This is a genomic window from Bacteroidales bacterium, assembly GCA_014860575.1.
Lineage (GTDB): Bacteria > Bacteroidota > Bacteroidia > Bacteroidales > JAAYJT01 > JAAYJT01.
In genome coordinates, this window is the sequence record JACZJK010000016.1 from 1 (window position 1) to 115343 (window position 115343).

At 43.7% G+C, this 115343-nt stretch carries 73 protein-coding genes (1 of these 73 running past the window's edge); 40 read left to right on the forward strand and 33 right to left on the reverse strand.

What is annotated here, in order from left to right; genetic code table 11:
* From IH597_03050 to IH597_03075, 6 genes are all read left to right on the forward strand, one after another.
* Positions 1–141 (forward strand): T9SS type A sorting domain-containing protein (locus IH597_03050; protein ID MBE0661421.1); only part of this gene is annotated, 141 nt, incomplete at its 5' end.
* Between the two features lie 124 nt (positions 142–265).
* Positions 266–4333, forward strand: coding sequence for a T9SS type A sorting domain-containing protein (locus IH597_03055; GenBank protein MBE0661422.1), 4068 nt, complete (start codon positions 266–268; stop codon positions 4331–4333).
* Between the two features lie 138 nt (positions 4334–4471).
* On the forward strand, positions 4472–8866 hold the full coding sequence (locus IH597_03060) for a T9SS type A sorting domain-containing protein (GenBank protein ID MBE0661423.1): 4395 nt from the start codon (positions 4472–4474) through the stop codon (positions 8864–8866).
* Between the two features lie 45 nt (positions 8867–8911).
* Positions 8912–10372, forward strand: coding sequence for an MBOAT family protein (locus tag IH597_03065; protein ID MBE0661424.1), 1461 nt, complete (start codon positions 8912–8914; stop codon positions 10370–10372).
* A 2-nt stretch (positions 10373–10374) separates the two neighbouring features.
* Positions 10375–11844 (forward strand): hypothetical protein, encoded by a 1470-nt coding sequence (locus IH597_03070; GenBank protein MBE0661425.1) that lies wholly within the window; start codon positions 10375–10377, stop codon positions 11842–11844.
* 59 nt (positions 11845–11903) lie between these two features.
* Complete coding sequence (locus IH597_03075) at positions 11904–13934, forward strand: agmatine deiminase family protein (protein MBE0661426.1); 2031 nt, start codon at positions 11904–11906, stop codon at positions 13932–13934.
* Between the two features lie 240 nt (positions 13935–14174).
* On the opposite strand, the gene IH597_03080 is transcribed toward IH597_03075, so the two are convergent.
* Positions 14175–14927, reverse strand: coding sequence for a DUF481 domain-containing protein (locus IH597_03080; protein MBE0661427.1), 753 nt, complete (start codon positions 14925–14927; stop codon positions 14175–14177).
* A gap of 87 nt (positions 14928–15014) precedes the next feature.
* The gene (locus IH597_03085; GenBank protein MBE0661428.1) at positions 15015–17189 is read right to left on the reverse strand and encodes a S46 family peptidase; all 2175 of its coding nucleotides are present in this window, start codon (positions 17187–17189) and stop codon (positions 15015–15017) included.
* Between the two features lie 432 nt (positions 17190–17621).
* Here IH597_03085 and IH597_03090 point away from each other — a divergent pair, with 432 nt between their 5' ends.
* Together IH597_03090 and IH597_03095 are read left to right on the forward strand one after the other, a co-directional pair.
* A complete protein-coding gene (locus tag IH597_03090; GenBank protein ID MBE0661429.1) occupies positions 17622–18659 on the forward strand; it encodes a DUF2183 domain-containing protein in 1038 nt (345 codons plus the stop codon).
* Positions 18660–18664: 5 nt separating this feature from the next.
* Complete coding sequence (locus IH597_03095) at positions 18665–19552, forward strand: NAD(+)/NADH kinase (GenBank protein MBE0661430.1); 888 nt, start codon at positions 18665–18667, stop codon at positions 19550–19552.
* Between the two features lie 53 nt (positions 19553–19605).
* On the opposite strand, the gene IH597_03100 is transcribed toward IH597_03095, so the two are convergent.
* Positions 19606–21231 (reverse strand): Zn-dependent hydrolase, encoded by a 1626-nt coding sequence (locus IH597_03100; GenBank protein MBE0661431.1) that lies wholly within the window; start codon positions 21229–21231, stop codon positions 19606–19608.
* Between the two features lie 236 nt (positions 21232–21467).
* Between IH597_03100 and IH597_03105 the strand changes: the two genes are divergently transcribed.
* Together IH597_03105 and IH597_03110 are read left to right on the forward strand one after the other, a co-directional pair.
* Positions 21468–22001, forward strand: coding sequence for a YceI family protein (locus tag IH597_03105; protein ID MBE0661432.1), 534 nt, complete (start codon positions 21468–21470; stop codon positions 21999–22001).
* 269 nt (positions 22002–22270) lie between these two features.
* Positions 22271–24694 carry a TonB-dependent receptor gene (locus IH597_03110; protein ID MBE0661433.1) on the forward strand — a complete coding sequence of 808 codons (2424 nt, stop codon included), beginning with the start codon at positions 22271–22273 and terminating at the stop codon, positions 24692–24694.
* Between the two features lie 7 nt (positions 24695–24701).
* Here IH597_03110 and IH597_03115 read toward each other — a convergent pair whose 3' ends face one another.
* A complete protein-coding gene (locus IH597_03115; protein MBE0661434.1) occupies positions 24702–25589 on the reverse strand; it encodes a CHAD domain-containing protein in 888 nt (295 codons plus the stop codon).
* Positions 25590–25887: 298 nt separating this feature from the next.
* On the opposite strand from IH597_03115, the gene IH597_03120 reads away from it, so the two are divergent.
* The 12 genes from IH597_03120 (at position 25888) to IH597_03175 (ending at position 46887) form a co-directional block, all read left to right on the forward strand.
* The gene (locus tag IH597_03120; protein MBE0661435.1) at positions 25888–30309 is read left to right on the forward strand and encodes a response regulator; all 4422 of its coding nucleotides are present in this window, start codon (positions 25888–25890) and stop codon (positions 30307–30309) included.
* A 226-nt stretch (positions 30310–30535) separates the two neighbouring features.
* Positions 30536–31321 carry a hypothetical protein gene (locus tag IH597_03125; protein ID MBE0661436.1) on the forward strand — a complete coding sequence of 262 codons (786 nt, stop codon included), beginning with the start codon at positions 30536–30538 and terminating at the stop codon, positions 31319–31321.
* An 11-nt stretch (positions 31322–31332) separates the two neighbouring features.
* On the forward strand, positions 31333–32235 hold the full coding sequence (locus IH597_03130) for an ester cyclase (GenBank protein ID MBE0661437.1): 903 nt from the start codon (positions 31333–31335) through the stop codon (positions 32233–32235).
* Positions 32236–32364: 129 nt separating this feature from the next.
* Positions 32365–32865 carry a nuclear transport factor 2 family protein gene (locus IH597_03135; GenBank protein MBE0661438.1) on the forward strand — a complete coding sequence of 167 codons (501 nt, stop codon included), beginning with the start codon at positions 32365–32367 and terminating at the stop codon, positions 32863–32865.
* A gap of 3 nt (positions 32866–32868) precedes the next feature.
* Positions 32869–33306, forward strand: a complete 438-nt coding sequence (locus tag IH597_03140) for a hypothetical protein (protein ID MBE0661439.1) — start codon at positions 32869–32871, stop codon at positions 33304–33306.
* Positions 33307–33618: 312 nt separating this feature from the next.
* Positions 33619–34356 (forward strand): redoxin domain-containing protein, encoded by a 738-nt coding sequence (locus IH597_03145; protein MBE0661440.1) that lies wholly within the window; start codon positions 33619–33621, stop codon positions 34354–34356.
* 21 nt (positions 34357–34377) lie between these two features.
* A complete protein-coding gene (locus IH597_03150) occupies positions 34378–36816 on the forward strand; it encodes a TonB-dependent receptor (protein MBE0661441.1) in 2439 nt (812 codons plus the stop codon).
* 223 nt (positions 36817–37039) lie between these two features.
* Positions 37040–37660, forward strand: coding sequence for a hypothetical protein (locus tag IH597_03155; protein MBE0661442.1), 621 nt, complete (start codon positions 37040–37042; stop codon positions 37658–37660).
* 3 nt (positions 37661–37663) lie between these two features.
* Positions 37664–38431, forward strand: a complete 768-nt coding sequence (locus IH597_03160; GenBank protein ID MBE0661443.1) for a T9SS type A sorting domain-containing protein — start codon at positions 37664–37666, stop codon at positions 38429–38431.
* Positions 38432–38946: 515 nt separating this feature from the next.
* Positions 38947–43851 carry a S8 family serine peptidase gene (locus IH597_03165; protein MBE0661444.1) on the forward strand — a complete coding sequence of 1635 codons (4905 nt, stop codon included), beginning with the start codon at positions 38947–38949 and terminating at the stop codon, positions 43849–43851.
* Between the two features lie 179 nt (positions 43852–44030).
* Entirely contained in the window at positions 44031–46004 is a 1974-nt protein-coding gene (locus IH597_03170) for a tetratricopeptide repeat protein (GenBank protein ID MBE0661445.1), read from the forward strand.
* A 67-nt stretch (positions 46005–46071) separates the two neighbouring features.
* Positions 46072–46887 carry a universal stress protein gene (locus IH597_03175; GenBank protein ID MBE0661446.1) on the forward strand — a complete coding sequence of 272 codons (816 nt, stop codon included), beginning with the start codon at positions 46072–46074 and terminating at the stop codon, positions 46885–46887.
* On the opposite strand, the gene IH597_03180 is transcribed toward IH597_03175, so the two are convergent.
* The 7 genes from IH597_03180 to IH597_03210 all read right to left on the reverse strand — a co-directional run bounded on the left by IH597_03180 (position 46884) and on the right by IH597_03210 (position 56446).
* Complete coding sequence (locus IH597_03180; GenBank protein MBE0661447.1) at positions 46884–49481, reverse strand: S9 family peptidase; 2598 nt, start codon at positions 49479–49481, stop codon at positions 46884–46886. The two genes, IH597_03175 and IH597_03180, sit on opposite strands and share 4 nt — an antisense overlap.
* 18 nt (positions 49482–49499) lie before the next feature.
* A complete protein-coding gene (locus IH597_03185) occupies positions 49500–51803 on the reverse strand; it encodes a transglycosylase domain-containing protein (GenBank protein ID MBE0661448.1) in 2304 nt (767 codons plus the stop codon).
* Positions 51793–52905, reverse strand: coding sequence for a class I SAM-dependent methyltransferase (locus IH597_03190; protein MBE0661449.1), 1113 nt, complete (start codon positions 52903–52905; stop codon positions 51793–51795). The genes IH597_03185 and IH597_03190 overlap by 11 nt, the downstream gene beginning before the upstream one ends.
* 130 nt (positions 52906–53035) lie before the next feature.
* Positions 53036–53845, reverse strand: a complete 810-nt coding sequence (locus IH597_03195) for a hypothetical protein (GenBank protein MBE0661450.1) — start codon at positions 53843–53845, stop codon at positions 53036–53038.
* An 8-nt stretch (positions 53846–53853) separates the two neighbouring features.
* The gene (locus IH597_03200) at positions 53854–54636 is read right to left on the reverse strand and encodes a L,D-transpeptidase (GenBank protein ID MBE0661451.1); all 783 of its coding nucleotides are present in this window, start codon (positions 54634–54636) and stop codon (positions 53854–53856) included.
* A complete protein-coding gene (locus tag IH597_03205; protein ID MBE0661452.1) occupies positions 54636–55754 on the reverse strand; it encodes a L,D-transpeptidase in 1119 nt (372 codons plus the stop codon). The genes IH597_03200 and IH597_03205 overlap by 1 nt, the downstream gene beginning before the upstream one ends.
* 98 nt (positions 55755–55852) lie before the next feature.
* Positions 55853–56446 (reverse strand): hypothetical protein, encoded by a 594-nt coding sequence (locus IH597_03210; protein MBE0661453.1) that lies wholly within the window; start codon positions 56444–56446, stop codon positions 55853–55855.
* 170 nt (positions 56447–56616) lie between these two features.
* Here IH597_03210 and IH597_03215 point away from each other — a divergent pair, with 170 nt between their 5' ends.
* Together IH597_03215 and IH597_03220 are read left to right on the forward strand one after the other, a co-directional pair.
* Positions 56617–57186, forward strand: a complete 570-nt coding sequence (locus IH597_03215) for an RNA polymerase sigma factor (GenBank protein MBE0661454.1) — start codon at positions 56617–56619, stop codon at positions 57184–57186.
* Positions 57187–57241: 55 nt separating this feature from the next.
* The gene (locus IH597_03220; protein MBE0661455.1) at positions 57242–57637 is read left to right on the forward strand and encodes a hypothetical protein; all 396 of its coding nucleotides are present in this window, start codon (positions 57242–57244) and stop codon (positions 57635–57637) included.
* Positions 57638–57642: 5 nt separating this feature from the next.
* On the opposite strand, the gene IH597_03225 is transcribed toward IH597_03220, so the two are convergent.
* The 7 genes from IH597_03225 to mnmA form a co-directional block, all read right to left on the reverse strand.
* Entirely contained in the window at positions 57643–58110 is a 468-nt protein-coding gene (locus IH597_03225) for a hypothetical protein (GenBank protein MBE0661456.1), read from the reverse strand.
* Between the two features lie 27 nt (positions 58111–58137).
* Positions 58138–58689 carry an energy transducer TonB gene (locus IH597_03230; GenBank protein MBE0661457.1) on the reverse strand — a complete coding sequence of 184 codons (552 nt, stop codon included), beginning with the start codon at positions 58687–58689 and terminating at the stop codon, positions 58138–58140.
* Between the two features lie 48 nt (positions 58690–58737).
* On the reverse strand, positions 58738–59337 hold the full coding sequence (locus IH597_03235; protein ID MBE0661458.1) for an energy transducer TonB: 600 nt from the start codon (positions 59335–59337) through the stop codon (positions 58738–58740).
* 766 nt (positions 59338–60103) lie between these two features.
* Positions 60104–60490, reverse strand: a complete 387-nt coding sequence (locus IH597_03240) for a BlaI/MecI/CopY family transcriptional regulator (protein MBE0661459.1) — start codon at positions 60488–60490, stop codon at positions 60104–60106.
* Between the two features lie 265 nt (positions 60491–60755).
* Positions 60756–61712 (reverse strand): hypothetical protein, encoded by a 957-nt coding sequence (locus IH597_03245; protein MBE0661460.1) that lies wholly within the window; start codon positions 61710–61712, stop codon positions 60756–60758.
* A 423-nt stretch (positions 61713–62135) separates the two neighbouring features.
* Entirely contained in the window at positions 62136–63044 is a 909-nt protein-coding gene (locus IH597_03250) for a hypothetical protein (GenBank protein ID MBE0661461.1), read from the reverse strand.
* Between the two features lie 78 nt (positions 63045–63122).
* Positions 63123–64187, reverse strand: a complete 1065-nt coding sequence (mnmA, locus tag IH597_03255; protein ID MBE0661462.1) for a tRNA 2-thiouridine(34) synthase MnmA — start codon at positions 64185–64187, stop codon at positions 63123–63125.
* 395 nt (positions 64188–64582) lie between these two features.
* On the opposite strand from mnmA, the gene IH597_03260 reads away from it, so the two are divergent.
* The 6 genes from IH597_03260 (at position 64583) to IH597_03285 (ending at position 70365) form a co-directional block, all read left to right on the forward strand.
* Entirely contained in the window at positions 64583–65782 is a 1200-nt protein-coding gene (locus tag IH597_03260) for a glycine C-acetyltransferase (protein MBE0661463.1), read from the forward strand.
* A 47-nt stretch (positions 65783–65829) separates the two neighbouring features.
* Complete coding sequence (locus IH597_03265; protein MBE0661464.1) at positions 65830–66204, forward strand: holo-ACP synthase; 375 nt, start codon at positions 65830–65832, stop codon at positions 66202–66204.
* A 246-nt stretch (positions 66205–66450) separates the two neighbouring features.
* Positions 66451–68154: an acetate--CoA ligase gene (gene acsA, locus IH597_03270; GenBank protein ID MBE0661465.1), complete on the forward strand. Its 1704-nt coding sequence runs from the start codon at positions 66451–66453 to the stop codon at positions 68152–68154.
* 62 nt (positions 68155–68216) lie between these two features.
* Positions 68217–68570, forward strand: a complete 354-nt coding sequence (locus IH597_03275) for a four helix bundle protein (GenBank protein MBE0661466.1) — start codon at positions 68217–68219, stop codon at positions 68568–68570.
* Positions 68571–68671: 101 nt separating this feature from the next.
* Positions 68672–68920, forward strand: a complete 249-nt coding sequence (locus IH597_03280) for a hypothetical protein (GenBank protein ID MBE0661467.1) — start codon at positions 68672–68674, stop codon at positions 68918–68920.
* A gap of 197 nt (positions 68921–69117) precedes the next feature.
* Positions 69118–70365, forward strand: a complete 1248-nt coding sequence (locus tag IH597_03285; protein MBE0661468.1) for a glycine C-acetyltransferase — start codon at positions 69118–69120, stop codon at positions 70363–70365.
* Between the two features lie 276 nt (positions 70366–70641).
* Here the strand turns inward: IH597_03285 and IH597_03290 are convergent, their stop codons facing one another.
* From IH597_03290 to IH597_03305, 4 genes are all read right to left on the reverse strand, one after another.
* On the reverse strand, positions 70642–71553 hold the full coding sequence (locus tag IH597_03290) for a nitroreductase family protein (GenBank protein MBE0661469.1): 912 nt from the start codon (positions 71551–71553) through the stop codon (positions 70642–70644).
* A 117-nt stretch (positions 71554–71670) separates the two neighbouring features.
* Positions 71671–72255: a porin family protein gene (locus tag IH597_03295; protein MBE0661470.1), complete on the reverse strand. Its 585-nt coding sequence runs from the start codon at positions 72253–72255 to the stop codon at positions 71671–71673.
* 299 nt (positions 72256–72554) lie between these two features.
* Positions 72555–74378, reverse strand: coding sequence for a DUF3857 domain-containing protein (locus IH597_03300; protein ID MBE0661471.1), 1824 nt, complete (start codon positions 74376–74378; stop codon positions 72555–72557).
* A gap of 41 nt (positions 74379–74419) precedes the next feature.
* Positions 74420–76366 carry a DUF3857 domain-containing protein gene (locus tag IH597_03305; protein ID MBE0661472.1) on the reverse strand — a complete coding sequence of 649 codons (1947 nt, stop codon included), beginning with the start codon at positions 76364–76366 and terminating at the stop codon, positions 74420–74422.
* A 196-nt stretch (positions 76367–76562) separates the two neighbouring features.
* Here IH597_03305 and IH597_03310 point away from each other — a divergent pair, with 196 nt between their 5' ends.
* Together IH597_03310 and IH597_03315 are read left to right on the forward strand one after the other, a co-directional pair.
* Positions 76563–76847: a DUF485 domain-containing protein gene (locus IH597_03310; GenBank protein ID MBE0661473.1), complete on the forward strand. Its 285-nt coding sequence runs from the start codon at positions 76563–76565 to the stop codon at positions 76845–76847.
* Positions 76844–78757 carry a cation acetate symporter gene (locus IH597_03315; protein ID MBE0661474.1) on the forward strand — a complete coding sequence of 638 codons (1914 nt, stop codon included), beginning with the start codon at positions 76844–76846 and terminating at the stop codon, positions 78755–78757. Before IH597_03310 ends, IH597_03315 begins: the two co-directional genes overlap by 4 nt.
* A gap of 43 nt (positions 78758–78800) precedes the next feature.
* Here IH597_03315 and IH597_03320 read toward each other — a convergent pair whose 3' ends face one another.
* The 6 genes from IH597_03320 to IH597_03345 form a co-directional block, all read right to left on the reverse strand.
* Positions 78801–79985 carry a porin gene (locus IH597_03320; protein ID MBE0661475.1) on the reverse strand — a complete coding sequence of 395 codons (1185 nt, stop codon included), beginning with the start codon at positions 79983–79985 and terminating at the stop codon, positions 78801–78803.
* Positions 79986–80063: 78 nt separating this feature from the next.
* Entirely contained in the window at positions 80064–82949 is a 2886-nt protein-coding gene (locus IH597_03325; GenBank protein MBE0661476.1) for a T9SS type A sorting domain-containing protein, read from the reverse strand.
* Positions 82950–83039: 90 nt separating this feature from the next.
* Positions 83040–88439, reverse strand: coding sequence for a T9SS type A sorting domain-containing protein (locus IH597_03330; protein MBE0661477.1), 5400 nt, complete (start codon positions 88437–88439; stop codon positions 83040–83042).
* Positions 88440–88498: 59 nt separating this feature from the next.
* On the reverse strand, positions 88499–89365 hold the full coding sequence (locus IH597_03335) for an HIT domain-containing protein (protein ID MBE0661478.1): 867 nt from the start codon (positions 89363–89365) through the stop codon (positions 88499–88501).
* Entirely contained in the window at positions 89353–90465 is a 1113-nt protein-coding gene (locus tag IH597_03340; protein MBE0661479.1) for a hypothetical protein, read from the reverse strand. The genes IH597_03335 and IH597_03340 overlap by 13 nt, the downstream gene beginning before the upstream one ends.
* A 96-nt stretch (positions 90466–90561) precedes the next feature.
* Positions 90562–93177 (reverse strand): T9SS type A sorting domain-containing protein, encoded by a 2616-nt coding sequence (locus tag IH597_03345; GenBank protein MBE0661480.1) that lies wholly within the window; start codon positions 93175–93177, stop codon positions 90562–90564.
* Positions 93178–93596: 419 nt separating this feature from the next.
* On the opposite strand from IH597_03345, the gene IH597_03350 reads away from it, so the two are divergent.
* The 6 genes from IH597_03350 to IH597_03375 all read left to right on the forward strand — a co-directional run bounded on the left by IH597_03350 (position 93597) and on the right by IH597_03375 (position 108741).
* A complete protein-coding gene (locus IH597_03350; GenBank protein MBE0661481.1) occupies positions 93597–95639 on the forward strand; it encodes a T9SS type A sorting domain-containing protein in 2043 nt (680 codons plus the stop codon).
* Positions 95640–96255: 616 nt separating this feature from the next.
* Positions 96256–98913 carry a T9SS type A sorting domain-containing protein gene (locus IH597_03355; protein MBE0661482.1) on the forward strand — a complete coding sequence of 886 codons (2658 nt, stop codon included), beginning with the start codon at positions 96256–96258 and terminating at the stop codon, positions 98911–98913.
* Positions 98914–99110: 197 nt separating this feature from the next.
* Positions 99111–102893: a T9SS type A sorting domain-containing protein gene (locus IH597_03360; protein ID MBE0661483.1), complete on the forward strand. Its 3783-nt coding sequence runs from the start codon at positions 99111–99113 to the stop codon at positions 102891–102893.
* A 26-nt stretch (positions 102894–102919) separates the two neighbouring features.
* Complete coding sequence (locus IH597_03365; GenBank protein ID MBE0661484.1) at positions 102920–103147, forward strand: hypothetical protein; 228 nt, start codon at positions 102920–102922, stop codon at positions 103145–103147.
* A gap of 186 nt (positions 103148–103333) precedes the next feature.
* Positions 103334–105259: a T9SS type A sorting domain-containing protein gene (locus tag IH597_03370; protein ID MBE0661485.1), complete on the forward strand. Its 1926-nt coding sequence runs from the start codon at positions 103334–103336 to the stop codon at positions 105257–105259.
* 416 nt (positions 105260–105675) lie between these two features.
* Positions 105676–108741 (forward strand): S8 family serine peptidase, encoded by a 3066-nt coding sequence (locus tag IH597_03375; protein ID MBE0661486.1) that lies wholly within the window; start codon positions 105676–105678, stop codon positions 108739–108741.
* Positions 108742–109206: 465 nt separating this feature from the next.
* Here IH597_03375 and IH597_03380 read toward each other — a convergent pair whose 3' ends face one another.
* The 5 genes from IH597_03380 to IH597_03400 form a co-directional block, all read right to left on the reverse strand.
* The gene (locus IH597_03380) at positions 109207–110406 is read right to left on the reverse strand and encodes a hypothetical protein (GenBank protein MBE0661487.1); all 1200 of its coding nucleotides are present in this window, start codon (positions 110404–110406) and stop codon (positions 109207–109209) included.
* Between the two features lie 378 nt (positions 110407–110784).
* A complete protein-coding gene (locus IH597_03385) occupies positions 110785–111429 on the reverse strand; it encodes a DUF4956 domain-containing protein (GenBank protein ID MBE0661488.1) in 645 nt (214 codons plus the stop codon).
* 46 nt (positions 111430–111475) lie between these two features.
* Entirely contained in the window at positions 111476–112219 is a 744-nt protein-coding gene (locus IH597_03390) for a polyphosphate polymerase domain-containing protein (GenBank protein ID MBE0661489.1), read from the reverse strand.
* Between the two features lie 3 nt (positions 112220–112222).
* Positions 112223–112669 carry a hypothetical protein gene (locus IH597_03395; protein ID MBE0661490.1) on the reverse strand — a complete coding sequence of 149 codons (447 nt, stop codon included), beginning with the start codon at positions 112667–112669 and terminating at the stop codon, positions 112223–112225.
* 8 nt (positions 112670–112677) lie between these two features.
* Positions 112678–113349: a hypothetical protein gene (locus IH597_03400; protein MBE0661491.1), complete on the reverse strand. Its 672-nt coding sequence runs from the start codon at positions 113347–113349 to the stop codon at positions 112678–112680.
* Between the two features lie 554 nt (positions 113350–113903).
* On the opposite strand from IH597_03400, the gene IH597_03405 reads away from it, so the two are divergent.
* Entirely contained in the window at positions 113904–114551 is a 648-nt protein-coding gene (locus IH597_03405; protein ID MBE0661492.1) for a DUF47 family protein, read from the forward strand.
* Positions 114552–114567: 16 nt separating this feature from the next.
* Positions 114568–115343, forward strand: partial view of an inorganic phosphate transporter gene (locus tag IH597_03410; protein MBE0661493.1) — the 5' portion only. It continues 970 nt past the right edge of the window; 776 of the gene's 1746 nt are visible here — the first part of the coding sequence; its start codon is at positions 114568–114570; the stop codon falls past the right edge of the window.

Sequence of the window (115343 nt, forward strand, 5' to 3'; positions counted from 1 at the left end):
GTTTACAGCGAAGTTGTAAGCATGAGCGGCAGCCATTACAGCCAGACACTTGACTTAAACCACCTGGACAATGGCATGTACATCCTCTCCATTGAAAGCCCCGATATCAATGTGTTCAGAAAATTGATTATCAGGAAATAACGTTTATAGAAACCTAAATGTTGAATCCAGCTTCAAATTTTGGAGCTGGATTTTTTTACTCCCGCCGACAGCAAATAAAGTGCTTAAGCAAATAATGACTAAGTTTGAAGAAAATATTGCCTTAATGATACGGAACTTGTTCATAACTGCTTTCTTTCTCGGAGTATCTTACTACTGCGCACAGGGTCAGACTATAGCAGATTCGATTCTGCTTAATCAACCGAATCAGCATTTTAATGAAGAAAACATCCTTTCAGAAGTTGAACTGAACTGGATGAGAAACCTTCCCAGGTTAGAGTATCAGGGAACAGGTGAAAAAGAGACTAAACTGCCCTCGTGGTTAAATAATGCGGAGCAACCATATTTCCGGCCGATATTTAATCAGGGATCGGCAGCATCCTGTGGGCAGGCCAGCGGCGTTTCCTATAATTTTACTTATGAAATCAACCGGGCCCGCAATTTACCTTCCGACGTTCCTGAAAATCAATATCCGACTCACTTTCACTGGAATTTCTCAAGTGGTGGCGATGGATGGTTCGGATCTAGTTACTTTCATAGTTTTGAGATTCTCCGAACTAACGGTTCACCCAATATTGCGGATTATGGAGGCATAGATTATGGCGGCGACAAGCGATGGATGAGCGGATACAATGAATGGTACCGCGGAATGTTTAACAGGATCGAAGGTGTTTATACTATTGATGTAAGCACACCGGAAGGACTGCAAACACTTAAGCATTGGCTTCACAATCATTTGGATGGATCAGAGATAGGAGGTGTAGCAAGTTTTTATGCAAATTCACCTTTCAACCTTAAACCTCTGCCGGCTGGAACTCCGGAAGCATCCCGCCTCGTTATTGCCAATTGGGCCGGACTGCCGGCCCATGCAATGGTTGTTGTTGGATACAACGATTCAATCCGCTGGGATTATAACGGCGATGGACAATATACTAACCATTTAGATATAAATGGCGATGGAGTTGTTGATATGCGGGACTGGGAAATAGGAGGGTTGCTATTCGGAAATAGTTATGGTGATACATGGGCCAACAAAGGATTTGCTTACATGATGTATAAAACCCTGGCAGACGATGTTTTCGATGGCGGCATTTGGGAACATTCCATGCATGTACTGAAAGTAAAAAGTGACTATTCTCCACTGCTTACTGCAAAAATTACGCTGAAGCATACTTCAAGGCGAAGCGTCAAGGTACAGCTAGGAATTGCCGCTGATACTTCTCTACAGTTGCCCGAGCATACGATTGAGTTTCCTATGTTTAACTTCCAGGGAGGCATCAATTATATGCAGGGAGGTAATTCTGAGGAGGACAAAACCATAGAATTTGGCCTGGATATGACACCCTTGCTCGATTTTATTGAACCAGGACAGAAAGCCCGGTATTTCTTGCAGGTTTTTGAAAATGACCCGGCCAACCAATATGATGGGGAGTTGGTTTCGTTCTCCATAATAGATTACTCCGGAGAAGAACCTGAGGAGTACCCTTATCCAAATCAAAATATTTTGCTCATAAATAATGGGAAAACTACTGTTGGAATAAGCGCTGAAATAGATTACGAACGAGTTTCGATCCAAACCACTGATTTACCGGCCTTGACACCGAATGAGTCAATGGTTGTTCAGATGGAAGCAAATGGTGGTCTTGAGCCTTATAAATGGTCAATAAAACAGGAATATTCGGAACATTATATGCCCTTCATAACCAGCCCTGAGTTTGAAAAGCGTGGAAGCACATTTTCAGGCTGGGGCCAATGGCAAACTATTGATCTTGATTTCAGCTTCCCGTTTTTTGACACGGCTTATGAACAAATTACAGCTTTCGCTAATGGATTTATAATGTTCAAAGAAGGAGCTTATCCGTATCCTTATTGGCTGGATCCAATGGTATTGTTCAACACTTTTGAATGTGTGGCGCCTTTTATGGCCCGCGAGCTGAAGCTTAAAGCTGAAAACAATGACACGATTTGGTTCGAACCAGCCGCCGACCACATCCGGGTGAATTGGATGTTAACCTATGAGGTTGGTAATTTGCAAACCCCTGTGGTATTCAGCGCAATTTTATTTGAAGATGGAAGAATAGAATACCATTATGAGGCCTTTTCGTTTGCCGAACATTGCAAGTGGGTGGCCGGTGTTTCAAAAGGCGATAAGATAAACTACCACCTTCTGGAAATATCAGGCAAACAGGAATTAGCCGGCAATACTGGTATTGGGCTGAGCCCGGTTTCTCTTCCCAATACGCTTAGTATTGGCACTGATGGCATACTCACCTGTACGCATGACGGTTCAGAGATTATTTATGACATTCTTGTGCAGGTGAGCGACAACTGGAGTATATCGGACGAAAAATCATTTCAGCTTACTGATGCCGTTCAGTTTTTGTTTGAGCCCGGCCAGGAAAACCTCATTGCGGGTTCATCGGCCAGCATTGATGTAACGGTTAAAAACATTTCTCCTGAGGAAATCAGTGATTTATTAGTTTGTTTTAATTCTCCGGAAGATGGATTCATTCTCTGGAATAATCCATGTTATCAGGCAGGTAGTCTCTTACCTGGCGAAATCAAACAGTTTACCCTCAGTGATGGATTTACAATTGCCCCAACCACACCAGAGAACTATCTTTTAAAGGTAACCGGTGTATTGGCATGGAATAACCAGTCAAGAATCAGGACCGCACATTTTAAGGTAAAAAAAGCCTCGCTTGGTATTACAAATTTTGTTGTACACGGAGCGACATCTGGAATTCTTGAACCGGGGAATATGTATAATATTTCCATTGGCATCGCTAATTCTGGTAATGCTATTGCTGAAAATGTTATAGTAAACCTTGTTTGTAACGATCCTTTCGTAATTCTTTATCCACCTCTTTCTTTTGATGTAGGGGATCTGCTACCCTTAAACGGAAATGAAATTACAGCCTCAATAGGCGTACATAGCAATGCCCCCAAAGGGTATATGTTTGAGCTGGAAATCGAACTCTTGCATAACAACCTACCCGGGATGGTTGTAGCACAGATGTTGTCTGTCGGAAATCCGGGCATTCTTATCGTTGATCTTGATCCCAACAACTCCTCGTCAGCATTAATGCTGGATGCTATCAGGAAAAATAACTTTACCAGAACTGCTGCAACAACGCTAATTACTGATCTATCGGGTTACAACCTCCTGATGGTGTGCCTCGGTGTTTTTCCTTACCGGCATGTTCTTACAGTGGAGGAAAGCACCATTATGGAGGCATTTCTTATGAATGGCGGTAATATATACATGGAAGGTGCGTCAACATGGAAAGGCGATCCCCGCAGGCCAGTTCATGACATGTTCAAAATACAGGGGTTTATCAACGGATGGCCTCATGGTATTGACTCATTGGTAGGAAATACCGGAACATTCGCCGATAACCTGACTTTTAAGTACCAGAAACAAATCGTAAAAACAGACGACATGCAGCCAATGGATGACGACGCCTTCGTTTTATTTACCGATATGCCACGCGGCTTGCATTATGCCATTGCAAATGAAAACGAAACGTACAAAACCATTGGTGCTACCTTTAAATTTAATGGAATTTATAAATCACTTTCAGACACTCTTCCAGTTCTTCTGATGAAGAACTACCTTGATTTCTTTGGGTTCAACACCAATAGGCTTACAGCCAATTTCACAGCCGATGCTTATGAGATTTGCGACACCGAAAGCGTTGGGTTCTCATTGAAAACAGCGGGCAATGTTCAAGCAGTTAGCTGGGAATTTGAGGGGGGAAGCCCGGCCATATCCAATGAATTTTCTCCGGTTATCCGATACGACGAACACGGAAAGTTTTCTGTCAGACTAATAGTTAGCGATGGTATCATGTCCGACACATTATTCCTTGAAGAGATAATTACAGTAAATTCCTGCACCGGAATTCCCCCAACCCGCAAACCAGCTTTCACAATCTATCCCAATCCGGCCAGTGATCATATCAGGATTATACCTGTTCACCAGGGTGATTCAGTGGCAACGATCAGGATATTTAACGTGAACGGGCAAATGCTTGAAGAAATACCTAACATCAGGCTTAATGCAAACAGTCCATTCAGCCTTGATGTTTCAGATTACAGGAGCGGCATTTACTTTATGAAGATCGCAGGTTCGCAAGAGGTTTTTACAGCAAGATTTATTATTTCGCGTTAAGCAATATGTTGTCATTAAAAGTGGTGTTTTGTATGCACTGTGCAAGCCCTCTTGTTTCCCTGAATGATCATACAGAAAATCGAAGACTAAGAATTTATATGTACTTTTAGGCCGTAAAACTCACAGAAGCAAAATAATATGAAATCATTTTCTACACTCATTATGCTTTTTTTAGCGTTCATATTTGTAAACGCCCAGCAAAATCAAATTAACCCCAAAATCAGTGGTTCTGCTCAAACTGAAACCCTGCCGCTCATAGATGAAGAAACCCTGGAACCTTTGCGTACGCTGGCTCCAATTTCTGTTCCCGCAATTTATTCTGGTCCCAACGCTCCATTGCTACCGATAGTCCTTGATAACTCAGCGCTTCCCTTTTTCCGGCCGGCGTATAACCAGGATGGTCTTTCATGCGGACAAGCTTCATTTGTGGGCTATATGTTTACTTATGAAATGAACCGGGTCAGAAATCTGCCTGGCAATATTCCTGCGAACCAATACCCGACCCATTTTGCATGGAACTGGGTAAACGGAGGTAATGGATGGTATGGAGCAAGCTATTTTCATTCCGCCGATATGCTCAGGCATGTGGGCACACCGAATGTACCGGTTTACGGCGGCATGTCGGCAGGCGGAGGCACACGCTGGATGAGTGGCTACAATGATTATTATCATGCCATGCACAATCGCATTCATGATGCGTATTCTATTAATGTTAGCACTCCTGAGGGTTTACAAATACTGAAGCACTATCTGAAAGATCACCTCGAAGGTTCAGAACATGGTGGTGTAGCAACATTTTATGCCAATCCCCCGCCACTTTATTCATTGCCCCCTGGCACTCCTGAAGCCGGCAAAAAGGTTGCTGTTAGCTGGAGCAGCGCAAATCATGCTATGACGATTGTGGGCTATCATGACTCAATCCGATGGGATTATAACAATGATGGACAATACACCAACCACCTTGATATTAACGGAGATGGTGTTGTTGATCTGCGTGACTGGGAGATAGGCGGACTAAAAATGGTAAACAGCTACGGTGGAGTTCCTAACTGGGGCGATGGCGGCTTTTGTTACATGATGTACAAAACGCTTGCTGATCCATACGGCGGCGGCGGAATCTGGAATAATGCGGTACACGTTATCAAAGCCAAATCCAATACTGAACCGCAGCTTACAATGAAAGTTACGCTGAAACATAATTTGCGTGAACAGATCAAGGTTACTGCCGGCTTGTCACTCGATCCGAATGCAACCTCGCCAACAATTGAAATGGATTTCCCCATTTTCCACTATCAGGGCGATCTAAGGCCTATGCAGGGCGAATTCACAGAGGAAGCCAAAACAATAGAATTTGGGCTGGACATCACACCTTTACTGAGCCATGTACCCAGCGGCCAGACTGCAAGATATTTTCTAAGGGTTTATGAAAAGGATCCAAACGGCACGGGTACAGGTGATATTCTGGCCTTCTCGCTTATGGATTACACCAATGGCGTTAATGAGATTGTTTGCCCCAATGCCCCAGTGCCACTTGTAAACGATGGTAAAACAACCCTCTGGGTGAATGCAGGCCTGACGTATAATACAGTTCAGATAAGTAACACATCAATTCCAGGCGCTCAAATTTATGAACCATATTCTACACAGCTTCAGGCAACGGGCGGAACATCGCCGTATCACTGGTCCTTAAAGATGGATTATGAGGAATCGCTTTCAACACAAACATTTCCAACTATAACTTCACAACAACTTACCCCAACCAGCAATACAAACGGGTATGCTACAAAAAAACTAGATTTTTCTTTCCCTTTCTACGGAGAATTATTTGACACCTTATTCATTCATGTGAACGGAGTTGTTTTGTTTGACCGGCAATTATATCCCTGGCCTTACCTTAACGAACCAATGGTTCTTTTCAAAGGATACAAGGGAATTGCACCTTACAATTTTGATCTTAGGCTATATTCAGGGCAAGGGATCTGGTATGAGGGTGATGAGAACTCAGCCACATTCAGATGGAAGGCATCACTTAACGGAAATCAGTCAACAGAGTTGAATTTTGCTGTGAAACTATTTCCAAATGGGGATATAGAATATTACTACGGCAATATGCAGTTTCCAGCAGGAACGCAATGGATCGGAGGGTTATCCAGTGGTGATTACAGGAATTATCAGTTGCTTTCATTTACTGCCGATCCTTCGGTTCAGCCAAATAAAAAAGTTGAATTTGAAGCCCCCGACTTTGCCTTTGAAATGAGCCTTTCAGCCGATGGAATCCTGCAAGGTATTCCAACCCAAGTGTATGATAATTGCCTGCTTACTTTCATGGCCACAGACAATAACAATCTTTTTGCAACAAAAACCCTGGCGCTGAACACTACAGGTCTAATCATAGATTATGCATTACAGTCGGGTACAAACAATATTCTCGAATTTGGTGAAACCGCCACAATGGATATCATCATCAAAAGCATGGAACCCGCAATGGTCACAAATGCAATCATGACCCTTGCCACAGAGGATCCCTTAATAACAATGATTGACAGCATTTACCAGATCAGTTCGCTCGCGCCCGGTGATTCAGTGGTTTTTGCGGGTGCATTTTCATTTAGCGTTTCAAACCAGGTTCCCAATAATCATTTGCTCGGCTTTGATCTTGATATCACCTCGGCGTCCGATAACTGGTCGCGGCAACTAAGCATGCATGCATTTGCCCCGCTGATCAATTTAACCCACGCTCTGGTTCAGGATGGCAGCAATGGCATTCTGGATCCAGGCGAAACAACTGATATTGCAATCTTTTTCAAGAACAATGGTGGTGCAGCATTGAATAATATCCTAATCAATATTTCAAGCCCCAACCCCGAAATTACACTGAATTCAACGCAGGCAACAATAAGCACACTTCCGGCAGAATTTGGGCAGTATGCTGTTTTTAACATTACTGCCTCCAACGATTTGACTTCCGGGCAGGTAATTACTATTAATGCAATCATTGACGGTCACAATGATTTCCAAACTACAGGCGAAATAAATATTATTACCGGAATTATTGTAGAGAGTTTCGAGAGTGGCAATTTCAATGCTTTCCCGTGGCAGTTTTCCGGAAACCAACCCTGGGTTATTGACACAGCAAGCCCTTACGAAGGAACATATAGCGCAAAATCTGGTACAATTGCCGATAACCAGACTTCAGTAATGGAAGTGACAATTATAGTTGCTGTGGACGATTCAATTTCATTTTACCGCAAGGTTTCCTCTGAACCCAGTTATGATTACCTGAAGTTTTATATCAATGGCGTACTAAAGGGTGAATGGGCTGGAAATGTTTCCTGGGGAAAAGTTTCTTACCCGGTGAGCGCCGGTGCAAATGTGCTAAAGTGGATGTATGAAAAGGATTACAGCGTTTCAACGGGTTCGGACTGCGCCTGGGTTGATTATATAACATTCCCTGCATTCTTATCAGTAAGCGCCGGGATTGACGGTCAGATATGCGAAGGAGAAACCTTTTCGCCTATTGGCAGCGCAACAAACTATTCCAGCATTGAGTGGTCAACCAATGGCTCAGGCAGTTTTGATAATCAGCATATCCTGAGTCCGGTTTACACTCCAGGTGAATCTGATATAATAATAGGCGAAGTTATGCTGACGCTTACCGCAGAGTATGCATCCAGTTCGTTGTCCGATAGTGTTATGCTTTCAATTTTGCAGATGGCCGAAGCTTTTGCCGGACCCGATTCTGATGTTTGCATCGGGGAAGTTTTTGTGTTGGATTCAGCTTATGCCGATAATTTTACCGAACTGCTCTGGGCAACAACTGGCGATGGCGCTTTCAATCATACCGCGATTCTGAACCCTGCATACACCCCCGGTCCGAACGACCTTGCCAACGGCTCAGTAACGCTGACGTTGAATGCTTTTTCCAATCCCCCTTGCGAGGTAGTCAGTGATGAAATTTTACTTTCGTTTGTAATGCTTCCAGGAATTGGTGTTACACCTTCGGGACCAGATAGCGTAGATTTATTTGTTCACTCCTCAAGCATCTATACAACTGTTGCATTGCCCCAGGCAATGAATTATTCCTGGGTGCTGGAGCCAGCATCGGCTGGGAGTATTTCAGGCGAAGGAACAACAGCAAGCGTTCAATGGAATTCAGCTTATACCGGATATGCAACGATCAAGGTTTGTGGATCAAATGCCTGTGGTGACGGCGGTTTTTCTGAAACCAAATCCACCTGGGTTTATGATTCTACTGTTGGAATTGAACTTCCTGAAACTGCAGACATGATCCGAATTGCACCCAATCCTTCAAATGGATTGTTCCGCCTGAATATTAACAGCCATAACGGTTTGCCATATTCAATAGCTGTAATTAACCCTATCGGCAACGTTGTTTATTATGATGAAGGATCGGTGTCCCATGCTGATGGGTCCTACGAAATAAACCTGGAAAACAGCCCGCAAGGCATGTATGTTTTGGTTTTCAGATCAAACAATATCACATTGCACAAGAAATTGGTAATTGGGAAATAGGTTCGCAGTATTTTATACTTTTGCCGTGCCACAAACATTTCCCCGATGAACTTCAGCAGCAGTCTGTTTCTCTTATATTTTCTGCCGGCTTTTTTGCTGGTCTATTTTCTTCTGGGAAGCAGATTTCGTAATGTTTTTACACTTGGCGCAAGTGCAATATTTTTTTTCTGGGGTGCACCTTCGTTTACCTTTTTACTGATAGTTTCAATCCTGATAGATTATTATCTGTCTGGCGCAATGCATGCAGCCTCAGGCAAGCCGCGCAAAACTTTGCTGGTGTTTCTTTTGCTTCTGAACCTTTCCATGCTGTTGTATTTTAAGTACACCGGCTTTTTCATCGTTCAGTTTAATATGATGATGGGTTGGCTTGGACTTCCCCGGATGCCGTTATTGAATGTAATACTGCCGCTCGGTATCTCATTTATTACATTCCAGAAAATGAGCTACCTGATTGACGTTTATCGCGGTACGACCCAACCCGCCGAAAAGCTCAGGGATTATGCGCTCTTTATATTTTTCTTTCCTAAACTCCTGGCTGGGCCGATAGTACGTTACAAGGAGTTTGCTCCCCGGATTGCCGAACGCAAAGAATTTTCGGGTTTTGAAGAACGACTTACCGGCTTTTTCAGGTTCTCACTCGGCCTGGCAAAAAAAGTGATGATTGCCAATGTACTGGGAGGATATGCCGACGAGATTTTTGCAACTGAAACCTTTCTGCTCAACACCAAAACCGCCTGGCTTGGAGCAATTGCCTATAGCTTCCAGATTTATTTCGACTTTTCTGCTTACAGCGATATGGCTATCGGGCTGGCACGAATGATCGGGTTTAACATCAAGGAAAATTTCAACAATCCTTACATTTCGGTTGGGATCACAGAATTCTGGAAACGTTGGCATATTACCTTGGGAACCTGGCTGCGCGATTATCTCTTTCTTCCGGTTGCCTACGCTTTGTCGCGGCGCATGCCCGAAAACAAATATCTTGGTCTGAAAACCGACAAATGGCTTTATATTTTTGCTAGCCTTATCACTATGCTGCTTTGCGGCTTTTGGCACGGCGCAGGCTGGACCTTTATTCTCTGGGGTCTCTATCATGGTGTTTTTATGTCAGTTGAGCGTTTGTTTCTGACAAAACTTATGAAAAAAGCAGGAAGGGTAATTGCCGTATTTTTTACGTTTTTCGTTGTTACCCTAGGATGGGTTATTTTCAGGGCTGATTCATTAACACATGCAGTTGAAATATATTCGCTGATGTTTTCACTTAATTTTCAGGTTGTAGATTTTTTGATCACACCACAATTGATAGTATTGCTGATAGTTTCAACTGTTTTTTCTTTCTGGGCATTAGCGCCAGGAATTGAAAAATGGCAAATGAAGATTTACACCGGAATACGGACTACCAATGGTTTAATTGCCATAACAGTGTCTGCTTTTATTTTGTTTATCATGGGTTTAAGCCAGGTAACAGCAAGCGGTTTTAACCCGTTCATTTATTTTAGGTTTTAGTCATGGATCGTTCAAGAATACTCACCCTGTTGTTTGTTACAGTCCTGGCAGTGATGCTCTTGCCTGAGTTGCAGAGACGGTTCAGGATATTTGAAATACCTCCGCTTGAAGGAGCTTTTGAAGTAATTGAAAGACCTGTTTTTTCAGTTGGAAAATTCTTTAATGGAAGCTTTCAACAGGAAATGGAGCGCTTCATTGAGGAAAAAGTTGGCTTCAGGCCTTTGTTGGTTCGCATCCGGAACCAGGCTGATTTGATGCTTTACAGAAAAGCACATGCCGAAGGCGTGATCATTGCCCGCAAAGGTGTGGTAATTGAAGAAGACTATATCCTTGAATACCTGGGACGTCTTTTTATAGGCAAGAACACAATTGATAAAAAACTTAACCGGATTAAGTTTTTGCATGATACGCTATCACAAAAGGGCATCAAGCTGGCCGTTGTGTTCGCACCCGGTAAGGCAAGCTTTCATGCCGATTTGATCCCAAATCGCTATCGGCCCTGGGATAAATCACTATCCAATTATGACTATTTTACCCAGCAGTGCAGGGAATTAGGAATCAACCACCTCGATCTGAATCAGTATTTCAAAGATCTGAAATCAATTGCATCCTATCCACTCTATCCCAAATATGGCACACACTGGAGCACATATGGGATGAGCCTCGCTGCCGATACGCTGTTAAAGTACGTTGAAAGTCTTTCAGGACAGCCATTAAACCAAATAAAACACGGGCCTGTAGACCTTACATCTCATTTAAGAGATACTGATTTTGACGGGGGCAAATCAATGAACCTTCTATGGAAACCACGAACCGGAAAAATGGCTTATCCCCGCCTCGCATTTGAAAATGATGCAGGTAAGCATCGCCCGATGGTATTGGTTGTTGCCGATAGTTATTACTGGAATATTTATAATGCAGGAATTCCCAAAAACATCTTCGCAAATGAGGCATTCTGGTATTATCACCGCCAGGTTTACCCTGACTTTTACCTGGATCAGAAAACGGTTGACCAACTGGACATAAGAACCGAAATTGAAAAACAGGAAGTAATTTTAGTAATGATAACGGAGCGGTTCCTGCACACAGCTTTCTGGCATTTCACTGATGATCTTTATAGAATCTATAAACCAGGTTTTCAGGAAGATCATCTATACAACTATGGAAACAGCATCCGCCGCGACCGCCAGTGGTTTGGAGATGTAATCGGAAAGGCAAAGAAACGTGGTCTGACTATCGAAGAAATGATACGGGTTGATGCGGAATACATGTTTATGCTGGATTTTAACGAAAAAATTGAAAAAACACGCGACAACTATATTATCTACTACGAGTTGATGATCAAAGATGACCCGGAATGGTATGAACAAGTGCTCCGAAAAGCCCACGAGAATGCTTTAAGTACTGAGGAAATGCTTCGCCGTGATGCGGTGTGGATGTATGAACATGATATTTTGGGCATGCATCGGTAGTCACAGTCAAAGCTTTATGTTTACTTTTGCACAGATATGATTTAATGCCACAATCTTATATGAAAAAGACTATTACCCTGCTGCTGACACTATTGGCAGTGTTTACCGGTTTGAATGAATTAAAGGCACAGTATCCCGAGTGGAACGATCCCAATAGTTTGCCGAAATGGATGACAGCAGAGGAAGAACTTCGCCGCCACGAAATCGGAATTGGCACTGAGCAAACGCTATCGCCTCCGGGCCCTATCCGCAATATTTCGGAGTTTGAACGTATGCAGGGAGCCATGGTTCGATACAATAATGGGCTTGGTGTTCCAACCAGCCTGATAGTAGCAATATCTCAGCACACCAAAGTCTATACTATTGCTGCGAACCAATCGCAACGAACAGCAGCATATAACTCCTACCAGGCCGCAGGTGCAAACATGAATAACTGTGATTTCATTATTGCAGGCACCAACTCTATTTGGACCCGGGATTATGGCCCGTTGTGGATCGTTAACGGAGACAACCAGATCAGCGTGCTCGATTTCCCCTACAACCGGCCCAGGCCGCTCGATAACGCGATACCCGGACATCTGGCCAATCACCTCGGGGTTCCGCTTTATGCTATGGGTGTGGTTCATACCGGTGGCAATTATATGTCAACAGGAGGGGGAAGCGCCGCTTCGACCGACCTTGTTTATGAAGAGAATGGCAATAATTCAACCTGGGTAAATCAACAAATGGAGGATTATGCCGGAATAGAAAACTATCATGTAACCATTGACCCGCAGGGTGAATATATTAAGCACATTGATTGCTGGGCAAAATTTCTTGACGTAGACAAGATTCTCATTGCAGAAGTTCCCCCATCAAATCCGCAATATTCGGCCTATGAACAGGTTACCATGTACTTTGCCAACCAGTTAAGCCCCTATGGAACACCCTACCAGATTTTCCGTGTTTATTCACCAAACGGACAACCTTACACCAATTCCCTGATACTTAACCACAGGGTTTATGTACCCACGGTGAATTCCACCCATGATGCGGCCGCACTGGCTGCTTACCAGCAGGCATTGCCGGGTTATGAAGTTATGGGTTTTTACTCATCCAGTTGGCAATCCACAGATGCATTGCATTGCCGCGTGAAGGAAATTGCTGATATCGGGATGCTCTCGGTCAGACATGTACCCCTGCAAGGCTTGTTTGATTACCAATCTGAATTTGAGATTGAAGCCGAGATTATAGCACATAGCGGACAAACTATCTATGCTGACTCACTTTTTATCATTTTCAAAACAAATGCCGGCGACTTTGATACAGTTCCGCTTTATCATGCACAGGATCATACATTTACCGGTATGTTGCCCGTTACACCTGGTGATACATTGATTACTTATTACCTTTCCGCCGCCGATGCTTCAGGCCGCAAAGAAACCTGGCCATTGATTGGCGCAGCGGGTGCCCGTTCATTCCAGGTTACCATGCCACCCGACATCGTTGTAATGCCAGATTCTCTCTTGTTTGAAAACATTGAACAAGCTTTCTGGTATGGAGTTGAACTCACCATTAACAATCCGTCTTCGGTTGAGTTATCGGTTCAGGACATGATAATCTATAACAACTCCTGTTATTTCGAACCCCAACCTGTACTTCCCTATACTATTCAGCCCGGTGAATCTATGATTACAACCGTGTTCCTTACTCCAGGTGTTGCTATAAGACCAGATCTTTTTCTTTACGATTCAATTTATGTAGTAAGCGATTTAGCAACACATATGGTTCCTGTATGGGTAAATCCTGATTTACTTGGAAGTGTTCATGATATAGACCCTATAATCAGCGCTTTTAACACGTTTCCCAATCCTTTTACATCGCAAATTAGCTTTGGGTTTACCCTGAAAGAAAGCAGCCATGTAAACCTGGAAATATTCGATCTGCAAGGCAGAAAGATCATTTCGTTGCTAGATGAACCCAAATCAGCCGGTCAGCACCAAATCATCTGGGATGACAGAACCAGTGCAAATTTGCCCGAAGGCGTTTTCATGGCCCGGATCATTGCCAGAAACCACGTGTTCACCAGAAAGATTGTTTTGACGAAGTAAAATCGTTCCGGATTCAAAGTTCAAAATTCAAGGTTCCAGGTCTCTAGTTACTGGTTACTGGTTGCTTGTTTCTGGTAGCTGGTAACTTGATTTGGGTCAAACAATTGTCATACTGTTGTAATACAATTGTTGCTGATTGATTATCTCCTCATGTCTCCTTCTTTCCATCTTTCAATCTCTCCGTCTCTTTGTCTCTCCGTCCCTCGCCCCACGCTCCACGCCCCACGCTCTTGTCTCTTCTCAAAACCTCACCTCCAACCCATTCCTAACCGAATAAACTGTGTGCTTAATTCCGGGCGGCGGATCGCTGTCATTGAGGAGGTTGAAATTTACCGAAAGCCCCACAATTTTAGTAATCCTGAATTTTAAACTGGTTTGAAGCATAATGCGGTGGTCACTGAAATCATTGATCAGTGGCTGGAAGTACATGATATTGTTCATGGAAACATGATCGTTTACTTTCCAGTTATAAGCCACATAACTGCTGATACGGTGGTTAATCTGGCTTTCTTTTGCCTCTACGATCAGTTCGTTTTCAAACATGTACAACGATGCCGCAAAGAGCTTGCTGTTTTCACTATTTAGCAACAGGAACCTGGGCCCGGTTCCCACAAGTTCACGGTGGTCAATCATTAATACCCGGTTATACTGACCTTGAGCGAAGGCTTCCCAGGTAAGCCATTTATTCAGGTCACGGTTATAGCGGAAGTGAATATGTCCGCTATTGTCGAAATCATTGTCGCCAGCACGGATCATACTCGCTCCGCCCAGCAGTATATAGGTGTTTTTGTTTCTTTTATGTTGCAGATGCAGGGCTGAGTTCAGGTCAAAAATCTGTTCCTGGTTCGAAGTGATGTTAAATGTTAAATCTGCTTTTCCTACCCAGCCCGAGGAATCCTGTACAATGCGTTGGCTCTCCACGTTCAGGATTTGTGAATAGAGGATACCTGAAGCAGCAAATAACTGAAAAAGAAGAAGAATCAGTCTGGTCATAATTTTAAAATTCAACCCCGGCAAGGTTTGGACTTGCCGGGGTTAATTGAACGTTTTAAACTCCCGTAAATTATGATAATCTGTGAATTACCTGATAATCGTCATTTCGTCAATGAGGCGTTGAGCGCCGGCAAACTTATCAATGATAAAGAGTACGTAGCGTGTGTCTACATTAATGGTCCGTTGCAATTCGGGTTCGAACGCAATATCGCCGCTCATGGCTTCCCAGTTACCATCAAAAGCAATACCGATCAGATGGCCATCAGCATTTATAACCGGGCTACCTGAGTTTCCACCGGTGATATCATGATTGGTAAGGAAGTTCACATACAGCACGCCGTCTTTGCCATAGGGTCCAAAATCCTTGTTTTCATACAATTCTTTAAGTTTGGGATGAACGATGAACTCATCGTTGCTGGGGTCTTCCTTGTCCATGACGCCTGCAAGAGTTGTCAGGTAATCGTAATGAACCGCATCGGCAGGGTAATAGTCGAGCACCTGTCCGTAACTCAAGCGTATGGTAGAGTTTGCATCGGCAAAGTAAATTTTCTCAGGATTCATCTCACGCAGCGCGGCAATCCATAGTTTCTCAGCTTTTGAAACCATGCCCTGGCCTTTGCCAAAGTTCCCGGAGGCTTTCATTGATAATTCCCGTATTTGTTTCTGAGCCGTAAAAAGCGGATCATTATCAATATCACGCAGGCGTGGCTTTGCCAGGAATTTCTCAAGTGCCTCTGGTGAAGTTAAGATAGATTTCGCATAAATTTCTTTGGCGTAGCTTAGGAAATTGCCCTGATGGTTCTTAATCACATCATCAAAAAATGCAGGACGCCATGGCTCAGCAAGGTTAAAAAATACCATTTCCATCATAGCGGCAAAAAGACTGACATCGGTGTTATAGTCCATATTTTCAAAATGGCTGGAAGCCCTGGCGCGAAGTTTTGTAGCAGCTTCTTCAATGGCCTCCTTGTTTTTGCGGTCTTTTTCGAGCACTGTTCTCATTTCACTTAGTGAACTGGCAAAACCAACACTGGATGGCCCCATAGCAGCAAGGTTCAGATACATGGTGGGTAAAACATCAGCGGCCATAAGTCCGTATCCTTCCTGCATCTTCGAAAGCACTTCGCCATATTTTTCATTGGCTTCTGGGTTGTTTTCCAGCCACTGATTGAACGCTTCTTCAATTTCCTGTTTCTGACTATAAACATCAAGGCGTTTCAGCCCTCGGGTCTGACCCAGGTAATATTTCCAGCCATTGGCAAGGCTCGAGTAAGTAGATGCATATTGAATGCGAATAGCAGGATCGAGGTCCATATGTGTTTTCATGGTTTCGAGCCGGCGTTCAAGAATTTTTACCAGCAAGGGCTGGAAATGCTCAACATTATACTCAACGCCGTATGATGTAAGATAGCGGCTTGTGCGTCCCGGAAATCCCCATATCATGCTGAAGTCTTCGCGTTCAACACCTTTGATTGAAACCGGCAGGTGGTGTTTGGGTTTCATAGGAATATTTTCTTTTGCGTACTTAGCCGGCGAACCATCGGGGGCTGTGAAGATACGAAGCACTGTAAAATCACCTGTATGACGTGGCCACATCCAGTTGTCAGTGTCTCCACCAAATTTGCCAATGGAAGAAGGGGGCGCACCAACCAACCTTACATCACGATAGGTCTGATAAACCAGCATGTAGTACTCATTGCCGGCATAAAATGGCTTTACGGTTACATCGTACTTGCCCTCTTCAGCATTTTCTTCTTTTAATTCCTGGATTACCTTTCGTATGGCTGCCTGGCGGTCGGAATCGCTCATATCAGCAGTAACATCAGCGAGTACCCTGGTGGTTACATCTTCCATTCTTACAAGGATTGAAGCAGTCATGCCCTCGTTGGGAAGTTCTTCTTCATAGCTCATGGCCCAGAATCCATCGGTGAGGTAATCAAATTCTACCGAACTGTGCTGCTGAATTTGCCCGTAAGCGCAATGGTGGTTCGTAAACAAAAGCCCGTTTGGTGAAACAATTTCGGCGCTACAGAAAAAGCCTTCGGGGGCGCCTCCGCTTGAAAGGCCGACGATGGCATCCTTTAGACTTGCGTTGTTGAGGCTGTATAGCTCTTCGGCCGTGAGCCTGAGACCCATATTCTGCATATCAGAATAAATATAATCCTTAAAAAACATGGGAACCCACATTCCCTCATCAGCACGAAGCTGGAAATTGAACGCTAGCATGAGTGCAAGCGTCAGCAATAGAAATTGTTTTTTCATGTGTGAAGTATGAATATTAAAAGATAAATAAATGGTTCTGAGAACGAAAAGTAGGATCAGTACTACAATTTCGTGCCAAAGTTACAAGTTCTTATCGGATATGGGTTTGGCCGATGCTGATAAATTTTGCCGGCAATCATAAACGTTCAGAATCGTTCATGGCAGTGTGCGGTAATGAACATGAACAGATTCAGACAAAATGGGTTTAGTAAGTAGAGTTATTTAACATAGAGCATCTTTAATCTAGCCAATTAAGATTGAGTCCACTCCGAAAAGTAAATCTACCCCTAAATCCCCTAAAGGGGACTTCCACAAATTGCTGATATTTAGCGTTTCCCCTTTAGGGGTCAGGGGTTAGAAACGATAAAAATCAGCAATTTGTGACTTTTCGGAGTGGACTCAAGATTTAAATATGAATAAATAGGATTTTTAATGTTTATCAGGATTATTACTTTCCCCTTCCGATATCTTTTTGCCAGGCTTAAAAAGAGTATTGGAAAACTTGACACACTTAAGATTGAGCCATTGTATGCCTTTGGAAACGAGAAAGAAATGTTTTTTAAGGCCAGGGTTGTAGAGTCGTACAGGCAAAGTAGACCATCGGCAAATAAAAATTACTTTCAGAATTTACTTGCTGCTATAAGGCGTTATGCAGGAAGCAGTGTGCCCAATGCCAAAGTTGAAGTAAGCTATCATCTTCAGAACATAATTCTGGAAAGCGATGCCGAAGGCATCATTAGTTGCACTTTCAAACACGCAGTTGAAACCATCCCGGAAAATGATTTTATCATTTGCCACCTCCTCCCTGAAGAAGGGGTCAGGCCGGAAAGAGATCATGTAAAAAGCCAGGTACTCAGGTACCATTCCCGGCACCCGATTGGAATAATTTCTGATATTGATGATACGGTATTGATCTCGCACGCCACCATGATTGGTAAAAAGTTCTGGCTTTCCATTTCAAAAAATGCTTATACTCGCAGGCCTTTCCCAGGGGTGAGCGAATTTTATAAAGCATTGTCAGATAATAATACAAATCCATTTTTTTACGTGTCCAGCAGTGATTGGAATCTTTATGACCTGATCAGGGATTTTTTAAATTATCGCGACATACCTGCCGGCCCTTTGTTGCTTAAGGATTTACACGTAGACCTGCGTAACATCTGGAAATCGGGAGGTGGCAGCCACCAACATAAACTGGAAAAGATCAACATGATCCTTGAATTGTATCCGGGCATGAAATTCATTTTAATTGGCGACAGTGGTCAACATGATCCAGAGCTATATGCCGAGATCATAGAAAAACATCCGGGTCAGATTAAAGCAGTTTATATCAGGGAAATAAGAATAATCAAAGACCAGCGAAGAAAACTTCTGGAAGCGAAACTGAGAGATCCTGCCGGGCCCGGGATCGTTTTTGTAAAAAACACGGAGCAGGCAATTCAGCATGCCCGAAATCATGGAATAATTTAAACGAAATGTCAACAAAAAATATTCTTTATATAATAAATCCCAATTCAGGCGAATGGATTAACTACGAGGATGTCCTGGAAAAGATCAAAGTCAGCTTGAATGATAGTTCTTTGGAAGTAATAAAAACAACCGGAAACCATGACTCGGTAGAAATAAAAGTCAAGCTATCCGAAAAAAAGTGGGACGCTGTGCTGGTTGGCGGTGGCGATGGCACAATAAAGCTGGTGGCTGAGGCAGTGGCAGGTGTGAACATCCCTATTGGGATCATACCGTTGGGATCCGCAAATGGGTTGGCCCGATGCCTGGCCATCCTTAATGTTGAAGATGCGATAATTGCGGTTAAAACCGGGAAAATCAAAATGCTGGATACAGTTGAAATTAATGAACACACCTGCCTGCACCTGAGCGATTTTGGGCTTAATGCCGGAATGATCAGGAAATTTGAAGAAGATGATGAAAGAGGAATGCTTAGCTATTTTAAGAATTCCCTGCTACAAATTTTCGACATGAAACCATACTCCTTCGTGATCAGTATAAATGGGAAGCAAACAGCAATCGAAGCCAGGATGTTGGTTATTGCCAATGGTGATAAATACGGAACAGGTGCAATTATCAACCCCCTGGCTAAGATGGATGATGGTAAAATGGAAATCATTGCTCTAAACCCGGTTGGGGTGGCCGACATGGTTACACTCTCATTCGATTTTTTCCGGGGAACCATTCATGAGTCTGCGTTGGTAAAGATCTGGCAGGGCACAGAAGCCGAAATCCAAAATCCTGACGGAGCCGAATTTCAAATTGACGGAGAAATCATTGAAACGCCGAAAAAGATTAAAATTACCTGCAAACCACGAAAGATCAGCTTTTTCGTTCCGGAAGTGAAAGCGCCATAAAAAAGCCTGACAGGTTTTGTAATCTGCCAGGCCTTTAAATGTGAAGAATTCAATTACAATCCCAATACGTCTTTCCCCTGTTTGAACACAATGTCAACAGGAAGTCCGGTTGCATTTACCCTGTCAAGGTCTTTACGCAGTTGGTCTGTCATTACTCCGTCAGTTTCCACGAGGTTTTTGGCGGCATCATAATCACCATCGCCCTGGATAGTAAGGATATTTTCCACCTGCGAAATAACCGCGGCTTTCATTTCTTCAAAGTTCACTTTATAAGTTCCATCTTCCTGGAGAATGAAAGCCCCGTTGCGTTCGAAATATTTCAGGTTAAGCATGTTTGCTTTGCCATGAGCGCTTGCTGCACCAAAGCGGCTGGATCGGAAAATACCAGCAAAAAAAGTAACGTAGTTATTCATTACTTCCCCGCTTGTAATTTCGCCCATTTCATAAAGCCTAGTAACCAGATAGAGCCCCATGATATCAGCTTTGGCTTCCTCAATGGATGAATAATATTCCCGTAGCGCTTCGCGTGCAGGGCCTTTGCCGGTGATGGTGTTTTTAACACCCATGCCATGCGAAACTTCATGAAAGGTGGTGTTCTCAAAAAACGCATCAAAAGTGACATATTTCCGCTGGCTCTCATCAATAAGCATGTTTGAAATCGGAACCAGGATTTCGTCAAACTTTGCCTTCATCGAATTCTTGAGCTGCAGTTTACGGCTTCCAACGGCCAGGTGAATTTCAGGATCATTGGGTAAATTAATGGCGATTGTTTTACTTCCGGCATTGCAGTCGCCGGCATAATACAACGCATAATACACGTTCATGTCGGCATCGCTGCCTGGGGTCTCAGCCTTGTAGGCCGGGTCAACCGGTAGGCCTGCCTGAAGATCGGGCAGCATGGCATTGAATTTCTCAAGCTGTGCGCTCCATTCCAGGTCTTTCACAAGTACAAATGATTCGTGTGCTGCCTTGTAGCCAAATAGCCGGTCTTCATAATTTTCAATGGGTCCGATCACAAAATCAATGTTCGAGGTTTTCATTTCCATCCAAGCAAAATCGCTGGGCTGGTAATCATTGTTAAGTAAAGCATCGGCGCGGCTGAGAAGATAATTTTTTAACCCTTCGTTTTCGGCAAGCTCGGCTGCCCTGCGCATGAATCCGGCAGCTTTTTCATGCTGTTCCTTGTAAGCAACTGAGTAAGGGACTGTGATAAGCTTGCCGTTTTCATCGCGGCGCAAAAGCGTGTAAAGGCTTGTTTTTGTAGTATCCTGCAGTTGCTCAAATTCTTCGGCCGTCATATCAGTGGGATAGAAATTTGCGCTTAATGGTTTCGGCCCATAACCGGCAATAAATGGATTGTTTCCATCCAACCGATCCCAGGGGCCATAATTGATCATAGCAAACTGTCTGGCATATTCATCTTCAATTTTTGCCAGCAAGGCATCTTTATCGCCATAAGCCTGGCTCCAGAAAATATCATCCATGATGTTGGCGGCATCAATGAGCAAACTAATGATTTCGCGTTCGTTCGGGCTGAGCCACGAAAGGTCGGCCTTAAGCTCAACCAGGTGATACTTTGCAACTAAATCCTTCATGGGGTCTTTGGTTTCGGTGGTGCAGGCTGCCCATGCCAGAAAGAGCGCAAACAGCAATGCTAGGGTGAGATTTTTACGTAACATGTTCTTTTTCTTTATGGTTAATGATAAGATTCGTTATTGCAAATGTAAATAATATTCAGGCTGGTTAAAATATTTTCCTTCTCAAATTACCCGGAAGAAATATAGCTATTCAACATTTTAACAGTTTTATTGTTATGGTTAGTAATGATTTAAGAAGGTTCCAAGTAAATTTTCAACCTGGAACCAAATTTAATGATTTCAATAAAAAAGCATAATAAATTAAACAGAAACTATTTATGAGTACTACTAAATGGGTGTTGGATCCAACCCACAGCGAAATTCAATTCAAGGTGAAACACCTGAAGATAACTACTGTAACAGGCTACTTTCGTGAGTTCAGTGCTTCAGCCGAAAGCGATGATGCCAACTTCAGCAACACTAAGGTTTCTTTTGAAGCCAAAACCGCCTCTGTTGATACCAATAATGCCGACCGCGACAATCACCTGAGAAAAGCCGATTTCTTTGAATCAGACAAATATCCTGTACTAAAATTCCAGTCAAAAGAGATGAAGAGTGCAGGTGACGAAACTTTTAAACTTTCCGGGAATTTGACAATCAAAGATGTTACCAATCCCGTCACGTTGGATGTTGAATTTGGAGGTACAAATAAAGACCCCTGGGGTAACGAAAAAGCCGGCTTCAGTCTGAGCGGGAAAATCAATCGCAAGGACTGGGGTCTGAACTGGAACACTGCCCTTGAAACCGGCGGTGTGCTTGTGAGTGACGAAGTCAGGATTTTCTGTGAGATTCAGTTAGTGAAACAAGCCTGATTTGCAGCAAACCTTTCAAAGGAAAAAACTTTAATCTTGGATCGATGCCGTGGCCCTAAGGATTATTTAATCCCCGGGGCCATTTCTTTTTGGCGCACATTTTGATCTCATTGCGGTTTATTGTGAACTTTGCACAAAATAACTTCTTCAAAATTTATTGATCATTGAAATTTTAACTGCCTTAGAGCAATAACAAACAGTTTTATTTATAGACCTACTTGCGGAGCAATGAGGACTGAAACTGTTTGATTAAAGCCGAAATCACTTTGATGAAAAAACTAACATTATTCTTGACTTTGATCTGCGCAGTGCTGGCTGCTAATGCTCAACTCATTACACTCAAAGATGCCAAAACTGGCCAGCCCATTGAAATGGCCACACTTGCAAGTGAGAACCCCAGGGCTTTTACAATTACAAATACAAAAGGGCAGGCCGATATCTCAGCATTCAAGGGCGCTGAAAAAATTGAGATCAGGGCATTGGGGTTTAAACCCGCAATAAAAAGCTACGCGCTTATTGAATCCAAGTCTTTTATCATTTCATTGCTTACTTCGGAAGTCAGCCTTAGCGAAGTAGTTATTTCAGCAACCCGCCTGAGCCAGGAATCTAAAGATGTTCCTTCAAGGATTACAAGCATTCCTGCACGGGAAATAGCATTGCAAAATCCTCAGACTGCCGCAGATTTGCTGGCCACATCTGGAGAGGTTTTCATACAGAAAAGCCAGCAGGGTGGCGGAAGCCCGATGATAAGAGGATTTGCAGCCAACCGCCTGCTTTATACAATTGATGGCGTAAGAATGAACACAGCTATTTTCAGGGGTGGGAACCTTCAGAATGTCATCTCACTTGATCCGTTTGCCATTGAGAACACAGAAGTGTTCTTCGGCCCAGGCTCAGTGATCTATGGCAGCGATGCCATTGGAGGAGTAATGTCTTTCCAGACATTGACGCCAATTCCAGGAGACGACAGCGATGAACCCTTGATAAGCGGCAACGCGGTGATGCGATATTCTTCGGCCAACAATGAAAAAACCGGGCATTTTGATGTCAGTATAGGTTGGAATAAATGGGCGGCAGTCACTAGTTTTACAAGCTCTGACTATGGCGATCTGAAGATGGGATCACATGGACCTGATGAATACCTGCGCAGATTTTATGTGAGGCGCATGGATAGTGTTGACCGGGTAATCGCGAACAATGACCCACTGGTTCAGAAACCAACCGGCTATTCGCAGATCAACCTGATGCAAAAACTAAGGTTCAAACCAAATGAAACCTGGGATTTTCAATATGGTTTTCATTTTTCGGAAACCTCATCCTACTCACGTTACGACAGATTGATCGAAAACCAGGCAAACGGTTTGCCCCAATCTGCAGTGTGGAATTATGGTCCGCAAAAATGGATGATGAACCTGCTTTCGGTTTCGCATCGTAAGGAAAACTTTTTTTTTAACGAATTTTCGATTCGGGTAGCCCAACAATATTTTGAAGAAAGTCGCATTGACAGGAATTTCAGCGGAGGAAACAGGTTCAGGTTGCGAACGCAACAGGAGGAAGTTCAAGCCTTTTCAGTAAATGCAGACTTTGAAAAGCAAGTGAATGAAGACAAGTTTTACTATGGGATCGAAGCAATACGAAATGACGTAAATTCTTTGGGATCGGCAATTGATATAAGAAACAACAACGCAATTGCTACGCCCGACCGCTACCCGCAATCAACCTGGAGCTCCTATGCCGGATATATAAATTATCAGCGCAAGGTGTCAGATTTTTTGATTGCCCAGGCGGGGATCCGGTATAGCTGGTATTCCATCCATTCTGATTTTACCAGGCACCTTGAGTTTTTTCCGTTTGATTTCAAAACTTCCCGGCTCAGCAACAATGCAATTTCCGGAAGCCTGGGAGCCGTTTATATCCCTTCGGAATCATGGAAGCTCAGCATAAATGCCTCAACCGGTTTCAGGGCGCCGAATGTAGATGATATCGGGAAAATTTTTGATTTTGCTGCCGGCGACGTGATTGTGCCGAATACCAACCTGAAAGCTGAATATGCTTACAATGCAGAAATTAACATTGCCCGGGTTTTTGGCGAATGGGTGAAACTTGATTTAAGCGCTTATTATACCCAATTGCAAAATGCGCTGGTGCGGAGGGAGTTCAAGGTAAACGGACAGGACAGCATCATGTACAATGGTATCATGAGCAAGGTTTTTGCAATTCAAAATGCGGCCAATGCCAATGTGTATGGTTTCCATGCTGGGGTTGAGATTAAATTACCTGATGGTTTTGGCATTTCTTCACGCTACAACTATCAGAAAGGAATTGAGGAAATGGATGATGGCACCGAAAGCAGATCGCGCCATGCAGCGCCGGCCTATGGGGTCACACGGTTAACTTATTCGTACCAGCAACTGAGAATGCAGGTGTATGCCATGTACAGCGCAGAAATCAGTTATGAAAGCCTGAACGAGGAAGAAAAGCAAAAGCCTGTGCTTTACGCTAAAGATGCTGAAGGCAATCCGTATTCACCTTCATGGTACACAATCAATTTCAAAGCCATGTATCAGATTACCGATAATCTTTCGGTGAGCGCCGGATTGGAAAATATAACTGATCAGCGCTATCGCCCTTACAGCTCTGGCATTGTGGCACCGGGAAGGAATTTCATACTGTCGCTAAAGGCAAATTTCTGAACTGAGGTTACTTCCAGTATGCCTTCAGTCTATTACCAACAGAGGAAGGTTTTTCGGTATAAATCTTTGATCCAAGGATTAAGCTTGCTTTTTCAAGCCGCTTCTTTCTGAGCCTTATACTTGATTTCAGGTTGCTTACGATCTGTTTGTACTTGGGATCCGGATTCAAGGATTGAATGGAACTTTCGAGCAACACCAGGTCATGATGTTTTCCAAGGAGCTGACTCAGGTTCTGAACTTCTTTGGCCCATACCACCATTATTTCAGACCAGACGGGTGTAAGCACGACAAGATGGTACCAGAAATATTTAACCTGTTTGCGCCACTCATGCATGTTGTGATCGTCAGGATTTGTCTGAGTTAGATGGAAAAGGCGCATTCCTCTTTCATAAATGCGTTTTGCGCCGGAGCTGAATACTTCATCAGCATCGGCTGTGAATTCCCATTTAGTAATTTCTTCGCTTCGAACCTGCAGGGCTTTGATCACATCTGCCTTGATATTGCTTTCAATTATATTATCAAGCTGCTGCCTTCGCTGTAGTACTAAACTGTTTTTAAAATGGTTGAGGAAGGATTTTGCAGATTTTGTCCGGCGTGTTTTAATAAATCCTTTCAAGGTTTCAGCAATGGCTGTTAAATCGCGCAATTGAGATAAGGCTCGTGATTGGTCACGGTAAAAGACATTATACTCCTGATATAATTGTTTGCCAATACCGCTGCGACCCAAGCGTAAATAACTTCTCATCCGCTTAAAGCAAAGCCTGGCCTGGTGAATATTCTCATGAACATTGTGATCCCGCTGCAGGTATTGGATTGCCAGCTGGTTATAAAAAAACATGAGCCTGACCATGTTTTGGCCAAAGGATTCCCTGATATGTATATTTGGGTGTTTCAAAGCCGATTTTAAGATTTATGTTCAAAAGTACACAAAATCCAGAATTGTTTTAGGATGGGTTCTCCTGTGGAGCACAGCGGATAGTTTTGCAAGTGTTTATGATAATCAGGGTTTTCTTTATTATTATTTGAACACTTTTAACAGCATCCTCCAATCAAAACCCTTAATGAGTTGTTGAAAACACACAACGGTCGGGTTTCCATCTTCTAAAAGAACAAATTCATCAATTTATGCAAGGTTGAGCTAACATAGCTCCGGCATAATGCTCTTTTGGGCATGTGAAGTTAGCAAAGTGAAAATGAAGAATTATCAAGCGGTATACTTCTTACTATGGGCAGGTATCTTACTCTTTACCCTTGCTGCCTGCAATACAAATCCCAAGCCTGTAGGACAGAATGTTTTCTCAGTTTTTGATACTATAAATCCCCCTGTGCTAGTAGAAGCAGGTGATCCGGTTGTTTATCTTTTGAGTGACTATCCGCCTCCCCATATCATTGATCTTTCAACAAAACCAGCGCCTGTTAAACTACCGGCTGACTTTTTTATAAGCATGCAAAAGTTCAACACCGAACATGGTTTGGCTTTGAGCAGCATTCTCTGCGGGTTCAAAGATAAGGCCGGGAATCTCTGGTTTGGTACATCAGGGAATGGGGTGAGCAAATATGATGGTAAAAAGTTTACCAGTTATAATTCCTCACATGGATTGATCCATAACCTTATACGTAGTATTTCCGAAGACAGTGAAGGCAACATCTGGTTTGGAACCTATGGCGGGGTGAGCATTTATAATGGTATTTACTTTGAAAACCTGACGGTTGAACATGGCCTTGTTGATAATAATGTCAATAAAATACTAGAAGATAAAAGTGGCAATATCTGGATATCCACTTATAACGGATTAAGCAGGTACAACCCAAATGGAAAAGATGATGGAACTCCATTGATTAAGAATTATACCACAGATCATGGACTTACTGGAAACTTTGTTGACGACATACTTGAAGACAGCAAAGGAAATATATGGTTTGCTACTGAAAATGGTCTGTGCAGCTATGATGCCGAAGCAGAGACTAAAGGAAAAAAACCATTTGATGATTATTCCAGGTCCATAGGATTGGAAGGTCAAAGGGTGTTATGTTTAGCCGAAGACGAAGAAGGGATAATCTGGTTTGGTATCAATGAAGGATTAGTCAGATATGATCCTGACATTAAAGCAAGTGGTGAACTTGCTATATCAATCTATACAACCGAAAATGGACTTATAAGTAACAGAATCAGATGTATATTTTCAGATAGAAAGGGGAGTTTATGGTTAGGCACAAAGGAAGGCTTATCAGAATTCAGGATAGGAGATTCTTCTTTTGTGAACTATACGACTTTGCAGGGTCTGGCAAATAATGAAATCACCTGCATTACTGGGGACAACTCAGGCAGCCTTTGGATTGGCACCTGGGGCGGCGGACTGAGCAAGTATGATGGAAATGGAATTGTTGAGTTTGCTGCAAAACAAGGCTTGCCGGTTAAAACTGTGTATGCTGTATCTGAGGATAAGGATGGTAATTTGTGGATGGGCGGCAATGAAGGGGGAATAGCAAAGTTTGAGTTTGACTGGCATGAAAAAATTGAAAATATCTTGCCTGTCGGAAACGCTGGTTTTTTGAATTTTACTACGTCACAAGGATTCACTGATCAGGATGTTCTGGCCATGATCATTGATAAAAACGGCAGTCTGTGGTTTGGTTCGGATGATGGTTTGAGCAAATATGACGGGCGTTCCGTTATCACTTATAGCCCAAAACATGGATTGGTTGATAACAAAGTTGTAAGTCTTAAAGAAGACAGCAAAGGGAATATCTGGATCGGAACATTTGAAGGCGGCTTGAGCAGGTTTGATGGCAAATCGTTTAAAAATTACACCATTGAGCAGGGACTTGTGCACAATACTGTTTGGAACATTCATGAAGATAATTCGGGTGTGATATGGTTCGCAACAAGAGGTGGATTAAGCAGGTTCGATGGCGAAAACTTTATGAATTTTACAACAGCCCAGGGACTTCCCGACAATAAATTATCCATCGTAACACAAGATAAAACCGGCAACCTGCTTATTGGAAGTTGGGGTGGAGGTGTTTCAATAATCCGAAAAGAATGGTTGGAAATGTTGAGCCAGAGCGATTTTTCGCAAATCGGGAAAAACATTTTCAAAAATTACAACACAACGCACGGCCTTCCCAATGATGTGGTGTATGGTATTCTGGAAGATGATGATGGCAATATTATTATTGGCACGAGTAAAGGGATTACATTGCTTAAAGGCGGATTAAGTTCGGAAAGCGAAAAGATCGCAAAAGAAGGGGTGGAAAGCTTTAACCAACAAACAGGCTACCCGATAAAAGATGTCAGCAATAATTACAGTATGCTGGTTGACAGCCGTGGATATTTATGGGCCGGAACGGGAGATAAACTGCTGCGATTTGATTATAGAGAGGTTCGCAGAAATACCCAGGCTCCAAATGTGTTTATCCAGAACGTAAGCATAAATCATGATAAAATAAGTTGGCACAGCCTTCAAAGAGCCAGAGCCAGAGCCAAAGAAGGTCAACTAAGCGAATCCCCCCAAGCTACCAATGCTTATGTGCATAATGAATTAAATGTTTTCGGTAAGCGATTAAGTGAAAACGAACGCGATACCTTGATCGGTAAATTCAGTAAAATCCGCTTCGAACGCGTGAGCCCGTTCAATGCGATTCCCGAAAATCTGGTATTACCCTACACCCACAACAGTATTGGTTTTGATTTTGTGGCGATTGAAACCGCTAAACCGTTTTTGGTTCAGTACCAGTTTATGCTCGAAGGAAACGACAAGCTCTGGAGCGCGGTGAGCAACAATACCATGGCTGAGTATAACAATTTGAGGCAGGGAACTTATACCTTTAAACTCCGGGCCAAAAGTCCTGACGGTGTTTGGAGCGAACCGATCAGTTATAGTTTCAGAGTGCTGCCACCCTGGTGGTTTACCTGGTGGGCAATTATTTTATACATGTTATTGTTTTTCATGATCCTTTTTGGAATAAGACGCTATGAAATGAACAGAATCCTCCTTCGGAACCAACTGAAGCTGGAAAAAGTAACTACAGATTCGCTCCGGAATTTAGATCAATTGAAATCACACTTTTTTGCCAACATATCGCATGAATTCCGAACACCGCTCACACTGATTTTAGGACAAATTGAAAGTGTAATGACTTCAGGCATTGACACAAAGGAAAAAGGGAAACTCCAGGTTGCCAACCGCAACGCCAAACGATTGCTTACCCTCATCAATGAGTTGCTTGATTTATCGAAGCTTGAAGCCGGAAGCATGGAGCTTGCAGCAACACGCCAAAACATTGTCACGTTCCTTAAAAGTCTTTTCTATTCGTTTGAATCTCTCGCAGCCAGTAAACAAATTGAACTTGGCTTTGAATCGGAAGCCGATTACATTCCGGTGTCTTATGATCCCGATAAAATGGAAAAGGTATTTTATAACCTCATGTCAAATGCAATCAAATTTACACCTGAAAATGGAATGATCAACGTGACACTCGGCATAGAGCAAAATGATCGGGTTCTTATCCGTGTAAAAGACACAGGAATTGGAATTCCTGAAGACCGACTACCACACATATTCGATCGTTTTTACCAGGTGGATACTTCAAGCACCCGCGAATATGAAGGCACAGGAATCGGGTTAGCGCTGACCAAAGAACTGGTTGAGCTTCATAATGGGAAAATAAGGGTTAACAGCAGGGAGGGCAAAGGAACTGAATTTATCATTTCTCTTCCATACGATAGTAATGGTTCGGAAAAAAGAGAGGCTGCAAAACATTCAACAGAAGAGGTTTTCTCTATAAATATGGGCGATACACATAGAGCAACTGAACTCATCAATGATCCAGGTCACACGGAACTTAATGGGAACGATAGCCGCGAAATCATACTGCTTGTTGAAGACAATGCTGATATACGCAATTACATCCGCGAACAGCTTGAAGTCAATTATTTGGTAACAGAGGCCAGTGATGGCGAAGTGGGCATCAAAATGGCGCAGGACAATATACCCGACTTAATCATTTCGGATGTGATGATGCCCAAAATGGATGGCTACCAGTTTTGCAAAGCCATCAGGGCGGATGAAAAGACCAGCCATATACCAATAATAATGCTTACGGCCAGGGCGGGAATTGATGATAAAATTGAGGGTTTGGAAACAGGTGTGGATACCTATCTGACTAAACCTTTCAATGCCAGAGAGCTGAAAGCCAATGTTAAAAACCTGATTCTTCAGCGTATACAACTTCGCAAACGTTTCAGCAAATCCACCGTTATCAGGCCATCTGAGGTTTCCGCTGTTTCAGTTGACCAGGCCTTTCTGGAAAAGATTATGAATACCATTGAAACGCATTTTGAAGATGAACAGTTCTCGGTCGAAAGCCTTGCCGATCATGTCAATATGAGTGTTTCGCAACTTAACCGTAAACTCAATGCACTGATTGACCAGCCACCCGGTCAGTTGATCCGCTCTCTCCGTCTTCAAAGGGCGGCAGACCTGCTTGCACAAAAAGCCGGATCGGTTTCCGAAATTTGTTACAAAGTGGGCTTTAACGACAATGCCTATTTTTCACGCGCATTCAAAAAACAATTCGGTTGTAGCCCGTCGGAATACACTGTAGCGAATTAGCCTTAATCTATACTCCGATCCTATTTTTTATCCTTCGCTTCCTACTGCATCGGGGATGCATTATCTTTTATATCTGGCTTTTATGCGAGAAAAGTCCGGCACTTTGCACTAAAAATCCTACCCCGTTCGCCGTCTTCCAAAGTACATTTGCCACAGTTCATTCTGAACTAAGGAGCAAGCTGAAAATCCTCAAACAAAGAGTAGGCATTTTTTAATCAAACCAATTATGAAAACTATCAGAGTACAAATGGCAAATTTATTATTTGCGATTTTGTTTATTGCTGTCTCAACCCTATTCAGCAATGGAATTCAGGCACAGGAAAGTGAAAAAGGGTTCATCCTTTCTATGACTGAATTCACCGTAAAACGCGGCCATGACATCCAGTTCCGCGAAGGTGTAAAGGCCTGGAAAGCCTGCTATCTCGAAAACAAGGGTGAATGGACATGGAGCATGTGGCATAGAATGAATGGCGAGGGGAATGTTTACATTTTATCTTCGAGAATGGCCAACTGGGCTGAGATGGATGAAACCAATGATGACGGGAAAAATTGCCGCGACCTCGTCCGTAATTTGATCAATCCGCATATCGAATCATCCGAGAATAATTTTGCAAGGTTCGAACCGGAAAATAGCAAAACGGCTCCCAATTCCGACCCGGTGTTGTGGGTGACCTCCTGGCAAGTGAAAAGCAGCACGAAATTTAAAGAAATCATTAAACAGCTATCTGATGCTATCAAGCAGGCTGAAGGTTCGCCACGTGGATACTGGTACAGCCTTATGGGTGGAAATAAAGATGTACCTGATTTTTTTGTCTCCACTCCTTTCGCAAATTTTGCCGCTTTGGATCTTGACAGGGACAATGTATGGACGATTTATGAGAACGCTAATGGAAAGGAAAAAAGAGAACAACTCCAGGCCGAATACCGCGAAGCGGTTAAAGAAGTATGGTCATATCTGTACAAACGTGACGAAGAAATGAGCCATAACCCGCCCGCATTATCAAACAAATAACATAAATCATCATGAAAAGTATTCTATTATTAGCAACCCTCCTTGGGTGCACCATCTTTCTGCAAGCCCAATCGGCAACCAAAGTGACCCACTCTGATCCTAAAGTGGCCGCCAACATCGAAATGTACACCAAGGTTTGGCATAGCATCGTGAATGAAGGGCGGCTCGACCTTATCAATACCAGGCATTTCACCGAGGATGTACGTATGCACACTGAGCCGGAAAACATTGTCGGCATCGAAGCCATGGCTGCTTACTACAAAAACTTCCTGACCGGCTTCTCTGAGATTCAATTTACAATCAACAACGTCTTCGGGGAAGGCGACCAATTGGCGAAGCATTGGACGTTCAAGGGCAAGCATACAGGAGATTTTTTCGGCATCCCTGCAACGGGGAACCGTGTCAACCTGGAAGGTAGCACCATTGCCCGTATGAGTAGCGATGGAAGGATAGCCGAGGAGCGGGATTTCATGGACAACATGGCGTTGTTGGCGCAATTGGGCATCGTATCGTCGCCAGGGAATGTCACCGTCATTGACAAGCTTTACAAGTCTTTTGCCATAGGCGATATCCCAAATGCACTGGCAACGATGGATCCCAATATCATCTGGAACGAGGCCGAGGGTTTCCCTTACGCCGATCGTAATCCTTACATCGGTCCGCAGGCCGTGCTGGAAGGCGTCTTTGCCCGCCTCGGCGAAGAGTGGGAATACTGGAACCTGACCGACATCCAATTGCACGATATGTCGAACAATCAGGTGCTATCTACCCTGCGTTACAAGGCAAAGTACAAAAAGAACGGAGCAGAGATAAACGCACATGTGGCCCATTGGTTTACTTTGAAAGATGGCAAAATTATTCGATTTCAGCAATTTACTGACACCGGGCAGGTAGTTAGTGCAATGAACCAATAACGGATTTATAAATTCAAGCAGTCAACACCTGAAGATGTTTTTGCTGGCTGGCACCACATTGGACTCGCAATCTGCCACCAGAATAAGTATTTACAAATCATTCAATTAAAAACAAATAAAACAAATCTTATGAAAAGAGTATTTTTTTTACTTTTCGCAGTTGTGCTTATTACAGCCTGCAACACGAACCAGCCAGAACGCTATTTCTCAACATCTCCTGAAATTGAAATCACCAAATCAACACTTAAACATTATCTGGATGGAAATTGGGAGGCACTGAAGCTGCTTTATGCCGACACGGCAAAAGTGCTGAACAATGTTCCTGAGGGAAAAGGAATATCCATTGCTGCTGCCATCACTGAATACAAGCAGGATCATGAACTCTTCTCCTCCATAGATTATGTAGCTGAAGAAGATTTCTTCGAAATGGTGCTCACCGACGATGGCGAGACCTGGGTTAATTACTGGGGACTTTGGATTGGAACCCTGAAAGCAAGCGGTGAAGAATATGAAATACCGCTACACATTACCCAGCGATTTATAAATCAAAAAATAGTGTCTGAACACGGTTACTGGAACAACTCAGCCGTTGCCCTGGCACTTGTCAAACTGGAAGAGCCAACACCATAAACCTTGAAGCTGATTAAAATAACAGGGATATTCAATCCGGATGGGGAAATTGTTCTCCATCCGGGTATCTCTGTTTCATGGAAGTTTTTAAGCAACAAAAACATACCCGAACTGCCTCCGGGAATTCCGCTTGATATTGATATTTCATTAGATGAACAAACGCTGCTTTCAGGTGAATATGGCGTTGTATGGGCTACCTATGATATGGGGCAGGCTGAGGTTATATGCAATGCCCTGTTTGCCCAAAATATTACATCATTGATTGGAAAAATCGAAATGGATCAGGGTTGTCTGCTGCTGTTAAAAATTGACAATAAAAAAGACACGGCCGAAGCCATGGATTTTATCTGGAGAAAAGAAGGCGGACTTAAATTAAAGCCAGACTGGACCTATCCTGATGGAGAGCCTAACAGGAGTTTTGAAAAGTGGTTGAATGGTTAGTGAGCAACTGTAAATTTTTTTAAATCGAATAGACTAACTAAATGTAACCAGGTCAGATAATAGCCTTTCGGGGTTGGGAGGAGGAGCCTGTCTCGAAAAGTCAAATCTTGTCATCCTGAACGCCCGCCAGAATGACTTAGTCGGGCAGGAAGTGAAGGATCTATAGTATGTAAAACAGATTCCTCTCCGCTGTGGCGGATCAGAATGATAAAAAACGGCAAACCAACAAGATTTGACACAGCTTCAATTGCAAATCGAAAAAAACCACATCTAATAAGCTTGAATTACAAACACCTATAAACAAACAAAAGAATGCTTCACATAAAAAATCAATTGCTAATCATAGGGTTCATCACTCTTTTATTCAATTCCTCTCTTGCGCAAAGAGGCGGGGTTCAAAATATTCCCCTGATCGGATCGCAGGCGCCGGCATTTAAATCTACTTCTACAAACGGACCGGTTTCATTTCCGGATGATTTTGGCAAAGATTGGAAAATTCTCTTTGCCCACCCGCGTGATTTTACACCCGTATGCTCATCTGAAATCCTGGAACTTGCTTACCGGCAGGAAGAGTTCAAAGCGCTGGGCGCACATATTATCGTAATCTCTGTTGACCGGATGGCTTCGCACCAGAACTGGAAAGCCGACCTCGAAGAAATCAATTACAAAAGCAGGGGGCAGGTCAGCATTGACTTTCCGTTGGTTGTTGATAGCTCTGCTGAGATTTCACGCAGCTATGGTATGATTGACCCACGGAGCAGCAGCGGGCAAAGCATCAGGGGTGTTTTCTTTGTAAGTCCGGAAAACGAAATCCGTGCTTTCTACTTCTATCCCAACGAAGTCGGGCGCAATACCGATGAAATCTTACGAACCCTCAAAGCCCTCAAAACCCATTCTGAAAATGATAACACGGTGATTCCGGCCAACTGGCAACCCGGTGATGATGTGATGATACCCATCCTCACAAAAGAAGATAAGGAGGAATTAACGAGGCCGGACTCTAAAGTCCATTTCATTAACTGGTATATGATTTACCGGAAACAAGAATAACTAATTTAAGAACATTTAACTATGACTCTGTTAAAGTACACCACATTACTTTTCTTTCCCTTATTGTTACTGAGCAACTTAACACTGGCTCAGCAAGGTGATTCGCAAATACATGGCTCTGTATTCGGACCCGGCAACGAACCGGCAATGTATTCCACCATCATGCTGCTCAACAAAGACTCGGTGTTGGTTAAAGGCACTTTAAGCAGTGAAGAAGGCTCGTTTCTGCTCGAAAAGATAGTAGCAGGCGATTATTTTGTCCAGATCAGGAATCTGGAATACAAAACTTATGTATCAAGCAAGTTATCACTCAAACCCAATGAGAAGTTAACGCTGGAGCGAATTACACTTTTACCGGCTATTACCCAGTTGGATGCTGTGGAGGTTACTTCCACCAAAGCGCTCGTTGAAGTTCATGCCGACAAAATGGTTTTTAATGTATCCAGCAGCATCAATGCATCCGGGAACAACGGACTGGAACTCATTGGCAAATCACCGGGTGTGATCGTAGATATGGACAACAACATCATTTTGCAAGGCAAAAGCGGTGTGCTGGTTTTTGTAAATGGGCGGCCAAGCCGCCTCTCAGGCAGCGATCTTACAAACTTTTTGGAAAGTATGCGTTCTGAGAATATTGAATCCATTGAGATCATCACCAATCCGTCTTCAAAATATGACGCCGAAGGCACAGCCGGAATTATAAATATTGTGCTGAAAAAGAACGTCAATCTCGGTTTTAACGGCAACCTTACCGGAAGCTATGTTCAAGGAAAATATTCTCGGATTAACGCGGGAACTTCATTAAGCCATAGCGGAGAAAAAATCAACGTGTTCACAAATTTGAATTACACAGACAATAACTGGCAGGACAATTTTACAGAGATTGCCTTGCAAAACGGATTTCTTTTAGACAAGAAGTCGAGAGGCTTAAACAACCGTAAAGGATATAATTTTTCCGGCGGGATGGACTATACCATCAATGCAAGGCAAACATTCAGCCTCGATGGCAGGGTGTTTATCAACAACAGGGATAATGTACTGCGAAGCACTACGGGCATTTTTGACGGATCAAACGGTGTAAACGATGAAATTCTCCAGGCTGCAGCGCTTGATAAAAACCCAAGTGAAAATTATAACCTGAACCTGAATTACAGGTTTGCAGTCAGCAGCAGCTCCAATCTTTCGGCTGATATTAGCCTGGGTAAATATTCCAGCAATAAGAACACACAGCAGCCAAATGATTATTTTGATCCAACAACAGATTTAATTCTGCGGTCCTTTGATAAAGAATATGATCAGGACACTGAAATTGATTTGTGGTCGGCAATGCTGGACTATGAAAAGAAATTCAAAACAGTGACATTATCAGCGGGAGCGAAGTATTCATACATCAAAACCGGCAATGAGCTTGCTTTTTACAATCTCGAAAACGGACAGCCCATTTTTGATATCAGCCGTAGCAATGACTTCACGTATACAGAAAAAGTGGCTGCACTTTACCTTATGATGAATGCCAGGCCTTCGGACAAAGTCACCATCAATGCCGGGCTTAGAATGGAAAACACATCTTCGCTGGGGGTTCTGGATAGCGGCATCCCAACGCAAGACAGCGAAGTAGAAAGAAATTATCTTGATTTTTTTCCCAATGTGGGCATCTCCTTTGACAACAAGAATAACAGCGTGATCAGCGCCAGTTACGGAAAACGGATCACAAGGCCCAACTACCAGGATTTAAATCCTTTCGAATCGAGGATGAGTGAATTGTCGTCATGGAAAGGCAACCCTTTTCTGAACCCCAACTACATTACAAATTATCAGCTTACATACGCGTTCAAACGTAAGCTGATCATTTCGAACACCTACAGCATTACTAAAGATTTCTTTGCAACCATTTTTGAAATCAGGGATGAAAAAGGAAGTGTGCTTATCCCCCGCAACCTGCAAAAAGCCACCAACAATGGCCTTTCAGTAAGTTATCCGCTTACGGTTTCAAAATGGTGGGAGTTTTCATCCTTCCTGGTTTACAATATTGCTACTTACAAAGGCGAACTGGAAGGAACGCAGATTGACCTGAAATCAAATCAATACAGTTTTCGCTTGCAAAACAACCTGAAGTTGCCGGGGGGAGTAGCCATGGAACTCACTTCCAATATCTGGGGGCCCTGGATCTGGCGTGGATCAGTGGAAGTTGAAGGATCGTACAGTGTAAACATTGGGATCAGAAAAGATTTCTTTGAACGCAAACTGATGATCCAACTTACCGGAAACGATATTTTCAGAAGTTCCAGTGATTTTTACTACAAAAGTCGCTATGGCGGGATGGAAGTTGATGGGGTCAGAACTTTCGATAACCAACGGGTTGGCATCAACGCCACTTATAATTTCGGTAATCAGCAGGCCAAAGCCAGGAAAAGGAGCCGTTCGGCAATAGATGATGAATTAAACAGGATAAGCGACTAAGCCTCATGAAAAACTTCAAAATGCTGATACCGGGCAAATGCAAGGATGTGACTGTCTCGTCAGGCATAGTGACAGTACCAGCGGGATTTCATGCAGCAGGCAAAACCCCAAAAGTTGATTTTCATAAATACAAGGATATTATTCACTCTTTCAACTTTTTGATTGAAACATAGATTCAGGGTCTTTTTTCGATAAAATTCAATAACTAAAACATAATACATTCATGAAAAAATATTTATCCCTCTCCGTCCTACTGTTCGCTGTTAACGGGATTTTCGCCCAAATCACCGTCACCAATGCTACCTTTCCCGTAGCCGGGGATACGTTGAAAATGGCCATTGACAACTTCCCAACCGGGATTGTACCATTCACCCCGCCGGGTGGCCCCTACACCTGGGACTATACCAGCCTGCAAGCAGATGCGACCCAAAACTTCATCTATAAGCCAGCCAGCCAGGGCAACCAGGGGGCAAATGTGCCCGGCGCCGAGCTGTTCACGCCTCTCCCGTTTACTGCGGAGAATTATTACAACGTGACGCCCACGAAGTTTGAATTGCAAGCCTATTGGGGCATCTTACCCCACGACCTAGTCGCCAATAATTTGTTTGAATATCTCCCGCCGCTTCCCGATCGCCGTGCGCCCCTGAATTTTTTCGACATTTATGTAAGCTCTTCTGGTTTCCTCGAAAAGTTTTTGCCCTCGGCCTTTCCACCCCAATTGATGATCAACTTAGCCCTGGTGCTGGGTAATCCACCAATAGACTTAATGCGCTATCGGGTGTACATTGAAGTTTTTGAGGTGGTGAACGGCTTTGGCACTGTGAGCATACTTGGCGGCACCTAAGATGTGCTGCGGGAACAACGCATCATACACACAGTAACCCGCCTTGATGCCAAAATCCCCCCGCTCAACTGGATAGACATCACCGATAACGCCAGACTGGCCGGTTTCAACGGTCTGGGGCGTGACACCACCGTTACCTTCTATTTTCACAACGACGTGGAAAAGGAACACATCGCCATTATAACCTTAAACAATGCAGAGAATGCGGTCACACAGGCGATGTACAAATACATTTCCCCATGCCCTGCTGATAGCATCCACTTGAGCAACTTCGTTATTGGAGAAAATGACAGCGAATGTTTTGGCGCAACCAACCACATCACTATACAGGATGTTACAGTGGATTCTGGAGGCAGCCTGACGTTAATCGCCGGCAATTATATCGCTATTGCTTCGGAATTTAATGTTGCCCTCAATGGTTATTTTCATGCCTGTATTTCTGATGAATTCTGTACGCTTCCGCCCCAACTTCTTGCTAGTCATTCAATCATGCCTGTGCAGCCGGAGATGGAATCAACAGAACATTCCGCACAAGCGTTGAGGATTTTCCCCAATCCAACATCCGGGGAATTTACTATTGACCTTGGTAAGGAAACGGAAGGTTCTCCAACTACTATTATCATCTATAACATGATAGGTGAAATAATCCTGAAGGAGGAAGCTGATTCAAACCTGCTTAGGTATAGCCTTGCAGGTTATCCAACCGGAATCTATGTAATCTTGATAATGAATAGCGAAACATCAGTTAATACTTTAATTTATACTCAATAATTCCATCGAGATATAAATTTGTAGTTTAAGAATATCTACCACAATATTAAGATAAGGTAGTTGCTCATCACATTAATTAGCAATTACTTAGCTCAAATAACATAATCAATGAACCAGACCTAAACCAAGTTTAATCCACTTGGTGCGTCAGAACGCATTGATTATCCTGATGTCATAAGAGGAATTGGATTGCCTGGAAGCCTGCTGATAAACATCTTGTGAAGTCGGAGATTAAAACCATTTCTTCATTGCTTGTTAAACTTAAAGCAGGATGCCTTGTTACTATAGCCAGTCTTTCACGACAATTGGGCTTATGGGCCATTATATCCATTAGCTGCAACAATTGTCCTGTTGATTGCGAGATTTCTCCTATATCAATAGTCTTACTTAGGCCTAGTTTTGCCACTAGGTTCGCATGGGTATGAAATGACTAATTGCCAGAATTTATTAAACCAAAATCAAAAAACTGCCCTCACGGGAGGTTCGAAAAAAATCAAACCAATAAATTGCCAATCATGAAACTGATAAAATCTACAAATTACACCGCTTTAGCCAGGCGGTTGCCTTTTAAAAAAGTCGCGTTGCTTTTACTTCTGACTTTTTCTGTTAGTTACCTATCTGCAAGTCTTGTGCAGGATCCCTGTGACATATTCAGGAACCACGGCCAAGGTTACAGAACAAGCATTGCTTCGGTTACACTGAATCAAGACGACAGCCATACGATCACCCTGTTGGTTTCAAACGATGGCTGTGCTGCACCCGGTTGTAAGGGATTATCTCATTATTCGGTTCAGGCTTTGCCAGGTACTTATTCCAATATTTCTGTTGAAGTTGTTTCTGGTTCAATGACTTATACCAGTATTGATATGGGGCCAAATCTTGGGGCCGATCCTATTATGGGGTTTAAAATCAATGGTATTGATGGAATAGGTGGAGGCGTTGCCGGTGAATTCAAAGTGACATATACCCTTACCGGGGGGCTGCAAAACCAAAAAGCCCTGGTCAAAGCAGGACCGAACAGACTGATTGTTAGTTTTATTATTTCACATTTCCAGTCAATACTTGAGTGTGGCGATGTAAACATTTATCCATATTACGAACCACCAGTTGGGGGGAAGCTGGAAAGCTCATTGATCGGTCCAGAATTAACATCACTTCACGATGTTTATATAAATTCCGGCCCGGTGGTTTCAGATAATATTTTCAGGGTTGATGAGGAAAATGTCTTAATCCGCGTGTTCGCCTTGCCGGCACAATTGCCAGATTTGTTAAATATTCTGATTTCAGAACCTTATGGCCTTACTGAAGAAATTATTATTCCTGAGCTGAATGCCATCACCGGTTGGTTTCCTGTTGCCAACCTTCTGCTGATTGATACATTGGAAACGTACGTAAATTATGCACGTCCCGAGTATCCGCCTCAGAGCAACAGCGGGCTTGTAACTTCACAGGGCGATATTTCAATGCGCTCAGATTTTGCCCGCGATGTTTTCAACGTCAGGGGAGCAGGCGCTAAAGTGGGTGTTTTATCCGACAGCTATAATAAGAAATTTGGGAACCCTGCAAACGACGATGTTTTAAAAGGCGACTTGCCCGGCATAGCAACAGACCCTAATGGAAACCTGGTTCCCAATCCGCTAAATGACACAGAGGTGGATGTGCTGAAAGATTATCCATACATAGGTTCGGATGAAGGCCGGGCAATGTTGCAGATTATTCATGACATTGCGCCTGAAGCGAACCTTGCCTTCCGCACAGGCTTTATCAATCCGGTTGATTTTGCCGCCGGGATCATTGAATTGAAAGATGCCGGTTGCAATGTCATTGTTGATGACATCACTTATATTACCGAACCGTTCTTCAAAGATGGCATCGTTGCCGAAGCGGTAAATACTGTTGTAGCCGAAGGAGTCACTTATTTCTCGGCAGCAGGCAATTTTGGAAGCAAGTCATATGAAAACACATTTTTCCCCGGCAATCCTCCTTCAGGATTAACCGGTGTGGCACACAACTTTGCCGGCGATGACGGAGATGATATAATGCAAAGCATTTCTGTGGATGAAGGCAATTACCTTGTGGTGTTGCAATGGGATGATGGTTCAGATTTTGGATCAACCACCACTGATATGGACATTTATCTTGCCAATACAGGCGGAACAACATTGTTTGGATTTAACCGTGTAAATACCGGTGGCGACCCAATTGAGGTATTGCCATTTACTGTCGGGCCTGGAGGCGCAGAAGCCAATCTTGTTATTATGAAGTCCAGCGGTGCAGAAAACGTGAGATTTAAATACATTGTATTTCGTGGTCAATTGACCATGAATGAATATGCTGGTACCGGAAGTTCAACCATTGTTGGACAGGCAAATGCCGAAGGAGCAATCGCCGTGGGGGCGGTGCTTTACAGCAATACTCCGGAATATGGTGTTGATCCCCCAACCGTTGCTTCATTCTCATCGCGCGGAGGAACGCTTATCAATGGCGTTGACAGATTGAAACCTGAAATCTCAGGCCCAAACGGTGTGAACACGACCGTTGATTTGGGTGGATTTGATTTTGAAGGTGATCTCTTCCCTAATTTTTTCGGAACATCGGCGGCAGCGCCTCATGCTGCCGGATTAGCAGCCCTGTTGTTTGAAGCCAAATCGAAATTCTATAGTACTACCATCAGCCCCGAAGAGGTGCGGGAAATTCTTACTACGACTGCATTGGATATGGGAAGCCCGGGTTATGATCCTGCTTCCGGCTATGGGTTCATACAGGCTGACGCTGCTTTGCTAACCCTGGCTAATCCATCGCCGCTACTTTCTAGTCTTTCGTACGACACCACACTGATGCCTGGTGTTGATACCCTTCTTATCACGATTAAAGGCAAATACCTTGCCCAGGGTTCGCAGGTGTATTTTAATGGCGAACCAATGGATACGGAAACTATATTGTATGGCGACACGGCTGTAACAACCATTGTTCTGCCATTTTTTGATTTATATCCTACCATACAGGTAAATAACCCTCCAAGTGCGTTGACAAACGGAGAAGATGGAGGATTATCAAATTCAATTTATTTTACCACCAAAGAAACCCTGTTAATTACAATTGATGATAAAATAAAAAAATACGGCGAAATTCTTCCTGACTTTACTGCAAATTATTCCGTTGAAACTTTAAACGGAAGCTATACTCTTGCTGAGGCTGGCCTTAATTCTGACGAAATTGCCCGGGTTTTGAGCATTCCTTTTGAAGCCCAAAACGTAACACCTTTATCCAATTCCGGTTTTTGGGCAATTACTGCTTCAGCTTCCGATCCGCTGAATCCGGGAAGCGGTATTATTGCAACTGACTCTCTTGATCTGGCGCTGCTTGATCGCTATGATTTCGTATTTGTTAATGGATTCCTGAGTATCGAAAACATTGATCTCCTGGTAAAACCACAGGATCTCACACTTACTTATGGCGAACCTATTGAGGGATTAGAGTTTGATTATATTTTTAACAACGATCCCAATAATCCTTTGAATATTCCTGATGAAATTAATAATCAGATCCTTTCATTGTTACAGGTTGGCCATGCCACAGCCCTGGTAAATGGAAAAGCTACAGCCCTTGTAAATACTCCGGCAGAGGCATTGGTAAACAGGAGCTTCATGATCTCTGCCACGGCCCTGGTCAATACAACTGATCTGGTTGATGTGATCTTTGAGAATCCGGACCTGTTGTTTGATTCAGCAGCGCTTGTCAATGGCCTCGCCACAGCATTGGTAAACGGCCAGGCCACAGCTTTGGTGAATGCCCGGGCGCTGGTTGCCGGTCAGGCTACCGCGTTGGTAAACGGCCAGGCCACCGCATTGGTAAATGCAGCATCCCTTGGTCAGGCTACTGCGCTGGTCAACACAACCACGTTTAATGCTACAAACAATAAGGAATCTGTAATAATGCTTACTGAGGAAGATATCTACATCCTGGCTGGAATCACACAAGGTGAAATCACATTGATTTCAGTCAATTTGATTCCTGAAACCTCGGTTGGCACTTATTGGGTTATTGCCGGAACGCTTGTCACAAATAACTTCAATGTTACTTACGAACCCGGAACAATTACGTTCCTGGCTGCACCTGCCAGCATTAACATTCTTGAAGAGAGCCTCACACAAACGTATTCCGGAAATCCCATAACGCCTGTTATTGCGACCGATCCCGAAGGCTTGATCGTTGACCTGACCTACAATGGTTTATCCGATGTTCCGGTAAATGCCGGAACTTACCTGGTTGAGGCATTTGTTAATGACGCGAATTATTACGGCAGCGTGTCTGCTAACCTAAACATTGCACCTGTACTGCTCAGCATCACTGCCAACAATGTTGAAAAAAACTACGGAGAAACTGATCCGCCACTCACATACGAGATAACCGGTGGAAGCTTGATAGGAGATGATGAATTAACAGGCGAATTGGTTCGTGAGCCGGGCGAAGAAGCTGGTTCGTATGCTGTACTTCAGGGTAATTTAAGCTCAAGTGCGAATTATTCAATCGGCAATTTCACTTCTGGGGATTTCATTATCCATCCCGCATCATTGATAGTCTCCATTGAAACCACTTTCATATATGCCGGAGACCCTTTGCCCGTGTTCGAATATCTTTTTGAAGGATTTGAATTTGATGATGATGAAACCGTGCTTAGCAGCCTTGATTTCTATATGAATCCTGTTTTTAAAGGCGCTGCCGGCATTTACACTGTTTTTCCTGTTGCCTCAGCCGCCAATTATGTAATAATTCCGATAGAAGGAACATTGTACGTTAATCCGTTTGGACCTGGCACCCAGCAAATCATGCCCACTATCCTTTGCGTTGAAGAAATATCACCGGTGAACGGCTTTACACATATTGCTTATTTTGGCTATACAAACAGGAATAGCACCGCAGTATATATTCCAGGAGGAGCCGATAACTTCCTTTCATCTTCGGGCTTTTTTAATGGTACCGAACTCCCGGATTTGTTTCAGCCTGGTAAAGGATCTTTTGCGGTTCCCTTTGATGGCAATCTTTTGGTATGGGCTGTAGCAAGCTATGATCACAAGGGTCAGAAACGTACAGGTCTTTCACGAGCCCATTGGAGTACAATAAAATGTACTAAATCGGAAGAAGTAACAGAGGATGAGGTTCTGACAGAACCTGGACAGATGCTGGAGATTTATCCAAACCCTACCACAGCAGAGGTTTATATCAATCAAACAAATAGCCGGATTGATGCCCGGGATGTGGCGCTTTATGACATCATGGGAAATCAAATATCGGCCCCGGTAAAGAAAATCTCAGATGGCCTTATAAAGATTGATCTGTCCGGGTTGAGGGCGGGCGTTTATATTGGCCGTATCAACCATTCAAAGGATGTTGAAACCTTCCGGATAGTGAAGCGCTGATAATACTTGTATTCATTGACCCGGCTGCAGTTTTCATTCAGTTTTTTAATGAACAACAGGAGTTGGTTAGGCGTTATATGAACTACATCAATTGACTGAAAGGAAGGAGGTTTCAATATCCTTCCTTCAATGCTTTATCAAGATTTGTCTGGTTCTTAGAACATTAACCCCGGTATTACATGATACGAGTTGTATTTTTAACACTACTTTTTCTTTGCAACTTGTTTGTTTTTGCGCAATCAAATGAGATTGACAGCCTAAAATCTGTCATTGAGCTATTGCCCAACGACAGTTCAAAAGTTAATAAAACCATTCATTTAAGCAGCCTTTACTACCGGACCAATCCTTCAGAGGCTGTTCGCTACGCCACCATAGCCGAAGAAATGGCCGCGGAAATTAACTTCCCCGAGGGTATTGCCTATGCCCAGAAAAGCATAGGAATGGGTCATTATTTTCATGGAAATTATATTGATGCGCTGGTATCTTGGCAACAATCATTAAAAACATTTGAATCCATTGGCGACAAACTTGGGGTCGCCAATATGCTCAACAACCTTGGAGCGGTTCATTTCAACCAGGGTGACGACAGCAAAGCCATTGAATATTACCTGCAATCGCTTCAGGTTTCTGAAGAATTGGACGATAAGCTAAGGATAGCCACAGCCCTGGTAAATATAGGCGCAGTCTATTTTAATAAAAAAGTAACCCACGATATGTCGCTCAGATATTATCTCCAGTCATTGCCTTTAAGCGAAGAACTGGGCGATTTTGATGCCATTGGAACCGCTTCGGTGAACATGGGACTTATTTACCTTGAGCGGGAAGAAATTGACTCAGCACAGGTTTTCTTTGAGAAAGCGCTGGAAGCATATAAGCAGTCGCGATTTGGAAATGTACCTTATGCCCTGAACAGTCTTGGTAAGGTTTACGCGCTGAGGGGCGATTATGAAAATGCCATACGTTATCAGGAAGAGGCCTACGCATTGGCTGAGAGCATTGATGCAAGGCTGGAAATGGCTCAAGCCTCTCTCGGATTAGCCAATACGCATGATTTGAAGGGCGATGTTAAAGCCGCTATTGCCTCATTTGATAAAGCAAAATCTATTGCCGAAGAAATAAGTGCGGGTTATCAGATCAAAGATGCCTACGAAGGTTTAGCGGCCAGTTATGCCAAAACCAGTGATTTCGGTAACGCTTTCAAATACCAGAATTTGCTTACAAACATCAAGGATACACTGTATAATGCCGAAATGGATAAAAGAATTCAGTCAATGACCCTGAACTTTGACCTCGAAAAAAAACAGGGAGAGATTGAGATTCTCACCAAGGACAAAGCACTGCAGGAGCTGGATTTGCAAAGACAAAAAGCCATCAGGAATTATACCGGGATAGTTGGGGTCTTATTGTTGATTATGGCTGCCGGTTTGTTTCACCGGTATCGCTACACGCAGAAAACAAACAAGATCATTGCTTTGGAAAGAGACCGCTCAGACAAGCTTTTGCTTAATATCTTGCCCCACGAAACTGCCGAGGAACTGAAGGAAAAAGGATCGGCAACCCCCAGGCATTATGAAATGGTTTCGGTATTGTTTACCGATTTTAAAGGCTTTACAACCATTGCCGAAAAACTTTCTCCACAGGAACTTGTTGAAGAGCTGAACCAATGTTTCCTTGAATTCGACCATATTATTGATAAACACAATCTCGAAAAAATCAAGACCATCGGCGATGCGTACATGTGCGCAGGAGGCATTCCGGCTGAAAACTCGACAAACCCTGTTGATGTTGTGAAAGCAGGACTTGAGATCAAAAAATATATGGACAAGTTGAAAAGCGAAAAAGAAACAAGAGGCGAAGGTTATTGGGAAATCAGGATAGGAATCCATACCGGGCCGGTAATTGCCGGAGTGGTTGGCAAAAACAAGTTTGCTTACGATATATGGGGCGATGCCGTAAATACAGCCAGCCGGATGGAATCAAGCGGAATTCCCGGGAAGGTGAATATTTCAGGCACAACATATAACCTCGTTAAAGACCACTTTAATTGTAGCCATCGTGGAAAAATTGCTGCCAAGAACAAAGGAGAGATTGACATGTACATTGTAGAAAGCGTGCGGGAACCGGTTGAAGTTGAAGAAGTGGTTTTGGTATAACGGTTCTATTTTGTTTGATTTTATCATAAATGCATTATTAATAACACCCTCAGAAAATCTATCAACCATGAGTACAAAAAGAATCCTGGTTCCGGTTGAACTGACCCAGGCATCAGACAAAGTAGCCGCGTATGCAGGTATAATTGCAAAGAAAGCGAACCTTGAACTTTCATTATTACACATTTCGCGTGGCAAATCCGATATGGATGCCATTGAGCAGCTAAAATCAATGGCTCAGAAACTTGAATCGGAATCGTCAGTGAAGTGCGATTATTTGGTGAAAGAAGGAAATCTATTTAATGAGATGGCCAATGTTGCCAACGACCCCATGTATTCAATGATGATCATTGGTTCGCATGGAAGCAAAGGCATAAGAGAGAAATTACTGGGATCGGATATTTTAAAGCTTGTTAAAAACATCCCTGTGCCCGTTCTCACAATACAGGAAACGGGCTATAATTTCCCTGAAAAGGGAATTCAAAAAATCGTATTCCCGGCGAGCGCACACACAACTTTTGATAAAGTCATTGATGCCACGGTTTTTTTTGCGAAACTATTTGAATCGGAGGTATACGTTTATACGGTTGAAAAACCCGGCTCTCCGTGGTCTGATGTGCTTAGGTCAAATATTGAGAAAGCCATCAGCGCTTTTGAACGAAATTCTATCAATTTTACAAGGGTGAATGAGCAACAGAGTTCGTATTCGCCTGGTTATGCAAAACAGATTCTGCAATATGCAGGCAAAATCAAAGCAGATATGATTTCGGTAATATCAACCCCAACATCTGAACATTATTATATTGCCGATAGCGATAAAGAACGGCTTCTTACAAATGAATTGCAGATTCCTGTGCTTTGTGTAAGTGATAAGAAGCAGGTTTAAAAGTTCTTCTGCGGAAACTGCTCTTCCCACCATTCGTCTTGCCCCTTGAGGTATTTGTCCCACCATGCCATAATGGTGTTATGCCAGAGTATGCGCTTGCTGTAGGTTAGAATGTGATGATCCTCGCCTTTTACAAGCACCAGCTCTACCGGGCGACCCAGTAATTTTAAAGCGGTGTACATCTGTATGCTTTCACCGGGAGGAACATTGGTGTCAGAATCTCCGGTAAGCAGTAGCAGGGGAGTATTGATTTTATCCGCGTGAAACAGCGGGCTTTGACCAATATACAAGTCTTTATTGTTCCATGGGAAGCTTTCGGCGCTGGCTTCTGCACTGTAGCTGTAACCCCAATATCCTTCGCCCCAATAGCTTGAGATGGAACTAATGCCTGCATGAGAAATGGCCGTTGCAAAAATATCTGTTCTGGTAAGTAACAACATGGTCATAAATCCGCCATAGGAAGCGCCGGCGCATCCAACCTTCGATGCATCTGCGTAAGCATGGGCTGCAAGGAATTTTTTAGTTCCTTCAATGATTTCATCGGCCACAGTGAAACCCCAGTTGTTAACATGCGCAGCTGAAAATTCCTGTCCGAACCCAATGGCGCCGCTGGGTTGCAGTACATACACCAGGTAATCGTTACCAGCCCATAGATTAAAGGGATAGCGACCACCAAATGTGCGGAAGACCGGATTTATTCCTCCATAATAATAGACTATAACGGGATATTTTTTTGTTGGATCAAAGTTGGGAGGATAGTACACACGACCTTTTATATTTACTCCAGTCGAAGCAGTAAAATCCCAGTTTTTTGTTTCGCCGAATTCTACATGGCGGTAGTTGACGGTTTCAGTACTTCCAAGCGCTGAAACCTGCAAGCTTTTCAGGTTAATGGAATAATCTGATGGGTAACTGTTTGTTGGATTGCCCGAATAAACGGCCAATAATTCATTATCCGCAAAACCGATATTAGAGATATAATCCACACCGGTTTCAATCAGGGTAAACTGTTCGCGGTTCAAATCATAACGATACAGGCGGCGATAATCCTCCTCTTCGGTGAGCAGGTAGATATATTTATCCAAAGCATGCCAATGCACCGATTCTATGGAAGGATTAAATTCGCGGGTAAATGCTTTCACTGTTTTGTTTTGCAGGTCGTAAATATACGCCTGGGTATCGGAGTTGTGCGGGATTGTACCTTCCGGAATATTTAAGCCTGCACCATTAAAAGCAGATGGTCCCCCTGTGGCAAGCAAGAATTTTCCATCAGGAGAAAAAGCGGCCCTTATGCCCCAGTTTTCATTGGTCCAGATGGTATCGAGTGCAAGAGTGGCCAGATCCAGGATAAACAGGTTTTGTTTGCTGTAAGGCCTTTCAGAAAAATCGGGGTAATGCTGACTGAAAAGAATTTTCTTGCTATCAGGGCTGATATCGTGCACAGAGGTTGTAAGATTTCCCCAGGTGAGCCGCTGGCTCATTCCGGATTTCAGATCATATAAATAAACGAATGAACGATGACGCCAACCGGGCTGCCTGTCGGGCATTCCTGCAAGGTGACGCATAATCGGTTCTTTTGAATCTTCTTCCTCGCGGATATTGTAGACTAAAAGTTCTTCGTTGGGAGCCCAACGATATCCAGCCAGCTTTTCCATATCCTGAAGCAAAGGTTTGATTTCCCCTTTCTCCAAATCAAACAGGTAAACCGTAGATTTTTCTTTCTGGCTTGCGACGTAGGAAATTCGGTTGCTCTTTGGCAACCATCTTATTTGTGAAACCCTGGCATGGCGGAAACTGTGCACAAGCTGCTTGTTGTCAAAACGCCTGATTTCTGTCCAGGTTTCTGAGTCATCAGAAGGAGGGAGGGATTGGCGGTAACTGATGGTATAATACTTCCCGTCATGCGAGAGTGAGGTGCTGGTAGTCTTTATGCCATCCATGAGATGGTAAATGTTCTTGCGGTTCGCAGGATCAAGTGAAATTTCAATGTCTGGAACTTCGTAAGCTTCCTTTATTTCAAGCGATGCGGAAAGGTTCCAGGCAAACTCTTTGCTGGCGGGCATCAGCGTCTTTATTATCAGCAGATGTTTACCCCTTTCCAGTTTCAGATTTTTGGAAACCTTACCGATCTTTTCTACATCCTCATCAATCTTGGTCTTGCGGCCGATTTCTTCGCCATCAAGCCATGCTTTAAGCATGTATGGGCTGTTGATTTCAATTGTGGTCTGCAACCACCTGTCGGACCAAATGTATGTTGCAAGGTAGGCCATTTGTGGCACATCACTTTTCGAACCCAGAACGATAAGGCCATTTTCATCAGCCCGGACCGGTGCCCATCGTAATTGTTTTCCATCCAGGACAGCCAAAACCTCATTAATTGCCGGATAATGATCACTGAAGTTAATGTGTTCAAAGTTCAGCAGGTTCTCATCGCTGAAGGTTTTGCCCTGGGTGTTTTCAAGTTCGTGAAATACAGGATAAGCTACCGTCTGAGCTGGAATGGTCAGCCAATCTGAAATTGTAACAGTTTGTGTTTGCGCAACAATACTTGTGGAGCAAAGTCCAAGAATAACAAGGAAAATTACTTTCTTCATTTTTTAAAATTTAGATGATCATTTATTTTTATCCTTTTTCCCGAATATTTTTCTAAAGAATTTAATCACTTCACGTTGCTTTTCTTCTTTTCGAATCCCGGGCTTCCTCTTATCTGAATCCTTCCATAGAAAATCGAAGAACCCTTCACTCTCTCTAAAATCTTCACAATCAATCATCTCAGTAATTTCAGAATGCATGTTGAATGATCCGCTCACGTAAGGAATTGTTTCTGTGTCTTTACTTACTTTTTGAATAAACTTTGCGAAAACCGGCATAGCCGAGCGGCTGCCCTGTCCGGCTGAACCTTGAAGCCGCACAACAGGGCTGGCTCCACCAACCCAGACACCGGCAATAATTTCAGGAGTCATGCCTATAAACCAACCATCAGAATAGTTCTGTGTAGTTCCGGTTTTTCCTGCAAGTTGCGTTGTGAGCGCAAAGTGTGAACGCAATCCCGATGCCGTTCCCCTGTTTACAACACCCATCATCATGGCCTGCATTATTTGAATTGTATTTTCCGAAAACACGGGCTGGGAAAACTTTGGCTCAGGATGTTCATACAAAATTGTTCCATCGGCATCCATGATTTTTTCGATAAACCATGGTTGTTGCACCACGCCATTATTAAGGAATACCGAGTAGGCCTGAACCATTTGGTATAAGGGGATTTCAGAACTTCCCAGCGCCAGGGATGGTACATTGGGAAGTGGCGCTGTAATGCTGCATTCACGTAGCTTGTTTATGGTATGTGTTATACCGGTTTCCATCAGCAATTTAACACTCACCGTGTTGATTGAATTTACCAGCGCTCCCTGCACTGAATATTTTCCGCCATAAACATTGTCGGAATTGCCCGGCGACCAGTCATCATAATCGTGATAAACAATGCTATCGTTCTCAAAGTAATCACAAGGCTCAATTCCCTGATCAATTGCTGCTGCATAAATGAGTGGTTTGATAGCGGAACCAGTCTGGCGTGAAGCCAATACATGATCGTATTTAAAGTGTCTAAAATCTGCTCCACCTACCCATGCCAGTATTTTTCCTGAATGGCCTTCCATCACCATCATCCCGCTTTGCAAAATCTCGAAATGATATAAAACGGAATCGAGTGGCGACATAATGGTATCTTTCTCTCCTTCCCATGTGAAAATTCGGGTGGGCCGGGGAATCTTTAATGTATCCAGGATTTGCGATTCAGGATAGCCAAGCGTTTTAAGCCGCTGATAGGGACGACTTTGCTCAATTTGGGTCCTTGCCAGATTGTGATTTTTCTTCCACCGTTCTTTAGCACGCCACTGTCTGTTGAATTGGCTTTGCAATTCAGCAAGATGCTCCATCACAGATGCCTCAGCGAAGCCTTGCAGATCTTCCCTGATGGTTGTTTGAATGCTTAAACCGTCAGTGTACAGATTGTAGCTTGTGTTTTGATCCGTATTAATTTTTTCAAGTAATCTGGCAACTTCATGCCGAAGAAATTCCCTGAAATAGGGTGCAGGTCCTTCGATGTGATCCAGCCTGTTAAATTGCAATTCAACAGCGAGCAATTTGAGGGAATCAGCCACTTGCTCATCCAGATAATCATATTTCACCATTTGGTTCAATACAGTATTTCTCCTGGTATGGGCAGCATCAGCGTACAACCTTGGATTATAGCCGGAACTTGCTTTAAGAAGTCCGATCAGCATGGCAGACTCAGAAATGTTAAGATCGCCGGGAGTTTTGTTGAAATAGGTTAATGAAGCGGTCTCAAGGCCAAAGGTGTTTTCGCCAAACGATACGGTATTGAGGTAAAGCTCGAGAATCTGATCTTTAGTATAAATTTTTTCAAGACGCCTTGCGATGATGATCTCTCTGATTTTATCAACAGCCAAATCGAATTTTCCATCGCCATTACGGGGATAAAGATTTTTTGCCAGTTGCTGAGAAATTGTACTCCCACCGCCCGAACTTTTATCAAATAGCAAAATAGACTTGAAGATAACCCTGAAAAATGAACGCACGTCAAATCCCTTGTGCTTATAAAAACGCGCATCTTCAGTAGCAATCAGTGCATTAATCAGTGATTGTGGAACATCCGCTAAAGAAGTGTTGGTCCGGTTCTGATAATAATATAAGCCGAGAAGCTTGCCGTCTGCAGTAAGAATTTTTGAGGCCCGGTAATGCTCAATTTGTTGCAGTTCATTATATGCCGGAATGCGCCCGAAAGCCCCTAGCCTTACTGAAATTACAAAACCAACTGATGTTATCAGTAACAGCCCAAAAAAGATTGCAATGTAAATGGCAACACGCTTATAAATATGTGATTTCTTATTTTTCACCGTTGCTGTCCCCATTTTTTTTCATGATCCATAATTCCACCTTTTCTTGTTGCCGGATCGTTGAAAGCCACGACTTTCGTGACGAAGGAGCCTGCATCACCGGCGCCTCCAGGTTTTCTATGAGCAAAAATCGGGTTTTATTCTGAACCTCTTCTTCTATCGGGTGCTCATTGCTTATTCCCGCAACCTGGGCAAAGTTTGAAAACAACATTACCAGAGTTGAACCAGGAACTGACGACGCATCTATTTGATCGAAAGCCGCTTCAAAAAATCCAGGCTCATAATAAGTTGCCGCATCCATTTCTGTTTCGGTCTGTGCCGGTATCCAGGGCGGGTTGAATACAATCAGATCATTTTTACCAGCAACAACCGAACCGGTGAGACTGGCCTGCTCAATCACCGTTTTATCCTGAAAATTCCTTCTTAATACTTCGCATTTTGCGCTGTATACGGCATTGGGATTAACATCGGTAGCATGAACGAACGGGATTCCGTGCTTTAGCATCATCAGGGCAAGCACTCCACAGCCGGTGCCGATGTCAATGGCCTTTGTAAAACCGGTGTTTTTTGCTAGCCAGCTATCAAATAAAGCTAGGTGCTCATGACGGGTCGGAAAATAAACGCCGTAAAAAGGATGAACCTTCTCATTTAGTGTCGGGAATTGTATACCCTTGCTATACCATTGCCAGGCTCCGTTCATGCCAAGGAAATCAGAAAACCGGATCAGAAATTCATCCTGCTGTGGATACAAAACCTTAAGCCAGGCATTGTCGGGCGCGTTTTCAAGGTTCGTATAATGCTGATATACGCCAATAAGCAGGTTCTTATTTAACAACCTCAGCGCTTCACGGTTCGCACGACTGCTTTGATAATCCTTAACCGGAAAATTATTATCGTTTTGTTTTTTGAGCCACGAATAAAAACCAAGGGCAAAGCCGTAAGTGCCGGTAAGGCACACACTTTTTCCCTGTTTGAGAAATGAATAGATCTTTCGGAAAGGAACACCCGGATGTACTTCAAACGGATTAATTGAAACCGGGAATATTTCTGGTTTTACAATGTTTTCAGGAAGAGTAAGAAATGGATTTGAGAATAGTTGCATTTGCATGGATTATTATGCAAAAATAAGCATTGTGAAGCTGCTTTGCCCAAATTCGGTTTTTTGAAGTCAATAAAGAGCTTTTGTTTCCGGCTTATTAAAGATACCGGAGTAGGTTTCTAAACTTGTACTATTACATATGGATCGCGACTCTCCCTTTTTCGGGGAGTGCCCGATAAATGGCCCTTGCATCAGAAGCAGGGATGATAAGTAATATTTCGGGATGATAATCGGGGAGCTCAAAACGGAAAATGCTTTTCAGATTGCGTGCGGCTTTTGCCATGGAGCGTTTTAGCATAAAATTAAATCTGTTGGTTCTATCCAATGCTGTTGTTTCTTCCTGTAATACAAAAAGTCTGATGCCTTTTTCCAGCGCAAGCTCAAAAAACACAGGTTCATTCTTTGTTGTGTCCACCGTTTTTTCGGGCAGATTGGCTTCCAAAGTATCCCTGGGAGCCATTTTCTCAATAATCGGTTCCTTAACGATAGTTGACGTTGAGTTGGTGGTAAGTAATGCGTTTGAGAGCAAGCCCGCCAATGCCGTATGTTCAATTCCCCTGAAACTTCTGCTGAGTTTCTGTTTGTTTATTTTCACGCTGGCAACTGTTACGCCGCTAACTTCGAGCAACAAAAGACTATCGGGAAGATTAATCGATAAACCAATTGAATCGGTAGCGGCCATTTTGAGCCTGGCTTTTTTAAAGGCGATTTCCTTTTGCAACGCAATAAAAGCTTCATCAGTATGAAGTTCAGGATCAGCAGCAGCACCTTCTTTTGCGGCAAATTCATTGTTTGTTTCCCGAACCCATCTGCTTGATGCGTAAACCGCCAACGTGAGGTAAAAGATAAAGATGGCCATTACAATAAATAACAGCAATGATGTAATCCATATCAGCAATCTTTTATTACGTTTATGGGCTAGTGCCTTTTCGGTTGTTTCCATTTTCAGATTTAATAAATATAAACGCGCGAACCTATATTTAGCGTTTTAAATGTAGCCTCCAGGTCTTCATCGTTCATCCTGATGCAGCCGTGTGTTACAGGCATGCCAAGAAATCTTTTATAAAGCGTTCCGTGAATGAGATATCCATCACCCAGGCTCAGGGCATAGTCGCCAAGAACGCCATACTCGTAACGGCTTGGATGGGTAGCTGAGGGCACAGCCAAACCTTCTTCGATAAAAGCCCAATCTGGCCTTCTCCACACCGGGTTTGTAATTTTACCCTTCACAGTTTGCTTGCCCTTTGGGGTCTTAAAAAGCCACTCGCGGTCATCGTGTGATTGCAAGCGGACGTAGCTGCCGGTACTGACAAAGCCTTCACGTACCAATTTTCTATCGCGGTACAGGAAAAAGTGATTATCGGATGTGTTTATCACCATGTAGGCTTGCTTTGGCGTCATAGCCTCATATTTCTTGTTGAGGTTTTGAAGTTCTTTTTGAGACGACTCTAATGCTTTTTTAAGCTTTGGGCTGATTTCAGCATTGCTTTTCGGTGATGGGGCTTGTTTTACAAACCATTCCTGTGTTACCGGCACCATATAAACGAACAGCCAGAAAACTAAAAGTAAAATTAGCAGGGTTCCTGCTATCATTGCTAATTTCCTTCCTGCCCTCTTTAACCTTTGTTGAGTTTTAGCAGCAGGGACCAACAGCCTAGCCCTCTCCGGCACTTTGTAGAAGGCGGCCTTCAGATAAGCTATGGCTTTGTGGTTGAGATCTGATATTTTGGTCATTAAAATTGATTATTTAAAATGGAGTCCAGGTTTGCAATGGAACCGATAATTGTTACCGGCGTTCCAACACTAACAAGCCTGTAGAGTTTGTCCATATCACTGTCGGTCAGCGCTACGCAGCCTTCAGTCCAGTCGGCACCTTTGCCCCCATGTCCATGAATTTCAATGAGCCCGCCAATATGTGTATTTCTTGGCAGTTTCCCGCTATCAATGGCTGATTTGAAACGTTTCTTGTCATCGGCATTTGGGTAATCAATAAGCAGCGCCTTATAATATTTTGTTGAGCGGCCTTCTTTTTTTTGTGTGACCCGATAGCGGCCTTCGGGGGTTGCATAGTCGCCTCTTTGACTTTTGTCGCCTACCCAGTTCTTGCCAAGCTCTGCATCAAACTCGGCAGTTTTCTTCCCTTTTTTGTAAACAAAGCATTTGCTTGCAAATTTATCAACAATAATCACAGTTGAGTTCTTCTTTTTTGATTCAGCAATGGTCTGATCCATCCAAACTTTCCACTGTCTGTGATTTTCGAAATATTCATAGATAAGGTTTCGGGCTTCATTATGAGCGTTCTTTAGCAGGGTTTCTGCCTGCGCAACTTTTTTTTCAGCCTCAATTAAACTTCCATTTCTGAAAGCTACCTGTCCTTCGGATACCAATAGTTTTCCTTTAGAAATTGCCGACCTGGTTTTTTTGGGAAGGGGAAACCTTGCATAGGTATTATTCAGTTCTTTTAAGATGTTGTTCAAGCTGCCAAGCAACTTTTTTGTGCGCTGTTCCAAATCATTAGCATGTGATTTGGTGTCTTTACTGGCAGCTTCAGATTTCTCTGCTGAAATTCCAGATAGTCTTACAACAGAGGAATAATCCCGAAATAGGATAAAGCGCTTGTTTTCTGCTTGCCAGGTGTCCATGGCCGAGTCATAGTAGCGGTTGGCCTCTTTAAAAATATCTTTTGCATAGACTTCAGCCTTGCTTTCCCTGGCTGTTAAGAGGGCCTGCCTGGCCATTTCAATTTCTTTGGCCGGTGGTTCTGGTATTAATTTTATGAACCCAACTATTAAAAAAGCAAGAACTGTAATTATAACTGCAAACCAAATGATTCCTCTTCTCCACCTTTTCATTCCTTCAAAACATATTAAACCATAAAAAAAGAGACTATCTAAAAAGCTTGAAAACAAACTCTTAAGATAGCCTCTTTAACGCTTAACAAGCAGCATTATTATTTGCGCTTTACTTTGGCAATTGCGTCATTAAGTTCAGCATTGATAGCGGTCACATTTTCAATAGCAGCATTCACTTTATCGCGTGCAGCCATGTATTTACCTTCAGCATACAAAGTGTTTGCTTCGGCAACGGCGCCTTCAATCACTACCATTTCATTGCGGATTTCTTCAAGTACGGCAGCACCTTCTTTTCCTTTAGGTGCTTTGGTCATCAAATCTTTGTTTTCTGCAATCAGATTGTTGATGACTGTGAATAACTCCTGTACTTCAACACCTACCTGTTCTTTTGCAACAGCGGCATTAGCTTTAACCTGGTCAGCAGTAACTGTGAGGTTAGTGAGCTGGGTAGTTTGTTCTTTGAAGTTTTTAAAGGTTTTTGAGTTTTCAGCCTCAATAGATGTCATGATGGCATTCATGTCATTCTGCAAGGCAGCATACTCAGTCGGTGCATAAACATCAGCCTCGGCAGCTTTTGCTGATTCAATGGCGAGATTGGCGGAATCAATTTGTTCCTGGGGAACTTTACCGCAGCCAGCTAATAATGCAAGCATCATTAAAGATGCAAATCCAAATAAAATTTTCCTTTTCATTTTCTCAATTTAATTAATTGTTAGTTTGCTTTGTTTTATGCCTGGATTCAACATGTACCCGGCACCACCCAAAGGATTTGTAACCATTTAGACGAGGCTCGAAGAAAAAGTAACAAATCTGAAACGTTATAAGACTAGCTTTTTTAATTTAGCAGCCTTAAAGAAAACTAATGAACATTAAAGCTTATCAAAGCTTAAGCGATGAACAGCTTGTCAGCAAAATCATTTCCGATGATTTGCCCGATCTCTATGAAGTTATTTTCCACAGGTATAAGCATCGTGTACTTGAAAAATGCTATAGCCTTGTCAAGAATCGTGACCTCGCAGAAGAACTAACTGAAGATGTGCTTTCAAAAGTTTATGAGAAGCTGAGAAGCTTCAAAGGAAATTCCTCATTCGGTTCGTGGCTTTATTCCATAACCTATAACCATTGTATTGATTATTTGCGTGTGAAGAAAAAGTTGCATTACCCGGAATGGAACCGTCAAAACGAACTCCCCGAAATAATAGATGAAACCGAAGAAGATTTTACCGACCTGCATTTTGAGAAACTGAACAATGTGATGGATAAGCTTCATACGGAAGAAAAGGCGCTTCTCTTAATGAAATACCAGGACGATCTCTCCCTGAAGCAGATTTCAGAAGCATTGCGTTTGAGTGAAGGTGCGGTTAAAATGAGAATTAAACGTTCAAAAGCCCGGCTGCTGTACCTTTATAAAATGGAGTATGGTGGAATTTAAGAACAATTGGTTACTTTTTAGGTTATAAGCGTCTATTATATACAAAAAAAGCAAGGTGGACTTTTTCAGCAAAATATTCAAGGATAGCATAACGGGCCCATCGAGAAAAATCAGGCAAGGCTTTGCGATGAGGTACCCAGATGCCCGAAGTATTGAGTGGATCAATCAAAACGGTGTATTTGAAGCCATTTTCTATGAACATGATCTTGAAAAAATAGCCCGCTTCGACCTTGAGGGTAATTTTTTGGAGGTTCGCACAAATCTTTCACCCGACGATATTCCTTCCACCGTTAAAGCCAACATTGATAGCGGGATGGAAATCATGAACTGCATTGTTGCCGACAACAATGCCAGCATTTTCTACGAGCTTATTGTCAGAAACCAAAGCCTTATCAGATTTCTCATCATCGTTGACGAAAGCGGTACTATCATTAGAAATGAGAAATTATAGAATGGCTACTCCATTTCTATGCTTTCAATATCGGGGTTCAGATTTTTTACAATATCAATTACTTTCCCCTCACTGAAGATCAGCACACGGAACAATTTACCGTTTTCGTCATAAAGTTTCCATTTCCCGTCCCAATAATACCTGAGTTGTGCCGGATCATCAAGCAACAATTTCGACCAGCCCTTTTTCTCCAACTTACCGCTTGGGTAAAACCTAACTTCTCTTGCCCTGTTTTTGAAATGCCGGGTGCGGTTATATTTTCTTCCGTTCTCATGATAAGTGATCCAGCGGCCAACAGGTTTACCGTTTTTATATCTTCCTGCTGAATGAACGATTCCTTCAGCACGATCATAATAGTAGATGAAGCGGCCATGAGGCTGGTGGTTTTTGTTGTACTGGTTCGGAGTTCGCTTTTGAGCAGCAGTGGCAACCCCAAGGCAAATGAGAACTACAAATATTATTACGCGTTTCATTGGTGAACCAAATGCGGGAACAATAGTCTATTCCTTGTCTCCTAAAGCAAACTTGATCGGCATATTGAACATAACTCTCACATTTTCGCCTCTTTGTTTGCCAGGGTTCCATTTTGGCATATTTTCAACAACCCTGACTGCTTCCTCATCACAACCGCCTCCGATACCTCTAAGTATCCGAACATTTGCAACAGACCCATCGGTTTCAATTACAAATGTTACGAAAACCGTTCCCTGAATACCTTTTATCCGGGCTTCTTCGGGATATGTGATGTTCTCTGAAATAAATCTGATACGGGCTTCATTACCTCCTTGAAATATTGGCGGTTCTTCAACAACAACAAAAACTTCTCCTTCCTTTTCTGGAACCGCTCTGATTACTTGATGTTCTTTGCCATCATCACCTTTAATTGTGTCAACACGAATGGAAGGTTCCTGCTTTGCATCTAAGTCTATTGTTTTTGGTTCCTGTGCCAGGCAGATTATGCTGAGTGATGCCCATCCAATAATTAATGCAACAAAATAGGTTGCAATCAGCCGTAGTGTTACGAATTGTATGTTGTTTGTTTTTGTGGTCATAATAAATCAAGTGTTAAATTGTATTAGAAACTGGATTGATTGTTTCACTTATTCCAGTACAAACCGGATTGGCATATTGAATTGCACCCGCACAGCCTGGCCTCTTTGTTTTCCGGGTATCCATTTGGGCATGCTTTCGATTACCCTTACAGCTTCCTCATCACAGCCACCACCTATGCCTCTCAATATTTTTACATCCGAAACAGAACCATCGGCTTCAACAACAAATGTTACGAATACTGTTCCCTGTATTCCTTTTGCCCTGGCTTCTTCGGGATATTTGATGTTTTCCGAAATATATTTGATCCTGGCCTCATCACCTCCGTTGAAGCTGGGCGGTTCTTCAACAACTATAAATATCTCTTCAGAAATATCAGTTGGTGTTTGCTGTTCAACTTCGATCTGTTCTGATGGAACCTCTATGGTTTCCTGTTCAGTTGTTTCTGTTTCGGCTTTTTGGGTTCCTGTCTGGCAGGCGCTGATAAATACACCAAAGCTCACCGTTGTTACAGCAACTATGGCTAAAGCAAGCCTGAAAGTTGCCGGTTTTCTGTTGTTTGTTTTTGTCATCATGGTAAATCTGTTTTTAAGTGTTGAATGTTTCATGTTATTGGATAATATTCCGGCAGTAACCGGACCGGCCAGCATGGCCAGTAGTCGTTGATATTCAGCTATTGCATAACCCGATTGTATGGTTCCTTTATCGGCCAGGTATTCGTGCATATCGCGAACGGCGCTGCGATATGCCCAGGCAGCCGGATTGAACCATTGAAATACAATCAGTAGTTCGGCCAGCAGCAAGTCAATGAAATGAAACTGGCGGATATGTGTCAATTCATGTGCGATGATGCTTTCGGCATGACGGCTTTCATAGTCTTTGCGGCTCATTACTATTCGTCCGAACCAGGAAAACGGCAAAACGTCCTGCTTAAGCAATATGATTCTTCCCCGATCCGATCCTGTCATCCTGAACGAAGTGAAGTATCTAAAAAAGCGATTAAAAGATGTTTCGCGCTGCTCAACATGACAAGATCCGGGAAATGTATTTACTTTTTCTCCTTTTCGTAGCAAGATCATCAAACGAAGGTTCGAGTACAAAAAGAAAATGAATAAGAAAAGGGCGGGAACCAGGTAGATGTAAAACCCCAGGTTCCACCAATTAAATGTTTCGGCGCTTTCTGTATGAACCGCATAAGGAATAATTGTTGCCATGTCGAGGTTGACAACAAATGCTATTTCAGCAGGACTTTCAATCAGGCGTCGCCAGGGCAGGGGAATAAGCAAAGCCATAAGCATGGTAATGATCAGGTATGCCCGGCCTGCATTCAGCAAAGCAAGGCGGTTAAGCAGCAAGCGGTAAATGCTGTAAAACAGCATCAGCGACAAGGCTGAAAGGATCAGCCGGTAAATAAGATCATTCATTGCCGTCGGGTTTTAATTTGTTGATTTCTGCATCCATTATGCTGCGGATTTCTTCAAGCTCTTCGAGGCTGAGGTTTTCCTCGTGTGTAAGGAAGGATGCCAGCGAAGGCACTGAATTGCCAAAATAACTGCCAAGCAGGTTAGTGATTCTCGAACGGGCGTATTGCTTTTTGCTCACCAGCGGAAAGTATTCATGGGTTTTTCCATAAGCCTTATAACTTACGAATCCTTTTTTCTCCAGTATCCTGATGATGGTAGAAACTGTAGTGTAAGCAGGTTTGGGTTCAGGAAGTTGATCCAGGATATCGTTTACAAATCCTTTATCTATTTCCCACATTACCTGCATGATCTGCTCTTCGGCGCGGGTTAATTCTTTCATTGAACTAAGGTTTTAATAGAATAACTAATTTCTTAGTCGTTTAGTATGCAAATGTACAACTAAAAGATTAGTTTTCGACAAAATGTGTGAAAAAAATTGCCACGAATGCACGAATAGTTTATTCATTGGCTTTCATTCGTGCATTCGTGGCAAATAAAAATTAATGCCTACCCTCACCCCATTCCCCAAACAAATCTTTTTCTCAGAATCATATACTTAGCAAACTGCCCGGTTGCGATTCCGGCAAAAGAATATTGCCTGGTTTTCATCGGATAGGCAGTTTTGTGAAATCCTTATCGAACCGCAATAACCGGTCAGGCACATCTTTTCCCAGCAAGCTCTTAAGTTTGACACCCTCATCGGTGATCCCCTTAAACATGCTTATACATTTGCTTTTTTGATCAACCGAAGTAGTATAAACCATGTTATTCACCAGGTCGTAACACCTTAAGAAACCTTGTCCTGATGGCCCGTATGGGTCATCTTGATTTCTAATGTCTAGCATAATGCAGATATAATTGCCATCAATTTTCCCATACCCACCGGAAAAATTCTCATCATTAGTATTTACAGTTATAATCGTTTGGTTATTCTTAATATCAATTATTTTATAAAGGGATAGTATCCCATCCGAGACTTTGACTGACTGCATCCAACCCCATACTAGATAATAATTGCCGTCATCGGTTATATAGATATCTTCAATGTTAAGGGCTTCAGAGTAAAAAGAATTATGTATCTTGCCCTCAACGTCATAGACCACAACTTGTGAAGCATGGTCAGTGAAATCATTATCACTGTAAACATACAAGGTGAGTCTGTTGTAGATAGCTATGAATTGTCCGTTGGTTGATACACGAGCTCCGTGGAATGCTAAGGCCTCGCCCGGATACTTGGAAATATTAGCAGGCCCGTAAGCAATCAAGCCGGGTATTTCATCTTTTGTTAAGGAATCAATGTTATTGAATTTGTATGTTTTTACAGAGTAATTTCCTGTTTCGATTGTATCATAAGGTAGATTCCAGTAAGGGTTGCGTTCGTGCAGGTAAAAAGAGTCTGTTACTTCATTGCTGAGAGTATCAATAAAAAGTACTTTACAGTTTTCAGCATTGTGATCGTCCATCTCATACCTGATAATATGCTGGGCATTCAGGCTGGAAACAGACAGCAATAAAGTAAAAATGAAGAGTAAAATTCTTTTGTTACTTTTTTGTTTTCTCATTTTCATGGGTATAATGCTGGTTGTGAAAAGCTTTAAATATTGTGTGGGGAAAGGCCTTAGCGCTGCAAGAATTATGCCTGCTTAGCCAATCACTTCGCCTCACAAACAAATCTTTTTCAAAAACAGAAGAAAAAAATTGCCACGAATGCACGAATAATTTATTCGTTGGTTTTCATTCGTGCATTCGTGGCAAATAAAATAATGTAGTTTACCCAATTACCCCGCTTCCCAAACAAATCTTTTGCTCCACATCTTACACCACACCAAACTGCCCGGCTACGATTCCGGCAAAAGAATATTGCCTGGTTTTCATCGGATAGCCTGTTTTGTGAATTTAAAAAATGTACATTTTTTACAGCAGTTTCAGCTCGCACGGTAATGATTTTGCGTCTTGCTGAAGCAGGTATAAGAACCTGGAATTTCTCATTCTAATTCTTCTCTATCAAAATCCGGGTCAAAGCGCAATAAATACGTGTTAGTATCATTTCTGGAATCATTACCAATTAACAATCCCTCATCAGTAACCTCTTTAAACTTATCTAGTTCATTTCTTGAAAAAGTTTTGGAGAATTGTATCCGGTTTTCAGGCATCACTACAATAAAAGTACGTTTCTGATAATCCTCCAATGTAAGATAACTAGTTATAAACTTATTATTGACAGCGGCAATTTCCATCATTCCTTGTCCTTGTACTTCTCTGTCAATAACTATTTCATCATTTTGTACATTTATGATACGATATCCTGTTTTTGACATCTCAGTTTCATCTTCATTCAAACCAGTTCCATAAACATAGCCAAAATATTTACCATTATTTGTAATGCAAGGCTGCAAAATCTCTGTATCACTACTTTTTATCGTTCGAATAAGCTCACCCTTTGCATTGTAAATATTCAGAATTGCAGCGTGTCCTAAACGTCTATTATCTGAGAAAAGATTTAAGTAGTGAATAACAATTATATATTGGTTGTTTTGTGAAAGTTCAAGTGTTGAATATGTTCTGCCTGATTTAAGAAAACAATCAGGTGATAAATCATAAGAAAACAAGCCTAGTGCTTCTTTTTCTGGGAACTCTACTGATTGCAAATTGAAAACCTTTCTTTTACCTAAACCTTCGGGTTTTACCTCCTGATAAGGCAAATTCCAATAAGGGCTATATTCCACCAGGGTAAACGACCGTACTACCTCATTCTTTACAGTATCAACAAAGGAAACGATGCAGGAGTCGGGGTCGTGGGGATGGAAATTGTATTTTACAGTGTATTGGCCGATTAATTGAGTTGGGATGATGAAGATCGCCAAAATGATGAATATGACAACTTGCTTTCTCATGGGGTATAATGTTGGTTAAGTGGATATTCTAATGTACAGAAGCAAATGCTGAAAATGCCGCAAGAATTATGCCCTGTTTCACCTAATCACCCCGCTTCCCAAACAGATCTTTTCCTCCCGGTCATAAACTACACCAAACTGCCCGGCTGCGATTCCGGCAATTGGTTTTTCGGATTTGAGGATGATTTTGTTGCCTTCGCTTTTTATTGTTCCTTTTGTGAATTCCGGCGTATGGCGGATTTTAAATGTAATATCAGCGCCATTAGCAAGATCAGGAAATGGGTTTTCGGTGATGAAAAGGAAATCTTCGAGCAGAATGGCGTCGCTGTATTGTGCTTCGGGATCGTAACCGTTGGAAACATAAATGACGTTTTCTTCCGCATCCTTTTTCACTACGAACCAGGGGCCTTGTCCCAGCCCCAGGCCTTTGCGCTGGCCGATGGTATGAAACCAATAGCCTTTGTGTTTGCCAAGAATTTTTCCGGTTTCAAGTTCCACAATTTTACCTTCCTTTTCGCCCACATAGCGCCGGATAAAATCGTTGTAATTGATCTTGCCGAGGAAGCAGATGCCCTGACTATCGCGGCGGGCAGCGCTGGGTAGTTTCATATTGTGAGCCATTTCCCGCACCTCCTGCTTCAGCATATTTTCGAGGGGGAACATGAGTTTTTGCATCTGTGCGCCGGTAATCCGCCCCAGGAAATAGGTCTGGTCTTTAACATGATCGCTGGCGGTTCCCAGAAAAACTTTGCTGTTGCGTTCCACCCTGCCGGCATAATGCCCGGTGGTAATGCGATCGAAATCATTGCCGTAGCGTTCGTTAAACACCCCGAACTTGATCAGCAGGTTGCACATCACATCAGGATTGGGCGTAAGGCCTTTTTTCACGGTATCTATTGTATAAGCCACCACACTTTCCCAGTAATCCTTTTGCAGGTCAACGATTTCCATACGGCAGCCATACTTTTTTGCGATCCAGGTTACAATCTCAATGTCCTCTTCCGAAGGGCAGTCCATGAAGCCGGCCTTGTCTTCCATCCCTATTTTGATATAGAAGATATCCGGCTCAAACCCCTGCTCTTTCAAAAGCGGAATGGTCACCGAGCTGTCAACCCCACCTGAAACCAATGCAGCAATTTTCATCTATGAAGATTTAGTTTACAAAGGTACAGAAAGCATTCAAGCGTAATTTACAAACTCAAGGTTGAGTCTGCTCCGAAAAGTCAATACGCCCCTAAATCCCCTAAAGGGGACTTCCACAAATTGCTGATTTTTAGCGTTTCCCCTTTAGGGGCCAGGGGCTAAAAGCGATAAAAATCAGCAATTTGTGACTTTTCGGAGTGGACTCAAGGTTTATGAGCATTCGTAAACAAGAAAAACACTGTATTACTGCACCCGCCCAACACTCCATTACTCCACTACTCCATACAGCATCTTGAGCGCAGCGAAATCCCGAGAACGAAGTGATTCGGGAACTGCATCACAAGAAAGCCAGCATCACAAAAACCCATACCTTTGCAGCCGAAATACCCGAAGCGATGTACGGAAAAATGAAAGAACACCTGCAAACTGAACTTGAGAAGATCAGGCAGGACGGACTATATAAGGATGAACGCATTTTAATGACCCCACAGGGGGTTCATATCAAAACCAAAAGAGGTTTGGATGTTTTAAATTTCTGCGCAAACAATTACCTTGGTTTGTGTAACGATCCCAGAGTCATGGCCGCTGCGAACTATGCCTTCTTCAAATGGGGTTTTGGCATGGCATCCGTCAGGTTTATCTGCGGAACCCAACTGGTTCACAAGCAACTTGAAGAAAAACTCAGTGAGTTCCTCGGAATGGAAGACACCATTTTGTACTCATCAGCCTTTGATGCCAATGGCGGCATTTTTGAACCATTGCTTGGCGAAGATTCCGCCATCATCAGCGATGAACTCAACCATGCTTCCATCATTGACGGCGTAAGGCTTTGCAAGGCGCAGCGCTTCCGTTACAAAAATAACGACATGAACGATCTGGAAGCCCAGCTCAAAGAAGCATCCGGAGCAAAGTTCAAACTCATTGTAACGGATGGTGTTTTTTCAATGGATGGCATCATTGCCCAGGTTGACAAAGTATGCGATTTAGCTGAAAAATATGATGCCCTCGTCATGGTTGACGACTCTCACGCCACCGGTTTTATTGGTGAGCGTGGACGTGGAACCCACGAGCATTGCAATGCGATAGGAAGGGTGGATATCATCAGCACTACTTTCGGGAAAGCGCTGGGCGGTGCATCCGGTGGTTGTGTTTCGGGTCACAAAGAAATCATTGATTTGTTACGTCAACGCTCAAGGCCGTATCTTTTTTCAAATTCCCTTACTCCGGCTATCAGCGGGGCAACCCTCGAAGTGATAAAACTGCTTACCGAAACAACAGAACTGCGCGATAAGCTGAATGTAAACACAAAACTTTTCCGCAGTGGAATAGAAGAAGCAGGTTTTAAGATAGTACCTGGCACTCATCCGATTGTTCCTGTTTTGCTCGGCCACCTACCAAATGATGCACAATTGTCGCAGGATTTTGCCAATGAATTGCTCAATGAAGGCATCTATGTCATTGGTTTCTACTATCCTGTGGTTCCAAAAGGGAAGTCGAGGATAAGGGTTCAGATCAGCGCAGCACACTCAAAAGAGAATATTCTTTTTGCCATCGAAAAGTTCACGAAAGTGGGAAAGAAATTAGGCGCGATATAGCCAGAAATCAGACTTTTTCCTATCTTGCGGCCTAAATTCAAAAGGCCTTGATCTTCGGAATAGGAACAGATATTATTGAAGTTGAACGCATTGAAAAACAGCTTGAAAACAATTCAGGGCTGAAAGAAAAGCTGTTCACTCCCGGTGAAATTGCTTATTGCGAAACCAAGAAAAATAAAGCCCAGCATTATGCGGCCCGCTTTGCCGCCAAGGAAGCCTTCCTGAAAGCCATCGGCACCGGCTGGCGCGACGGGCTTCAATTCAACGAAGTGGAGGTTACCAACGATCAGCTTGGAAAGCCATTAATAGTCCTTTACGGAAAAACCAGGGATTTTGTTGCAGAAATAAATATTACCAATATCCAGGTATCGCTTTCGCATATCCGGGATATGGTGAATGCAATTGTGATTATTGAGAAGTAAGTTTTTAAACACATAGACACATAGGACACAATAGTAATAATATTTTGAAAGTTAAATTGACGAGCTACTCTGAATTTCAATAGCATTAACATTTTTGAACACGGACAACAAACGCTAGTAAATGAGATTTATGCCAAACTACCAGCGGAGTGAAATTTTAAACTATTCTATGTGATATCTATGTGTCTCATGTGTCTATGTGGTAAGAAAAAAAACATCTCAGTAACTATAAAAACAAACATCTCTATGTCGAACATCCGCTCTTACGAAGAACGATTGAAAGACTTCAGCTGGAAAATTGCTGAAGACGAACTTGACTACAAACCCGGCGATATGATCAATATCGGCTGGTACTGCTCCGACCGCATCTGCCAGATGGGCAAGGCAGATAAAATGGCCTTGCTCTGGGAAAACGCCATGGGCGTTGAAAAGAAATACACTTACAATGATGTGAGGCTGACTTCCAACACCATCGGCCATTTCCTCCGCTCGCTGGGCATAGATGCCGGCGACAGGGTGTGCATTTTTTTGGATCGCATCCCCGAACTCTACCTTGGATTTTTGGGCGTGCTGAAAATCGGCGCCATCGTGCAGCCATTGTTTTCCGCTTTTGGCGAAGAATCCCTGCATGTTCGCCTCGAGAATGCCGAAACCACCGCCATCATTACACAGCGCAAGCATGTGGGTAAGGTTCGCAAGCTCATTGACAAAATGCCTTATCTCAAGCACATCATCATTGTTGACCACGATGGCAAAAAAGAACTCAAGGAACGCGAAGTGGTGTTCTCTCTCGAAGATGCCGAACCGGTTGAGCATATCGAAATTCATCCAACAACCGCCGAGTCGCCATCGGTGCTGCATTACACATCAGGAACCACCGGTCAGCCGAAAGGCGTGAAGCATGTGCATTATTCGCTGATTTCTCAATATCTGACCTCAAAATGGACATTGGATTTACAGGAAGATGACATATACTGGTGCACCGCAGACCCGGGTTGGGTAACCGGAACATCCTATGGAATCATCGGCGGCTTCAGCAATGGCGTGACTAATTGCGTACTCGAAGCAGGTTTCTCGGCAGAAGCCTGGTACCGGTTTATTGAAAAATACCGCATCACCATGTGGTATTCGGCGCCCACGGCAATCCGCTCGCTGATGAAAGCCGGCGATGAGATTGTGAAGAAATTTGATCTCTCATGCTTACGCCACTTAGCCAGTGTTGGAGAACCACTCAATGCCGAAGCCGTGATCTGGTCGGAAAAAGTGTTTGGGAAACCATTTTACGATACTTTCTGGCAAACAGAAACCGGTTCGCACATGATTTGCAACTATCCCGGCATGAAGGTAAAACCCGGTAGCATGGGCAAGCCTTTCCCGGGCCTCACGGCTGCTGTTCTGAACGCAAAAACTTACGAACCCATTTCCGAACCCGGAGTTATTGGGTTGATTGGCTTCAGACCCGATTGGCCTGCTTTGATGAGAGGTTACTGGAACAACGAAGAAACCTTCAAAAAGAAATTCGTAAACGGCTGGTATCTCTCCGGCGACCGCGCAAAACTGGATGCCGATGGTTATTACTGGTTTGTAGGCCGTGATGACGATGTGATCAACACCGGCGGACACCTTGTAAGTCCGTTTGAAGTAGAATCTGCATTGCTGGAATATGAAGCCGTAGCCGAATCTGCCGTGGTGAGCAAACCCGATGATATCAACATGGAAGTTGTAAAAGCTTTTGTGACCCTGAAACCTGGGTTCGAACCCAATGACGACACCGAACTGCAAATCATGAATTACATCAGGAAAAGGCTTTCGCCCCTGGCCATGCCGCAGGAAATTGAGTTCATTGAAAAACTCCCCAAAACCCGCAGCGGCAAGATCATGCGCCGTATCCTCCACGCACAGGAGTGGGGAGAGGAGATTGGGGATACTTCCACTCTTGAAGATGATTAGTCTTTGATTGTGATACAGTGATGCAGTAACACAGTGATACTGTAAAGAGAAAGACTTGTTTTATGTTTGCGAAGAGTTTTGAGGATTTGGAGATTTGGAAGATGGCAAGGGAAATTGTTAAAGATGTTTATGTGGATTTCAGTGCTTGCAGAGACTTTGAGTTCAGGAATCAAATAAACAGTGCATCCATCTCAATTATGAATAATATTGCTGAAGGCCATGGCCGTGAAGGCAAAAAGGAATTTCACCAGTTTCTCAATATTTCAAAATCATCATGTAATGAAGTAAAGAACATGTATTACATCGCTGAGGACCTGAACTATCTCAACAAAGAAACAGCCGAAAAACGAAGATTAAGGTGCGATCACGAAAAAAACGCAATCGCCAAACTTATGTACCACCTCAAATCCAAGTAACAACCTCACTGCATCACTGTATAACTGCATCACAGCATCACAAGTAATAAGCAAACAGTACGAACCCTTCAAATTAATACTAACTTTAAAAAAACACGAAAATGGAAGAAGAAATGAAAGACGTTGTATTACAGTATGTAATTGATGAATACCTCGAAGACGAAGACGAGGAGATATTGTACGACACCCCGCTGATCAGCGGCGGTATTGTTGACTCTTTTTCAATGGTTTCGCTCAAACGATTCCTTGAAAACAAGTACAAAATCTCTATCCCCGACGACAAAGCAACTCCGGAAGCTTTCGACTCGGTGAACAAGATCGTTGTTTTGGTAAATGAATTCCTGAAATAATGTTGGCAGTTGGAAACTGTCTCAATAGTTCAAATCTTGTCATCCTGAACGGAGTGAAGGATCTTTGCGTGTCTGTGTCTTAGATTCTTCGCTGCGCTCAGAATGACAAAAAATAGCAAGTTCACAGGTTTTGAAACAGCATCATTTTGCCGTTTCCCACCAAATAACTAAATCTACACCCTAAAAATCAGAGAAACATGGCTTACAGCAACAAAGTAAGAGACATTTACAAGCAAACCCTGACCGACATGCAGGACGCAGGCTTGTTCAAAGTTGAACGTTATATACACTCCTCACAGGCTGCCGACATTGAAGTGGAATTCCCCGAAGGCGCTTCCCTGAAAAAAGTCATTAACATGTGCGCAAACAACTATTTGGGGCTTTCGAGCCATCCGGATGTGATCAAAGCTGCACACGAAGGACTTGATACCCGCGGCTATGGCATGTCATCCGTAAGGTTTATCTGTGGAACCCAGGACATTCACAAAGAACTGGAGCGCAAGGTTACCGAATTCCTTGGAACCGAAGACACTATCCTTTTTCCGTCTTGTATGGACGCTAACGCCGGCGTTTTTGAGGCGATCCTAACCAAAGATGATGTGATGATCAGTGACCGTTTGGTTCACGCCAGCATCATTGACGGCATTCGTCTTTGCAGTGCGATGACCGATACCTTCAAACACAGCGACATGGCACACCTGGAGTCGAAACTGCAACTGCACAGCGATAAGCGCCTGAAAGTTGTGATAACCGATGGTGTTTTCAGCATGGACGGCGATACCGCCAAACTTGACGATATGGTGGAACTCTGCGATAAGTACGATGCCATGCTGTTTGTGGATGACAGTCACTCCAGCGGCTTCATTGGCAAAACCGGCCGTGGCACCCACGAACATTGCGGCGTGATGGGCAAGATTGACATCATCACTACTACTTTCGGGAAAGCGCTTGGTGGTGCATCCGGCGGCTGTGTGTCGGGTCGTAAGGAGCTGGTGGAAATGTGCCGCCAGAAAGCGCGTCCCTATCTTTTCTCGAACACGATTGCTCCAGTGGTTGTGGCAGGCGTTTTGAAAGTGCTTGAAATCCTTTCAGCCTCCACCGAACGTCGCGATAAACTTGAAGCAAATACTGCATTCTGGCGTAAAGGTTTGGAAGAAGCCGGCTTTGTGCTTCGTCCCGGCGATACACCCATTGTTCCGGTGATGTTGTTCAATGCCAGGCTTGCCCAGGATTTCTCACGCGATTTGTTTGCCGAAGGCATTTACGCCATTGGGTTCTTCTTCCCGGTGGTTCCGCAAAGCGCCGCACGTATCCGCACGCAAATCTCAGCCGGCCACGAAATGCACCACCTCGAAAAAGCGCTGGATGCTTTCATTAAAGTAGGCAAGAAGTACAACATCCTTGGCAAGAGCAAGCAGGAGATTATTGAGATGTACGGGATGTAGGAAGAGAGAAGAAAGGCTGGGAGAAATGGAGACAAGGAGAAGGGGTGAGCCAAAGAGAGAATGATTAAACTGAAAACCCCGTTAGGTTTGGAGCCTGGCGGGGTTTTTCTTTTTTCAGAAACCAAATAAGGTTCAAACGAATCTAGAGTTTCAGATAATTCTTACTTAGGAAATGAAAATTCCCGAATAGCCAACACGTGTGGCTTGATAAAGGTGAAGGAAAATTTAGTGATTTCACTTCATCAAAGTCAGAATTCAGACGGGGGTTTTGTTTGTTCAGTTCACTGAGGCAAACGTTCGCTTAATCCCTTTCCGGTAAGTAACTGCCGGATATCCAAAAATTACAAACAAGCCCTCACGGCTTTTGCCCTTGATGCCATGCTGCTCTCGGAATTGCTTTGCTTTCTTTCCACTTTGTATCAGTGGATGGATTCCGCCCAGCATGCATGTTCCCAAACCCAGTGATTCGGCGGCGATCATGGCATAAGTGGCAGCAACAATAGGATCAGCTGGATCGCAATATGTTGAACCATAAAAATACATCGCAAGCGGCGCATCGTAGTTCACCAGATTTTTGCCTTCTTTCATGCCTTCGGTATAAACTTTAAAAAGCGGTTTTATGAAACCCCGAAACATTTCATCGGCAGATTTGCCCCAAAATGGACGCATAATTGTAAGGAACCAATCCGATACGAACCATTTCATTCCCTCAAGATAAGTACAGAAGTCCTGCGCAAAAGCGCGGTTCTTTTCTTTGGTTTCAAACACCAGCACATTTACATCTGATGGCGGCAAGCCCATGGGTGCGGTGCTTGCTGCTGCCAGTATTTTCTCGGCAATTTCCTGGCTGATAATTTTATCCTTAAACCTCCGTATACTCCTTCGCCGCTGCAGAAGTGAAAGAACTTCATTATAATTTGCGGAGCCTTCCCTGGAAGGCAAATCAAACAAATCATCCGGACTTAGCGTGCGGCCAAGGATTTCGATGGCGTCGTCAGGGCAAACAGCCATGCAATGCCCGCAACCGATACACCCAAAATGCGGGGAATTTCGTTCAGCCACTTTGCCGCTTTCGAGCATCAGGCTGTTATCGCTGCAAACATCAACACAACGGCCGCAGCCAGTACATTTTTCGATGTTGATGTGTATACTTGCCTTTTCTTTGGTTCTGCTGGTGGGAATGGCCATGATTTTTATTGGTTAGGATGGAATAATCTGCGAAACAAAATTAGCGTAATGAAATAAAAAATCCCGGCGGACTTTAAAAAATCCGCCGGGGTTTTGAATAATAATATACCCAAAGGTTTAAAATCTTTTCACAATCCCCACGCGTGCTGAAATATAATTGTGCTTCAATTCCCTTGTACTTCCTTCAAGATCAATGTCACGGTTCAAAGAATTGAACTTTACGCCAGGTGCAACGCTCCAGTTTGAACCCAGGGGGATTTCAACACCACCGGCAACCTGCCAGCCGAAACCATGACCACTATCTTTGACTATGTCGCCATCGGCATTCTCAATTTCAATGTGGTTGTATAAACTTCCGGCGCGAAGGAATGCAGTTGTGTTGGAGTTGCCAAGCGCTTGCCTGAACTGTAACCCTAAGATGTAACCTGTTTCTTCAAAACAAACATCCTGTCCGGCAAAGGAATCGTCGGCGCCAAAACGGTTCCAGCCCCATCCACCATAAACTCCGAGTTGCGGCAGAAAATGATATTGTAAAATGCCTTCGAAACCAAAACCTGTGTTCAGTTCTGCTTCGCTGAGTTTTTGGGTCGCAAAAGATGCGCCACCATTGAGTTCAATACCAAAGCGGTTGTTTTTTTGAGCGAAGCTGCTGATTGATAAAACGGCTATCACTGCTGCTGTAAGAAAAATTCTTGTTTTCATTGTTGTAATTTTTTTCGAGTTAATGTTTAAATGAAATTTTCACGGCAAAAGTAGATGCGCCTGAAAGGGTGGTAAAACAAAAATGGATGAGTCCGCCTGAATAGCCGTTGAAAGGGCTGTATCAGAGCTTAAACGGCAATTGCCAGATGATTGGGGCTAAGACAGGCTATAAATTAAAAGGTTAAATCCTGTCATCCAGAACCACAACGGTGGAGAAGGAGCTCTAAATAGTTGTAAAACAGATTCTTCGCTGCGCTCAGAATGACAAAAAACACTCAATCCATAAGTATTGAGTCAGCCTATTCTGTCTTTTTGAAAACGATGGTTTTGTAATTCTTTTCTAGCCAAAGATTGACCATTGTTCTGAAAGATTCATAATCTTCAGGAGAAACAAGCGTGTTGGTCAGTTGGATTACGCGTGTTACCATTAATTGATTTTCATCGTTACTAAAGTTTATGCTTACTGAGCCGGCAGCGCATTTCTCTTCCAGACTGGCATCCGGGTTAACAAATTCATATCCCGCAGGTAAATCAATTGTAAACTCGTATTTCTCATCTAAACCGGCTGGCACCATAAAAGAATCGGTGCGTGAAGTAGCCAGGTAATTTACCCGGTAACTTTCGAACCCATGGTTCATAAAAGGAAGTTCCCATTGATAATAGCCTGAAAATTCCCTGAATGGATTAGTTTTCTCAACGGCTAGTGTTGCTGAAGATTTTTCCTTGCTCAGTTCAGTGATACTGACAGAATTTTCACCCTTTTTGATGATTCCACCGCTGATGAAAGAGCCCAATTTGCCTGGCGCTTCACTTAAGCTGAAAAACGGATTGTTGCTCCCTTGCAGGCTGGTTTCAATTTCGCCGGTAAGGTTCATTGCTGTATCAATGCTAAATCGTCCGTTAAAGGTTATTTCGCCCGGGAATGATTTTGGAAATATTGGAGTAATTTCCCCTGTTTTCAATAAAGGCATGATCACCTCATTCTGAAATAGATACTCAAGACTTTGGTTTTCAACAACTGTTGCTGACAAATAAACGGTTCCGTGGTTTCGGGTATTAATAATTACGATGGACTCTTCAAACAACAGCAAATTGGAGGCTTTGGGTTCGAACAAGCTGCGGGGACCAGCCAATGCCGGCGAAGCATCAATGCCGGCATGCCTGAGCATTGCCGCAAGCAATACTGTTTTTTCCAACAGGCTACCTCCGTTGCTTTTCCAGACTTCGGAAGGGGTTCGGCATACGAAGCCGGTATAGATTGGTTCGGCTCTGCCCCAGGCCATTGACTGAGCCACTTCCTTTTGCAATGATTGAATGATCTTCAATTCATCAGGTTTTTCGGCAGTGATTTTATCAATGAAGCTTTTTATTTCATCGCTAAGTTGGTAATCAAATGCGTCCTGGCGTGCGACCCAATGGGCTAAATCTGAGATATTCCCGGCTGTGCTGAAAATCAACCTTGGTGTCATTGCTTGGTATTTGCCAATAAATGGCTCTTTTGACGAAGCGCTGAGATTGTCGAATTTCCAGGTAAATATTTGTTCTGAACCTTTTGTTACAACTTCCGGTTTGGTTTCAGAATTGAACATTTGATAGTTCAATTGCTGGTTATCAGGCATGCGTACAATAACTTCCATTTCCCGCACGGGCGACGATTCTTTGATTAATACATTTCCCATCAGCGCATGCCAAAAGTCTTTTTTTGTGATGATGCTGTAGTCGAAATAAACGCTGGCACCGATTTCCAGCCCGGTATGTGTAACCACCATTTCGCGAAGGTGATTGTACGTGGCCGATTGTGCTGCGTTGCGCGGCAATACTTCGTTGAATGCATTGGGCGGGGTTATAACTTTGCTGCCATCGGCCATAATGGTGTAGGCTTCGTTGATGACAAGTTCCTGGAAGCGGGGATTATACACAATGAAGGTTTCGCCGTAAAGCCGGTTAAATGATAAATGAGTCAGGTATTTCATTTGTTTGAACTCCCTGAAAACCATGCTTCCATCGTTGTTCAGCGTGTATTCCCTTTTAATCTTTTCATAAATAGCATCAGCATTTTCATTTTGTGAATAGCCTGCCGCAACACAAAGTAAGGATATGATGAGTAAAGTAAGTTTTTTCATTTTGAATGTGTTTTTCGTGGTTTTTATGATCTTGAACAACATCACTTTTTAAGGATGACAGGCATCCCAGCCAGGTTTTTCTGCGCCTGAACCGCGGCCCTGAATTCAGGCCATTCAGAAGGTTCATACACTCTTTTTCCGAGAATAATCTGTTGGTTCAACACAATTGAATTTCCCTGCTGGGTGTATCCACCCTTATAAGAAGCAGCCTCGCCTTCGGTGGTGACCTCTTCCTTCGGTAATAAAAGTTCATAGCCTTCGGGCAGGCTGATGGTTTCGTTAACCTCCACCAGACGACTGCAACGATCGCGGAAAGCATATTTTCTTTCCTGTAAATCGGTGTTCAGCGACAAATGCCCCATGGCGCGGCTCATAAAATTACCGGCGAGCAACGGAGTGAAAAGCATTTGTTTGTTGCCTGTGAAAGCAAAATCCGGGATGTTGAAGCTGATTTGAATATTTACAGGCCCGGCCATGTAATCAATAGGATCGCTAAACTTTATGTCAGTAATTTCAGCCCGGGGATACAACCGCAATAGTTCGGCGGCAACGTTGTGCTCCCATTGCGATTTGTAATCCCGTGTAAACATTCCACGTATAGCGGCATCGGTTTGGCCTTCAGCCTCTAAGCTTACAACGCCAGTCAATGTGCCGTCAGATTTTAAATCCGAAGTGGCACTCATTCTCAGGTAATGGTTCTCGGGTGGCGAAATGGGTGTTTCCATCAGATCGGCGCCTTCGGGCAAACCCATCAATACATGCTGTTGCTGCTCGGCGCTTGACCATAATTCCCTCACAAAAGGCACCCAGGTTGGATCGAGCAGATGATACTGCCCATCGGAGAGTTTTACCACCGTGACGCTGTGGTTGAAATGATCGGCAGGAATGTCTTCGATGCGCGAACCGGCCATCGTCATTGCCGCGTAGGATTCAAAACCGGCAATTCGCAAAAACGAAATGAGCAATGCAGCTTTGTCTTTGCAAACCCCGCAGCGGTCGGTAAAGTTCATGGCTGTATTATGTAGTGTGAACCCTTCGCCTGGCCCCATTGAAATGCCTGAATAACGCATATTGTCGGCCACCCAGTGGGTGAGGATCGAAACACTGTCCATTTCAGTTTTCGCATCTTTCAGCAATTCTTTAACAAATGCTTCGGCTTCAGGGGTCGGATCGAAACTGCCATAATCTTCGTTCACACCATAAAACCAGCGTGATTTTGCTTCCCAATCAGGGCTTGTGGTGAGCAAGAGTTTTGGACCCACATCAAAAAGATCAACCATATTGGGTTCGCGCTTTAGCGGCAAAATATTCTTCATTGAAAATGTGTACACGGTTTTTCCATCTTCAAACCTTAATGAGGATTTACATTCACCATTGTAAAACTCATATTGAACGGGCTTGTCGTTTGGCATGCTGACCGAATAAACCTTTTCAAGCATAGGCTCGCTGCTCCAGAAGGGCACAATATCGTAATAATGGCCACGCATGGGAGGGATAAAGCGTTCCTCATCATCCTCAAGAAGCAAGGCATAAGTAAAACCTTTCTTGAAGTATTTTAGCTCCACGGCATCACCGGGTTCGAGCCTTCCCAACTCGATCATTTTCTCGCTGGCGCCCCAATAAATTGCCCGGGCAGGCGCCGGATAATCGAGTACAGCAGAAAGATCAAGCTCTTCAACCGTTCCGTTTGAGCGATAAATCTTTACCATGCGGAATTCCACATCAGCTGAGAGCGGGTCGTAATCAATCCTGATTACCCGTTTGTCAAGCGCACCTTGTTTGGTTAGCACCTTAAAAACCTGGTGCATATTAAAATACCCAAGCCCGGTTTCCTGAACCTCAACATTGGTGCTATCGAAAAGGATCAACAGGTTGCAGCCTGGATAGTCCTTTGCGTTTCCCGAGGTTTTTATCAGATCTGATATTGGGTTGGCAATAACCGCAAGTGCGGTTAACATTAACAGCAGAAAAGTTGTAAGCTTTCTCATAAAACGTTGTTAAATAATTTGAACTGTAAAAGTACAGATTTTGTAATACCAATCAAGCTATCCTCAACAAACAAGAACCGGAAAAGCACTACATTTCCATAGACTAATTATAAGTTTATCAGATTTTTAAATCCACTCTTGCACATGAGCATAAAAACTTTATTTTTGCCCATCAATCTCATCTAAAACCAACATTATGCTCCACGAACACTCAAATCATGAAATCGGCCCGGATAAAGCGGCTGAAAAGAAAAGCAAGCTTGGGGTCAAGCTTTTTTTAATTTACACGATCATTTATTTTGGATTCGTCATCATTGGGGTGTTTTTTTCCGACCTGATGGGCGTTTACATCATCGGAGGTCAGAACCTTGCAGTCGTTTACGGCTTTGGCCTGATTATCCTCGCCATTGTTATGGGCTTCATTTATAATGCGATGTGCACACGTCTTGAAAACAAAATGAATGGAGGGGAAGAGTCATGATATACGAAGTATCAATCTGGGCTGTCATATTTTTTGTTTTTTTTGTAGGTTTAGTGCTGGCGCTGTCTTTCTATTTTGGTTCGAAGACCAAATCTGCAAGTGGTTATTTCGCTGCCGGAGGCAATATTCACTGGGGCGTTAACGGAATTGCATTTGCCGGCGATTATCTTTCGGCTGCCTCTTTCCTGGGCATTTGCGGGATGATCGCATTTGCCGGGTACGATGGCTTTTTATATTCCATCGGGTTTCTGGCCGGCTGGGTGGTTGCCCTTTTTATTGTTGCCGAACCGCTTAAACGCATGGGGAAATATACGTTTGCCGATGCTTTGGATGCGAAATTCAACTCCAAAGGTATCAAGTTAATGGCCTCCATAAGCACGCTTGTGGTTTCCATCTTTTATCTGATCCCGCAAATGGTAGGAGCTGGTGATCTGGTAGTTCCATTGCTTGGTCTTCCGCATTGGATTGGAGTCATTATTGTTGGCTCAGTGGTAATTCTGATTGTTGCCACGGCCGGCATGACCTCCACCACCTATGTTCAGTTTATTAAAGGTGGTTTGCTGATTATATTTTCAACGCTTATTACTTTTTTTATTCTCAATAAAGGCCTCGATAACCCGCCCCGCCCCGATTATATTGCACCTTGCAGCATAGAGGTTGAGATGAAAGACGGGCAAATGGACTTTCATAACCTCGAAGAATATGATTATTTAAGTGAGGTTGCTGTGGGCAAATACCTTTTTGTTAAACTCTTGCATAGTGGTACTGAAAGGTGGTATAAGGTAGATTCTGCTGATGATAATTCCATTTGTCTGAGTGAAACCTTGTCAAAAACAGTTCTTGCAAGCGGCGATGTACTTTACAACGGCCAGCCCAAAAGTGAACGTATGTTTTACCAGGTAGGCCATATGAGCAGGATCATGGAAGATGGAGAAGAAATTGAAAGTACCGGTCCAGTTGGTCCGCTGGGCTTCCTTAAAAGAATTGAACAAAGTGAGATGGTATTGTTTAAGAAAAGCTATTTCAATGATGGAGCCGAAAAGGTGACAGTTTGGTACCAGGAAACGAGACAGGGTAAAGATGTAATGAAGCCTGGCCTGGTATTTAAAGTAGGAAAAGAGGCATCATTCTGGGATAAGCTCAATTTTGCCTCGCTGATGCTTGCACTGTTTCTGGGAACTGCTGCTTTACCACATATTCTGATCCGGTATTATACGGTTCGCAGCCAGCGTGCCGCAAGAAAATCCACCATTGTTGCCATTGCCGCCATTGGCTTCTTTTATATTCTAACCATGTATATGGGCTTCGGAGCCATGATCAATGGCGTACTCGATATGGAAAGCAGTAATATGTCGGCGCCATTGCTTGCCAAGTCGTTTGGTGTTTTTATTTTTTCTATAGTCTCAGCCATAGCTTTTTCTACTGTGTTGGGAACCGTGAGCGGACTTATTGTGGCATCATCAGGCGCTATCGCCCATGACTTTTTTGATAAGTACCTTAACCGGAAAATGAATGACAAAGCCAAGGTGAGAGCAGGAAAACTGGCCGCCTTTGGCGTTGGGATCGCCGCCATTCTCCTGGGTATTTTATTCAAAGGTATGAATGTATCGTTCCTGGTCGGACTGGCCTTTGCAGTTGCGGCTTCTGCAAATTTGCCGGCCATTGTGATGATCATTTTCTGGGATAAGACCACATCGAAAGGCATTGTTGCTTCCATCTTTGTGGGCATCGTATCGGCCATTGTGATTATTCTATTATCACCCAGTATGTTTGAACAGTTCAGGCTGCCCCGCGAAAGTGCATTGATGCCTTTCGATAATCCCGGAATCATTTCGATACCATTGTCATTTATCACCCTGGTTGTGGTTTCGCTGCTGACACAGAAGAAGAAGCAAGCACTTACACCGTGATGTATTCAGCGGGGACTGAATTGATCAAATTTTAGTGCATTGCCTAAATTCCAAGTTCAACCTGGAACTGCACATTTAAATAGGCATTTTCAGGCCCGGTAAGAGGCCTGAAAATGCCATAAGTCACATTACCCTGCGCTTTAACCCTGTGCTTGCGGATATATTTGGTTACTCCCAGTGTATATTCAGTTTGTGCCGCTTCAAGAGCGGAAACCTTATGATCAGGTTCAATCATTGAGAACCTTCCCGCCACTTCCCATGTATTGATAAGATAGTGACTAAGCTGGGTTGTAAATCCTTTTCCTGTGACAATATGGATACTGTCCTCACCTGCATAGGTTAGCGGGTTATCCACATTTCGTTGCATCAGTTCCGATGACCATGCCCACCCCATATATTTAAAAAGTAAATCACCATAGAATGTGTGAATATCACGGGGTTCGTAAAGAAAAACTCCCCTCTGACCAGCTTCTTTAAGGGCTTTATGATTAAAGCTGTATCCAACTGACAGGGCAAGTTTTGGTCTTATTTCCCTTACCAGATCCCCTTCAGAAAAATCCCCGTCGAAAAGGAACTTTCCTAGAGGCAGCAGTTCAATCCTTCCGGTGTAAGCCAGGCCGTTATCAGATTTCAGGTTGTTTCGGCCTTCGCCGCTTGATATGGCTCCCTTAAGATTATAATCAATCACGCCAAGATTGTCGGAGAAGTAAAGCATTAGCCCAAAATCTCGGTCAATATTAAACTCAGCGTTTACAATTGAGCGATCAGCAAATTGCAGTTGACCTGATGAATTAATGCGCTGCCTGTTGCCGGGCAGTTTTCCCTGCCCAAAGCCTATATAAAATTTGGGATTGAAACGATAATAGACCATTGCATCGCGAACCACATTTGGAATTTTTGAATTGTCCCAATCCTGATCATCGCGGGAGAAAGATAGCTGAAGGAAATAAGTAAGCCTCTGATTTTTTGTATATCCATCTATCCTCAGCCTGAGACGACGAATCCGGGCTTCAACTTCATCAATTAAAACATCATTCCCTAAAGTGTTTTTAAGACCCATGCGGTTTTGGATCCGAAACCGAAGATTAAGTCCAAAAGCGCTATCAGGTGCATGAAAACCCAGGCCTTTCTCAAAACTGATCACTGCTCTTTCATCAAGTTCGGTTTGGGCATGGATCGGAAGCCAACATATAAGGATGAAGGCTAAGGTAAAAACAAAACGGCTCATGTTAATGATGTTTAAAATTGCTTGAAGGGATTTCCAAAACAACTTATATAAAGAAAAGAGCATGATAAAAAATGAGATCTATCTTATAATTACTCTTTCATTTGCTACCTGGTTTCCATAAGTCAATCGTACTATATAAACGCCTCCAGTCTGGGTTCCAAGGTCAATGTCGTATTCCTGATTACCCCAATATCGGTTCGAAAATACCTGTTCACCAGGCATGTTGAATACTTCAACTTTCAGCACCGGGAATTCATCAGCACTACTTACCTTGACCCTAAACTTTCCGGAATTGGGATTTGGAAACACCTGAACAATGGGCGCTTTCTCAACAGCTAAAGGCAACTCATCAGCAATCTCAGTTGGCTTTGAGCGCAACATTGCCGGAGGTTGGCAATAAACATCAGTAATCAGCGCATGCATGCTTCCACCCGCTTCAACCACAAAACCACCGAGGAAAAGAATGCTAACCCCGGCCCTGAATTCAACATTCGCTCCATTTTGGATCACTGTCGTGGAAACAGTGATGTTATTGGTAGCATCAAAGCATTCGGTTATCTCATTGCCGATCGTTTGCCCCTCAACTACAAGGGTTTCCGGCGTCAGGTCAGTAACTATTGTAAGCACTCCCGATACGAAAACCCCGGCTTCCCAGAAACCGCCTCCCTCTTCAGAATAGCCTCCGTACACGAAATCCTGGTCAAGGTATTGATAGCGATAAGCATAGTAATAAGTTCCTTCCTCGTTTATAGCTGAACCGAGGTTCGCAATAAATTCATCGTTGTCGCCGGTAGCCTCATTAAAAGTAGCGGGTATCCAATTGGGCCAGGTTTCAGGATGGGTATCTCCGGTGTGATAACCTACCCAGGCCTGAAGGCCATCAGTTGCAATTCCGGAACCGGTGATTCCGCTGATCCATACCCTGCCATACACATTGAATTCCTGCGCTGTTTCAATAGTTCCAGCCGGAGGATGTTGCAGGTTGGCCCAATTTATTTCAGGTGTTGGGGGCGCCGTGACTGTGTAAGTGGTTTCTCCGCTTATTTCCCCGTTTGACCCAACAGTAACCACAAGGTTTGACCCCGCAATCAGCCAGATGCCAAACTCGGTGCCGTCGTTTTCAAGAACTCCCCATTCATAGGTTCCTGGTGCTACATCCAATGTAAGCGTCCATGTAAATTCAGGATCTTCGTCCATTGGAACCGTTGCCCACTCTATCATTTCTCCTTTGAACTCAATGGCCTGATAGGATTCGGTTTCATCAACCACTTTGAAAAATACCGGAAAGGTGATTATTTCTTCAATAACAGTGAGGATGCCACTAACATGGTCAGTACCATCCCAGAAGCCACCATCATCCTCTGAAAACCCACCGTATATAAAATCGCCGCCATCTAGCTGGTAGCGGGTAGCATAATAATAGGTTCCTGTGGTATTAATATCCGAACCAATATGTCCAATATATTCAGGTCTGCCAGTAAACCCACTGATGCCGGCGTAGGGAGCCAGATACCAGTTGGTCCAGGTGTTGGGATGGGTGTCTGCATCACTGTAGCCGATCCATGTGGTCAGACCATCGTAACCGTTTTCAGTAAGAGCAACACCAACAGCCAATACCTGAGCATACACGACCACTGAATCGCCTATAAGTATTTCTGCAGAAGGAGGATGCTGAAGATTGGCAAAGGTAATTTCAGGATCGGGAAGCACGACCACATCAACAGAACCACTTACATACAGCGAGCCATCCCAGAAACCACCGCCTCCGGCAGAGTAACCTCCATACACGTAGTCCTGATCATCGAGCTGGAAACGGCTGGCATAGTAGTAGGTTCCCAATTCGGTGAGGGAAGCCCCCAAATTCGCAATATACTCATCGGTACTGGCCGCGTCACCAAAATAAGTTGCAGCAATCCAGTTTGTCCATGTATCCGGGTTTGTGTCGGTAGTGCTATAGCCAATCCATGCTTGTATTCCAGCGCCCTGTCCCGGATCATTTGTTATTCCGTTGGCAAATGCACGGGCAAAAACATTAAATTCCTGACCCGATTCAATTGTGCCCGAAGCGGGGCTCTGCAAGTTGGCCCAACTGATCTCTGAGGTGGGGGTTCCCACCACAGCATAAGCATAAAAATTTCCGCTATTGTTGTTAAGATGGATTGTATAAAGGTCGAAATCAGCGATTATACTGGCCACTGTTGAACTGAAAGCATAATACTCTACATTGGTGCCTTCCGGTTGCCCGGGAATGGTGGCGGTACCCGAACTACCGCTCATATTCACTGCTACTACCGAAGAGGTAATCCAGTCATTAATTGTATATCTTACATAAAAAACCTCCTCAGCTGATGCAGCCAAACTGGTAGTTATCGTTACCAATACCTCTTGATTTGGATCAATACTTCCGGCAGGAGAAGAAACAGATGCGATGTTAACAGGCTCGGCGCTGGTTTCCATAAAAATGGCCTGTGTAGGTAAATAACCGCTATCTTTCCACACCACGGTGTACCATTTGTTATTTACCAGGGTAATATTATTATCATTCGCCCCTTGGAAAGTATAGCTTTGCAGTGTGTTCATTAACACATTTACATTGGCCCATTTGTTTTGAAATGGAGTTCCGGTTGGACCGCTTGTGAAAAGCCAGTCATAGGTTCCTCCAATCAGGTCCCCACCGCTTTCAGCAACACTGAAAATGGTTTGCCAGCGGGGAATTCCTGTTGATATTTTGGTAACGCGGCCACCCGTAACCTGTGTATAACTTGCGAGCGCAAGATTGTTAGTCGGAGGATTTGTCCAGCCATTCCATGCCCCAGGCATGTTGAGGCCTTCAGGTTCATAAATCTGTGCATGGGTTAGTGTAAACGGAAATATTAGCAGTGTGAGATAAAGCACAGCCACAGAACTGAAAGCCTTCATTAATGAAGCAATGCCTGTTGAAAAGGTCGGGTAGTTGTTTTTCATCTTATTATGGTTTATTGATAAATTAATTGGTTCACAAAAATAGGCTTTTACCTCTTTTTGGAGTTTTTTTAGTGTGAGCCTTTTAGAGTACTAATGTTTCACTATTTTTTCAAAGGCCATTTTATCTTTAGTCATAAGCCTTACAATATAGACTCCACCTGGGTTCCCGGAAAGATCAAATTCAAATTGATGCGATCCGGAGAATTGTCTTTTATGAATTGATTCCCCCACAATAGAATAAATTTCAACGAAAATGTCGGAATCTGCTTCAGCCTCATTCAACTGTAAAATGAAGCGGCCGGTAGTGGGATTCGGAAAAAGCTTGAAAAAGGATTCGCTAACTGCAGAGTTATTAAAATATTCTTCAAAAGGTTCCTCTTCCGAAGCCAGGATTGAGCGGGCTTGGGTACAGGGATCAAATGCCACGATTGTTGCGTTGAAGTGACCGTTAGCGCCAGGGGTAATCAGAACATCAGGACTGAGTAAAATTCCTGTAGCAGCGCTCAGCAAAGCAGTTCCGCCTTCGCTTACCACAAAACTGCTTGCGGTGATGTTCCCGCCGGACCTGATATCGGCGACGGCGCCATTTTGAATGGTAGCATTGTTTATTGCAATTGACAAAGAAGCATTGAAACATTCTTCGGCGTTTAAGACTCCGCTTATTTCAAGTATCTCTGGAATAGAAGGCCCCTCTATGGCAAAAGTTGACACAAACGGCCCGTTTTCCAGGATACCCGGAACTCCCGTTCCTGTGATTGTAAATAGTATTTTGAAGTAATAGGTTCCGGCTTCCAATCCTTCGCTGATTTCAATTTCGTTGCCAAAACCCGCCCATGTCTGGTTCCCGTTTCCCTCGTTGGATGTCCAGCCAACATTGCGCAAGGAATATTCAGCCGGTTCTACTTCAGATGAGTTCCAAACCTTGTATTTGAACTGCGCGCCTGTTACATCGCCTCCAGTGGATTTCCAGGTTTTGAAACTTGCGCCCTTGACATAAAGAGCATTGATATCTCCCAAATTACTGTTGTTGAATGCTGAACCTTGCTGTGTGATGTCCGAACCCAGCCCGGAGTACCAATAAGTTATTGTTGGCAGGTTTATACCACCATCATCAAGAATGCCATAATTAGGTGGTTCTTCAGTCAAAGTGAGAACACCACTTGTATTGTTCACCCCATCCCAGAAACCGCCTCCACTTGCTGAATAACCACCATAATTGAAACTTTGACCCGGAAGCTGAAACCGGGTTGCATAATAATACGTGTCTTCGGCTGCAATATCACTTCCAATCATTGCGCTGTACTCAGGCCTGTTTGTGAAGGTGCTGACTCCATTGTAGGTGGCCGGTATCCAGTTGATCCATTCCGATGGATTTGTGTTCGCAGTATGATAGCCCACCCAAACCTGCAGGTTTTCATAACCGGTTTCGGTAAGTGGGATTTCGTTGGTTTCAACCTGGGCAAATATTTCAACTTCATTCCCAATGAAAAGGTTTGCAGTTGGCGGCCATTGCAGGTTTGCAAAAGCCGATGATGGATCCCAACCGGCATCCAAAGCAATGGTTACAAAACTGTTTCCGTTAACGTTTGTAGCTATCGAATTATTCATCCATCCGAATTTGGAGGCGTGTATAGAAACCTGTTGTGGGAACGCAAGAAAATAGGCTTTCCCGGAAACATCGGTTTGGCGGCTGCCGGCATTGCCGAGTTGCACCGTGGCGTTTTCCAAAGGAATGTTGGTTTGGGTTTCAACGATTGTCACTTCCAGTTCATGAAATGGTTTGGGAAGTGGCTCGCTGGTGAAGACTTTGTATTCACCTGGCCCATACCAGAAAAAGTGGCCGCCAGGGTCGGAAACATAAAATGACTCACCTGTAAAGTAGTTATACCAGGTTCCGGTTTTTGTGAAACCAGGCATCATATCAAATCCGTTCACACCAATGTTTGCACTTATCACCACATCCATGCTGCTGTGTGCGATCCAAATGCGTTTTCCTTTTCCACCTAAATCATGGCTGAAATTTCCATAACGAAAAGCATCAGTTTTTCTTAAACTGGCCATGGCAGAAGCCACGCGGTGAAGACGCTCCCTTTGAGGATGATCCATGTAGTCCCATCTCGGTGGTTTTGAAGCCGTGCGCCCACCATTATAAAAGATGCTGTAATCGTAACCCATTTCCTGGAATTGCCAGATCATTTTTGGCCCAGGGATGCCCATGAACAAAACCAGCCCTTGTTCCTGATGGTTCAAGGCAGTAAGTGTGTCGGTGATGTTGTAAGAACCGGACGAATTTCCGTTGCTCAGGGCTTCAAACATCATGCGTTCCTCATCGTGGTTTTCCATATAATCCATCAGGTTGGGATAGTTCCAGCCCCTGTTGCCGTGAAAGGCCCATGAAAGATCAGAACTTTGCTCCCAACCCATGGCAACCTGCTTGTACACGTGGTGCATGGCACTGTAGAGCAGCATGCCGGTATTGGCAAGTACGGTTTCTTCATCATTATTGGCAAAATGCTCAAGGATCACATAGGCATTTGGGTTCACCCATTTAATATGGTTGTAATAATCGGTGAGTATGTTGATGCGGCTTTGATCATACGCATTCCATTCACCAAAATCGCCGGTTTGGCTTTGGGTCAGGCCTTTTGATAAGTCAATGCGGAAACCATCCACCTTAAACTCGGTGAGCCAGTATTGAAACACATCCTTAAAAAACTGACGGGTATGCGGGCTTTCATGATTAAAATCGTATCCAATGCTGTATGGATGGGGCGCCTGGGAGTTCAGCCAGGGATTGTTCCATGCAGGTTGTCCATACCCACCTGCGTCCGGGTCGAAATACATTTGCACAAATGGGTTCTGACCCATGGCATGATTGGGAACAACATCCAGGATCACCGCAATATCTCTTTGATGGGCTGCATCAATGAATTCTTTGTAAGCCTGCGTGGTTCCATAATATTTATCGGTTGCAAAGAATAAATTTGGCGCATAGCCCCAGCTATCATTGCCATCGAATTCCATGATGGGCATAAGCTGTATGGCATTTACGCCCAATTCCTTAAGATAATCCAACTTTTGTTCGGCATCCTTGATGTGGCGTGAGTCAACAAAATCGCGGATCAGCAATTCGTAAACCAGCAAATCTGATTGGGTGTTGTTCAATGCCGGAGGGATAAAATCTGGCAGCTGCCATTGGTACTCAGGCCTGTTGATGTGAAAAACCGAAACCAGTCCGGAAGTATGGCCGTGAGGGTAAGGCTTCAAATCAGGGTAAGTGCCTGATGAAATCCATTGGTCGTTCCAGGGATCAAGTATTTTTTCGGAGTAAGGATCGGCGATTTTTATTTCATCATCAATAAAGTATTGGAAACCATATTCATAATCAGAATCCAGGTCGGTAATTGTAAGCCAGAAATAGTCGCCTGAGGGCGTTTGGTTCATAAGTTCTGTTTCTGAAATTTCCCATGCGTTGAAATCGCCGATCACATAAACAAATTGCTTTAAACCTGCCGGATCATGCAACACCAACGTTACGGTTTCCTCATCCACATAGTTGATACCCTTGTTTGCCCCTTCCGGAAGTTCGGCAACTTGAACAGTGCCGCGGCGGTAGATTTCAATGGAATCCCTTACTTCCGAACCGTTGTTTTCTGCTACGGCTACAAGCCAGTTCATTCCAGGCAAAAGCTGTTGCATCACAAGCATATATGAAAGTGTTTCAACTTCATCCTGCACAATCAACTGCTCATTGACGTAAAAGCTTAGTTGTGTATGATTAACGGCTTCGGCGCAAAGCGGAATGCTTGCCCCCGGATTCAAAAGGTATTCGGTTTGTGTTGGGTTCAGGAACCGGACATGCATGCCAGCTTCGTAAATGGGTACATAAATGTCAGTTTCATCAGCGTTTCTGTGCGCGAGGTACGAACCATTTCCCTGGGCTACGCCACTTCTGAAAACAAATACCAATTGCTCAATGGTTTCACCAACAGGCACACCATAATAATTGATGGGGTTCGCAATGGCAAGACTATAAAGATTATCATCGAGCCGGGTCAGCAAGGTTTCAGGCGTATTTTCACCCCAGTCGCTTTTCATGTATCTCCAGTCTTCAGGCCCGTTGCTGAGGTTGGTGATGACAGCAGTATGCGCATACACATCGCCGGTATAATCGAGCAAAGCGCCATTGCCAAACTCTGCATTAAATTGGATTGTGAGCGCCTGATCCTGAAGAGGAAATGCAGGATCGGAAAATGCAAGGCCGGCATAAACTGTACAATCAATCGTATGGCCTACGGTAAGAAGCCCGCTGGTATTTTCAACGCCATCCCAAAAGCCGCCTCCCGTTGGGGAATAGCCGCCATAAACAAAATCCAGATCACCATTTTTAAACCGGGTAGCATAGTAATAAGTGTCTTTCACCGTTATGTGAGAACCGATATCCGCAACGAATTCGTCGTTGCTGCCAACAGCGCCACTATAGCTTGCTGCAATCCAGTTGGTCCATTGATCAGGATGAATATTTTCTGTGCTGAAACCAACCCATGCTTCCAGCCCTTCAAGAGGATCAGATCCGCCAGTCAGGTTTTCGATCCATACTTGTCCGTAAACATCAAATGGTTGAGCAGGCTCAATGGTTGCGCTGGGTGGCCATTGCAGGTTGGCCCAGTCAATCTGAACCGCTGAAGATCCTTCCACAACAAAGCTGTAGTTAAGGCCACCGTTGTTATTAAGACGGATAGTGTAAAGATCATAATCATCGCTAACGCCTGAAACGGTTGAGCTGAAAACGTAATACTCAATAACGCTTCCTCCGGGCTGGCCGGGAATGATTGCCGTTCCACTTGTAGCTGACATATTTGCAACCAAAACAGCCGAGGTACTCCACGCATTGTTGGTATAACGCAGGTAAAATACTTCCTCAGGAGACGCCAACTGACTGATGGTGAAATTAACAGTAACATCCTCAAATTCTTCAACCAGCGTTGGAAGAGAAACCTGGGTAATCTCTACTGGCTCATCACTGCTTTCCATGAAGATTGCCCTGGAATGATTGTAGCCATTGTCTTCCCAAACAACAGTGTACCACTTGTTCTGGGCTAAAAACACGGTGTTGTTATTATCGGGTGCCGATGCCCCGTTGTATCCAACCGGCTGCAGCGTGTTTAACAGGAAATCAGTGTTTCTCCATTCATTCTGCCAGGGGTTTGAAGTTCCGCTGGCAAACTTGAAACTTTGCTCACCATCGGCATCTTCAAACTGGAAAGTTGTTTGCCAGCGCTGGGTTCCCACACTTATTTTTTGCATGTCGAAAACGCCGCCCATATCATGATTATTGATCCAGCCATTCCATGATCCGGGTAAACGCAAGCCGTCAGGTTCATAAATTTGTGAATGAACCTGTGAATGAAGAAAGATAGTCAAACAGAGGGTCAGGATAAAAGGCAACAGGAAAAATGTGCCGGAGAGGTATTTGGGTTTGTTTTGCATTTCGGTTTTCAGTTTAAAATTCTCACTTGATGTCTTGGAATACACATTGGGAATACAAATCAGTAATCTTTCTTTTCTGGAATAACTCCTCTCACTCCGCCTCTTGGTTCTTTTACATCGCCTTTGAATCTTGGAATTAAATGTATATGAACATGTGGTATTGTTTGACCTGCGGATTCGCTGATGTTGATTCCAACATTGAATCCGTCAGGATTCAAGTTCTTTTTCAAAATCTCTTTTGCTTTGTTAAGCATAAACCAGCAAGCGGATTGTTCTTTGAAAGAAAGTTGAAAATAATCTGCACAATGTTTTTTCGGTATGATTAAAGTGTGTCCGTCGCTCACTGGGAATTTGTCATACATTGCATAAACAGTTGCAGACTCTAAAAGCAATTCTCTTTCTGAATCGGGATTGCAAAACGGGCAATCAGCATTTGTCTTTTTGTTTATTTGGTTGAAGTGTTTGTACTCATACACCTCGCAATTTTCATTTTTGAAAATTGAATTGTAATTCAAAATCACATTGCATTGGTAAGTCGGCTTCTGATGAATCTTGTGAATTCTGAAACCCTCATATTGCAAATCCCTTCTCACTGCAAAATATGCTTTGCCTGTTGGCTTTAAGAGTTGAGAAATCTCCATCAAAACATTTGCCTGTTCTTCTTGCATCAAAACATTCAGCACATAAAAGCAAATGATGGTATCGAATTTCTTTGTTGGATATTCTGGGAAATAATGTTTGTCATAGCCGACAATATTTTTCCCTTTAACTTTCAGTAATTTAACATCGTTTCCAAAGCCACAACCGAAATCTAAAACATCACCAACCAATAAACTTTTGTTCAACAAAAGTTTTGCTGGAAAAGAAAGAGTTAGTCTTTCTTTCGCTGTTAAATGGCTATATGGGTTTGACTTTAGATTTTCCATTCTTCATAGCCACGATTAGAAATTAGATATGTGCAACTGCTTTGCAGTTGAATGATTCCTTTTTGCTGCCAAGCAGCAAATGAATTATTTCCAAGCAATGCAATCTGAATCTCCTTTTTGAAACGCTGTGATTGCCTTTCGCTAATCATTTCCCAGTAATGAAGAATCAAATCTTTTCTTCTCTCAATTAATACTGGCGATGGAATTTTGTCTCTCTTTTGATTATTCGTTTTCGGTTCTGATGGAAGTAAGTTCCACAAATCATTGTTCTTCCATATCGAAAAAGGAATCATGTGGTCAACATCATAGACTGATATTCTTTTTCCGGTCCAGACACAATAGACATTCCCTTCTCTATTTAGAATCTCTTTGTAAATCTTTTTTGATTCAGCAATTTCTCTTTCATTTATCGGACTTTTTAAAACTTCATTCACTACTTTCTCGAATGAAAGATTTCTACCTGACGCATTTACTGAAAATTCAGCCCACTTAAAAAGAATGGAATCTTTACCATTGATGAAACTTCCTAAAACTTTAAACGCTTCATAATAATCTTTGGGAATTGAAAATGTCCCGAAGTTTAAAATCAAAAACTCCAAATCTATTTGATTTATGTTTCTACTTGAAGGTCCAGTTTCAAAATTGAAAATAGAATAGTAATCGTTGCTGATTGAACGACCTATATATTTCATTGGCATTTTTGTGATCGTATCACGAAGTTTTTTTGCTAACGCAAAAAAATCTGTTTGCAACGTTATTGGAATGCCCTTGTTCTTTAAGTCGTTGTAGAAAGCAGAAAAACCGCCAATTGCTTTATAATCTGAAATAATTTTTGCAAACTGAACTTCAAATGCAAGATTAGTTTCACCATTAATTTGTGGGATAGCAGTTTGAGATTCTAAAATTGGATAGTAATATAAAAGCCATTTCTCAATTAACAAGCCAGTTGGAAATTGAACACGATCATCAGAAAATGCAATAAATGGCGAATTTTCTTGAATAATATCAATTACTCCTCGCAAGAGAGCAAATTTGTAAGTTGTGGTCTTACTATCTCTTTCAATTATTTTGCTAATATTAGTAAAGACAACATTATTCATACTTAAAGTTTGCTATCGCATTAATGCACCTGTATTATCGTTGAATGCAAGTGAAGGTTCTGCCTCCCGGTTAAGTTTTGGGTAATTTAAAGGGAATTAAAACTGCTTTACGATCTTTTTCACAATCGTTTTGCCTTCAACTTTCATCTTGAGGATATACACGCCGGGAACAAGATTTGAAATGTTTACCCTATGCAGGCCCTCATCAAATGTCTTTTGCATGATCAGTTTGCCTGATGGTTCGAACAGCCTGAGCAAAGCATAGGAATTTTTGTTGGGAAATGAAATTACCAGCTCATCCGTGGCCGGGTTCGGGTAGATGACGATTGCATTTAAAAGCTCTTCTACTGAAGTGTATGTAATAATGTAAGTCGTATCGCCAGTGATGTTACCCTCAGCATCAATCATTACCTCAAGGTTCTCGCCTACAATCAGCCATATACCTTCGGGTGTTCCGTCATCTTCAATCAAGCCCCATTCATAAATGCCGGGCAAAATATCAAGTGTAACAGTCCAGATGTTGCCGTTTTGTTCCATATCAACAGCTTCCCAATTGGTCATTTCGCCTTTGAACTTGATGTTATTCCATAGCCCCGTTGATTCTGTAACAGTGAAAGTTACCGGATAATATACGATTTCATTCACAACAACCAGGTAGCCGGAAACATAATTGACACCATTCCAGAAACCGCCGCCCCCATCCGAAAATCCGCCATACACATAATCCTGATCATCGAGCTGAAAACGTGATGCATAAAAGTATGTGTCTTCAACATCAATAGCGGCGCCGAGGTCGGCTACAAATTCATCGTTATTGCTGGCAGGTGCGTTATATGTTGCTTCGATCCAGTTGGTCCAGGTATCAGGATTGGTATTTTCGGTGTTATATCCGACCCAGGCCTGCAGACCCGGAGCCGGGTTTGGCTGTCCGGTAACATTTTCGATCCATGCCTGGGAGAAGACGATGTATTCCTGTCCAGGTTCTATTGTTCCGCTTGGAGGCCATTGCAGGTTCGCCCAGCCAATTACCGGATCGGGCGGTGTGCCTTCCACCGTGAGAACCCCGCTTATATTGTCTGTTCCATTCCAGAACCCGCCCCCGTCAACGGAATAGCCACCATAGATATAGGACTGCCCGGCCAGTTGAAAACGGCTCGCATAATAATAAGTTCCGCCTTGTGTGATTCCGGACCCAAGCTGGCCAAGGTATTCGGGCTTGTTGGTAAACCCGCTGATGCCATTGTAGGTAGTACTGTTCCAGTTGGTCCAGGTGTCAGGGTTGGTGTTCTGATCGCTATATCCGATCCAGACTGTCAGCCCTTCATAACCACTGCCTGTGAGGTTAACGCCCGTTGCTTCCACCTGGGCATAAACATCCACTGAGCCAGCAATAGGAATACTTGCTGTTGGCGGCCAATGAAGGTTCGCATAGGTGATTTCAGGATCGGGTACAGTAGTACTCACGGTCAGCTCACCGCTTACATTTACAGTTCCATCCCAGAAACCTCCTCCGCTGGCTGAATAACCGCCATACACATAATTCTGGTCGAGGTATTTGAACCGGTAGGCATAGTAGTACACTCCTTCTGTAGTGAGTGATTGGCCCAGATTCGCGATGAATTCATCGTTGTTGCCTGCCGGGCCGAGGTATGATGCAGTTAACCAGTTTGACCAGGTGTTTGGGTTGGTGTTTGATGTGCTGTAACCGATCCATGCCTGAAGTCCCGGAACTACACTGCTTCCACCGCTGAGGCCGTCAATCCATGCCTGCCCGTACACATTAAATTCTGCACCGGGTTGTATGCTGCCGCTTCCGGGCCATTGCAGGTTCGCAAAGCCTATTTCGGGAATGAATATACCTTCAACTATATAGCTGTAATTCAGCCCGCCGTTGTTGTTCAGCCTGATTGTGTAAAGATCGTAATCGGCGCTTATGCCGGCAACCGTGGAACTCATTGCATAATACTGTACCGTGACGCCTTCGTTTTGCCCTGGAATTGTTACCGTTCCGCTATTGCCACTCATGGTTGCGGCAAGCACGGAAGATGTGTTCCAGTTGGTAGCTGTATAATGGATGTAAATGATTTCTTCGGGTGATTTTGGAAGATTGGTGGTAACGGTTATCTGCACTGCCTGATTGGGAACGACTGATCCGGCAGGTGTTGAAACGGAGTTTATCTCAACCGGTTCAGCGCTGGTTTGCATAAAAATTGCGCGCGAATTGTTGTATCCGGCATCTTCCCAAACCACGGTGTACCAGTTGTTGTCCACAAGGGTGATATTATTATCACTGGCTCCCTGGAAAGTATAGCTTTGCAGGGTATTCATGCTAACAACCACACTGGCCCATTTATTCTGGAAAGGAGTTGCCTCAGGCCCGCTTGTGAAAAGCCAATCATAGGTTCCGCCCACCAGATCGGCGCCACTGGAGGCAACACTGAAAATCGTCTGCCAGCGGACGATGCCATCAGTGATCTTAATAACCCGGCCGTTTGCTACCTGTGTGCTGCTGGCGAGTGCAAGGTTGTTTACCGGTGGGTTTGTCCAGCTGTTCCACGCGCCAGGCATGTTGAGTCCTTCCGGTTCCCAGATTTGTGAAAAAGCCATTGCAGGGAAAAGAAAAGCCATGCTTATCAAAAATTTAACAATAAAGCCGTTGGAATTTCTAAGCGAAATACTAACTCGTGCTGGGTTCGTAAAATTATCTTTCATTTGATTGGTTTTGATATTGATGATTGATTTTAAGTAATGGCTTGAATGTGGTTCGAAAATAAAGCAGGCACAAATCTAGTGGTTCATTTCCATTGGGATAACAAAAATACTAAGAAATAGAGCATAAAAGGCAGTTTAGCATTCAAAACTGCTGATGACAGCGCTTTCATCCCAATGCTTTGCATAAGTGGTTTTGGTTTATTGTGTTTTTGAATAAAGCAATGAATGGACTGAGTGAATTTCTTCACAAATTTTACTTTTTCATTTTGCCAATCCATTCGATGCAAGCATTTTGCATTTTGTAATCTATATCTTCTTACACCTGGTGTAACTTTTTTGGGTTTTTATGATAAATCACTGGAGTGGGCTGTGTATTTGTCCTTAAAATCCCAAGTAATTAATTTTTAATACCTGATTCAATGCGAAACTTTATTGTGCTGTTCAGCATTTTTGTCCTTGGCGGATCTTCATTATCTGCGCAAACACTGTCAACTGAAACTTTTATGGGAGCGGATGTTCCAGCTGTTGGAAATACTATCGAGATTCCTATAAGTGTGAGCGGATTTCCTGAAATTATTTTCGCTATGCTTATATATATGGAGTACGATCCTGCAGTGCTTTCGTATTTCGGAGTTCTCTTTAATTCTGATCCCAACAGGATAACAGTTACCTCAGTTTCTCCATCTATAATACATGTTCAAGTATCCAGCTCTGGTTTTTTATCTTTCCCCGCCCCGGAAGGCGTGATAGTTAAACTTGGGTTTACCTATAATGGTGGAATTTCACCGCTTACATTTATTCCTACCGACCCTCATGCATGCGAATATATGAACTTAGAATTCGAAACAATTGCCATCCCCAATTTGGTTCATGGTGCCGTTCAGGGTACACTGCTTAACAGAATCAGCAATGGTGCATGGGAAACAGCAACCAACTGGAGTTTGGGCATTTTACCTGACTCTTCCCAGAATGTTATTGTTGAAGGCGCAACCATAATCACTGCCGAAGCCAATACCGCCGACCTGACAATAAAAGCTGGAGGAAGTTTAGCCTTAGCGTCCAATGCGAACCTAACAGTTACAGGAGAGTTTGTTAATGAGGTTGGTGTAAGCGGACTCATTATCGAATCATCTGACATGGGAACCGGTTCAATCATTCACTATAATCAGGGACTGAGAGCGTTGGTGCAGCGTTACGTGAGCGGTCCTGAATCTGCACTGCACCAGATATCCTCTCCCGTTGAAGACCAGCCAATTTCTCCGGAATTTACCGATGGTAGTTTTTTCTCCTGGTTCGAACCGGCACAATCATGGATAAGTTTCTTTAACAACACGGTATGGCCCACCTGGACAGATGCAAATACCGACGAGTTCATTGCATGCGCAAAAGGCTATATGCTTGCCCTTCCTTATGCCGAAGGCAATCCACAAACAAAGGAATTTACAGGAGATCTCAACGAGGGCGCCTTCAACTTCAACCTATCTTTCCAGGCACATCCCGATGATTATCACCGTGGTTTTAACCTTGCCGGCAATCCCTATCCCTCATCCATTGACTGGAAAGCCGCAGGCTGGGACAGGAGTTCGCTTTTGCTTTCGCCGGGTGATCAGGATGGTTATTCGTATTGGGTTTGGAACCCCGTACTCGGGCAATATGGCACTTATCATTCGGGTCAGATAAGTGAAACCGGAACTGCCGGAACTTCACGCTATATTTCGCCAATGCAGGGGTTTTGGGTCAAAACCGCTGAAACAGGAACACTGGGCATGGATAACAGCATCCGTGTTCACAGCAACCAGAACTGGTTAAAGGATAAAAAATCTGAACCTGGAGTTCTTCACCTTTCGGTCAGGAGTGATGTCAATGCCTACCGCGATGAGGTAATTATTGAGTTCGGCCATGAAACCAACCTTGGTGGCTCGGAAAAAATGTTCAGTCTATATCCTGCTGCTCCAGGCCTTTATACCATGAAAGAAAACAAAGCGTATAGCATAAATTTTCTTGGACAGCCTGATGCACATCCTGTAATTTCTGTGGGTTTTATTCCCGGCGTTGATGGAATTTACACCATCGCTGCAAGCGGTTATGAATCTTTTGAGGATTTGATCTTTGAAGATTTACAAACTGGAACACTTCATCCCATATGCGATCAACATTACCAGTTCGTGGCACATCAGGATGACGAACCGCTGCGATTTTTGCTCCGCTTCAAAGCACTTGGAACGGACGATGCTGCATTGACCCAACCCCATGCTTTTTACAAACATGGCGAGCTGGTCGTTTTCAATCCGGCAGCCGAAAAAGCTACTATATATCTGTTTGATGCCAATGGCCGCAAGGTGCAGGAATTTACCCTTCTGGAAACACAGCAACGCTTCCACTTTAATCCCGCTCCGGGATTTTATTTAGCAAGCTTTGTTTATGATTCACATGTAAGAACCCTGAAACTGATTGTGCACTGAGATTACACCGCAAGGTCGCGAAGGCGCTGATGCAGTGATGCTGTATGTGATTAGTTAATTTGTTAATTAGTCGATTAGTTGATTGGTGGAATAGTGGAGTGACTTGTCCGCCGAAAGCACGGGCTTGTGGGTGGGTGGCGGATGCTGTAATGGAGTGATGTAGTGTGCGACAAAGTTTGCGAAGAGCTCATCCCCCTTTGAAAAAGGGGGCCAGGGGGATTTGTTTTCTTGTGAACTTATTTCAGTACAAGATACTTAGGATGTTTTGTGATGCAGTAATACTGTGATGGGTGTTGGAGTGATACCCGCCCGAACGACGTTCAGTCGGTCGGGGAATGTGCTACAAAGTTTGCGAAGAGCAAGTCCCCCTTTGAAAAGCCTGCCTACCGGCGAGGCACGGAGCCAATTGCCAACTGCCAATTGTCTATTGCCAACTTCGCGATTTAAATCAAGCCTGCCTGTTTCCTTCCGGTTGAAAGGTTCGCACAATTGATCTGAGCCGCTTAAATCTCACCGCAAAATCATTGACTCAGCAAATTATTGCTGTTGTTTGAACCTATATACTCCTGCAATGTTACCTTTGCAGCGATTAATCAGACCAAAACCAATTCAAGCTATGATCAGAACAATACTACTCTCAGTAGTGGCTATACTATTTTACCATCTTAGCCTCTTTGCCCAACCCACAATTAAAGTTTATGACGTTACCGCTTCACCAGGTGAGATTCTGGTACAGCTAGATATGTTAAATTTCACAGGCTCCAATACTTTTTCCGCATTCAACCTGGAAATCAGTTTCGATGATGATCTATTGGTTTTTACCGGAATACAAAACACTTCCATTGCCGGTACCTGGTTTAGCAATCAACTGGAAGGAGGTGCCAGTCCGCTGGTAGTCAGCTTTACTTCTTTTGGATCATCATATGGGATGAACGGCAAGCTGCTGGATCTCAGATTTACCTATTACGGCGGCTTTAATACGCCCCTGATTTTCAACACCCAATATTGTGAGGTAGCCAACGCCAATCTTGAAATCATACCCAATATCATTTATATCAACGGCAGCGTTTCTCAAGTGGCGGGTGTTGGAACGGTTTCAATGGAGGAAGTCGAATCGCCGGCCGGGAATGTGCTGATGCCTGTCAGCATGGGCGGGGCAGGTTTTGGCAGCATTACCCAAACCAAACTCAGGGTGGCTTTCGACAAGGACAACCTGAGCTATCAAAGCATAGAGAATGCTGTACTTCCGGGTTTTACCGCCTCAGTTGCCAACGACATTCTTACTTTTGAGTGGACCGGCAGCGCGCAGAATTTCAGCGCTACTACCAAGGTATTTGATATTGCCTTCAATTATACCGGTACGGCCAATGCTGCACTGGAGTTCCTCCCCGGAAGTTTTATAAAATCGGGCAGCAGTTTCCTGGCTACCGATTATGTGAACGGCCTTTTTATTACGAACCTTACTTCCTGGACCGGCGCCGTTAATTCCGACTGGGACAATCCAGGCAACTGGTCAGGTTCGGTTCCGGGATTAGACAACAAAGTTGTGATAGCTCCTTCAGCCAACAATCCTGTAATTGGCGTCAATGCCGGGGTTGGTGAATTACTCATCGAAGCCGGTACGGCGCTTTCCATTGCTCCCAATGGCTCGTTAACCGTAAGCACATCATTGCAAAACAATGCAGGCACCAATGGCCTGCTGATCCTCTCCGATGCAGATGCCACAGGCTCGCTGATCTATGGTTCGGGAAATGTAAGTGCAACTGTACAAAGATTCATTGGCGCAGATGAAGGCAAATGGCGTCAGCTTTCTTCTCCGGTACTAGCCCAGGATATTGAAGATGGGTTCAGCGGCGGCAGCTTTTTTTCATGGTTCGAACCTGCACAAAGCTGGGTAAGCCTCAGCAACAATATTGTATGGCCTACCTGGGACGATGTTAACAACAACCACAAGAATTTTATCCCGGGTAAAGGGTATCTGATCACCCATCCAAATGCTTCCATCCCCGAAACAAACAGCATTGGCATCCTGGTGGTGGGTTCAGGAATAAGCAGAACCTACTATGCCAATCAAACCATCACTGCCGCCGGAAACGGGAACACGGTGCAGGTGTTGGATGGCGGCAACCTGAATTTGCTGGCGGGACAAAACATCTTGTTGTCCGATGGCTTCAGCGTGCAGGCCGGTGGTGGTTTTCATGCAGAAATTGACCCGGATACTGTATTTTACACCCATCCTGATTTTGCCGGAACCCTGAATCATGGCCCTATAAACATTTACTTGAACCGCAAGGCACACCCCGACGATGCTTACGAGGGATTTAACCTGCTTGGCAATCCCTATCCCTCGTCCATTGACTGGAAAGCATTGGCTGGCTGGAGCGGCCGCGAAAATCTTGAACAAAATGGCGGAGGTTACACTATCTGGGTGTGGAATGGCGAAAGCGGCAATTTCGGAAGCTATAATTCGGCTTCGCTTGTTGATGACGGAACCAATGGCGCATCGCGCTATGTTGCACCAACACAGGGATATTGGGTAAAAGCATTAACCAACCAAGGCGTGCTGGGCATGAGCAATGCCATACGAACCCACAGTATGCAGGAATGGCTTAAAACCACACCTGCCCTTGCCGATGTGCTGCGTTTGAAAGTCAATGGTAATTCGAACGCTTTTTCCGATGAAGCCATCCTCGAGTTCGGACATGAAAGCAGCGAGGGTGGAGCCGGGAAAATCTACGGCATGGAAACCGCTGCGCCGGCACTGTACTTTCCCAAAGACGGTGCAACGTTCAGCATTAGCTTCCTCGCAGATATTAGTGGGCATCCGCAGGTAAACCTTGGTTTCGAAGCCGGAGCCGATGCCATGTATACGCTTGCGATCGCCAATGCTGATTTTTTTCATGACATCATCCTTGAAGACTTGCGCGATGGCCGCATGCAAAAACTTAACTTAAAAACGCCTTATCATTTCAGTGCGCGAACCGTGGATGAACCCAATCGTTTTGTGTTGCATTTCAAGGCATTGGGAACCGATCCGCTTGAGTTCAGCCATGAACTTACCGCATGGGCTTACAAGCAGATGCTGTATGTTTTAAACCCGGGTGGAAATAAGACGTCCGTGGAAGTCTACAACCCGGCGGGCATGCTTCTTAAGACATGGGAAATAAATGGAGAATCCTTGCAGCGCCTGCAGCTTGATCTTCCTCCCGGCATTTATATGGTAAAATTACAGGGCAGCAACATGGCATCAAACGCCAAAATACTGGTTTATTAGGGAGCACAAAAGTTTTACTACGGTACCTGATAAAATCTATAAACAATCAACCAAAAGGCTTAAATAACTGAAAGATATGCTATTGCTGGTTTCCCGGCGAAAAAGATTAAATTTATTAAGAATTTATTAACACAATGGATTGCAAATATTCCGTAATTTGCAGCACCAATTATGACAATTAACCAAAACCAATAACCATGAAAAAATTTACACTTTTAAAATCTTTTGCAATTGCGGCAGGCGTAATGCTTGCGATGAACGGGTGGGGGCAGATTTTGACATTTGAATTTTCTGCTCTTGCAGGAGGTGAAGCTACTGCAACTTCAAATTCTAATGATGCAAACCTTAATTCCTCAACAATCTCGCGTGGTGCAGGACTAACTGCAGCCGCTAATGGAGGAAGGTTCAATGCAACAAATTGGGCATTAACATCTATCGCTAACGCGGTTTCGGGTAATGACTATATGGAGTTCACTATGACACCTAATTCTGGTTATCAATTTAGTGTATCTTCCATTTATGTTCAATGGCAGCGTTCAGCTACTGGAAATACTGCAATTTCACTTAGAAGCTCCGTTGATAGCTACGCAACAGACTTAGATGCAGTAAAGAGTGTTGTAGATAACACTAATACGCAAAATTTTACATGGACATTTACTCAGGAGAATAGTTCTTCGCCTGTAACTTATAGATTATACTCCTATGCTGAGGCGCTTACTGGTTCCGGTGGCCCAGGTGATGGGACAGGAAATGATATTGTGGTATATGGGACTACAAGTCCTATCGGCGGCACCCCTCTCATCACAGTCGCCCCCACTACCCTCAGCAATTTCACTTATGTTTTCGGCAGCGGGCCATCGGCGGAGCAAACTTTCACAGTAGAAGGAAGTGATTTAACTGCTAATATCACGATCACACCGCCAACAAATTATGAGATTTCTGAAACTTCATTAAGTGGCTTCACAAGCAATCCAATAACGCTTACTCATAGTGATGGCGTGGTTGCAGAAACAACCATTTATGTTCGCCTGAAAGCCGGATTGGCTGTTGGCAATTACGACAATGAATTGATAACCCTTGCTTCAACTGACGCAGATAATAAAACAGTTACCTGCAGCGGGTCGGTTACTGCCCCTCCATCTATTACCTTCTATTTCCGTGGCCCATCATGGATGGATAACAACCCGCATAACCCCCAAATCTGGGGGCCGTATAACGGATGGGCAACACCTCCTGCAATGACATTTGATGTTGTACCGGGCTGGTGGTCTGTAACTGTTGAAGTTGCGGATGCTACTGCAGCAATAGAATACCAGTCAAGGTTTGCTCAAGCTGGGTCAACCAAGTATCAAAAAGCATTTGAAGACTTTGGTGCAAATGCAACATTTACTACCACTACCGATGAAATCTGGATTGATGCCAGCGAAAACGATTCATTCACATGGAGTGGAAACGATTTCTATCTTGCTGTGGGTAAAATTACTGAATCAGAGCCTGTTCCGCCAGCGCCGCAAATTGATTGGGCAAACCTGCAATGGCCCGTTTCCGGTGAGATAACTGCCGGTGGATCATTTAATGTATATGCACAGGTTAACGAACCAGGAGTTACCGATGCTGCAGGACAAGGCGCAGGAATTACTGCATGGATAGGGTATAGTTCAAACAATACCGATCCCTCCACCTGGACGAATTGGGTTTCGGCTGCATACAGTGGAGATGCTGGAAGCAATGATGAATATGTGGCTGATATTGCACCTGGACTTACACCCGGAACTTACTATTATGCCAGCCGGTTTCAGTTAGGAGCCGCTGATTATGTTTATGGTGGTTACAATGCCGGTGGTGGCGATTTCTGGGATGGAGCAACCAATGTATCAGGTGTTCTCACTGTGAATGCCCCACCTCCGCCCAATGTTTGGATCAATGAGATTCACTATGATAATGCTGGAACTGATGTTGATGAGTTCATAGAGGTTGTTTTGGAAAATCCAGGAGCTTATACACTCACCGATTTTGCAATTTATCTGGTGAATGGAAATGGAGGTGCTATCTATAATACAAAAACGCTTGATCAATTTGCTGTTGGTACCAGTTATGGCAATTTCACTGTTTATACATTTACTTATCCGCTTGATGGGTTACAAAACGGTGCTCCTGATGGGATGGCAATTGCCTACCAGAGTGCTTTGGTTCCAGGCCAATTCTTGAGTTATGAAGGAACTTTTACAGGAACTGGTGGGGCAGTTAATGGCATTTTATCAGTTGATATCGGAGTGTCTGAAGGTAGTTCCACGCCGATTGGATATTCTCTGCAATTAGCAGGAGCCGGAACTCAGTATTCCGATTTCTTTTGGATGCAAGAGGCACAAAATACCAGTGGAACAATTAACAACCTTCAATCTTTCAGCGCCGCTACAACCTGGAACGGAAGTATTGATAATGACTGGGAAGATGCAGCAAACTGGAGTAACGGCCTTCCAGTAACTGGCTCAAACGTAACAATACCGGCTGTTACAAATCTTCCGGTACTTTCATCATCAGCAACAATAGGTGATTTGTCAATCGAAAATGGAGCTGGTTTAACAATCCAGACTACAGGTTCACTTACGGTCTCCGGCACCCTCACCAATGCAGCCGGCGCTACTGGACTGGTAATAAAATCTGATGACATCAGCACAGGTTCACTCATTCAAAGCACTGCCGGTGTAAATGCTACAATGGAGCGCTTTATGAACAATGCAGATTGGACTAACTGGAAAGACGGCTGGCATTTCCTGGGATCACCGGTTGCAAATCAGGCTATCAGCCCCGCATTCACTACCGTTACTGTTACGGCCTATGATTTTTACCTATGGAACGAACCCACCAACGAATGGGTGAATTTCAAAAACCAGAGCGGTGGCGGCGGTACAGCACCTTTCTTTGATATAGTAAATGGGTCAAATAACTTTGAATTAGGCCGTGGCTATATGGCTGCTTATGATGCCGGAGGAGTTAAATCCTTTACCGGCGCTTTAAACGTGGCCGATTTACCAATAACAGGATTAGGAATTTCGGCTGGGAATAATAACAGCTGGCATCTGCTCGGCAATCCTTTCAGCAGCGCTTTAACATGGGACGCCTCTGCAGCATGGGGTCTTACCAACATTGCCGGTGTGGCCAAAATCTGGAACGAGGCTAACCAAAGCTATACCGACCTTACCTCATCACCTTCAACAGTGATTCCCGCAACAAACGGATTCATGGTGCAGGTTTCTGAAGGTACAGGTAGTCTTACGATACCTGCCGCAAAACGGGTACATTCAATACAGGCTTTCTACAAATCAACAGTTTCGGGAATGATGCTTACAGCAAGAAGTCACACAGCCGGGAATGCCCAGGAAGCCCGGATCGTGATTAACCCCGATGCCACCAACGGATTTGACCAGATGTACGATAGTGAGTTCCTTGCAGGTCACGCACCGGCGTTCTATTCCTCTGCAGGTGAAATTAAACTGAGTACCAATTCACTCCCGGAATTATCAGTTGAAACCGAAATCCCCTTCAACTTTATTAAAAACGAAGGCAATCAGTTTAGCATCGAAGCATCCGGCATCGAAAGCATTTCCGCTACACCTTACCTCGTTGACCTGAAAACAGGCACAAACCAGAACCTGGCCGAAAACCCGGTGTATAACTTCACGTCCCAGGATGGTGATGCCCCCGGGCGCTTCCTCTTGAAATTCTCAGCCGTCGGCATTCCAGAAGTTCCGGGCAGTGAAAGTTTGCATGCTTACGTTTACGACAACATTCTGTATGTTATGAATTCGGGCGCCTCTAAAGTCCGCGTGGAGGTTTACAATATACACGGACAACTGCTCATGGGTGAGGAAACAGCCCAGGGCCTGCAAAGCCTGCCGGTAAGTGTGCCTCCGGGAACCTATCTTGTAAAGATGACTTCGGAAGGCGCTACTGCAATCCGCAAAATTTCGATTCAATAAAGTTTAAAATCAAAATCTATACAGCAATGAAAATATTAGTCAAAATCTTATTGATTCCGGCCTTCGCGTTGTTTATGCATGTTGCAGCGGTTGCACAAAGTTCACCTCCTCCTCCTCCCGGTCACGGCGATCCCGGTAATCAACCGCCCGGTGGCGGCGCACCTATTGGCGCAGGTATTGGTTTCATGCTTTTAATGGCCGGAGGTTATGGCGCTAAAAAAGTTTACGACGCCCGCAAGAAGCTGACGGAATAAACCCGGATCACAGGAAAGTACAGGCGATAGTATTGCTTCAAGCAATGCTATCGCTTTGTTTTTAGAAACGCTAACTTTCAAGACAAGTCAGCAGATTACACGCCCATCATACTCAGAGAACCTGATGTAACTTTGTACTTATTGCGTCCAATCCGGCAATGATAAGTTTTTGGCAATATTATGTTTTTGCGAACCTTGATACTTCTGCTCCTGGCAGGTTTTTACTGTCCGCTGCTCTTCCCGCAGCGCGGGCCTGTGAAAACTCCTGCTGATCCAAACTTTTATAGTTCCCCGAAAGATTTTCTTGAAATGAAAGCAAATGGTGTGGTTCTTCCACCAATCAGGCCGGCTGAGAACCGCTGGAAGAATTATCAGCACAGCGAAAGAAATGATTTTCCTGTGGTGTATGATATGCGCGATTCCGCCTGGGTTACGCCGGTAAAAACGCAATCGGCTGGCGCTTGCTGGGCTTATTCAGTAATGGGCGCGTTGGAATCAAGGCTGTTGATGCTTGGTTATGGAACCTATGATTTGTCGGACAACAACCTGAAACAATGCCATAAATACGTTCCCGAGCGTAGCACCAACGGCAACCACTGGATGGCGACGGCTTATTTCGCCAGAAGAGACGGCCCTTACCTTGAAACCGAAGATCCTTACCCTGGTGGCACTTCAGGCCCGGGAAACTGCCCCGGCAATCTTAATGCCTTGTTCTACGTTCATCAGGCCAGGTATCCGATCCCGCAAAATATTGATGCAATCAAACAGACGGTGCTGGAAATTGGCGCAGTCTGGAGCCTGATGTATTTTAAAGATACTTACCTGAACCCAACGGATCACACTTATTATTTTGACGGAACCACTAACGTGAATCATGCCGGTTGTGTGGTCGGATGGAACGATACAATAGTAACAGCCGGCGGTACAGGCGCATGGATCGTAAGAAATACCTATGGACCAGCCTGGGCTGACAATGGTTACTATTACGTTTCGTACAACGATTCACAATTTCTGAAATACAATGCTTACTGGCCAACGGTAATGGAGACCGAGGAGTACACAGCAATCTTCCAGCATGATGAAATTGGCGGTTATTGGGGTGCGGGCGGCTGGAATGAGGTTGCGTACGGGCTGGTGAAATTCGAAGGACCGGCATGGGATATGGAAATCACGAAAATAGGAAGTTTCGTAGTCTACGGCGGTTGCGGGATCGAAATTAAAATATACAGCCAGTTTGGTGATTCGCTCAGTGGTTTGCTCGGTTCGCAGGAAGAAGAGGTACTTGAACTCCCGGGGTATTATACATTTAATCTTGATTCAGCCATTCTCATTCCGGCAGGTCAGGATTTTTATGTGCAGGTAAAATACAATTCAAATCATCCTGAGCTCCTTTACCCTGTTCCGATTGAAGATACCATTGCCGGCTACTCCATGCCGGAAATAGAAACCGGAAAATACTGGATCAATCCAGATCCGGTGGAATACCCGGATGGCTGGTTCCAGCTCGGGCATGGCACAGATTTCCATTACGACCTTTGCATCAAGGCCTACATGAAAAGATTCACAGCTATCCATCTTGCAGATATTGTTATTCCTGAAGGTTCTGACACATGCTTTGAGGCATTGCAAACGCTTTGCCTTGCAGGGAACAATTCCCTTTTCACGGTTGAAACGGGCGCAAGCGCTTATCTTATTGCAGGTTCCAAAATTTTAATGCATCCCGGCACTCATTTCCAAAACGGCTCATCAGTAACGGCTTTTATTGAGCAGGGCGAAAATCTGTGCAACTCACTGCGTCCTTCTGAATCGGAAAGCTTTTTCGAAGATGGCTTACTGAGCACATCTGACCCACAATCCAATCGCGCTAAGCTTTTCAGTATTTTTCCGAACCCCGGCAATGGCTTGTTCACGCTTGTTTTTGATGAGGAATGGGAGCAGCAAAGGATATCTTTACAGATAGTCAATTTGATGGGCGACATTCTGTTGCAGAAAGAATTCCAGTTGCAGCAACTCCATCATGAATTCAATCTTACAGGTTTACCAAAGGGTATTTATATCATAAGCGCGCGCTCAGGCAACCTGATTGAATTTGACAAGGTGGTGATCCAATAACTTTTCAGCCTAAGCATCCCCAAAATATAATAAACACATAGAAGGCACATTGCCATAAAGTTATGATTAGGTACTTAGCGTCCGAAGCTAACCAACATGTTGTTTCATTTTTGTGATACAGTGATGCTGTGACACTGTTTTTGTTGTTTGGTTTTAGCCAACTGCTTATTGCCTATTGCCAACTTTTTTCCGAAGGGCTTTTCTCCGGGACGAAGAAATCCAGATACTATGTGAAAAACTATGTGTCTCATGTGTCTATGTGGAAAAAAATGACTCAGACTTTTCGGAGAGGGCTCAACTTTTCGGGATTCAGTTTGTTTAAGTTGAATTCTGCATTTTAATTTCTTCGTTTTGCAGATATCCATCAGACTGCGAGGAGTTTTCTATTCATCCATTTCTGTAACCAAAACCTCGTTATGAAAAAATTTACTTTCTCTGGCATGTTATGCCTCCTGCTTTTGCTGGTTTCAATAAGCACAATTGCACAAAGCCAACAACAACGTGAAAAACTAAACGAATTATCCATTGAGCTGGAACGTGACTTTGCGATCCGGAAAGCAGAAGCCATACGCCTGGCTGATTCATTGGGCTTACCAATCAGGTATGAAGTAGATGGCCGGACTGTCGAACTCATGTTTTTTGAAAATGGAATGCCGTTCTACAATACCACGTTCAATGCCGGGGGCGCTGCATTGATAAACTCTAGTAGGGTGTATCCGGGTGGCGGTGCCGGGCTGAGTCTTACGGGAAGCGGACAAACCCTTGGCATCTGGGACGGGGGCAGAACACGCATTGAGCACCAGGAGTTCGGAGGCAGGGCCACACAAGTAGATTTCTCTCCAACAAATAATTTTCATGCTACCCACGTGGCCGGAACCATGATTGCCTCAGGGGTTGTCCCTTCAGCCAAAGGAATGTCGTATGCCGCCAGTCTTAATGCATATGATTGGGATTTTGATGCCTCGGAAATGGCCACTGCTGCGGCTTTAGGCTTAAAGGTATCACAACATTCCTATGGCTTCATCACTGGTTGGAGAGCATATGGTAGTGATTGGTATTGGTTTGGGGATGCAAATGTAAGCACAACCCAAGATTATAATTTCGGGTTTTATAGTTCGGAAGCCATGTTATGGGATCAGATTGCCCACAACGCCCCCAACTACCTGATTGTAAAATCAGCCGGAAATGACCGTGGCGAAGGCCCTGCTCCCGGGAGTTTTCATTATTACTGGGATGGATTCGATTGGACAGGAAGTTCTGCCACAAGAGAACTTGATGGCGGATCGAACGGCTACGATTGCATTTCGGATCGCGGCAATGCGAAAAACATTCTCACAGTGGGTGCTGTTACAGGAAGCGGAGTCATGTCTTCATTCAGCGGTTGGGGTCCTACCGATGACGGCCGTGTGAAACCCGATATTGTTGCCAAAGGTGTTTCGGTTTATTCAACTTTCGAAACATCTAATTTTGATTATGGTAGCCTGAATGGGACATCCATGTCAGGGCCAATGGTCAGCGGCTCTGTTGGGTTGCTGCTGCAACATCAGCAAAACCTCCATCCCGGAGATGTTTTGCTCTCTTCAACGATGAAAGCCCTGATCATCCACAGCGCCGAAAACCTCAGCGGAACACCCGGCCCTGACTACCGTTTCGGCTGGGGTTTAATGAACACTGAGGAGGCCACCCTGATCATGAGTGAGAACAAAGTTGCAGACGAGATTCATATTTATGAACTAACCCTCAACAATGGAAATACAACTACGATACCTGTTAAGGCCATTGGCGGAGAGCCACTGCGTGCCACCCTGGTTTGGAATGATGTTCCAGGAAATCCACCAGCTGCCTCCCTAAACCCCACTACGGCAATGCTTGTCAACGACCTGGATTTGCGTATACAGGATGCCAACAGTATAAATACCTTTCCATACAGACTTAACCCTGCCAATCCATCGGCTGCCGCCACCACCGGCGATAATTTCCGCGATAACGTTGAAATGGTGCATATTGCTGCACCATTAGCCGGACAGCTTTACAGTGTAAAAATCACTCACAAAGGAAACCTTAGCGGCGGAAATCAACAGCTCTCGCTAATCATTACAGGCAATGAACCGGTTTCAGGTGTTTCGAACCCGCAAAGCCTTACCGCAACAGCAATCAGCGGGAGCCAGATCAACCTTGCCTGGACAAAGAATATTGATAACAATAACGTGATGCTGGTGTGGACGGCCAACGGCACTTTTGGCGTACCTGTAAATGGTACGGCATATTCAGCAGGACAATCAATCCCAGGTGGCGGAAATGTGATATACCGTGGTTCAAATACCAGTTTTATGCATACAGGCCTCAACTCAAATACAACCTATTACTATAAGGCTTTTTCTTACAATGCTTCCAATACTTATTCCATTGGCCGGATTGCTAATGCAACAACTGATTGCGGTACGGTAACCGTATTGCCATTTTCTGAAAACTTCAATTCATCTACTTCACTTCCTCCGTGCTGGTCAATCGGTGATCACATTGGCAACGGACAGGTATGGCAGTTTGGAACCCACGCAAGTGGCCTGACGGGAACCACAGGAAATTATGCGTTTTTAAACAGCGATGCGTATGGAGATGGAAATTCTCAGAACTCCGATCTGATCACCCCGAGGTTGGATCTCACAAACTATACTGGTATTACTCTTGGCTTTACCCATTATTTCTTAAATTGGACAGGTTCATCAGGTAATTTATTCTATAGTATTAATGATGGCGCATCCTGGACACAATTACAAACCTGGGTGTACTTTACTCCCAATCCCGCCTTTTTCAGTCAGGTTATTCCCCAGGTGGCAGGCCAATCGCAAGTGCGGTTCAAGTGGAATTATACCGGAGCGTGGGGTTATTACTGGGATGTTGATAACGTGTCAGTTACCGGTACATCAACGGTTCCCGCCAATCTAACGCTAACCAATATGACCGTACCTGCCGGCCAGCATTGTTATGATGCCACCCAAACCATTACCACCGGCGGAGGTGGCCAACAGTTTCTTGTAACGTCTGCCAGCACTGTTGATCTGGTGGCCGGACAAAATATCAGAATGTTACCCGGAACTCGCGCTCAAAGTGGCGCCAATCTGTATGCCAGGATTTCTCCGGGAGGACCATATTGCCTTTTGCTTTCAAGCGATCTTGTTTCAGAAGATCTGTCTGACCCGAAATTGCCTGAGACATTAGTGGTTTCGGAAAATGATTCATTTTTCAGGATTTTCCCAAATCCAGCCACTCAGGGATTTAACCTTGAACTGAATGCATTTGATGAGCAGGAACAAGTGAGGGTTGAAATTTACAGCATCATCGGAAACCGGATGCTAAGTAAGGAAATGCCTGCCGGAACTGTTCATTACTTTGAACTTGATGGGTTCAACCCAGGAGTTTATCTGATCCGTGTAATGCAAGGCAAGCAAACTGGTGTTGAACGATTGATCAAACAGTTCTGATCCCCAGGGCGGATCAAAATTCAAAGTTCAAAATCCAAAATTCAAAGGAAAGCGGACTTGAGCAATCAGGGATGCCATCCCCTCGTGTCTCGGGGCTTGCATACCTTCAAACAGTTCTGATCCCCAGGGCCGATCCAAGCCCAAAAACAAAATTTAAAATTCAAAGGAAAGCGAACTTGAGCAATCAGGGCTGCAAGCCCTTCATGCCTCGGGGCTTGCAGCCCTTCAAAACAGTTCTGATCCCCAGGGCCGATCCAAGCCCAAAAACAAAATTCAAAGGAAAGCGAACCTGAGCAATCAGGGATGCAAGCCCCTCGTACCTTGGGGCTTGCATCCCTTCAAACAAATTAACCAATCATCCACCCCATCACTCCATCACCCCATCACTCCATTACTCCATCACTCCATCACCCCATCACTCCCCGAGCCCCCATGCTCCATGCTCCAAGCCCTACTCCTCACACCCTAAGGCATCTCACCAAATATCGAGACGGAAAAATTGATTTTAATAATGAAATGCAGCCCATAGGCTAATCCCCAACGGAAGGCAAACATCAGCAAGATCAGGAAAAAGAGGTAGCCGAGCTGCAGTTTCCGGCCATGATGTTTCGGAAAATTCTTGATTCGGTCAGGCCTTGCCCTTTTATTGAACACGGCAGTAATGGTTGCAGCAAGCATAGTAGCAAGCACAATAATCTGGTAAGGTGGGTTGAACGGCATTCGGATCAGATAGATAATTACGGATCCGATAATACTTGGTAACAGCACATGGTAAACCAGGAATTGTTTTCGCTTTTCGGGTTTCAGGAAGGAAGGCGAAAGGGCAGTTTCAAGAAAATAACGGGTAGCATGATAACCAAATGTGCCCAGGGCAAACAGGAAAACCAATGAGAAGAAAATCCTGAAAACAATATTCATACGTAACCAAAGCGCAACATAACCAAATCCATCACTGGTGGTAACCCCGGCTACAAAAGCGCCAAAAAACATATTCAGGGCCTGCAGGGCTATCCATAAATAAAACAGTTTGAGAATAGGATTTTTGGTAGATGGAACCAGCAGCCTGAAAAATATCAGGCCGATTATCATTGAAATAAAGGGCCCGGAGCCTGTGATGAGGATAATTTTGTAATACGGAAACCAAAGTGGCGAACTGTTTCCGATTGGCCAGAAAATCTGGTAATAATACAGCACTCCGGAGATACCGAAATGATTGGCTGTAAAAATAACTGTCATCTGGTAAACAATGTACATGATCACAAATGCAAGCAGGAACATGATCGTTGAGTTTACCGTGATCATTACCCGCCGGCTCATTTGGAATCTTTCGCGCGGTGGTTCCGGATCAACAGGCTTAACAAAGAGTGGTTTGGATTTCTGGCGGCTCTTGCGCCTGCGCGGAACAAATAAGCCTACCCACCAGGGCGGACGGTGTCTTTTTATTGGCTTTGCCTCAAAAGCAGGCCTGATGATATCGCCTTCTTCCGGAGGAATATAAAAATCCTGGGAGGAAGCTGCCTCGCTGTCGAATTTTGGGATTTCCCATTCAGATTCGGTGTTTCTCATCAGCGATGGAGAGATTTTCTCATCCCTGGGCGGTGGGCTTGGTTTCTTTACCAGCCGGTTGAGCCATGACTCTTGCGGCTTGCTTCTTCTCCTTTTCATTGGTTGGTGTGGTTAAGCAGGTTTAACTAAAAGGGGCAGTATTTCCAGGGCGTAAAAGTAGTAATTATGCCGGCTCAATGTCAAGTGGTTAAAATTCCTTGTTTTACATTGGTTTTGTCAGGCGGTGGCCGTACTAGCTGGAGCGCCCGCCTGCCAAATCTATCTCCCTAAGGGTATTTCTCAAAACTTCTGTGTTCACTTTTTGGTCATTCTGATCTGCCACTGCGGAACAAGTAAACTCAGCCACAGGCACAACAGCATCTTGAGTGCAGCGATTCGGGAACTGTATCACCGTATCACTGCATTACTGCATTACTACATCACTGCATCACTGCATCACTGCATCACTGCATTACCGCATTACAGTTAGCTAAGCATCTAATCCTCATCGAAAAACAAGTTAACAGTTTTTACGCCCGGAAGTTTTTTGATCTCTGAAATAAGATCTTTACCGCGCTCTTCATTTTTCAGACTGATGTAATAAGAGAACTCGAGAACTTCATTGGCTTCATCGCCTATGGTTTTTACATTAACCAGTTTGTTTCTTTTGCAATAGGATCGGAACAATGATGTAAAAGGCGCATCGGGAAGGATAGTTGAGGAAGCGGAAATTTGGAGCAAAAATTCCCGGTTTTGAGGCAATGCAAAACTGAATTTTGTGATCACAAGATAAACACCGCCAATGAACAGGGTCCCAAAGAAGGCAATAGAATAGAGTTTCACACCTGCTGCCAGCCCAATTGAAAGCGCAAAGAAAATAAACATGATGTCTGCTGCATCCTTTACCGCGGTTCGAAACCTGATGATGGACATAGCCCCCACCATACCAAAAGCCCGCGCCAGGTTGTTGCCAATTACCATAATTACAATGGCAGTGATCATGGTAAGCAGGATGAGTGAGATGGTAAAGGATGCTGAATAATTCAGGCCTTTATACGTGTATTTATAGATCAGGGCGATGGTGATGCCACAAAGTAAGGCGATGAGCATATTGGCAATCACATCAACTGCCGAGATACTCATTACGAATATGTTTTGAAAATCATCTATCATGGCTTCCTTCCCTCAACTAATGGACAATCTTTTTCCGGACATCACATGCCTGATATCCGATGGTATATTTTGACAAGGCATCGTTCCTGAGCCTGAACTCCTGCACCAGCGACCTGGCCCATAGCGGCATTTGATCAGTAAAATATTTGATTTCAAGTATAAAGTGATTATCAAATAAATACGTCATGTTATCATCCTCAAAGAGCCGGTCAATATCGGGATAATTAAGGCTGCGGATGTTTTTATCGAAAGTAATCCTTACGCCCGGATCAAATTTGCCATGGTATGCCTCGCGCTCATACACGATCAGGCAGGTGGGAATAAGCTGGCTTTTTTTTATGTGGTATAAAAAACGCTGGGCATCTTCAATGGCTTTGGGGCATCGGTTATCATTTACAATATACTTTTCGATGTCTCCGGAAGCCAATATTTTATCAACATTATCAAATTGAACAAAACTCCGGTGTTTTTTAACGCGGTTTTCAATTTTTCGTTTGATCTCAAAAACAACCCTGCAACCGGCTTCAAATTTATCATAGCCCCTTATCCTGAATTTTCGGCGGTGAATGAGGCCTTCTATTTTTTCATTATAGAAATCCAGGTTATGGGTATCGAAATAAATACTTCTGACGCTATATTGCCTGATGCCATTTTCAGCAGGATGGGTAAAAACATCGGGCTTTACAAATGAACTTATACGAGAACGTATGCGATCCATCATTGCATTGGGTACCAGGTATTTTTTTTCGTAGCGTAACATAGTTTAATTCGCGTAAACAATCCGGAACAACCTTTTAAAATAATCTTTAACTGAAACCATTCCGCATTTGATACTGGCATCCACTACCATACCCGGAATAATACCCGGGCCATTCTCATCAAGCAAAGCGGTAACAAATACATTTTGCCGTTGACTATTCATTTGTACGACATTATCAACAGAAATAATGTTTGCATTGTAAGAAACACCAAAGCTTCCTGTTTTCAGAACCACTAGCTGGCCTGTTTCTATATAAGGCAACTGGTGTATCTCAACCGGCAAAACAACCAAACACTGTGAGCTATCGGTTATGCTTATCACTATCTCTTCTCCGGGCTGTATAGCCCTTCGGCCAACCAACCTCCCATCAATAGGCGATAAAATATGAAAGCTCTCCAGCCTTTCTTCCACCTGCCTGAGTTGCAATTCGAGGGCATTGATGCTTGCCATCAGAAAATTCAGTTGTTCCTCTTTGGCGCCGGTCTTACAGCTTCAAAGCTTGACCTGGCGATATTCATATTCTGCTGCTTAATCAGCAACTCACTATGCGATAATTCAAATTGCTCAGCAGCAATAACACTGTCATTAAACAGAATTTCATTTCTGGCGCTTATCTTTTTTTGCGTTTCATATTCCTGTTCGGCCTTGATCATTGCCTCGTAAGCCATTTGCACCGTTTCAGGTTTTTCACCTGTTGAATGAACCTTTAAAAGACTTTTCTGAACCTGAAGCTGGGCAATCATCTCAACATGTCTTCTCTCCTCTTCACTTGAACTAATGATACCAATGGTATCACCCGCATAAATAAATTCCTGGCTGAGGATTTTATCATTGACCTTGAAACCAGCCAGTTCACCTCGTTGAAACTCTGTTACAGAAAAGTCTGTTATTGTATTCCTCAGATTGTCTTTGTAAACGGAAACCAGCATACCATCGCCCGATTTTTTCAGGCTCCATTCTTTCGCCGGAAGGACCATACCCCTTGAATGAACATCATAGGGAATGGATATAAAAAATGATCCGGCAATAAGGCCTGCCAGCACCAGTATCAGAATGATGGTTAAAAATCTGTATTTCATAGTCAGATGATGAACGAAATGCCATGCAAGCAAATCATTTTGTTTTTTCACCTATTATCCCGGTCAGTGAATAAACGGATTTGGCTTCATAACATTAAAAACCGCAAACGCAGGAATCAGGTAAGCGGAAACATTTTCGCTGGCCTGCAAACTGTTTTCTTAGTGGGGACAAATTTAATAAAGTTTTAGATGTGCGTAGTCATAATGCTTTAATGTTCCAGGGATGTCTGTACTTCATGCGTAGAAAATTATGAATCTCTGAGCCTGGCCTACCCCTCTCAATGGAGAACCATCATTGCTTCCCAACGCTTTATTCTCAAATCATGATTTCATACTGAGGTGTATGTAGGAATGGATTTCCGGGTAAGAACTCACTTTTGGGTCGAACACAATCACAGCATTAACTCTACATCAAATTGTTTTATCCGGATTACGATGATTATGGCCACTACAGCAATAATGTAAACATCACAAAATCAGAGAATAAGTATATGCTCTAACTCTACCTGATGAATTGAAATAGTTATTACACCTATGCAGAATATTTCTTGTGGTTAAACAATTCGGACTAAGTTTGTAGAGCCATTCATCCTAAACCAAGAGCCATGTTTTCATTCAAGCACGCCAACAAATCAATTGAGCTCATTGAACGCTTTCTGAATTCGGTTGACCAGGGTGTTCTCATATTTAAAGAAGGGGTGAAGAATTATCTTCACAATAACAGAGAAAGCTTTCTTGACAATGTGCGAACCTTGTCAGCCCTTGAAACCGACGCTGATATCATCAAAAGAAAGATTGAAAACATCCTTTACACCCAATCGCTTATGCCCCAGTTAAGGGGAGACATTCTTAAATTGCTGGAGAGCCTTGACAATATCCTCGATCTTGCCAAGTCAAACCTTTACCAGTTTGATGTCGAAATCCCTTTTATCCCTGCTGAAATCCATCAGGATATGATCAAGCTTACCGAATTATCTGGTTCGGCCATTGAATCGGTTATTCCGGCAGCAAAAGCATATTTCCGGAACCCGGAGGCTGTAAAGGAAAGCCTGCACCGGGTGTATTTATTTGAAAAGGAGGCCGACAAGTTGGCTGATGCGATCAAGCGCAAGGTTTTTCATGATATGCCCAACCTGAAATTAAGCGAAAAATTTCATCTCCGTTATTTTACCCTGCACATTGAAACATTATCTGATGCGGCACAAAAGGTTGCCGATTTACTTTCAATAATGGCCATCAAAAGAACCATATGATTAATCAAAGCAATTGATGCTGTTTCTCGTTTTCATATCTAGCGGTCTTTTCCTGGGTTGGTCACTCGGGGCAAATGACGCGTCCAACATTTTCGGTTCGGCGGTTGGTTCAAAGATGCTGAGTTTTAGGAATGCGGCCATTATCGCAAGTATTTTTGTTGTGATAGGGGCTGTATTTCAAGGCCGCGGAGGCTCCGAAACGCTTAATCAACTTGGCTCTGTTGATGCATTAGGCGGAGCATTTACAGTGGCATTATGCGCAGCATTTATCGTTTTTATTATGACCCAGCGGAGCCTGCCTGTTTCCACAAGCCAGGCAATTGTTGGCGCAATTATAGGCTGGAGTGCCTTTACGGGAAATCCGACTGATTACAAGGTATTGGGAAAGATCATGGGATCGTGGGTTAGCGGGCCTTTACTAGGAATGCTATTTGCCGCCGGGCTATTTGTACTTATGCGTTGGTTTCTGCGAAAAAGCAAAATCCATGTTATTAAACTGGATTATTACATCCGGATTGGTTTGATAGTAGTTGGCGCTTTTGGAGCCTACAGTTTGGGCGCTAACAACATTGCAAATGTCATGGGTGTTTTTTTCAGCTCGGCACCGAGTCTCGAACTTGATTTTGGCATCCTTACACTCGATGGTGTTCAGATACTCTTTTTGTTGGGAGGACTTGCCATAGCGCTTGGAATTTTCACTTACAGCAAACGGGTCATGAACAAGGTTGGAAACGGCATACTCTCACTCACACCCGAAGCCGCCATTGTAGTTGTACTGGCCCATTCATTGGT

What these genes read in the sequence shown, in the direction of transcription:
- IH597_03175 (MBE0661446.1), top strand. Translation starts at nt 46,072, where the DNA reads ATGAGTACAAAAAGAATCCTGGTTCCGGTTGAACTGACCCAGGCATCA.
- IH597_03105 (MBE0661432.1), top strand. Translation starts at nt 21,468, where the DNA reads ATGAGTACTACTAAATGGGTGTTGGATCCAACCCACAGCGAAATTCAA.
- IH597_03405 (MBE0661492.1), top strand. Translation starts at nt 113,904, where the DNA reads ATGTTTTCATTCAAGCACGCCAACAAATCAATTGAGCTCATTGAACGC.
- IH597_03055 (MBE0661422.1), top strand. Translation starts at nt 266, where the DNA reads ATGATACGGAACTTGTTCATAACTGCTTTCTTTCTCGGAGTATCTTAC.
- IH597_03275 (MBE0661466.1), top strand. Translation starts at nt 68,217, where the DNA reads ATGTTTGCGAAGAGTTTTGAGGATTTGGAGATTTGGAAGATGGCAAGG.
- IH597_03285 (MBE0661468.1), top strand. Translation starts at nt 69,118, where the DNA reads ATGGCTTACAGCAACAAAGTAAGAGACATTTACAAGCAAACCCTGACC.
- IH597_03210 (MBE0661453.1), bottom strand. Translation starts at nt 56,446, where the DNA reads ATGAAAAGGAAAATTTTATTTGGATTTGCATCTTTAATGATGCTTGCA.
- IH597_03085 (MBE0661428.1), bottom strand. Translation starts at nt 17,189, where the DNA reads ATGAAAAAACAATTTCTATTGCTGACGCTTGCACTCATGCTAGCGTTC.
- IH597_03225 (MBE0661456.1), bottom strand. Translation starts at nt 58,110, where the DNA reads ATGAAACGCGTAATAATATTTGTAGTTCTCATTTGCCTTGGGGTTGCC.
- IH597_03230 (MBE0661457.1), bottom strand. Translation starts at nt 58,689, where the DNA reads ATGACCACAAAAACAAACAACATACAATTCGTAACACTACGGCTGATT.
- IH597_03100 (MBE0661431.1), bottom strand. Translation starts at nt 21,231, where the DNA reads ATGTTACGTAAAAATCTCACCCTAGCATTGCTGTTTGCGCTCTTTCTG.
- IH597_03395 (MBE0661490.1), bottom strand. Translation starts at nt 112,669, where the DNA reads ATGGCAAGCATCAATGCCCTCGAATTGCAACTCAGGCAGGTGGAAGAA.
- IH597_03380 (MBE0661487.1), bottom strand. Translation starts at nt 110,406, where the DNA reads ATGAAAAGGAGAAGAAGCAAGCCGCAAGAGTCATGGCTCAACCGGCTG.
- IH597_03305 (MBE0661472.1), bottom strand. Translation starts at nt 76,366, where the DNA reads ATGAGAAAGCTTACAACTTTTCTGCTGTTAATGTTAACCGCACTTGCG.
- IH597_03150 (MBE0661441.1), top strand. Translation starts at nt 34,378, where the DNA reads ATGACTCTGTTAAAGTACACCACATTACTTTTCTTTCCCTTATTGTTA.
- IH597_03215 (MBE0661454.1), top strand. Translation starts at nt 56,617, where the DNA reads ATGAACATTAAAGCTTATCAAAGCTTAAGCGATGAACAGCTTGTCAGC.
- IH597_03070 (MBE0661425.1), top strand. Translation starts at nt 10,375, where the DNA reads ATGGATCGTTCAAGAATACTCACCCTGTTGTTTGTTACAGTCCTGGCA.
- IH597_03205 (MBE0661452.1), bottom strand. Translation starts at nt 55,754, where the DNA reads ATGAAAAGGTGGAGAAGAGGAATCATTTGGTTTGCAGTTATAATTACA.
- IH597_03385 (MBE0661488.1), bottom strand. Translation starts at nt 111,429, where the DNA reads ATGAGTATCTCGGCAGTTGATGTGATTGCCAATATGCTCATCGCCTTA.
- IH597_03290 (MBE0661469.1), bottom strand. Translation starts at nt 71,553, where the DNA reads ATGGCCATTCCCACCAGCAGAACCAAAGAAAAGGCAAGTATACACATC.
- IH597_03200 (MBE0661451.1), bottom strand. Translation starts at nt 54,636, where the DNA reads ATGACCAAAATATCAGATCTCAACCACAAAGCCATAGCTTATCTGAAG.
- IH597_03110 (MBE0661433.1), top strand. Translation starts at nt 22,271, where the DNA reads ATGAAAAAACTAACATTATTCTTGACTTTGATCTGCGCAGTGCTGGCT.
- IH597_03245 (MBE0661460.1), bottom strand. Translation starts at nt 61,712, where the DNA reads ATGAGAAAACAAAAAAGTAACAAAAGAATTTTACTCTTCATTTTTACT.
- IH597_03065 (MBE0661424.1), top strand. Translation starts at nt 8,912, where the DNA reads ATGAACTTCAGCAGCAGTCTGTTTCTCTTATATTTTCTGCCGGCTTTT.
- IH597_03075 (MBE0661426.1), top strand. Translation starts at nt 11,904, where the DNA reads ATGAAAAAGACTATTACCCTGCTGCTGACACTATTGGCAGTGTTTACC.
- IH597_03195 (MBE0661450.1), bottom strand. Translation starts at nt 53,845, where the DNA reads ATGGAAACAACCGAAAAGGCACTAGCCCATAAACGTAATAAAAGATTG.
- IH597_03375 (MBE0661486.1), top strand. Translation starts at nt 105,676, where the DNA reads ATGAAAAAATTTACTTTCTCTGGCATGTTATGCCTCCTGCTTTTGCTG.
- IH597_03240 (MBE0661459.1), bottom strand. Translation starts at nt 60,490, where the DNA reads ATGAAAGAATTAACCCGCGCCGAAGAGCAGATCATGCAGGTAATGTGG.
- IH597_03350 (MBE0661481.1), top strand. Translation starts at nt 93,597, where the DNA reads ATGCGAAACTTTATTGTGCTGTTCAGCATTTTTGTCCTTGGCGGATCT.
- IH597_03130 (MBE0661437.1), top strand. Translation starts at nt 31,333, where the DNA reads ATGAAAAGTATTCTATTATTAGCAACCCTCCTTGGGTGCACCATCTTT.
- IH597_03335 (MBE0661478.1), bottom strand. Translation starts at nt 89,365, where the DNA reads ATGGAAAATCTAAAGTCAAACCCATATAGCCATTTAACAGCGAAAGAA.
- IH597_03190 (MBE0661449.1), bottom strand. Translation starts at nt 52,905, where the DNA reads ATGCAACTATTCTCAAATCCATTTCTTACTCTTCCTGAAAACATTGTA.
- IH597_03155 (MBE0661442.1), top strand. Translation starts at nt 37,040, where the DNA reads ATGAAAAAATATTTATCCCTCTCCGTCCTACTGTTCGCTGTTAACGGG.
- IH597_03170 (MBE0661445.1), top strand. Translation starts at nt 44,031, where the DNA reads ATGATACGAGTTGTATTTTTAACACTACTTTTTCTTTGCAACTTGTTT.
- IH597_03295 (MBE0661470.1), bottom strand. Translation starts at nt 72,255, where the DNA reads ATGAAAACAAGAATTTTTCTTACAGCAGCAGTGATAGCCGTTTTATCA.
- IH597_03365 (MBE0661484.1), top strand. Translation starts at nt 102,920, where the DNA reads ATGAAAATATTAGTCAAAATCTTATTGATTCCGGCCTTCGCGTTGTTT.
- IH597_03060 (MBE0661423.1), top strand. Translation starts at nt 4,472, where the DNA reads ATGAAATCATTTTCTACACTCATTATGCTTTTTTTAGCGTTCATATTT.
- acsA (MBE0661465.1), top strand. Translation starts at nt 66,451, where the DNA reads ATGTCGAACATCCGCTCTTACGAAGAACGATTGAAAGACTTCAGCTGG.
- IH597_03180 (MBE0661447.1), bottom strand. Translation starts at nt 49,481, where the DNA reads ATGAAGAAAGTAATTTTCCTTGTTATTCTTGGACTTTGCTCCACAAGT.
- mnmA (MBE0661462.1), bottom strand. Translation starts at nt 64,187, where the DNA reads ATGAAAATTGCTGCATTGGTTTCAGGTGGGGTTGACAGCTCGGTGACC.
- IH597_03260 (MBE0661463.1), top strand. Translation starts at nt 64,583, where the DNA reads ATGTACGGAAAAATGAAAGAACACCTGCAAACTGAACTTGAGAAGATC.
- IH597_03120 (MBE0661435.1), top strand. Translation starts at nt 25,888, where the DNA reads ATGAAGAATTATCAAGCGGTATACTTCTTACTATGGGCAGGTATCTTA.
- IH597_03360 (MBE0661483.1), top strand. Translation starts at nt 99,111, where the DNA reads ATGAAAAAATTTACACTTTTAAAATCTTTTGCAATTGCGGCAGGCGTA.
- IH597_03390 (MBE0661489.1), bottom strand. Translation starts at nt 112,219, where the DNA reads ATGTTACGCTACGAAAAAAAATACCTGGTACCCAATGCAATGATGGAT.
- IH597_03145 (MBE0661440.1), top strand. Translation starts at nt 33,619, where the DNA reads ATGCTTCACATAAAAAATCAATTGCTAATCATAGGGTTCATCACTCTT.
- IH597_03280 (MBE0661467.1), top strand. Translation starts at nt 68,672, where the DNA reads ATGGAAGAAGAAATGAAAGACGTTGTATTACAGTATGTAATTGATGAA.
- IH597_03315 (MBE0661474.1), top strand. Translation starts at nt 76,844, where the DNA reads ATGATATACGAAGTATCAATCTGGGCTGTCATATTTTTTGTTTTTTTT.
- IH597_03090 (MBE0661429.1), top strand. Translation starts at nt 17,622, where the DNA reads ATGTTTATCAGGATTATTACTTTCCCCTTCCGATATCTTTTTGCCAGG.
- IH597_03095 (MBE0661430.1), top strand. Translation starts at nt 18,665, where the DNA reads ATGTCAACAAAAAATATTCTTTATATAATAAATCCCAATTCAGGCGAA.
- IH597_03325 (MBE0661476.1), bottom strand. Translation starts at nt 82,949, where the DNA reads ATGAAAAACAACTACCCGACCTTTTCAACAGGCATTGCTTCATTAATG.
- IH597_03355 (MBE0661482.1), top strand. Translation starts at nt 96,256, where the DNA reads ATGATCAGAACAATACTACTCTCAGTAGTGGCTATACTATTTTACCAT.
- IH597_03135 (MBE0661438.1), top strand. Translation starts at nt 32,365, where the DNA reads ATGAAAAGAGTATTTTTTTTACTTTTCGCAGTTGTGCTTATTACAGCC.
- IH597_03080 (MBE0661427.1), bottom strand. Translation starts at nt 14,927, where the DNA reads ATGACCAGACTGATTCTTCTTCTTTTTCAGTTATTTGCTGCTTCAGGT.
- IH597_03300 (MBE0661471.1), bottom strand. Translation starts at nt 74,378, where the DNA reads ATGAAAAAACTTACTTTACTCATCATATCCTTACTTTGTGTTGCGGCA.
- IH597_03340 (MBE0661479.1), bottom strand. Translation starts at nt 90,465, where the DNA reads ATGAATAATGTTGTCTTTACTAATATTAGCAAAATAATTGAAAGAGAT.
- IH597_03345 (MBE0661480.1), bottom strand. Translation starts at nt 93,177, where the DNA reads ATGAAAGATAATTTTACGAACCCAGCACGAGTTAGTATTTCGCTTAGA.
- IH597_03125 (MBE0661436.1), top strand. Translation starts at nt 30,536, where the DNA reads ATGAAAACTATCAGAGTACAAATGGCAAATTTATTATTTGCGATTTTG.
- IH597_03320 (MBE0661475.1), bottom strand. Translation starts at nt 79,985, where the DNA reads ATGAGCCGTTTTGTTTTTACCTTAGCCTTCATCCTTATATGTTGGCTT.
- IH597_03310 (MBE0661473.1), top strand. Translation starts at nt 76,563, where the DNA reads ATGCTCCACGAACACTCAAATCATGAAATCGGCCCGGATAAAGCGGCT.
- IH597_03165 (MBE0661444.1), top strand. Translation starts at nt 38,947, where the DNA reads ATGAAACTGATAAAATCTACAAATTACACCGCTTTAGCCAGGCGGTTG.
- IH597_03330 (MBE0661477.1), bottom strand. Translation starts at nt 88,439, where the DNA reads ATGCAAAACAAACCCAAATACCTCTCCGGCACATTTTTCCTGTTGCCT.
- IH597_03250 (MBE0661461.1), bottom strand. Translation starts at nt 63,044, where the DNA reads ATGAGAAAGCAAGTTGTCATATTCATCATTTTGGCGATCTTCATCATC.
- IH597_03235 (MBE0661458.1), bottom strand. Translation starts at nt 59,337, where the DNA reads ATGCTGGCCGGTCCGGTTACTGCCGGAATATTATCCAATAACATGAAA.